The 115,343-nt window shown below is 43.1% G+C and carries 98 protein-coding genes, 1 tRNA gene and 2 pseudogenes (1 of these 101 running past the window's edge); 33 read left to right on the forward strand and 68 right to left on the reverse strand.

Translation table 11 applies throughout. The annotated features are described in order from the left end of the window. Positions 1-116: 116 nt before the first annotated feature. Positions 117-1,733, reverse strand: coding sequence for an ATP-binding protein (locus NTX75_04195; protein ID MCX5815430.1), 1,617 nt, complete (start codon positions 1,731-1,733; stop codon positions 117-119). A gap of 64 nt (positions 1,734-1,797) precedes the next feature. After that, a complete protein-coding gene (locus NTX75_04200; GenBank protein MCX5815431.1) occupies positions 1,798-2,562 on the reverse strand; it encodes a TerC family protein in 765 nt (254 codons plus the stop codon). A 629-nt stretch (positions 2,563-3,191) separates the two neighbouring features. Here NTX75_04200 and NTX75_04205 point away from each other — a divergent pair. From NTX75_04205 to NTX75_04250, 10 genes are all read left to right on the forward strand, one after another. Beyond that, the gene (locus NTX75_04205; GenBank protein ID MCX5815432.1) at positions 3,192-5,333 is read left to right on the forward strand and encodes a xanthine dehydrogenase family protein molybdopterin-binding subunit; all 2,142 of its coding nucleotides are present in this window, start codon (positions 3,192-3,194) and stop codon (positions 5,331-5,333) included. Continuing rightward, positions 5,330-5,806 carry a (2Fe-2S)-binding protein gene (locus NTX75_04210; protein ID MCX5815433.1) on the forward strand — a complete coding sequence of 159 codons (477 nt, stop codon included), beginning with the start codon at positions 5,330-5,332 and terminating at the stop codon, positions 5,804-5,806. The genes NTX75_04205 and NTX75_04210 overlap by 4 nt, the downstream gene beginning before the upstream one ends. Beyond that, on the forward strand, positions 5,800-6,669 hold the full coding sequence (locus NTX75_04215; protein ID MCX5815434.1) for an FAD binding domain-containing protein: 870 nt from the start codon (positions 5,800-5,802) through the stop codon (positions 6,667-6,669). The genes NTX75_04210 and NTX75_04215 overlap by 7 nt, the downstream gene beginning before the upstream one ends. Continuing rightward, on the forward strand, positions 6,666-7,841 hold the full coding sequence (locus NTX75_04220) for an MFS transporter (protein MCX5815435.1): 1,176 nt from the start codon (positions 6,666-6,668) through the stop codon (positions 7,839-7,841). The genes NTX75_04215 and NTX75_04220 overlap by 4 nt, the downstream gene beginning before the upstream one ends. Beyond that, positions 7,828-8,871 (forward strand): hypothetical protein, encoded by a 1,044-nt coding sequence (locus tag NTX75_04225; GenBank protein MCX5815436.1) that lies wholly within the window; start codon positions 7,828-7,830, stop codon positions 8,869-8,871. The genes NTX75_04220 and NTX75_04225 overlap by 14 nt, the downstream gene beginning before the upstream one ends. A 16-nt stretch (positions 8,872-8,887) precedes the next feature. After that, positions 8,888-9,679, forward strand: a complete 792-nt coding sequence (locus NTX75_04230) for a ThiF family adenylyltransferase (GenBank protein ID MCX5815437.1) — start codon at positions 8,888-8,890, stop codon at positions 9,677-9,679. 11 nt (positions 9,680-9,690) lie between these two features. Further along, positions 9,691-11,160, forward strand: a complete 1,470-nt coding sequence (locus NTX75_04235; GenBank protein MCX5815438.1) for a hypothetical protein — start codon at positions 9,691-9,693, stop codon at positions 11,158-11,160. Positions 11,161-11,176: 16 nt separating this feature from the next. After that, positions 11,177-12,844, forward strand: a complete 1,668-nt coding sequence (locus NTX75_04240; GenBank protein ID MCX5815439.1) for a hypothetical protein — start codon at positions 11,177-11,179, stop codon at positions 12,842-12,844. 714 nt (positions 12,845-13,558) lie between these two features. Beyond that, positions 13,559-14,317: a tyrosine-type recombinase/integrase gene (locus NTX75_04245; protein MCX5815440.1), complete on the forward strand. Its 759-nt coding sequence runs from the start codon at positions 13,559-13,561 to the stop codon at positions 14,315-14,317. 451 nt (positions 14,318-14,768) lie between these two features. Continuing rightward, positions 14,769-15,737 (forward strand): hypothetical protein, encoded by a 969-nt coding sequence (locus NTX75_04250; GenBank protein MCX5815441.1) that lies wholly within the window; start codon positions 14,769-14,771, stop codon positions 15,735-15,737. A 453-nt stretch (positions 15,738-16,190) separates the two neighbouring features. Here NTX75_04250 and NTX75_04255 read toward each other — a convergent pair whose 3' ends face one another. Next, on the reverse strand, positions 16,191-16,691 hold the full coding sequence (locus tag NTX75_04255; GenBank protein MCX5815442.1) for a HEPN domain-containing protein: 501 nt from the start codon (positions 16,689-16,691) through the stop codon (positions 16,191-16,193). Continuing rightward, the gene (locus NTX75_04260) at positions 16,691-17,779 is read right to left on the reverse strand and encodes a DUF262 domain-containing protein (GenBank protein ID MCX5815443.1); all 1,089 of its coding nucleotides are present in this window, start codon (positions 17,777-17,779) and stop codon (positions 16,691-16,693) included. Before NTX75_04260 ends, NTX75_04255 begins: the two co-directional genes overlap by 1 nt. 362 nt (positions 17,780-18,141) lie before the next feature. Between NTX75_04260 and NTX75_04265 the strand changes: the two genes are divergently transcribed. Continuing rightward, the gene (locus tag NTX75_04265; GenBank protein MCX5815444.1) at positions 18,142-18,750 is read left to right on the forward strand and encodes a hypothetical protein; all 609 of its coding nucleotides are present in this window, start codon (positions 18,142-18,144) and stop codon (positions 18,748-18,750) included. Between the two features lie 97 nt (positions 18,751-18,847). Beyond that, entirely contained in the window at positions 18,848-20,023 is a 1,176-nt protein-coding gene (locus NTX75_04270; protein ID MCX5815445.1) for a tyrosine-type recombinase/integrase, read from the forward strand. 31 nt (positions 20,024-20,054) lie between these two features. Here the strand turns inward: NTX75_04270 and NTX75_04275 are convergent. The 18 genes from NTX75_04275 to NTX75_04360 all read right to left on the reverse strand — a co-directional run bounded on the left by NTX75_04275 (position 20,055) and on the right by NTX75_04360 (position 35,634). Then, positions 20,055-20,144, reverse strand: a tRNA-Ser gene (locus tag NTX75_04275). 102 nt (positions 20,145-20,246) lie between these two features. Beyond that, a complete protein-coding gene (locus NTX75_04280; GenBank protein ID MCX5815446.1) occupies positions 20,247-21,236 on the reverse strand; it encodes a ketoacyl-ACP synthase III in 990 nt (329 codons plus the stop codon). 202 nt (positions 21,237-21,438) lie between these two features. After that, positions 21,439-22,275, reverse strand: a complete 837-nt coding sequence (locus NTX75_04285; GenBank protein MCX5815447.1) for an FAD/NAD(P)-binding protein — start codon at positions 22,273-22,275, stop codon at positions 21,439-21,441. Between the two features lie 11 nt (positions 22,276-22,286). Further along, complete coding sequence (locus tag NTX75_04290; GenBank protein ID MCX5815448.1) at positions 22,287-23,381, reverse strand: 4Fe-4S dicluster domain-containing protein; 1,095 nt, start codon at positions 23,379-23,381, stop codon at positions 22,287-22,289. Next, positions 23,381-24,334 (reverse strand): 4Fe-4S dicluster domain-containing protein, encoded by a 954-nt coding sequence (locus NTX75_04295; protein ID MCX5815449.1) that lies wholly within the window; start codon positions 24,332-24,334, stop codon positions 23,381-23,383. The genes NTX75_04290 and NTX75_04295 overlap by 1 nt, the downstream gene beginning before the upstream one ends. Beyond that, the gene (locus NTX75_04300; protein ID MCX5815450.1) at positions 24,334-24,765 is read right to left on the reverse strand and encodes a hydrogenase iron-sulfur subunit; all 432 of its coding nucleotides are present in this window, start codon (positions 24,763-24,765) and stop codon (positions 24,334-24,336) included. Before NTX75_04300 ends, NTX75_04295 begins: the two co-directional genes overlap by 1 nt. Next, positions 24,753-26,714 (reverse strand): CoB--CoM heterodisulfide reductase iron-sulfur subunit A family protein, encoded by a 1,962-nt coding sequence (locus tag NTX75_04305; protein ID MCX5815451.1) that lies wholly within the window; start codon positions 26,712-26,714, stop codon positions 24,753-24,755. Before NTX75_04305 ends, NTX75_04300 begins: the two co-directional genes overlap by 13 nt. Beyond that, positions 26,715-27,695, reverse strand: a complete 981-nt coding sequence (locus NTX75_04310) for a CoB--CoM heterodisulfide reductase iron-sulfur subunit B family protein (protein ID MCX5815452.1) — start codon at positions 27,693-27,695, stop codon at positions 26,715-26,717. Next, a complete protein-coding gene (locus tag NTX75_04315) occupies positions 27,688-28,254 on the reverse strand; it encodes a 4Fe-4S dicluster domain-containing protein (GenBank protein MCX5815453.1) in 567 nt (188 codons plus the stop codon). The genes NTX75_04310 and NTX75_04315 overlap by 8 nt, the downstream gene beginning before the upstream one ends. 255 nt (positions 28,255-28,509) lie before the next feature. After that, positions 28,510-29,157, reverse strand: coding sequence for a hypothetical protein (locus NTX75_04320; GenBank protein ID MCX5815454.1), 648 nt, complete (start codon positions 29,155-29,157; stop codon positions 28,510-28,512). Positions 29,158-29,167: 10 nt separating this feature from the next. After that, complete coding sequence (locus NTX75_04325; GenBank protein ID MCX5815455.1) at positions 29,168-29,338, reverse strand: hypothetical protein; 171 nt, start codon at positions 29,336-29,338, stop codon at positions 29,168-29,170. A gap of 5 nt (positions 29,339-29,343) precedes the next feature. Continuing rightward, positions 29,344-30,693, reverse strand: a complete 1,350-nt coding sequence (locus NTX75_04330; GenBank protein MCX5815456.1) for a phenylacetate--CoA ligase family protein — start codon at positions 30,691-30,693, stop codon at positions 29,344-29,346. Between the two features lie 119 nt (positions 30,694-30,812). Next, positions 30,813-30,968, reverse strand: coding sequence for a hypothetical protein (locus NTX75_04335; GenBank protein MCX5815457.1), 156 nt, complete (start codon positions 30,966-30,968; stop codon positions 30,813-30,815). Between the two features lie 170 nt (positions 30,969-31,138). Further along, positions 31,139-31,522: a response regulator transcription factor gene (locus NTX75_04340; protein MCX5815458.1), complete on the reverse strand. Its 384-nt coding sequence runs from the start codon at positions 31,520-31,522 to the stop codon at positions 31,139-31,141. Positions 31,523-31,595: 73 nt separating this feature from the next. Continuing rightward, the gene (locus NTX75_04345) at positions 31,596-32,246 is read right to left on the reverse strand and encodes a response regulator transcription factor (protein MCX5815459.1); all 651 of its coding nucleotides are present in this window, start codon (positions 32,244-32,246) and stop codon (positions 31,596-31,598) included. Between the two features lie 4 nt (positions 32,247-32,250). Next, positions 32,251-34,203, reverse strand: a complete 1,953-nt coding sequence (locus NTX75_04350) for a PAS domain S-box protein (GenBank protein MCX5815460.1) — start codon at positions 34,201-34,203, stop codon at positions 32,251-32,253. Between the two features lie 50 nt (positions 34,204-34,253). Next, positions 34,254-35,018 carry a methyltransferase type 11 gene (locus tag NTX75_04355; protein MCX5815461.1) on the reverse strand — a complete coding sequence of 255 codons (765 nt, stop codon included), beginning with the start codon at positions 35,016-35,018 and terminating at the stop codon, positions 34,254-34,256. Between the two features lie 211 nt (positions 35,019-35,229). After that, entirely contained in the window at positions 35,230-35,634 is a 405-nt protein-coding gene (locus NTX75_04360; GenBank protein MCX5815462.1) for a glycine zipper family protein, read from the reverse strand. A 345-nt stretch (positions 35,635-35,979) separates the two neighbouring features. On the opposite strand from NTX75_04360, the gene proC reads away from it, so the two are divergent. The 6 genes from proC to NTX75_04390 all read left to right on the forward strand — a co-directional run bounded on the left by proC (position 35,980) and on the right by NTX75_04390 (position 44,188). Beyond that, positions 35,980-36,780 carry a pyrroline-5-carboxylate reductase gene (proC, locus tag NTX75_04365; GenBank protein MCX5815463.1) on the forward strand — a complete coding sequence of 267 codons (801 nt, stop codon included), beginning with the start codon at positions 35,980-35,982 and terminating at the stop codon, positions 36,778-36,780. Continuing rightward, positions 36,777-37,430: a protein-L-isoaspartate(D-aspartate) O-methyltransferase gene (locus tag NTX75_04370; GenBank protein ID MCX5815464.1), complete on the forward strand. Its 654-nt coding sequence runs from the start codon at positions 36,777-36,779 to the stop codon at positions 37,428-37,430. Before proC ends, NTX75_04370 begins: the two co-directional genes overlap by 4 nt. After that, positions 37,418-38,293, forward strand: a complete 876-nt coding sequence (locus NTX75_04375) for a sigma-70 family RNA polymerase sigma factor (GenBank protein MCX5815465.1) — start codon at positions 37,418-37,420, stop codon at positions 38,291-38,293. Before NTX75_04370 ends, NTX75_04375 begins: the two co-directional genes overlap by 13 nt. After that, entirely contained in the window at positions 38,274-39,806 is a 1,533-nt protein-coding gene (murJ, locus tag NTX75_04380) for a murein biosynthesis integral membrane protein MurJ (GenBank protein MCX5815466.1), read from the forward strand. The genes NTX75_04375 and murJ overlap by 20 nt, the downstream gene beginning before the upstream one ends. A 16-nt stretch (positions 39,807-39,822) precedes the next feature. Next, on the forward strand, positions 39,823-40,599 hold the full coding sequence (gene ubiE, locus NTX75_04385; GenBank protein MCX5815467.1) for a bifunctional demethylmenaquinone methyltransferase/2-methoxy-6-polyprenyl-1,4-benzoquinol methylase UbiE: 777 nt from the start codon (positions 39,823-39,825) through the stop codon (positions 40,597-40,599). Between the two features lie 73 nt (positions 40,600-40,672). Continuing rightward, a complete protein-coding gene (locus NTX75_04390) occupies positions 40,673-44,188 on the forward strand; it encodes an alpha-amylase family glycosyl hydrolase (GenBank protein MCX5815468.1) in 3,516 nt (1,171 codons plus the stop codon). A gap of 4 nt (positions 44,189-44,192) precedes the next feature. Here NTX75_04390 and NTX75_04395 read toward each other — a convergent pair whose 3' ends face one another. Continuing rightward, complete coding sequence (locus NTX75_04395) at positions 44,193-45,719, reverse strand: class II fructose-bisphosphate aldolase (GenBank protein MCX5815469.1); 1,527 nt, start codon at positions 45,717-45,719, stop codon at positions 44,193-44,195. A 22-nt stretch (positions 45,720-45,741) separates the two neighbouring features. Continuing rightward, positions 45,742-46,728 (reverse strand): hypothetical protein, encoded by a 987-nt coding sequence (locus NTX75_04400; protein ID MCX5815470.1) that lies wholly within the window; start codon positions 46,726-46,728, stop codon positions 45,742-45,744. A 267-nt stretch (positions 46,729-46,995) separates the two neighbouring features. On the opposite strand from NTX75_04400, the gene NTX75_04405 reads away from it, so the two are divergent. After that, positions 46,996-48,093: an ATP-dependent 6-phosphofructokinase gene (locus NTX75_04405; GenBank protein ID MCX5815471.1), complete on the forward strand. Its 1,098-nt coding sequence runs from the start codon at positions 46,996-46,998 to the stop codon at positions 48,091-48,093. 7 nt (positions 48,094-48,100) lie between these two features. On the opposite strand, the gene NTX75_04410 is transcribed toward NTX75_04405, so the two are convergent. The 5 genes and pseudogenes from NTX75_04410 to NTX75_04430 all read right to left on the reverse strand — a co-directional run bounded on the left by NTX75_04410 (position 48,101) and on the right by NTX75_04430 (position 58,119). Further along, positions 48,101-48,967: a formyltransferase family protein gene (locus NTX75_04410; GenBank protein MCX5815472.1), complete on the reverse strand. Its 867-nt coding sequence runs from the start codon at positions 48,965-48,967 to the stop codon at positions 48,101-48,103. 101 nt (positions 48,968-49,068) lie between these two features. Next, positions 49,069-52,890: a phosphoribosylformylglycinamidine synthase gene (gene purL, locus NTX75_04415; GenBank protein MCX5815473.1), complete on the reverse strand. Its 3,822-nt coding sequence runs from the start codon at positions 52,888-52,890 to the stop codon at positions 49,069-49,071. A gap of 1,087 nt (positions 52,891-53,977) precedes the next feature. After that, positions 53,978-54,241, reverse strand: a pseudogene (locus NTX75_04420) (antA/AntB antirepressor family protein). Positions 54,242-54,628: 387 nt separating this feature from the next. Continuing rightward, positions 54,629-55,807 (reverse strand): glycerol dehydrogenase, encoded by a 1,179-nt coding sequence (locus NTX75_04425; GenBank protein ID MCX5815474.1) that lies wholly within the window; start codon positions 55,805-55,807, stop codon positions 54,629-54,631. 995 nt (positions 55,808-56,802) lie between these two features. After that, positions 56,803-58,119 (reverse strand): aspartate kinase, encoded by a 1,317-nt coding sequence (locus tag NTX75_04430; GenBank protein MCX5815475.1) that lies wholly within the window; start codon positions 58,117-58,119, stop codon positions 56,803-56,805. Between the two features lie 1,000 nt (positions 58,120-59,119). Here NTX75_04430 and NTX75_04435 point away from each other — a divergent pair. Together NTX75_04435 and NTX75_04440 are read left to right on the forward strand one after the other, a co-directional pair. Next, positions 59,120-59,773 carry a class I SAM-dependent methyltransferase gene (locus tag NTX75_04435; protein MCX5815476.1) on the forward strand — a complete coding sequence of 218 codons (654 nt, stop codon included), beginning with the start codon at positions 59,120-59,122 and terminating at the stop codon, positions 59,771-59,773. A gap of 303 nt (positions 59,774-60,076) precedes the next feature. Beyond that, a complete protein-coding gene (locus NTX75_04440) occupies positions 60,077-61,690 on the forward strand; it encodes a peptide chain release factor 3 (protein MCX5815477.1) in 1,614 nt (537 codons plus the stop codon). A gap of 231 nt (positions 61,691-61,921) precedes the next feature. On the opposite strand, the gene NTX75_04445 is transcribed toward NTX75_04440, so the two are convergent. The 6 genes from NTX75_04445 to NTX75_04470 all read right to left on the reverse strand — a co-directional run bounded on the left by NTX75_04445 (position 61,922) and on the right by NTX75_04470 (position 67,316). After that, the gene (locus tag NTX75_04445; protein ID MCX5815478.1) at positions 61,922-62,995 is read right to left on the reverse strand and encodes an omptin family outer membrane protease; all 1,074 of its coding nucleotides are present in this window, start codon (positions 62,993-62,995) and stop codon (positions 61,922-61,924) included. Positions 62,996-63,191: 196 nt separating this feature from the next. After that, positions 63,192-63,428 carry a hypothetical protein gene (locus NTX75_04450; protein MCX5815479.1) on the reverse strand — a complete coding sequence of 79 codons (237 nt, stop codon included), beginning with the start codon at positions 63,426-63,428 and terminating at the stop codon, positions 63,192-63,194. Between the two features lie 336 nt (positions 63,429-63,764). Further along, positions 63,765-65,027, reverse strand: a complete 1,263-nt coding sequence (locus tag NTX75_04455; GenBank protein ID MCX5815480.1) for a TRAP transporter large permease subunit — start codon at positions 65,025-65,027, stop codon at positions 63,765-63,767. Continuing rightward, complete coding sequence (locus NTX75_04460) at positions 65,024-65,524, reverse strand: TRAP transporter small permease (protein MCX5815481.1); 501 nt, start codon at positions 65,522-65,524, stop codon at positions 65,024-65,026. Before NTX75_04460 ends, NTX75_04455 begins: the two co-directional genes overlap by 4 nt. After that, positions 65,521-66,546, reverse strand: a complete 1,026-nt coding sequence (gene dctP / locus NTX75_04465; GenBank protein ID MCX5815482.1) for a TRAP transporter substrate-binding protein DctP — start codon at positions 66,544-66,546, stop codon at positions 65,521-65,523. Before dctP ends, NTX75_04460 begins: the two co-directional genes overlap by 4 nt. Before the next feature lie 8 nt (positions 66,547-66,554). Then, positions 66,555-67,316: a TRAP transporter TatT component family protein gene (locus NTX75_04470; protein MCX5815483.1), complete on the reverse strand. Its 762-nt coding sequence runs from the start codon at positions 67,314-67,316 to the stop codon at positions 66,555-66,557. Between the two features lie 202 nt (positions 67,317-67,518). On the opposite strand from NTX75_04470, the gene NTX75_04475 reads away from it, so the two are divergent. Then, entirely contained in the window at positions 67,519-67,722 is a 204-nt protein-coding gene (locus NTX75_04475; GenBank protein MCX5815484.1) for a nucleotidyltransferase domain-containing protein, read from the forward strand. A gap of 7 nt (positions 67,723-67,729) precedes the next feature. Here the strand turns inward: NTX75_04475 and NTX75_04480 are convergent, their stop codons facing one another. From NTX75_04480 to NTX75_04525, 10 genes and pseudogenes are all read right to left on the reverse strand, one after another. After that, positions 67,730-68,065 carry a cupin domain-containing protein gene (locus NTX75_04480; GenBank protein ID MCX5815485.1) on the reverse strand — a complete coding sequence of 112 codons (336 nt, stop codon included), beginning with the start codon at positions 68,063-68,065 and terminating at the stop codon, positions 67,730-67,732. A 25-nt stretch (positions 68,066-68,090) separates the two neighbouring features. Then, positions 68,091-68,969 (reverse strand): dihydropteroate synthase, encoded by an 879-nt coding sequence (locus NTX75_04485; GenBank protein ID MCX5815486.1) that lies wholly within the window; start codon positions 68,967-68,969, stop codon positions 68,091-68,093. Positions 68,970-69,074: 105 nt separating this feature from the next. Continuing rightward, positions 69,075-70,415 carry an acetyl-CoA decarbonylase/synthase complex subunit gamma gene (gene acsC / locus NTX75_04490; GenBank protein ID MCX5815487.1) on the reverse strand — a complete coding sequence of 447 codons (1,341 nt, stop codon included), beginning with the start codon at positions 70,413-70,415 and terminating at the stop codon, positions 69,075-69,077. Between the two features lie 272 nt (positions 70,416-70,687). After that, positions 70,688-72,904 (reverse strand): acetyl-CoA decarbonylase/synthase complex subunit alpha/beta, encoded by a 2,217-nt coding sequence (gene acsB / locus NTX75_04495; GenBank protein MCX5815488.1) that lies wholly within the window; start codon positions 72,902-72,904, stop codon positions 70,688-70,690. A gap of 78 nt (positions 72,905-72,982) precedes the next feature. Next, a pseudogene (gene cooS / locus NTX75_04500) lies at positions 72,983-74,929 on the reverse strand (anaerobic carbon-monoxide dehydrogenase catalytic subunit). Positions 74,930-75,160: 231 nt separating this feature from the next. Continuing rightward, complete coding sequence (locus NTX75_04505) at positions 75,161-76,105, reverse strand: acetyl-CoA decarbonylase/synthase complex subunit delta (GenBank protein ID MCX5815489.1); 945 nt, start codon at positions 76,103-76,105, stop codon at positions 75,161-75,163. Between the two features lie 11 nt (positions 76,106-76,116). Next, on the reverse strand, positions 76,117-76,332 hold the full coding sequence (locus tag NTX75_04510; GenBank protein MCX5815490.1) for a hypothetical protein: 216 nt from the start codon (positions 76,330-76,332) through the stop codon (positions 76,117-76,119). Positions 76,333-76,476: 144 nt separating this feature from the next. Further along, complete coding sequence (folD, locus tag NTX75_04515; GenBank protein ID MCX5815491.1) at positions 76,477-77,367, reverse strand: bifunctional methylenetetrahydrofolate dehydrogenase/methenyltetrahydrofolate cyclohydrolase FolD; 891 nt, start codon at positions 77,365-77,367, stop codon at positions 76,477-76,479. Positions 77,368-77,483: 116 nt separating this feature from the next. Next, on the reverse strand, positions 77,484-78,236 hold the full coding sequence (locus tag NTX75_04520) for an AAA family ATPase (GenBank protein ID MCX5815492.1): 753 nt from the start codon (positions 78,234-78,236) through the stop codon (positions 77,484-77,486). A 59-nt stretch (positions 78,237-78,295) separates the two neighbouring features. Further along, entirely contained in the window at positions 78,296-80,287 is a 1,992-nt protein-coding gene (locus NTX75_04525; protein ID MCX5815493.1) for an ASKHA domain-containing protein, read from the reverse strand. Positions 80,288-80,494: 207 nt separating this feature from the next. Here NTX75_04525 and NTX75_04530 point away from each other — a divergent pair, with 207 nt between their 5' ends. After that, entirely contained in the window at positions 80,495-81,259 is a 765-nt protein-coding gene (locus NTX75_04530) for an IclR family transcriptional regulator (GenBank protein ID MCX5815494.1), read from the forward strand. Positions 81,260-81,275: 16 nt separating this feature from the next. Here NTX75_04530 and NTX75_04535 read toward each other — a convergent pair whose 3' ends face one another. Continuing rightward, on the reverse strand, positions 81,276-83,036 hold the full coding sequence (locus NTX75_04535; GenBank protein MCX5815495.1) for a formate--tetrahydrofolate ligase: 1,761 nt from the start codon (positions 83,034-83,036) through the stop codon (positions 81,276-81,278). A gap of 176 nt (positions 83,037-83,212) precedes the next feature. On the opposite strand from NTX75_04535, the gene NTX75_04540 reads away from it, so the two are divergent. Genes NTX75_04540 through NTX75_04555 form a run of 4 tightly spaced genes read left to right on the forward strand, consistent with a single transcriptional unit; the run spans position 83,213 to position 86,646 of the window. Continuing rightward, positions 83,213-84,391, forward strand: a complete 1,179-nt coding sequence (locus tag NTX75_04540; GenBank protein ID MCX5815496.1) for an LptF/LptG family permease — start codon at positions 83,213-83,215, stop codon at positions 84,389-84,391. After that, the gene (gene lptG / locus NTX75_04545; GenBank protein MCX5815497.1) at positions 84,375-85,454 is read left to right on the forward strand and encodes an LPS export ABC transporter permease LptG; all 1,080 of its coding nucleotides are present in this window, start codon (positions 84,375-84,377) and stop codon (positions 85,452-85,454) included. Before NTX75_04540 ends, lptG begins: the two co-directional genes overlap by 17 nt. Before the next feature lie 3 nt (positions 85,455-85,457). Next, positions 85,458-85,949, forward strand: coding sequence for a ribonuclease H-like domain-containing protein (locus NTX75_04550; protein MCX5815498.1), 492 nt, complete (start codon positions 85,458-85,460; stop codon positions 85,947-85,949). Further along, positions 85,933-86,646, forward strand: a complete 714-nt coding sequence (locus NTX75_04555) for an alpha/beta hydrolase (GenBank protein ID MCX5815499.1) — start codon at positions 85,933-85,935, stop codon at positions 86,644-86,646. The genes NTX75_04550 and NTX75_04555 overlap by 17 nt, the downstream gene beginning before the upstream one ends. Here NTX75_04555 and NTX75_04560 read toward each other — a convergent pair. Next, the gene (locus tag NTX75_04560) at positions 86,643-87,326 is read right to left on the reverse strand and encodes a hypothetical protein (GenBank protein MCX5815500.1); all 684 of its coding nucleotides are present in this window, start codon (positions 87,324-87,326) and stop codon (positions 86,643-86,645) included. The genes NTX75_04555 and NTX75_04560 overlap by 4 nt on opposite strands. Before the next feature lie 124 nt (positions 87,327-87,450). Between NTX75_04560 and NTX75_04565 the strand changes: the two genes are divergently transcribed. After that, positions 87,451-88,413, forward strand: coding sequence for a hypothetical protein (locus NTX75_04565; protein MCX5815501.1), 963 nt, complete (start codon positions 87,451-87,453; stop codon positions 88,411-88,413). Further along, entirely contained in the window at positions 88,414-89,226 is an 813-nt protein-coding gene (locus NTX75_04570) for a site-2 protease family protein (protein ID MCX5815502.1), read from the forward strand. Positions 89,227-89,367: 141 nt separating this feature from the next. On the opposite strand, the gene NTX75_04575 is transcribed toward NTX75_04570, so the two are convergent. The 9 genes from NTX75_04575 to thrS form a co-directional block, all read right to left on the reverse strand. Further along, positions 89,368-89,916 carry a hypothetical protein gene (locus NTX75_04575; protein ID MCX5815503.1) on the reverse strand — a complete coding sequence of 183 codons (549 nt, stop codon included), beginning with the start codon at positions 89,914-89,916 and terminating at the stop codon, positions 89,368-89,370. A gap of 62 nt (positions 89,917-89,978) precedes the next feature. Continuing rightward, positions 89,979-90,278 (reverse strand): MerR family transcriptional regulator, encoded by a 300-nt coding sequence (locus tag NTX75_04580; protein MCX5815504.1) that lies wholly within the window; start codon positions 90,276-90,278, stop codon positions 89,979-89,981. A gap of 43 nt (positions 90,279-90,321) precedes the next feature. Further along, on the reverse strand, positions 90,322-90,600 hold the full coding sequence (locus NTX75_04585; GenBank protein MCX5815505.1) for an integration host factor subunit alpha: 279 nt from the start codon (positions 90,598-90,600) through the stop codon (positions 90,322-90,324). Between the two features lie 10 nt (positions 90,601-90,610). Continuing rightward, positions 90,611-92,992 carry a phenylalanine--tRNA ligase subunit beta gene (gene pheT, locus NTX75_04590; GenBank protein ID MCX5815506.1) on the reverse strand — a complete coding sequence of 794 codons (2,382 nt, stop codon included), beginning with the start codon at positions 92,990-92,992 and terminating at the stop codon, positions 90,611-90,613. Positions 92,993-93,001: 9 nt separating this feature from the next. After that, positions 93,002-94,012, reverse strand: a complete 1,011-nt coding sequence (gene pheS / locus NTX75_04595; GenBank protein MCX5815507.1) for a phenylalanine--tRNA ligase subunit alpha — start codon at positions 94,010-94,012, stop codon at positions 93,002-93,004. Between the two features lie 42 nt (positions 94,013-94,054). Further along, complete coding sequence (gene rplT, locus NTX75_04600; GenBank protein ID MCX5815508.1) at positions 94,055-94,414, reverse strand: 50S ribosomal protein L20; 360 nt, start codon at positions 94,412-94,414, stop codon at positions 94,055-94,057. A gap of 18 nt (positions 94,415-94,432) precedes the next feature. Continuing rightward, positions 94,433-94,630, reverse strand: a complete 198-nt coding sequence (rpmI, locus tag NTX75_04605; protein MCX5815509.1) for a 50S ribosomal protein L35 — start codon at positions 94,628-94,630, stop codon at positions 94,433-94,435. 11 nt (positions 94,631-94,641) lie between these two features. Next, positions 94,642-95,160, reverse strand: coding sequence for a translation initiation factor IF-3 (infC, locus tag NTX75_04610; protein MCX5815510.1), 519 nt, complete (start codon positions 95,158-95,160; stop codon positions 94,642-94,644). Positions 95,161-95,165: 5 nt separating this feature from the next. Then, complete coding sequence (gene thrS / locus NTX75_04615; protein ID MCX5815511.1) at positions 95,166-96,875, reverse strand: threonine--tRNA ligase; 1,710 nt, start codon at positions 96,873-96,875, stop codon at positions 95,166-95,168. A gap of 302 nt (positions 96,876-97,177) precedes the next feature. Between thrS and NTX75_04620 the strand changes: the two genes are divergently transcribed. Genes NTX75_04620 through NTX75_04635 form a run of 4 tightly spaced genes read left to right on the forward strand, consistent with a single transcriptional unit; the run spans position 97,178 to position 101,071 of the window. Continuing rightward, positions 97,178-98,461: an acetyl-CoA C-acetyltransferase gene (locus NTX75_04620; GenBank protein ID MCX5815512.1), complete on the forward strand. Its 1,284-nt coding sequence runs from the start codon at positions 97,178-97,180 to the stop codon at positions 98,459-98,461. A gap of 1 nt (position 98,462) precedes the next feature. Further along, positions 98,463-99,245 (forward strand): enoyl-CoA hydratase-related protein, encoded by a 783-nt coding sequence (locus NTX75_04625; GenBank protein ID MCX5815513.1) that lies wholly within the window; start codon positions 98,463-98,465, stop codon positions 99,243-99,245. Between the two features lie 22 nt (positions 99,246-99,267). Beyond that, on the forward strand, positions 99,268-100,065 hold the full coding sequence (locus NTX75_04630) for an electron transfer flavoprotein subunit beta/FixA family protein (protein MCX5815514.1): 798 nt from the start codon (positions 99,268-99,270) through the stop codon (positions 100,063-100,065). Positions 100,066-100,084: 19 nt separating this feature from the next. Beyond that, entirely contained in the window at positions 100,085-101,071 is a 987-nt protein-coding gene (locus NTX75_04635; protein MCX5815515.1) for an electron transfer flavoprotein subunit alpha/FixB family protein, read from the forward strand. A gap of 74 nt (positions 101,072-101,145) precedes the next feature. Here NTX75_04635 and NTX75_04640 read toward each other — a convergent pair whose 3' ends face one another. The 12 genes from NTX75_04640 to NTX75_04695 form a co-directional block, all read right to left on the reverse strand. Next, on the reverse strand, positions 101,146-102,759 hold the full coding sequence (locus NTX75_04640; GenBank protein ID MCX5815516.1) for a tetratricopeptide repeat protein: 1,614 nt from the start codon (positions 102,757-102,759) through the stop codon (positions 101,146-101,148). Beyond that, entirely contained in the window at positions 102,759-104,207 is a 1,449-nt protein-coding gene (locus NTX75_04645; protein ID MCX5815517.1) for a sugar transferase, read from the reverse strand. The genes NTX75_04640 and NTX75_04645 overlap by 1 nt, the downstream gene beginning before the upstream one ends. Before the next feature lie 75 nt (positions 104,208-104,282). Then, on the reverse strand, positions 104,283-105,380 hold the full coding sequence (locus NTX75_04650) for a DUF1972 domain-containing protein (GenBank protein ID MCX5815518.1): 1,098 nt from the start codon (positions 105,378-105,380) through the stop codon (positions 104,283-104,285). 60 nt (positions 105,381-105,440) lie between these two features. Then, positions 105,441-106,871 (reverse strand): hypothetical protein, encoded by a 1,431-nt coding sequence (locus tag NTX75_04655; protein ID MCX5815519.1) that lies wholly within the window; start codon positions 106,869-106,871, stop codon positions 105,441-105,443. A gap of 34 nt (positions 106,872-106,905) precedes the next feature. After that, a complete protein-coding gene (locus NTX75_04660; GenBank protein MCX5815520.1) occupies positions 106,906-107,901 on the reverse strand; it encodes an SPASM domain-containing protein in 996 nt (331 codons plus the stop codon). A 233-nt stretch (positions 107,902-108,134) separates the two neighbouring features. Continuing rightward, complete coding sequence (locus NTX75_04665) at positions 108,135-109,439, reverse strand: hypothetical protein (protein ID MCX5815521.1); 1,305 nt, start codon at positions 109,437-109,439, stop codon at positions 108,135-108,137. 17 nt (positions 109,440-109,456) lie between these two features. Beyond that, positions 109,457-110,716, reverse strand: coding sequence for an MBOAT family protein (locus tag NTX75_04670; protein ID MCX5815522.1), 1,260 nt, complete (start codon positions 110,714-110,716; stop codon positions 109,457-109,459). A gap of 239 nt (positions 110,717-110,955) precedes the next feature. Continuing rightward, a complete protein-coding gene (locus NTX75_04675; protein MCX5815523.1) occupies positions 110,956-111,144 on the reverse strand; it encodes a hypothetical protein in 189 nt (62 codons plus the stop codon). 239 nt (positions 111,145-111,383) lie between these two features. Then, positions 111,384-112,166 carry an FkbM family methyltransferase gene (locus tag NTX75_04680; protein ID MCX5815524.1) on the reverse strand — a complete coding sequence of 261 codons (783 nt, stop codon included), beginning with the start codon at positions 112,164-112,166 and terminating at the stop codon, positions 111,384-111,386. A 242-nt stretch (positions 112,167-112,408) separates the two neighbouring features. Then, positions 112,409-113,134, reverse strand: coding sequence for a class I SAM-dependent methyltransferase (locus NTX75_04685; protein ID MCX5815525.1), 726 nt, complete (start codon positions 113,132-113,134; stop codon positions 112,409-112,411). Positions 113,135-113,329: 195 nt separating this feature from the next. Further along, positions 113,330-114,265, reverse strand: a complete 936-nt coding sequence (locus NTX75_04690; protein ID MCX5815526.1) for a ParB/RepB/Spo0J family partition protein — start codon at positions 114,263-114,265, stop codon at positions 113,330-113,332. Between the two features lie 44 nt (positions 114,266-114,309). Further along, positions 114,310-115,343, reverse strand: partial view of a hypothetical protein gene (locus NTX75_04695; protein MCX5815527.1) — the 3' portion only. Its footprint extends 412 nt past the window's final position; 1,034 of the gene's 1,446 nt are visible here — the last part of the coding sequence; the start codon falls outside the window, past its right edge — the gene reads right to left on this strand; it ends in the stop codon at positions 114,310-114,312.

A 115,343-nucleotide genomic window follows, 5' to 3' on the forward strand; every position in this document is an offset into this window, starting at 1 on the left:
AGCCGGAGAGAATGCCTGTTACCTGCTCCTGGCATTTATCTCACTGAAGATGGAGATGAACTGGAGAACAACGAAAATAGGGAAGGTACGTCCTAATTTGCCCCTCTATAAAAAATTTACACAATTATGTTGACAGTACCGAAATAAAACGTTGCACCGGCGTTTACCTTCGCCTCAGCCCACACCTCTCCGCCATGTCGATTGATAACACGTTTTACAATTGCCAATCCAATACCCGTCCCTTCAAACTCGTCAGAGTTGTGAAGCCGTTCAAAAACTTCGAATATCTTTTGGGCATGATCCATTGAAAAACCCACTCCGTTGTCTTTGACATAATAAACATGTTTTTCAGGTTCAACCCGTCCTCCCACCTCTATGAATATTTTACCCTTGGGTTTACTATACTTGATAGCGTTGCTTAAGAGATTGGAAACAACCTGTCTCACCATCGCACCATCTGCACGTGACTTTGATAATGGTTTTATGTTCAGTTCGATTTCACATTCCGTGTATATCGCCTTGAGCTGTTCAAAAGCCTCTCTTACAATTTTATCCATATCAACAGACGAAATCTCGATATTTTTACGCCCTAAGCTGAAAAAAGCAAGGAGATCATCAATGAGCTCTCTCATTTGTATCGAACTTTTGTTTATCATTGCGAGGGACTGCTGTCCTTTTGTATCCAGAATGCTGGTATATTGCCTGAGCAATCTGTGGGAGAGGCCTTCGATTGCAATGACAGGCGTCTTCAGGTCATGAGATACAGAGTAGTTAAAGGTTCTCAATTCCTGATTGATAGTTTCGGTTTCTTTGATATGTTGTCCGAGTTTCTCATTTAAACTTTCCAGTTCTGCCGTTCTTTCCCTGACCCTCCTTTCCAGTTCATCATGGGCTTTCTTAAGCGCCCTTTCTGCACGTTTTTGCTTTGTAATATCAGAGAGCATCACAATATATCTGCCCTCATCAAGGTAATATGGTCTGAATTCAACCTCTTTTTTCTTTCCATTTTTACACACAATAGTGAATATCTGTAAAACACCTTTTCTGGTAATATCGTTCTTCCATGCCCGGATAACATTTTCTCTGTAGTTTTCGTCGGGATATACCTTACGAAACCAGTCACGCCCTGTGGGGACATCTTCAAACGTATAACCTGTAATCCTCGTGAATTCCTCATTCATGTAAAGATACCTTCCATCCCTATCCATCATTACAACACCATAAGGCGCCTTCTGTAAAATTGAGAAAAAGGTTTTTCTTTCCTTTTGGAGAAGTATATCTAACTTCTTCTTTTCGGTAATATCATCGACCATCTCAATCGCTGCAACAATATTACCATCATTATCTTTCAGAGGGGATGAAACGATCCTGTAACGTATGCTTTCTTTTCCCGCAGGAGTATCGGTAACTGACTCGTAGACCTGACCGTCCAAGAGCGTTTTATACGTCGGACAGTAAGAACAAATGGCATCTCTCGGTGGATTATTGAATGCCTTATAACAAACCGGATTTTTTGAGGTATCGATATCTGGGAACCACTTCTTCATCTGATTGTTCAGGGAGAGGATTTCCATGTGCGGGCTGATGAGTGCAACGCCTACGCCTATATTGTCGATAACACCACTGTATCTCTCTTCTAACTCCCTCAGCCCATCTACTGCACTTTTTCGCTCAAGGCCAAGCCGTTTTATCTCACATATAAGCTGTTCTTTTGTCTTATCTTCATAGCCCATCACATGTTCCTATACCAAAGTATAGCATATTTATTATGTTTTAGGATTTTAAGAAATGAATGTCTTACTTCATATCCCAGTCGTTCACATAGAATGGATTAAACTGGTCTGATGGGATCTGAACAGGCTTCATATGTGAGGATCTCCATTTCATCCAGAACCTTCCCGATACAACAACACCGAGTGCAAAGAAGGCCTGCACACTATACTCAACAAGCTGACCAGGGTTATGGAATATCTTTTCCACCATCGGGTCTTCCATAATCATGCTGCCCGCAACTTTACCGAGAATAGCGGCTCCAATCCATATAATAACCGGGAATCTTTCCATAAGCCGTGAAAGGAAACTGCTCGCAAGAATCACAATGGGGATGCTCATGCCAAGTCCGATAACAAGAAGGGTGAGATTCCCCCTGCTTGCCCCGGCCACAGCGAGAACATTGTCTACGCTCATGACAAGGTCGGCAATGAGAATTGTTGTTATAGCTTTCCAGACATTTTTTACATTATTTTCTGCATTTCCCTCAGCGCCTTCTTCCAGGAAAAGTTTTACTGCAATCCAGGCAACAAGGATACCACCTGCAAGCTTCATAAAGGGAATATCAAGGAGCTTTGCCGCAAAAAAGGTAAGCACAATGCGCAGCAGCACCGCAATGCCTGTACCATAGAGAATCCCCTGCTTTCTCTGCTTATCCGGAAGGGATCGTACTGCCATGGCAATGACTACTGCGTTGTCTCCAGAAAGGACAATATTAACAAGCATAATGCTCAGAAGCGCAACAGCAAATTCCATATTAAAGGAGAAGTTGAAAAGGTGTCCTATATCCATTATATCCTCCGTAGGATGCGAATTAACTTATTCATGCAATAGTTATAACCGCTTTGCAGTTTTTTATGAATCGGGCGATTCCTGATTAAAGTGCGGGATTTACCTGAAACTAAGGGTGTATAAGGAGGAGTATAGGTAGGGGAAAAGATAGCGTTGCATATCAAATGCAAGTGCTATACGAAAAGATTCTTTGAAAAATTATATTTTAAAGATTTATAAAATATGATGAATGCTTGGAATCATTAAAGAAAAATGGCGGAGGGAGTAGGATTTGAACCCACTTTACCCCTTGATATCATTGACTCTACGAGTGAAATAAAACAGAAATAGAACAGAGTGTGGTTAACCTGTTTTTATGTTTCGTAAAGAAATAGAGAAGAAAACAAATTTTTGGAAAGTAGTCAATGTCACCCGCACCTACTGGGGGAATACATCACCCACGCACTATAAAAATATAATTATTTAGAACACCTACAACTAAACAGATTCAGTTAAATAAAATGCTAAGGATTACCGATTGAAACGAAGCATAACGCCTTTTTTATATCCAGATTCTAACATAGAAACTGGACCGGTTTTGTGGGGCAGGTCGCTTGACATATAAAAATGACATAGGGTAATCTGTAGTTATGGACCTCATACAAAACTGTGACAGGGCGGATACCCCCGACAAATGCTCAGGGGAAACGCTCTTCATAAGGGATATGCAATTTCCGGGGGTGCTCGATGCAGTGACCGTCTGCTCCGCTTCACGAAGGGCGAACATACTTAAGGTAGAACTGCCGGAGATGCCGAAGGGATACTTCACGGTTGACGCCTCGGATATCCCGGGCAGAAACCATGTCGTTTACTTTCGCGACCCCTGTCCTTATTTTGCCGAAGGCCGGGTCAACTACATAGGACAGCCGATTATGCTGGTGGTTGGTCCAGATATCCGTCTGGTGCGCAAACTGGCCGGGGAAGTCTGTATCGAATACGACGAGATACCGCCAATCAAAACTATAGACGATGCCCTTTCGGGTAATTTCCCCCCTTTACACAAAGACAATAATGTATATGCAGAAGAGGCGTTCCATTACGGGGAGGTGGAACAGGCATTTTCCGAGGCCGCGGAGATTTTCGAGACTGTAACCCTGACCGGCTATCAGGAACATCTCTACATGGAACCGCAAGGGGTCGTAGCCGTGCCTGATGGCGACCGCATTACGGTCTATGCCTCAACCCAGGGACCGCACGCCGTGCGTTTGACCCTTGCCGGGGCATTCGGGTGGGACCCGGGACGGTTTCGCGTGTGCCAGACCCCTGTTGGCGGGGGGTTTGGAGGAAAGATAGAGCTGCCGCTCATCCTCGCGGGGCACGCCGCCTTTGCCGCCCTGAAATGCGGCAGGCCAGTCAGGTTGGCATATTCACGGGAAGAGGACATGCTTGCGACCACCAAGCGCCATCCGTCCAGAGCGGTTGTCCGCACGGCCCTGAATAAAGAAAAACAGATAACTGCCATTGACATCGATGTGGTTTTCCAGGCCGGCGGATATGCCTTGTCCTGCGGAATGGTTCTTGACAACGGGTTGAAAAAGGCGACCGGCGTCTATCATTTTCCAGCCGCCAGAGTCAGAGGCCGGGCAGTGGCGACAAATAACCCCATGGGCGGAGCATTACGAGGGTTTGGCGCGCCGCAGATTTTCTTTGCCCTTGAGACCCACATGAACGCCCTGGCCCGTAAATTAGGTGTGGATCCGTTGGCCTTCAAAGCAAATTATTTCATTCGTCAGGGCAACCCTACCCTGACCGGCGGCACGTATCACTTCCATGTTTCGCTTCCTGAAGTTGTGGAAGCGGTAAAAAAAATATCCGATTACAAGAACAGGATTACCTCGCTGCCCAGGGCTCATACCAGGCTATTCGGCATAGGCCAGGCATTGTTCAACTTTGGTGCCCCATTTTCCATAGATTCCAAAATGCCTGCAGGAAATCGGTCAGGCACAATCATGTCCTTGGGATTACTCAAGTGTGAAAACGGGACAATAGAGATTCTTTCAGAATTGGTAGACATGGGCCAGGGCCTTCACACCGTCTTTCGCAAGATTGTTGCAAAAACACTTGATATTCCTATTGAACGGGTTGCATACGACAATGTTGATACGGATCACGTGCCTCCATTCACCATCACAGGCGCATCCATGTCTGTGGTAGCCATCGGGCGCACACTCAAAAATGTAGCGGAAAAACTAAAACCTCGCCTGAATGAGCCTGGCGAGATACGCATAATCGAACAATATCAGCAACCTCCCCATGTAAATTGGGATGCGGCAAAACAACAGGGCGATCCCTTCCATTCATATGTATGGGGGGCGGTTATCGCCGAGGTGGAGGTGGACACCGTCACCTGGCAGGTCCTGGTGCGTCATCTCTGGATGGCTATTGATATAGGAACAGCCATAGACAGACGCATCGTGCGCGGGCAGATAGACGGCGGCGTTATGCAGGGATTGGGCTATGCCCTACTCGAATCGATCCCTCCGGATACGATGATTGCATCTTTGGCCGATTACATTATTCCCACATCTCTTGATGCCCCGGCTATTGAAAGCATCCTTGTGGAAAATCTTTATCTGGAAGGGCCTTACGGCGCGAAATGTACAGGCGAACCTCCCCTTGTCGGAATGGCCCCGGCCATAGCCGATGCTGTTGCCAACGCTTGCGGTGTTGAGATTACACAATTGCCGATTTCCCCTGAATATTTGATGAAAAGGGTGATTGAAAAACCATGACTGTATCCATACCATTTGAGCTGAATGGCGTTCCGGTAGAGGCCGATGCCTCTCTGGAGACACGTCTGGTGGATGTACTACGCGAACAGTTCAAACTTACCGGAACAAAAGAGGGCTGCGGCGAGGGTGAATGCGGAGCATGTATGATCCTGCTCGACGGCCAGCCGGTTCTTTCCTGTATTACAGCGGTGGGCGCTGTGCGCGGCAGGCAGGTAACCACAATCGAGGGGTTGAGATCAACAACGGGCTTTGCCGTGCTTTCCCAGGCCTTGAATGATGCCGGGGCAGTTCAATGCGGATTCTGCACACCGGGGACGATTGTTACTGCATACGCATTGTTGAGGGATTTTCCGATGCCTGATGAAAAGACCATCCGTGAGGCTCTTGCGGGCAATCTCTGCCGCTGCACCGGGTACAACATGATCGTGGAGGCCGTCACTTTGGCGGCCCAAAAAAGGGGAGATGCATGGTAACCGGCACAACTTCATGCCCGGAGACAATCGAGGCAGCGGCCAAAGCTAAGGCGGACGGAGCTATATTGTACGCCGGGGGTACGGATGTCATGCTGCGTTATGCCCAGGCTATACGAACCGGCCAGACCGTCCCATTTGTTTTCCTGAATGTGGTGAACGGGCTTAAAGACGTGGTGGTCGGCGGATCGAAAACCCGTATCGGCGCGATGATTACCATGTCCAAAATAACACGGCATCCGGACATCCCCGATCTGTTGAGGCAGGCCTGCGGTGTGGTAGGCTCTCCAGCCCTGCGCAACGTTGCAACTCTTGGCGGCAATATCTGCACGGCCTCGCCTGCAGGCGACAGTCTGCCAGCATTGTGTGTCCTTGAGGCCCTTGTGGAACTGCGGTCGCCGACAAAAACACGGATTGTGCCCATTGATAAATTTATTTCCGGCCCCAAAGAAACAGTTTTGGCGCCGGACGAACTTCTTGTCGCCGTAATAATCCCGGATAACAACCTGAAATGTTTTTATCACCGCAAGGTCAGTTCAAGAACGGCAAACGCCATAACAAAGGTCTCCATTGCCGCGGCAACAACGATAGAGGACGGAATAATAAAAGACATTCGCCTGGCCTTTGGGGCAGTCGGCCCGACAGTCATCAGATGTACCTCGCTTGAACAGGAACTTAAAGGCATATCTGCAGACAAGCTTCCCAAAACGATGCCGCATTGGAAACACCAGGTGGCGAAACTGATTGAGCCGATAGACGATCTACGATCAACCGCTCAATACCGCTGCATCATTGCATCAAACCTTTTTGAGGAAATAGTGAATGCCATAAATAAACGAGTGCCGGAGCATTCCGGCTTAATATGACACATCCCAAAAGCCTTTACAGCAAAGAATTTATAGTCATAAACATCATTTTTTTCATTACCGCAATGGTAATGGCAATCTTTTTTCGCCTTCACCCTTACCTTGAATCCATTAATATCAACCCGGCATGGATCGGCCCCATAATGTCTGCAGATTCCATGGCGGGGATGTTTCTGCAGCCTGTCTTCAGTTTGATGCTCACCGCAGGCAATTCAAAGAGATGGATGTACCTCGGCATCTCATGGATAATAGTTTCCTTGTTGCTTTATAACATCTATTTTACCGCGCCCGCCCTTATTGCGATAAGGATACTTCAGGGAACAGGGTTTGTCTGCGTGTCATCGGCAATAATGGCCCTTATAGCAGAATACATCCCCGTAGAAAAAAGCGGGCAGGCATTCGGTTTTATTACATCAGCGAGGCTTCTGCCGTTTGCCCTTATGCCGCCCGTGATGGGCTATTGCTTCAGCGGGACAGACGGCTTCATCACAGCGCTCAGGTATTCCGTTGTTATTATGGCATGCGCAATGGCGATACTTTTTTTGCTTAAACCCGCTTACTCACCGGGTGAAAAACAAAGAGCCTCCAAACGCCTGACCAAAGAAGAGATACTGGGCAATTTCGGGGACCGGGGCGTCCTGATGCTGCTTTTGATAAACATATTGCTCTACACCGGCTATTCAATGGCGTTCTTCTTTCTGGCGGGGTACTGCAGTTCTAAAGGGATAGCAAATCCCGGCCTGTTTTTTACCATAGCGGTATTAGTAATGATCGCGGTCAGGTTTTCCTTCGCCGTATTGTTTGACAGATTCAGCAAGTTTGCAATAACGGCCGTCTGCATGGTAGGTCTTGCCGCATGTTATTTATCTCTGCCTTTTGTTACAGGAAAGGCCGGTTTTTACACAATCGCTTTTTTTACAGGTCTCGGATGGGGGATCGCCATGCCTCTCCTTCTGGCTGTAATGTTCGACATATCGCCGCCGTCTTTCAGAGGTCTCAACTTGAACATGTCGGTTGCCATGGTGTTTGTGGGTTTTTTTGTCAGCCCCCTTGCGGGCGGCTTTATACTTGAAAGATCGGGCTACGATATGCTCTTTTATTTCTGCGGGATATTGAGCGTTATTGCCTTCCCTCTGATTATGCTTGCAAGGAGGAGTCGTGTCATCGGATGAAAGATACGAAATAGAAGAAGGGCAGAAATTTGTAATAGATATGTTCCGGAACGAAGACGCGGAGGGCGTCTCGCGCCTTTTCAGGACCGTTTATGGCGAGGACTATCCTGTAAAACTTGTTTACAATCCGGCAGCACTTATAGAGGCGCTCGATAAAAGGGAGAATATACCTGCCGTTGCCCGCACCGGAAAAGGGGATATTGTCGGCTATAGCGCGCTTTACCGGTCTGCGCCCAACCCCGGTCTTTACGAGATCGGCCAGGGCCTGGTGCTGCCTTCCTATCGCAGTGGGGGCATAATTTCAAAAATAAACTTTTTTCTCTACGATGCCTCCTCGAGACAAAACATAGATGCCGTATTCGGCGAGGCGGTCTGTAATCATGTATATATGCAGAAAAGCGGGGCAGGTGTTATCGGAAACGATACGGAAACCGCGATCGAGATCGATCTCATGCCTGCCGAGGTATATGTCGCAGAAAAAAGCTCCTCGGGCAAGGTGGCGGCAATATCTATGTTTGCGATTTTTAATCAAAGTCCACAGACCTTATATATCCCGAAGATATATAAGGCACCGTTTAACTACATTCTCTCTACAAAAAACATCAGGCTAAACGATAAGCATACATTTCTTGAATCCTCCGGGGTTGCACCTGTGGATATAATATCCGAATATAAATCTCAGACCTTCGATTTTGCAAAAGTAGCTCGCATCGCTTTTTTTGAGGCAGGCGGGGATTTTGAAACAATCTTTGAAAAGATCGAGGAAGATATACTGCTTCAGCGCATTATGGTAATCCAGGTATGGCTTAAGCTAACAACCCCCTGGATAGGCAGCATTGTCGATATGTTAAGGGGAAAGGGGTACTTTCTGGGCGGGATTCTGCCCAGGTGGTTCGGAGGCGACGGCATGCTCATGCAAAAGGTCATAGGGCGACCGAACTGGGAGGGGATTAACCTGTATTCGGAACGTGCCCGGCAGATATTGCGTTTCATAAAAGATGACTGGCAGAAGACTTCTGCCGGTCAATAAATTCAGGAGGATATCCATGCAGAATTTTCTTGATCGCACATTTCCTATACTGGGAGAGGAAGGGCTTAAGGCGCTTTCGACCCCGCTTATCACCCTTTCGGGGCTTGGCGGAGTCGGCGGCGGAACATTTTTGAATCTTGTCCGCTGCGGGGTAAAAAGGTTTCGGCTGGCGGAAAACGGTATTTTTGACCCCCCTGACATGAATCGTCAGGCAGCGGCTTTCGCTTCGACTATCGGAATGCCCAAGATTGAGGTATACGAAAGGCTTGCCCGCGAGATCAATCCTGAGATCGAACTCGAACTCTTTCCCGAAGGACTAACCGTCCGTAATATTGAGCGGTTTCTCGAAGGCAGCGATGTCCATGTGGGTGTGATAGATGTAGAAAAAGGCACGGATGTAAAGGCGATGGAATCCGAACTTGTCAGAAGATACAATATTCCTCTGTTTACTGCCGGGGTCTTTGGATTCGGCGCTACAATGATTGCATATCACCCTGAAGGCATGCCAGCTACTGAATTCTGGGGATTGATGGCGAAAAAAACTACAGGGAATTCTGTTTTTCCATCCTTTCTCATTGACAGGTTCGATAAAACCGTGATGGAGCGGGTGAAAAACGCTGTCAAAACGGGTAAAATAGCCACAACAAGCGTCGGCGGCACACTGTCGGGAACCATCCTTGCATCGGAGGTATTGGCATACCTCCTGCGCGGGACAGATATTGTAAACCGCGAGATTATCTTTGCCCCCAAGTTCATTGTAATTGATCTTTTGCGGCTTACTATGGAAGTAGTTGATATTACTAAATAAAGGAGAGATCCATGAACTTACCGAAATACCCGGCCTTACAATACCGCTGGCAGATTAAAGACACAGACACAGGGGCGCAACTCGTATATTTCGGCCTGCGTAACCCGCCCAACCATACGAAAAACATAATACCCCTGCCGAGTGAGCTTGCCGACAGTCTGCGGTTGCTTAACGGCAAGACCGCGAGCAATGATCTGCCGTCTTCCCTTACCGGCAGTGAAATATATGCCCGACTGGTTTCTGAAAAGATTGTTGTGGAGGCGGATAAAGTACACAAGCCATCCTCAAAAGAACATTACCGGGAGTGTGTGCGCTGCGTTACCAACGACTACATCCTCCCCGGATTGGAGTTTGACGAAAACGGGCTCTGCGCATTCTGCCAGTGTTATGAACAGGCGGAAAAATCAGGCCGGGGGTCGTTGATGCAGGAAGGCGCGACAGACGATGAATTGCTCAAAATTGCCGCTGAAAACACCCGTTCGCGCTTTGATGTCATGGTTTTATATACGGGCGGCAAAGACTCCACATACCTGCTCTGGTATCTGGCCAAAAAGCTCGGGCTGCGCGTGCTTGTCGCTTCGTGGAATATGCCATACACCAACGATACGTGCAGAGAAAACATGCGCCGGGCCATGCGTCTCCTCCCGGATACGGAATTTATTGAACGTACCATGCCCTGGAATGTCGTCCGGCAGGCAATGCACAACCAGTTTGAATATACCGGCCTCCCATGCCTCTGCCCTATGGCTGCCCATGCGCTCTTTTATCCCCTCGCCGCACAGGAAAAGATACCTGTGATTATGCACGGGGTCGAAGAGGTGCAACTGGCTGTGATGAATTATGTGATGACAGAGATCAAATCGGGACAGCCCCAAAAGGAACAAGCCCCCGATTTCCGCGCCAATACGCTGAACTTTCTGCGGCTCCTAACTAAACAGCCTGTCCATGCACAACCCTACGCCCTGAATGCCGATCTCTTCCGGTACATGCCTTCCGTCAAAAAACAATTACCCGCTGTGTACATGCCGCTGGACGATATTGTAGCGCAGGCGGAAAATAATCCGGATATGTCTATCCCTGAATTGCGCCGCCTTAAAACCAACACCACCTACGGTTCGTGGGCCGAGGTTGCCGAGCTGATAAAAAAGGAGATGGACTGGCAGATGCCGTCGGAGCAAAAAGCATTGCTCCATACCAGCTGCCGCATAGAAAAGGTCAAGGATTATTGCCAGTTCCAACGCTTCGGGGCGGCTCGAAGCGTCACATTCCCCCAGTCGGTTGTAGAGCTTGGCGCAGGCGTCTATTTCGGACTCATCTCCCGGCAGGACGCATTGATGGAGTTGCAGGAGACAGGTTATTACAACAAGCCGGAGATTCTTTCATCACTACTTGATGATCTGGGTATTGACGCCGATCGGGCGTCCGGCGAGATCCCCTGGTCTCTGGGCAGATGCGCCGGGTGTTCCCAACAGGGTTCCTGATAAAGAGGAGAGAAAGATGAAAAAGACCCTGCTACTACTCATCGGGTTCGGTTTCCTGATATTTCAAACCGGCATCGGTGAGGCAACAGCCGGTTCACGCTGTACCGATCCCAACAACGCTGTGTCAGCCTATTTTCAGGCAATTAATGCAGCGCCGCAGGAATTGAAAGATAGAATCCGCAGCTTTCCGAAGGGTGCGGATATTCATAATCACCTGCCTGGTTCAGTCATGCCGGAAACCTATATCAATATGGGTATAAAAGACCGTAATTGCTATGGAACCGATCTAAATGACAAGACTATGCTCAGGATCATCCCCAATACCGGGACGCCCGATTCATGCCCTCCGGGAAGTTCCCCTTTATCCGGGATAAATGCTGCCGATCATCAAAGGCTTGTAAGATCGCTTTCCATGTACAAATACCCTTATACCGACATCCAATCAGGCCACGACCAGTTCTTTGCCGCATTCGGCCGTCTTGGGGTGGGATACGGCTCAAAAAATATAAATATCATACTGGGAGACATGCTGGCAGAGATGTTAAGGCACGCCAGAGCGGACAATATATCATACGTGGAGACGATGACGTATTTTCAGACGGGGGCGATAGCTGGCCTTGCGGATAAGCTAAGGCAAAAATATCCCGGCAACTCTTACTATACCGGGACTGCCCATTATGGCGAAATGCTTGATTTTCTACAGAAATCAGGGCTGCCGGATGCCGTCAACGCGGCAAGGTCGGATATTGCGACATATATTGATAACGCAAAAAATGCTCTCAGATGCGGTTCCCCGGAGCAGGACAAGGCATGCCTTGTCTCTTATGCCCTCATCGCGGCTGTCAACCGCGCTAGCAGCATAAGAGGCAACCCCGGAACGCCCGATCTGCCCGGGATATTCACCCAGACGGCGTTCTCTTTCCTTCTGTCTCTTAAAGATAAAAACGTCGCGGGTATAAATCTGGTGGGTGCGGAAGATTCACCAATTTCCATGCAGACATTCAAGACAGTCATGCAGTTCTTCAGCTTCTTCAATTCCAGATTTAAGGATGTAAATATCGCCCTTCATGCAGGCGAACTTACCCCATGTTTTATAGAGGCTGGAAACCCGGCATTTAAGGAACATCTTGCCGGCTCTATCAGGGCAGGGGCAAAGCGACTGGGACATGCCGTATCTATTGCATACCTGAACCCGGCTGACATGAAAGAGGTCATCGACTTGATGAAGGTAAAAAACATTCTTATAGAGTCGCCGCTTACAGTCAATGCGCAGATATTGGGCGTTGCCGGCAACGAACACCCCTTTTCCTCATACTGGAGGCACAATGTCCCTGTAGCATTCGCAACGGACGATGAGGGTATTTCATATGCTTCCTCCACAGATACCTGGGTTTACTCATTTATGCAATATGATTTTATGGACTATAACAGCATGGTCAGGCTTGCCCGTAGTAGCCTCCAGCATAGTTTCGCCCCCGGCGCCCCGCTTTGGCAGGACGTGCCTGCGGCAAAGATCGCCCCTCAGTGTCAGGGCGCATCGCCGGGCATCCCCAATCCGCCGGAGCCGTGCAGATCATTTCTGGCCGACAGCAAAAAGGCAAGGTTGCAGTGGAATTACGAGGCGACCCTTAACGATTACACGAAACAATACGGCAAAGATCTGAAAAAAACCAACAATTACTGACACAAGGAAATAATATGACTGACAACACCGCATAGTCCGGCGGCAGGGTGGAAACTAAAGCACGATAGAGCATATTGCCTGAAGTGCACGCTCAGAATTGATACGTTCATTCATAAAGACACCTTGAACTTGTTGTCATATGGTATTTAGACCTTCTTTGTTCACTTCGTCTTTAATTCTTCACATTTAATATAACTATATGGTTTTTTTTCTAAAATCTCATACCATACCAATGCTAAAAACATCCAAAATACCCCTTTATAATGGGTATTTTTACTTTTCTAAATGGTATTTGTTGATATTATGCAAAATAACCAATTTGTCATAATACAGGTTTTTCTGCACTTGGGCCAATTAATTTATAGTGATCCCCTGTCATACGAAAAACCTTAAAACCGAGACGGTTATGTGTTCACTGACGCTGATTGATCCACCCCAAACACTTTATATTGTATCCAGAATGTGCTTTTATTAAAGAAAATAATTATGCTTGTCATTGCGGAAATGCCTTTGGTGAGGATTACCGAACGAAAGCACAGACAATTCGTTAAATATCAAAGTTGAGACTTTCAGGAAGACAGCATCAGTTTTTTAGCATCTTCACTTACCTGCAACTTGAAATGGCAATCACTGTCCTGAGTATGTCCGTGTCCTTAAAACCTACAATAGAAAATGGTAACATTGAAAGATAGGGATGTGAGGGACATCAAGAAGGTGAACATCAAAGAACTGTCAGATTCAATAAACACAAAGAGCAAAACCCAGAAGAACATAATGGATGGTCTAAGGGCATTTATGAACTGGTTACACTATAACGGCATAATTGAAACAGTTCCGCCCTTCCCTTCCATTGAAATAGACGATGCAGATGTTAAATATGCCCTCGATGTTTCTACGCAGATGGAACAACTAAATAAGATACCAGAAATGCACAGGGATATATTTATATTTGAAGCTGATACAGGATTACGTCCAAGCGAGGTATGTGCGTTGAAGGTTAAAGACTTCAGCATTGCACAGGGTGTTGTTTTAATACAGAGAACATTCAGCGGTAAGCATTTAAGAGAAAAAACAAAGCAGAAAAAAAAGAAATTATTGCCCCTTACAGAACGACCCTTAGAAATAGCAACAAAGCACTTACAGGGAAAACACCCTGATGCATTTTTGTTTATCAACCCTATAACGGGTAGGCATTATACCCGACATACTCTGGGAGATTATTGGAACAGGTATGTTGACGTACCTCTTTCGCATTATGACGGCACTCGTCATAGTTTTTGCACTCAACTTGTTGATGCTGATGTGAACCCATTACAAGCGAAAGAACTTATGCGTCACTCATCCCTGAAGTCGACCGAAAATTATTATCATGGCAATATAAATGTACTTAGATTAGCACTAAATAAAAGAGCAAAAATCATATCCCTGAGCATGGATAGAACAGAAATAGAACAGAAGGTTGGCAAGGGTTAACTTATTGAAATTACTATAATAGAATGGCGGAGGGAGTAGGATTTGAACCCTCTCCGATGCCCTATTATCAACGTTTTCCTTTAAGCTTAGAAACGGAAAGGAAACGAGATCATTTAAGTAAATTAGAAATAACGCACAAAAAAAGACAAATAGAAAGCCACCGGGACTCTTTGGCGGGTGTCCGGTGGCCTGTTGAAGGGCTCCACAATCCTGACATGGGGGAAAGGAAGTGGAGACCATGTCAAGTATAACATGCTTTCCCAATCTGTCAACAACCATTTCAGACTCTAAACCATCGATACAAGAAAAAAACAAGGAAACCTTTTCATACCCTTCAAAAAGGCATAGGGGTGAAAAGAGGTCCGTTCCTGTAGTGGACGATCATGATGGTAATAGTTCCCACGCAAGCACTGTGCCGGAGGTTTTTACCTCGGCGCGGGGCTTGCCGGGGGTGAACGCTGCCAACGTTAAGAAGGTCTTTACTTCACTTGATTATAGGAACACTCAAGCAGAACAACGTGAAAAAGCAGAACAACGTGAAAAAGATTATGCAAAATATTTTTCTAAAATAAAGCCTGATGTCGATTTATATAAATTCAAAACTATTCTTTCTGGTGATGTATTAGAGCTTTATGAATATGAAGGTCTTCAAAGAAACAAAAAAGGTAAGGCAAAGAAACACAAAGAAAAAGAAGAAGAAAGCATTGAGGAGAAGACAGAAGAACAAAAACAGGAAATAAGAAAAAAGAGCATATCAAGGGCAAGCAAACATATAAAACGGACTATAAATGCAAATGTGGGTAAATGGGGGCCTGAATTACCTAAGTTTCTTACCCTTACATTCGAGGATCATATAACCGATTTTGAGACAGCTAACTACGAATTTAAAAAGTTTCATCAACGGCTATCGTATCGTATTGGCTATAAGCTCATATATACTGTTGTCGTTCAATTTCAAGATGGAGAAAGAAAGGGAGGTATAGAGGGCGGTCGCGGAGGTGTCATTCATTTTCATGTTGTGCTGTACAATATGCCTTTCATACCTTTCGAAAAACTTAAAGAGTTATGGGGTCAAGGTTTCCCCTTTATTAATGCTATCCATCACGTAGACAATTTGGGGGCCTATGTTGTGGGGTACATGTGTAAAAAACTTGATGATGTGCGTTATGACGGACAAAAGCGGTATTTTTCAAGCCGGGGGCTTCATGAACCGTTAGAGATTAAATCATCACGTCCTATTGACCTTGGAGAATTCACAGAAGATCATAAGGTTTATGAAACGTCCTTTGAGAATGAGTATACAGGCGTTATTCATTACAAACAGTACAACCTTAAAAAGAAGCTTGTATGTAGAAAATGTGAGGTGTTAGGTTCAACATCAATAGAAAAAGATACCTTACGGTTTAACGGCTGCATGTAGGCGGGCGTTTATACCGTTAAAACTTTTTGGGATAAAAACATAAGGATAATTATAAAGGTTTATTTTATTGTTATCCGTTTTTATAAAAGTTTTAATTGTATGCCCGCCGTAATCGAGCCGTTTAAGGTATCTACCTTATAAAAAGGTCTTTATGGTTTCATCGCTTTAATTCGTTTACATACAGGGTATATGGAGAGTTGGAAACGATTTAAAGCGATGTCCGTCCGGATTTTGATAATGATAATTCAACAACAAGTTGGTTAAATAAACAAAAATAATCTCGCGTGTGTTGCACCTACAGACAAATGGCCTGCATGAACGTGAAGGCCAAGAATTGCGCTTTGAAAGTAAATACGCTCATGGGCTCTGAGAATAATCAAATGTGAAGATGTATATGTTGTCCTGCTCACCCACCTTTACTCCCTCAGTTACATAGATGCGCTGTCGTGGTAATTATCTTTTCATGGCCTCATATAAACACTGAATCACGTCTTTACCACTTTTGTAGCAATCAATAATCTCATTTATTGTTAACGTTGGATAACCGCTATGCACATATTTATGCCTACAAGTAATAAGATTTCCATAGTCAGTTGAAATACTAATTCTTGAAGTAGAAAAGACGCTGCTTTCCTTACCCTTTAGCTTCTGATTGAATTTTTTTAAGTATTTATCTCCGAAAAGCTTTACATGTTCGCCTTTTAAATCGTCTATTTTTATCCTTCCATTTAACCTTCTAAAGTGCTTTTCAATTACAGTTCCGAGCACTTTATGTTTTTGTGAAGCAAATTCATTAAATATGTCCTTTATTGCTAACTCATAGACCGTAACACTGCTGACTGATAAGAAACCAGTGTAGTCAGCTGCTATCGCCGGATCGGTAATTGTTCCAATAACCGTTTTCAAATGCGCAATAAGATTATCTGTAGCTACGAATCTATCTGTATAACTCATTATCGGCCAATCAACTTGGTTTTTACATATGCAAATCTATCTTTTACAGTTTTTGCATCTGTTGTACCCAGGCTAGTGTAGTCGACAAAATTTCCGTCAGGTACTAGCTTTTTATACCTATCTCTTACATCACCAGGTATAGAATCTAAATTATTTAAGATTGTGCAGAAAACCGAATCCAGGGCTGATGTATTCAAGGGCCCACGTACGTTGAATGGTTTTGCTCCGAGACTTTCGTGTATTATTCCACAGGTTTTAGAAAAATTAGTTGTGAATTCATCAATTAAACGCGATTCAGAGTTCTGATATTTTTTTGTAATTGAATTAAGGAACTCATTCATTGGCTTTTCGTAAGTATTTAAGTGGTTAGCTAAACCAAAAATTCTCAAAATCAATTCAATATCTTTTTGATGCTTATCTTGAACCTTTTTCCCAATGATCAATCGCCAGTTTACATCGTTATTCAATGTTTTTAATTTTTTTAGAAATTTGCCCCTAAACACAACATTTCTAATCTCCTGGGAAGTTAATGGAGTCCCACCAGTATTTAATCTTTCAAAGATGTGATAAACGCTTGTGTTTTCCTCCTTTGGAGATAATTGACGAATATTGATTGCCCTCAAAACAGAACCATTAAGTTTTCTTATCTCGGTTTCACTCAAGTCTGTAAATTTTTTATTGTAGAATGGACTTTTAGGATTTAAACCGGTCAGTTTGAACACTTGTCTTCTACCTCTAACATTTTCGTGACCGAAATAACCTTCGAAAAAGAACACAATACTCAATATTCTTTGTTGACCATCTACTACTAGATTCTTATTTTCTTTATCTATGTAAAAGAAGACGGGAGGGACAGGAAGACCAATCAGAAAGGATTCGATAAGTTTAGATGATTGTTCTATGGTCCAAACAAATCCCCTTTGAAAATCTGGTATTGTGATATCTTTTTTACCATCGCCCCACATTTTATATAATACTTCAAGAGTATTATCCGATGGGTATGTTGCAATATCATACTCTACAAGCACTTCGTCTGCCTGTTCGTTTTCGTCTTCAACTTCTAATATGTCAGTTTCTAATTTTGTCATGTTAACCCCTTTTTTATATAGTTAGAGTTTAGTTAAGTGCGGGAATTGGAGAATGTCCATAAAATAGTAAATAACCTCCTTCAGCCAAAAATGTTTAGTATTGAACGCTAAACAAAGCTCTTGATCAAATCGGCGCTTTTTTACATTTTCACCCTGTTCAGATAAGTTGTCAAGCGGTTTTTTTCAATACTGCATGCTACAGCATCGAATGCGGACTGAAGGTAGCATATATGGTATTTATGACAAATCAACGATTTCATGAAGAACGAGAGAAACGATAGTCATTTAAAAAATATCTTGACAAGTTTTAATTAATGATCTATATAAGTTCTTATATAAGCTATTAGACAAGGAGGCAAAATATGTCAAAGGCCGTGAAGTCATTCAATGTTGAAAAAACAATATACGACTCACTTATTAAATTATTCAAGAAGTATGAAGCGTCAACGAGCGTATCGTTTTTCGTTGAGCAATGTCTTTCCAAGCTATTGAAGAACCTGTCAGAAGTCGAAGAAGTTTTGAAGAAGACGGATTATTATCCGGACATTATGAAATTTATTATTGAGAGATCATGTAACGAGGTAATAGTTACAACGGCTGGAACACGGGCTGTTCCTGAGGGACTCATGAATAGAGACATTACAACTGACCCGTATTCATCAATCGTACCGCTTTACGTGAATAACGAAGATGATTTGCAACCTTTGAAGTATAATCCAGATAATTGGGAAGAGGACGAAAGGCCGGAATACTTAGAGGGTGTTTACTGGGTCGAAGAGTACGAGGCATACAAGCAGGGTTTACCAGTTGTGTTTGTTCGACTTTTGAAGACTGGAAAATTCGAGTTGTCGCGGGACAAAAGGGTTCTGATTGAAAAAGAGACTGGTAAGCGATTCATAGAATTTTATGGAACGCAAGTGATACAAGTTGCCACCAATGCAAAGGTTATCAGTACAAATGATGAAAAATGATGTTCGGTAAATACAGAGGTAATAAAAAGCTTTGTTGACAGAAATTAACGAGCAAAATATAATCTCTCAAGATCAATTCAATCCTTGGGGGATAGTCATGAAAAAAGGAGCAATACTTTGCAACAAGTGTAAAAAACATATGAAAGGGCCGGTATGCAGTACAAGTAAATGTGAGAACACAAATTGTTACATAGCTATTTATTGGGAGGGAAAGCACTACTGCTTCAGAAGGGATAGCAGGAACGAGGTCTACGATTACAGAGAGGCGTTTAAGAGTCTTGCAAAAATAAATGCAGCTATGGAGGATAAAAAACACAAGTTTGACCCCACGCAGTGGACAGATTCCAGCATTAAGGCGCGAAGATTTGACAATCAAATCGAGGAGTATTACCAGGAAAAAGATGATGAAGTTAAATCTGACGAACTAAGTCCAGAGTATTACAGGATAATAAAAAACTACCATAAAAACTATTTCAAGTACTTCAATGACTGGGATGTGAGGGGGGTAGACAGAGAAGCTCTCCATAAGTTCAAAAGGGAGTGTCTGGACGGTCTAAAAATCAAATCAAGAAAAAATATTCTTAACGCTCTCAGGGCCTTCTTTTCTTGGCTCTACGAAAACGGCGTCATACTTCAAATGCCGGTTTTCCCGAAGATAAAAGGGGATGATGCAAGCCCAAGAAGAGCACTGAGAAAAGAAGAGCAAGACGAAGCATTAAAAAGGATTCCGGATGTGTTCCGGGACCCGATAGAATTCAGCATGAAAACTGGGATGCGTCCAGGCGAACTGTGTGCTGTTCTTGTGAAAAGTGTTGATATCGAAGTTCGGGTTGTTTGGGTGGAGCGTACACTGTCCGGGTCAACATACAGGGAAACAACAAAGAATAAGAGTAAGTTACCCATTCCGTTGAATGACAAAGCGTTAGAAATAGTTGAACGAAACATAAAAGGGAAGCTTAAAAATGCCTTCGTGTTTATAAATCCGGTTACTGGCCGTGGTTACACCAGGAAATATTTGGGTGAAACGTGGAATAAGTATTCAGGCACGGATGTGACGTATTATGAGGCAACGAGACATTCGTACTGTACACATATTGTACCGCTTACGGGTTCCTTAAATGCTCAGAGGCTTATGAGGCATAAGGACAGTAGATCGACAAATAACTATTATCATGCTTTTAATGAAACGCTGCTTGATGTAGTGCAAAGAATGGACGATAACGTCATTGAATTGAAGGAAGTAAAAAGGAAACGGAAAGGAAACGAGTTTTAAATGAAATTAGTCAATAATATCAGGTATAATATGGCGGAGGGAGTAGGATTTGAACCCACGGGACGCGTAAACGTCCAACGGTTTTCAAGACCGCCGCTTTCAGCCGCTCAGCCATCCCTCCGGTTTAACTACAGTTTTTAGTTATGAGTGCTGAGTTATGAGTTAAAGGGCTTATAGATTCAAAAAACAACAACTTAAAACTCAAAACTAAAAACTGTCTTTATTACCAGCGTATCAAAGAACTGCCCCATGTAAGGCCACCGCCAAAAGCAGTCAGAAGTACTAATTTATCTTTAGCAATTGTTCCATCTCTCACTGCTTCATCAAGCGCTATAGGCACTGTGGCAGATGATATATTACCATATTTTTCAATCGTCATATAGAGCTTATCCATAGGAACTTTCAGCTTTTTGGCCATACCCTGGAGAATCCTTAAATTTGCCTGATGTGGAATAATCACATCAACGTCTTCGATGGTATAACCATTTTCTGCAACCGCCTCTTCACATGCCTCAGCGAACCTGCTTACCGCAACCTTGAAAGATTTGTTTGCCTCTATCATTTTTAGAAAATGAAGCCCTTTATCAACACTTAGATGTGATATGGGGGTTGTTTTTGAGCCACCACCTGGCATCAGTAACGTGTCACCGCTTTCCCCATCAGTATGAATGTGGGTAGACATAATCTCAGCGCCTTCATCAGTTTCCGTGATGACCGCTGCACCAGCTCCATCTCCCCAGAGGATACAGCTTTCTCTCTCCTTCCAGTTAACTACCCTGCTCATAATTTCACCTGCCACAACAAGCGCCTTTTTATTTGCACCACACCTGATCATCCTGTCTGCCACATGCAGAGCAAAAATGAAACCTGAACATGCTGCTGTTATGTCAAAAGAAACGGCATTATTACATTTTAATTTGGCTTCAAGCCAGTTCGAACCTGCGGGGCAATGCGTATCAGGCGTGATTGTGGCAAGGATCAACAGGTCGATATCATCAGGCTTTACGCCAGCCATCTCCATAGCCCTTTCGCAGGCTATCTTACACAAATCAGAGGTTCCGGCGTTCTCGTCAGCAATTCTTCTCGCTTTGATGCCTGTCCTCGTAAAGATCCACTCATCCGATGTATCCAAAAATTTCTCAATATCAAAATTTGTCACAATTTTTTCTGGGAGATATGAACCTGTTCCGACAACACCAATTCTCTTCATCATAAACTCCTGGTTAAAAGTCGACGGGTTCTGATGTTTATAGAACCCTTAGTTTTTCTTTTTGTGCTTTAGTAGAACAATAAAGGGTCAGGATTGTCAAGGAGAAAGATACTCGCACAAGGCAATAACAAAACACCAAGTTCCAAATACCAAATTAAAATTCAAAAAATGGAATTTGTTTATTTGAATTTGGAATTTGCAATTATTAGATTTCTGCCCGATATTCTTTAAGCTGGGCAAGAGAAAAGACAGGACCGTCTTTACAGATATATTTTGAACCGATATTGCAGCGGCCGCAGATACCGATGCCGCATTTCATTCTTGCTTCCAGCGTGGTGATGATATTCTCATCTTTAAAGTTCAGTTTCGCAAGGTTTTGAAGGACAAATTTAATCATGATGGGCGGACCGCAGGTAATGGCGATGGTATCCTCAGGCGACGGGGCAATCTCGTTAAGAACGGTAGGCACAAAACCGGTTCTCTTATCCCATCCGGGATATTCCGTATCAACAGTAAGGATCAAACTAACATCCGACCGTGATTCCCACTCCTTCAGGTCATCTTTATAGCAGAGGTCAGGGGGTGTTCTTGACCCGTAGAGAATCGTTATATCACCATAGTCGGCCCGGTTGTCGAGCATAAAAAGGATAAGCGTTCTCAGCGGGGCTAATCCAATACCTCCACCGATAAAAAGTATCTTTTTGCCTTTCATCTCTTCATAAGGGAACCAGTTGCCGAGAGGGGCTCTTACCCCGATCTGGTCGCCTTCGTGGAGCTCATGGATAACAGAGGTTACTTCGCCAACCCTCATAACGCTGAACTGTAAATAATCCATCCGCGTAGGAGGAGAATTGATGACAAATGTTGATTCACCCACACCAAAAACAGATAACTGTCCCACCTGTCCAGGTTCATAGAAAAACGTCTTCATCTTCTCAGGGTCATTCAAAATGACCTGATAAGATTTTATATTCGGTGTCTCATCTATGACCTTTATGACAGTAGCCAGGTCGGGTAGATAGGGATTCTTGTTTTCTGTCATTGTTTCTGCTCCTAACTGTTAGTATCGGTCCCTATGCTTTCCGGGGGCTCATTCGTAAATTCGAACCGTGAACCTCTCAGATAAGAAACTATTTCACTGATATCCACCGAGACAGGACAATGCCTTATGCACCTTCCACATCCGCAGCAGGCAATCACACCATTATATTTCTCAGGGTAATAGAGAAATTTATGCCCTACCCTGTTTTTGAAGCGTTTAAACTTTGTCGGTCTTGGATTGTGACCGCTGCCCTCTAATGTAAAGTGAGGAAACATGCAGCCATCCCAGCTTCTGATTCTCTCGCCAATATCAAGCGACTGCTCGTCGGTAATGTTAAAACAGTAGCAGGTCGGGCACAAGTAGGTACATGCACCGCAGCTTAGACATTTACTTACCACATGTTCCCAGAACTCATCGAGGTCAAAGAGCGACCTGGATATCTTTGGCAGGCCATCTTCTGCAAAGGGATTCCTTACAAGGTCATGTGATTCAAGTTGTCTTTTGTGAGCCTCTTCCGCATACTGTGCCCCATCCTCAATCTGGGGAGCATTCAGAATTGTCTTCCCCTTTTCTGTTACGGGTTCTATGAAATACCCCTTTTCAAACTGAGTGATGAGAACATCGGAACCTTCCCTGTGCGCTGGCCCGCCTCCAACAGCCACACAGAAACATCCCGGAGAAGGTGCGGAACAACATAACGTAGCTATCATGGTCTTTTCACGGCGTCCCTGATAATAAGGGTCCGGCGTGTTTGTGTCCATATAAACCCTGTCATATATCCTGAAACCCTTGGCATCACATGGCCGGGCGCCAAAGATAATAGCACGTGGAAAATCCGTGTTTGCTTCAAGCTCAACGGACATTTTTCTGGGGTCCTCAGCATCCTTTTTGTATTTGAAGGAAAATAATGTTTCACTCTGGGGGAAAACAGCCAATTTTGGCGGATTGTTGGCCGGCCTATCAAGACACAGGGTTGTGCCGGGATCAAAAGTCTTAAAGATAACCGTATCCCCTTCAAGGCAGGGGGCATAGACAACTGCATCTTTGCTCAGTTCTCTTAAAAATTCTTCCAGTTTTTCCTTTTGAACAAAACCGGTATCAGCCATTAAATTTTGTGCTCCTTTATCGTTGCCTCATCTACTTTAAATGTATACAACGGAGGTTTATCCTCAGGATTAATACCCGGCTCATAGCCAAATAGTTCTTTCATATCAAGGTTGATCTTCCTTTTGAGTTTGTTTACAGGGATTCCCATAGGACATGCCCTTTCACATTCACCACATTCAACACATCTTCCGGCAAGGTGGAGCGCATGTATCATATGAAACATGAATTTTTCAGAAAGTGTTGATCGCTGGCTTATCCAGTGAGGATCACGGGTCTCTGCTATACAGCTGTCCTGACATATGCACATGGGGCACGCATTTCTGCAGGCATAGCAACGGATACAGCGGTCGAATTCCTGTTCCCAGTATTGTAAACGCTCTTCCAGGGTTTTATTTTCAAATTCTTTTATATCAGCATAAACACTGTCAGGAGATTTATCCGACGTTATGGGATCACCCACAAGGCGGTCATATACGATAGGGGTTGGGTACTGGCAGGTTTTACACTTATCAGGACAAACATCCGACAACAATAACGTTTTCTCGCCTTTTAATGTCTTTACTGAGATTTCACCATTTTCTCCGAAGGTAATATCTTCGATGGGTTCATGATTCGTCTCATGCAGCACTTTGTTAACACTTATAACGCCATTGCAGGGGATACCGATAATCACCACATTTTCCCTGTTGATTAAGCCTTCCTCCATGAACTGTACGATTGTTCTGCTGTCACACCCCTTAACGACCACTGCAACCTTCTTTTTCTTTAAAGAAGGCAGGTAGCTCGTCAGATTATGCGCACACAGGGGGTTCCATACGAGCTTATTAATCTCCTCAGGCATGGTCATAAAACACGGTGTTACATGGAGCTTGTCAAAACCCTGTTGATAGGCGAGTACCACATCAACTTCACTGAATACGCCGGCAATTACCTCCCGAAGCCTTTGAGAAATCAAGGAGTAGCCTCCTTTCTTGCGTGCAGCGGACCCAGTTCATGGACCCGTTTCGTAAAGTCTGTCACCGTCTGCTGCCATCTCGCCCCTTCTGAGGCAGAAATCCACGTGTAATGGAATCTCCTCTCGTCAATACCGAGAAAAGGCAGGAGTCTCTTTAACATTTCAAGTCTTCTTCTCGCATAAAAATTTCCATCAGTATAATGGCAATCTCTTGGGTGGCATCCCGAGACGAGCACACCATCGGCACCATTCAGAAGAGCTTTCACTATAAACAGTGGGTCTACCCTGCCGGAGCATGGAACCCGTATAATACGCAAATCGGTAGGCTGTTTAAAACGGCTTACACCGGCAGTATCAGCGCCGCCATATGAACACCAGTTGCAGAGAAACCCGACAATCCTCAATTCCCGGGCAGCTATGTCAGACATATGGCATTAACCTCCGCTAAGAGTTGGTTATCGGTAAAATGCTGCAACTGTATAGCCCCGCAAGGGCATGTAGATGTACAGACTCCGCAGCCTGCACAAACCGTCTCAATAACATCAGCTACAACCCGGCCGTCCCGTAATTCTTTTTCTTTTATTGCCTGGAACGGGCAGGTTTTCACACATTTAAGGCATCCAACGCAGGCATTGATATTCACCTTTGCCACAGCAGGATCAGATTCAAGCATGTCCTTTGAGAAAAGCGCCTGTACCTTGCTTGCCGCAGCACTCCCCTGGCTTACCGAGGCAGGGATATCTTTTGGTCCCTGACATGCACCGGCAAGAAATACGCCAGATGTATTCGTCTCCACCGGTCTTAATTTTGGATGACTCTCCACATAAAACCCGAATGTGTCATAGGAGATATGGAGCTTTTCCGCCATATGTCCGGCATCAGAGTTTGAAATAACAGCAGTGCCAAGAACAACGAGATCTGCCTCAACCTCTACCTGGGTCCCGAGGAGCGTATCGGCCCCTTTGACGATCATCTTATTCCCTTTCGGATAAATCCTTGATACTCGACCCCGTATATATTTCACCCCGTATTCTTCCTGAGCCCTTCTGGTAAATTCATCATAGCCTTTACCGGGGGAACGGATATCCATGTAAAAGACATATGATTGGGAATCGGGGACATGATCCTTTGTGAGGATAGCCTGCTTTGCAATGTACATACAACAAAAGTTGGAGCAGTACGGGATACCGATTGATTTATCACGGGAGCCTGCACATGCCACAAAAACGACTGTTTTTGGTTCAACATGGTCTGATGGCCGCACGATATGGCCGGAAGTCGGGCCTGAGGCATTGAGTATACGCTCATACTGGATGCCTGTTATCACATCGGGATAGCGTCCTCCGCCATACTCGGGAAGCCTCTCAATGTCAATAAGGCTATATCCGGTTGAAACAATGATTGCTCCGACTTCTTCGGTAATGACCTCATCCTGCATCTCATAATTTATCGCCTTTGTGGGACATACTTTTGCGCATACACCGCATTTCCCCTTTACAAACTGGCGGCAGTAATTCGGATCAATTTTTGCCTTCTTCGGGATAGCCTGAGGGAATGGGATATTGATCGCCCGCGTCGGCGCCACGCCAAAGTTAAAATGATCGTAGGAATTTTTGGATGGGCATTTCTCCATACAGGTACCGCAGCCGGTACATTTTGTCCAGTCTACATAGGTGGCTTTTTTACGGATTTTGATTTGGTAATTTCCAACATACCCTTTTATCTCGTCTATCTCTGAATAAGCATGGAGTTTTATTTTGTCGTGCTGCGCCACATCAACCATTTTCGGACCAAGAATACAAATCGAACAGTCTATGGTGGGGAATGTTTTGTCGAGGCGCGACATCATACCGCCCACACTGGGGCTTTTTTCGACAAGGAGCACTTCGAGACCGCCGTCAGCACAGTCAAGCGCTGCCTGCATACCTGCCACTCCGCCCCCGATAACGAGTACCCTCTTATTAACTTTAAAAGATGTGGAATAAAGCGGTTTATTCTGCTTTACCTTTTCAACAGCCATTCTCACTATTTCTATTGCTTTGTTTGTGTTTGCTTCCTTTTTTTCACCAACCCACGATACATGCTCTCTGATATTTGCCTGTTCAAAGAAATAACGGTTCAAGCCCGCCTTTGCTACTGTACGCCTGAATGTCAGCTCATGCATACGCGGCGAACAGGCAGCAACAACAACCCTGTCAAGATTTTCGCTTTTTATAGCCTTTTGAATTTCTTCCTGACCTGGTTCAGAACAGGTATACATATAGGTTGTCGCATAGACAACGCCGGGCAGTTTTCTCGTCTCTTCGGCAACTTTTGCGACGTCAATTGTTCCCGCAATATTGTTTCCACAGTGGCAGATAAACACGCCAACCCGCATTTATTCGTTCTCCTCTGGTTTTGCTTCTTCTTTTACCGGCTTTTTCTCCGGCTTTTTAGCCTTTACCTGTGCTTCCGTCTCTTCCCTCTTTTTCAGTTCTTCAACGGTGATCCGTGAACGGATTATCTGTTCGGCGCTGACAATTAGCTTGTCCATTCCCAGCGCTTTCGGGGAAAGACCATAGGTAAGGCCAATGATCTGCGTAAAATAAAGAATTGGTATATTAAAGTTAGAACCCATGGTGCTGTTCACCTGACCCTGACGAAGATCAAGGTTCTGCTGGCAGAGGGGGCATGCGACTGCAATACAATTTGCCCCGGCATCAAGGGCCATGGACAATACTTTATATGTAAGCTGATTCACCATCTCCCGCTTTACAACACCAAAGGCCGCACCACAACATTCAATCTTAAAGGCAAAATCACGGACGTCAACACCGGCAGATAATAGTATTTTATCCATGGAAATCGGGTTTTCCGGGTCGTCAAACTGTGCCACTTCAGGTGGCCTGTTTAAAATACATCCATAATAAGGCGCCACCTTAAGGCCAGGGAGGGCGTGGGTAACCCTTTGAGAAACCGCATCAAGGCCGATATCCTCATACATCACCTGAAGCGCTGACTTAGATTCAACTCCACACTCGTAAGGCTCGTCCAGGAGTTCATTTACCTCATTCTTAAAGGACTCACTCTTTGTCATTCCATGCTGTGCCTTTTTAAACGCCATCATACACGATGGACATGGCGTAATAATCGTATTGAGACCTATTTTTTCAACTAAAGCAAGATTTCTTGCGGCAAGGGCTGCTGCGAAGACATGATTCACTGTGTGTGCCGGCGTTGAGCCGCAACAACTCCAGTCATCGGGTTCTCTGAAATTCACATCCAGTTCTTTGAGGACAGCCCTCATTGATGCATCATATTCACTCGCTGTTCCTTCGAGGGAGCAACCTGAATAATACGCATATTCACGTTCAGTCATGCTTTTTAACCTTATCTTGAAATCTTTCGAAAATCTTTGCTACCTTATCTCTGCCTTTAATCTTTTTCGGGAAGAAATGAATCTTTCCGTGACTCATAACTTTCGGTCCTAAATCTGAATCTGCAAGAAAATGACCTGATTTGAGATTATATGCAAGAAGGATTCCTACTTCATATATCCTGCCAAACTGTTTCATCGAATCGAGGAAGGTATCATAAAATAATTTAATATCCTTTTCCGATACCCTGTTCTCTCTCCGGGCTATAATCCGGAGCGTATCCATTATGTGGGCAACGTCTATTTCGCAGGGACATCTTGTTGTGCAGGTTTCGCAGGTAGCGCAGAGCCAGATAGACTTTGAATTCAGTATGGTGTCTTTCTGACCCGACTGAAGTAATCTCATGACCTGACTTACCGGATAATCAAAATATTGGGTATAAGGACAACCTGCTGTGCAGTTACCGCACTGGTAACATAATGAAGGGTTTTGGCCGCTTTCTTTTGCAACCTCTTCTATGAAATTCCAATCAACATTACAACTGAGGTTAATGACGTCCATTTTCTTTCACCTAAGCCGACTATGCGTAACATCGACTATGTACTTTTTATCACAATTGCAAAATTATTGTCAACAATTATTAAAAAAAAAATCGTTTTCCATGATGAACATTACCTCAACTATTGTCAATCCAACAGGTTACAACATCTTTGTTTAGCTCAACAAAAAAAGCATCTATTTAATAGTGAAAAAATACACTAAATTAACAGCTCACTCTCAAATAATTCACTATAGTGAAAGGTATAAAAACGTCATTTACAGCCTGAACCACTTCGGTTCGTCAAACCGTTCTGTACTCCTCAGTATGCGGTTTGTATAGTTAATCACAAACTCCTTTTTGAGCTTACGTGTAACTCTTCGAAACTCTTCGTTTTTCATGAGACGGCCAATATCTTCAGGATCTTTAAAGGTAAATTCGGCGACAATTTCACAAAAACCACCGAGAACTACATTCCAGCCCCCCGTTACCTCTATATATTCAATTTTTTGCATTGCAGGCAGATGCTCATTAATGACAAATTGTGCATATGCGCTTTTCATCCCAGGCCTTAAATCATAATACTGATTGTATTTCCATACCCCTTTCTGAATGGGATATCTTCCCCGTTTTACCGCTCCCGTAGACTCCAATACGGTATTTCTGTAGTTACATACACAATTTTTCAAGGCAAGGGTGAGATCTTTGAAACCTTTACCGGTGATGATTTTTGAGATATCGTCCAGGCTTTCCGAAGCGAATACAGCAAGGATTCTCGGGCCAAACCCCACTTCAACGTAATACCCCCCTACAGGGATAAAACCAAGGGTTGTTATTTCGGGAAGGTATGTGTCATTAACATATCGTACATATTCGTCCTCTTTATCTTGGATAACATCCCAGTTTTGAATAAATAAAAGGGACATCTTGGCCTCCTTAAAAAATCTCTTTTACATCACATACATTGAGTTCAAGCATGGTAATGCTTGCAAGAATCCTTTTAGCATTTCTCTTTACCGCTTCGATTTCCGCACCTTCTATCATAATGTCTTCGGCTATTTTTCGGAGTTCTCTTATCATTGTATCAAGCATTTCTATCTCTTTCATTCCTTTCAATGCCCTTCCTCCCTCGTTAGTTTCCTTAAATCTTTAAACCTTTTTGCCTTAACTTCATAGCGGGGCAGGCTTCCGAACGGATGAATGCTGACCCTGAATCCAAGATTTAACCGGATTCTCAATTGGTCTTTCAGACGGTTTAGCACCATCTCCTTCTTATCTTCATATCCCGGCAGGAATTCAATTTCAAGGAGAATATCATCGATATTACCCTTTTTGCTAACTACTACCTGATAATCATTACCCAATTCAGTTATACTTCTTACGACCTCTTCTATGACCGTTGGAGCAAGCAGTACCCCTTTTACCTTCGTAATGTCATCGGTCCTGCCTGAAACCCCGCCATCTGCTATCCGGAAGGTACGCCCGCAGTCACACGCATAACCGGCCCAGCGGATTACATCTTTGGAATCGAACCGGATACATGGCTTGCCGGTCCTGTCAAGGGCAGTAATAATCATTTTACCGTTTTTTCCAGGTGTGTCGATGATCCCACCTGTCTCAATATCTTCAATCTCTACAAGGAAAAATGCCTCATTCACGTGAAGGCCTCCTGGCTGGGAAGCACATTCATAGCTCCAGGCTCCTATCTCAGTTGCTCCAACATGGTCATAGACCTTAGCACCCCAAGCATCTTCCATGCGTCTTTTCGTGGTCAATATACTTGCTCCCGGCTCACCCGCACAGGTTATTTTCCTGATACAAAGGTCTCTGCGGGGATCAATACCCATTTTTTTTGCAGTATCTGCCATGCCGAGTACATAAGTCGGCGTTGCCATAAAGGCGTTACATTTAAGCTCCTTCATCTTCAGGATTCTTGCTTCGGTATCAAGCACACCCCCTGGAACAACCTCGCACCCGATCTTTTCTGCTGCATAATGTCCTGCCCAGAAAGCAACAAAGATATTATAACCGAATGGTATAAATACTCTGTCACTATCCCTGTATCCCTGTGAGTAGAGGACATACGACCAGCATTCCGACCACCACTCCCAGTCCTGCCAGGTATCTGCCTGATAAACGGGGACACCGGTGGTACCGCTCGTCTGGCGGAACTCGGTCACTTCACTAAGTGGTACGGCAAGCATATTCCCGTAAGGAAAAGGCATCCCGGCCTGTACATCCCTGAGCATCCCTTTATCGGTTTTAGGTACCTTTTTGATGTCATCAAAAAACTTAATATCCCCGGGCTCAAACCCTGCGTCCTTATAAAGTTTTCTATAGAACGGAGAATTGTTATATGCCCATTCAACGATTCTCTTGAATTTCTTAAACTGAAGCATACGAAGCTTTTCAATTGGAAGGGTCTCGAGGATGGGGTTCCAGTAGATATCGCGTTCAGGCATGTTTTACTCCTGAACATTATATACCATGAAAGGAATTTTTATCATCAAAAAGGTGAGGTCTGGCCTGAATCGCCGGAACATCGCGATTAAAGAAGGTTGAGTTGCTGTCCCGTAGGAATCTATTTGCTTGTGTTGAGAGAGGCAATAAGGAGCGTAATGATATCGTTTATCTCAACAAATAATTCACCTGCAATCTCATCTTTTTCGGCTTTCTGTTCAACATACGTTGAGCAAGAATCTTCAATCATCCGGGCTTCCATAGCCTCATGACTCATTTGACACCCCCGTGTTTGATTTATTTAAAATTACCAAAGCGCCTCGTTCTTGCAATACTGTTAAATCATTTAAAGACCCCCTCCCCATTTATTGCCCTCGAACCACCTACAGGGGGGGGAAGGTAGGTGCATGGTTAAGGGCGGAGGGGGATGGGGAGGGGAATTTTTATTCATTGCTTTGCTGCCTTTTTAAATAAAAACATGCTATCTATAAGTGGCATGACGTTTAAAGCAAAATCAACCTTGCTTATAAATCCATCAGCGCCGGCATCTATAGCTAATGTCTTGTATTCGTTGCCGTTATGGTACGAAACAATAATAATAAACGGCGAATCAGGCTGCATTTTTACATGGCGCGTAGCTTCAAGACCATTCATTTCCGGCATATCAATATCCATAAGAACAAGGTCAGGTTTATATTTGTCTATCTTTTCAATCGCTTCGCTTCCTGATGTAGCTTTGTCAACCACCTGGACATAAGGAAAGGTTGACAGATAATATTCAACAGATTCGAGAAAAATATTGCTGTCATCAACGATAATCGTTCTAATCATTTATATGTAAGAATATATTGACTAATAAAAGAATAAAATCAGGTAAAAACCTTAGATTCTGATAAAAAAAACCCTACTGCGGTCTGATCAACCCTACCCTGATAGCATACCTGACCAGGCCTGCGATATCGTGGATATTAAGACGCTCCATCATTTGTGTTCTATGCGTCTCAACAGTTTTAATTGCTACCTTGAGAATAGATGCAATTTCTTTAGTCGTACGTCCTTCAGCAATGAGTTGCAGGACTTCACGCTGGCGGGGAGTGAGTTGTTCAACCGGTTGCTGGTCAGTCAAAATACGTTTCCTGTATGAATCTATGACATGCTTTGAGACCCCCGGACTCAAGTACGTCTCATTACGGGACACGGCCCTCACAGCGAGTTCGAGTTCCAAAGTTGCAGCATCTTTTAAAAGATATCCTGATGCACCAGCCTGAAGTGCCTGCAAAACATATTCCTCATTCGAATACATGGAGAGGATGATAACCTGTATGTCCTTGTAAGCCTTTTTTATCCGGCCTGTTGCCTCAATCCCGTTCATCTGCGCCATGGCAACATCCATCAATACAATATCAGGTCTTAATTGCCTGATAAGCTTCACAGCCTCACGGCCATCTCCGGCTTCACCGACTACTTCAATCCCGGACATTTGTTCTAAAAGCGATCTGATACCGGCTCTTACGAGCACATGGTCATCTGCAAGCAGTATACGGATCTTTTTCATAAGATTAACCTTTTTTGCCCCTCTTGTTTCCGGCAGGAAAAAACTCCAGAGGCAAGTATACGTGAATCTCCGTTCCCAACCCTCGCTCAGATTTAAATTCTATCCGTCCACCTGCAAGCAAAACCCTCTCCTCCATTCCGAGCAAACCGAGGCTTTTCCCTTTTAACGCCTTCTCGCGGGCCTTTCTGACATCAAAACCAATCCCATTATCTTTCACCTTAAGATGGAGCTCCCCGTTGTATTCGCCGAGTTCAACAAGCACATTCTTTGCCTTTGCATGACGGAGAATATTCGTTAATGCCGCCTGGGCAATGCGAAAGCATGTTGCCTCAGAAACAGGCGATAAATGTTCGTTCGTAAATTTCGTTACAAATTGCCCCCTTAATCCTCCCTGCTGGGATATCCAGTCTATGTGCCATCTCAATGCAGCGAGGAGGCCAAGGTCATCGAGTATTGAAGGGTGAAGTTCAATTGACAGACTTCGTACCTGTTGAAGGAGCCTGTCAACAATCTTGATGCTTTCTTTCAGAGGTACCATAACTAACGATTTTGTATCACAGGAGCGTTCGGCTGCCTGCAGGTTAATCTTTACTGCTGTGAGAACCTGACCTATTTCGTCATGCAGTTCACGTGCAATATGCCGGCGTTCAGCCTCCTGGACTTCCAGAAGGCGGCGGGAGAGTGTCTTCAGTTGTTTCATGGTATTCTGCAATTTGTCTTCAATTACCTTATGTTGTGTAATATCCTCAATAAAGCCATCCAGGTGGTGCGGTCGACCATTTTCATCATGAATAACGCGTATTGTAAGTTTCCCGGACCATTTTTTACCGTCCTTCATAAAAAATTGGCTTTCAAATCTCGCTGCTTCAGGGGTTTCCTTAATGATTTTAAAAAGATCATCCCGGCGCTGAGGGTCCACATAGATCTGTTTGGCGATGTTATGTATCGACTCAATAACCTCTTGTGGTGAATCGTACCCCATCATACGTGCAAGAGCCGGATTAACATCAATAAACCTCCCATCAAATGTCGACTGAAATATCCCCATAGGAGACTTCTCGAAGATGTTCCGGTATTTTTCTTCCGATTTATTTAACTCTCCTTCAACCCTTTTCCTCTCGGTAATGTCGGTCAGGCCTGCGATCGATCCACGGTAATTCCCCTGTTCATCAAAAATTGGTGCAGCCTCAAGGGTAGCGTAAATCCTGTTCCCATCCTTCTTAACAAATTCAAAATCATGGCTTTCCTTGATGCCCTGTCGACGACGCTCGAGGTTTATCTTGCATAGTTTTACACCTTCCTGATCCATAAATGAAAACAGATGTCTCCCGTGCATTTCATTCACTGTATACCCAAGCATCTCCGCCATGCGAGGGTTAACAAATGTTGTATTGGCTTCTTCATCAATAACCCAAACGCCCTCCTGAAGCGTATCGATAAGCTGGCGATACCTCAGCTCGCTTGCACGGAGTTTCTCCTCTGCCTCTTTTCGTTCAGTAACATCCCTGAAAATTCCCTGCACAATACTTTTCCCTGCATATCGGACAACACTTCCGGTAATATCTACAGATACCAATGTACCGTCCTTCCTTAAAACATAACCATTGCTCAAGGCGCTCGAGCCTTCCCGGATCATATCCTTAAAGGCTGTGACTGTTCTTTTAAGCTCCTCTTCCGGATGTATGTGCACAATATTTTTATCAAGGAGTTCTTCCCTTGGATACCCAAGGAGCTCCTCCATGCGCCTGTTTGCATCGAGGATATAGCCATTCTCATCTGCTAACATGATCGCATCGCTGGCATCGTTTATTAAGGTACGGTATTTTTCTTCCGATTCTTGGAGTGTCTCCTCTACCTGTCTGTGTCTTTTTTCAGACTTTTCCAACTCAACGATGCGTTGACGCAACTTTTTCAATTCAGCAATAAGTTGTTCTTTTGGTTTGTCCTGATCTCTCATATTTTAGTGTTTAGCGTAGAACTCATAGCTCACGGCTCATAGTTTATAGTTTATATCTCCCGGCTCTCTGCCCTCAACTTTCTCCCAAAAACAAGGTAACCGGTGTGGGCAACCATCCTGTCAAACGGTCTTACCCTCTCCGCAACTGTCTTATATTTTCTTAACATAATTTCAATTACCTCAATATCGCTGAAAAACCTGGGCGCCTCTTTTAAAATATCTGAAATCTGGTTTGCTGTAGGAACTATCATACCCAATAATCCACTCTCTTTTAAGAGGTTATAAGATTTTTCGAGATGCATCCATGGCTCCCTCACATCAATGAAGGCTGCATCAAATCCCTCCTCCGCACAATCTACTTCTTCATTGTGATAGAGTTCTGCGTTATTCCACTCGGCAAAACGTTCCATGTTTTTTTTAGCGTTTTTATAATGTCTCTCTTCTTTCTCGAAAGAAACAACCTTTCCATGCGGACCAACGATACGTGAAAACATAAAGGTGAGCACGCCACTCCCGGTACCGATTTCAACAATCCTTGAGCCGTTTTTCAAACCCAATTTGAAACAAATAAATGCGGCATCCTTCGGAAAAACTATCTGGGTCTCCCTCCTTAGCCCATACATCACAATATCTTCCAGAGACGGCTCGAATATCTCGTATTGTCCGAACCTTATGCCGTAGGTTTTTCCAATCAGCTCTGAATAGCTCAGAATGCCTCCTTTCCCATGGAATGCCTGTCCCTGAGATATTCTTTTCAAATACTTCCTATCCTTATACATAATAAGAATTAAACTATCCCATTCAATTGTTTTCATATTCACCTGTTTTTATCATCACTATTCTGGAATTTTAAAATTAACAAACTTTGGGATTTTGGAATGAATTCTCAATTCCTGAACTCCTCAATCCCTCACAACCCCCCTTATATTACGTTTAATGTATAATAAATCCGAAAAGTTGTCAAAAAGTTAACATACGTGTTGCATTGATGCCGAGGTAGCCACAACAGTCAATATTATACATAAGCTATTCCCAGCCAATTACCTCATAGCCTTTTTCCCGCAGGCACTTCTCTACAAAACTTTTATATAAGGGACTTGGCTGCGAGCCTTTGGCTATGCCATACAAGAGTCCAGATGCTGCGCCTGTAGCAGCTCCTACCCCGGCACTTCCTGCTATATCGCCGGTAACTGCCCCCGCAGCTCCACCTATTACTGCTCCGGCAGCGCTTCCTACCACTGTGCTTTTTGCTGCTTCCTTGCCGGCGCTTGACGTAATGTATGTATCAGCACTACTCTTACATTCATCAATGTCACTAAAAGCTTTTTCTTCTCCTACCGATTTCAGGTATGCATTCGGATAAAGGGCTGGCCCCTTGGTAGCACAACCGAACAGAAGCAGAGCAAAAATGAAAATAAATAAGCATTTCATTTTATATCCTCCTTGTTTTTATTTTAAAACTATCATTGCGTATATTCAAGGATCTCCCTACCCTTCTCCTCTTAATGGTCCCGGAATGCCTGATCATTGGTCATGAAATTCCGGCGTCTTCGAGACGTTTTGCTACTTCTTTTATGATGTTTACCATCCTGCCACCATTTTAAATGCTCGATAAGTCATCAAATATTATTACATTCTTCTTGCAGAAAAACCATGCAAAATGTTGCATTGCAATGCTGTGTTGATTCGGCTAAATTTAACTTTAAAATATTCCCACCATTTGTTATAAAACAGTATATTATTACAGAATCAAAACTTACACGCAGGGGGAATAATTTGGACAAGATTGGAATCATAGGACTGGGGAACATGGGAGAGGCAATATTAAAATCCCTGCTCAAAAACAACATACAAAAAGAGCATATGGTCTGCTCGGAGGCGAAAACAGAAAGGGCTGATTTCATAGAAAAAACATATAACATAAAGATAACAAAAAACCCCGAAAAGTTAACAGGGCAGGCAAAATATATCATTCTCGCCATAAAACCTCAGGATTCAAAAGAACTTATGAAGGATATTGCCAAACACCTTAACGATAGCACAGTTCTCATATCCATTATGGCCGGCGTCACCATTTCAAATATCACTGCCGCCATAGGTAAACCCATAAAAATAATCAGGATAATGCCCAACATCTGCGTAAAGGTTGGAGAGGGTATAATGGGCTTAACGTGTAATAACCTGGTGGAAAATAATGAGCTTGACGAAGTCCGAAGATTCATGACACCCCTTGGAAAGATTATCGAAATAGGTGAAGAACTTATGAATGCCGTTACTGCGATGGGTGGAAGCGGACCGGCCTTTTTCCTCCTTTTCCTGGAAGCGATGATCGACGCCGGCGTAAAAATGGGCATACCGAGGGATAAATCAAAGATACTCAGTTTTCAGGTCGTGAGGGGTACCCTGAAGATGCTTGAAGAAGAGGGACTGCATCCCACGATATTGAAAGAGATGGTTGTGTCCCCCGGCGGCACCACCATATCCGGGCTTGCACATTTAGAAGAGAAGGCATTCAAGGGTAACATTATAAAAGCAGTTGAAAAGGCAGCAAAAAGGGCTAAAGAACTCTCACTATGATACTCAACGAATACTCAAGCAAAAGACTGAAAATGGTAGAAACCCAGATCATACCGCGGGGCGTAAAAGATGTACGGGTCATCAATGCCATGAAAAAGGTGCCGAGGCATCTCTTTCTCGATGAGGCACTGTGGCCACAGGCATATGAAGATTATCCCTCTCCTATTGGCGAAAAACAAACAATCTCACAGCCTTACATCGTTGCCCTCATGACAGAACTGCTTGATCTAAAAGGACACGAGAGAATCCTCGAAATAGGAACAGGCTCGGGCTATCAAACGGCAATACTTGCAAAGGTTGCAGAGCAAGTATATTCAATAGAAAGGATCCCGGCGCTTGCAAAAAGAGCGAGAAAAATATTAGATGACCTGAAATATACAAATATAATTATAACAATCAGTGACGGCACATTAGGGTGGAGAGAATACAGTCCCTTTGATGGCATCATTGTTACTGCCGCTGCACCGATAGCGCCAAAAACGCTTCTTGCACAGTTAAAGCCTGGTTCCAGACTTGTTATTCCCGTTGGGGAGGAATTTGTACAGGATTTAATAGTATATACAAGAGAAGATGGAGACTCGTTCAGCAAGGAAAATTACGGCGGGTGCAGATTTGTGAAACTCATAGGGGAACAGGGGTGGAGAGGTTGAAGGAAGAAGGAAGGCAGTATAAACTTCCGTACTATGAAGAATTTCAGGTAGAAAATCTTTACCTCAAAGAACTGAGGAAACTTCCCGTTCTGTCCTTGAAAGAAGAGTTGGAATATGCCAGGAAGATAGCCCTGGGAGATACCGAAGCAAGACGAAAGCTTATAGAAGCCAATTTGAGGCTCGTCGCAAAGATAGCAAGAAAATATACAAGCCAGGGCGTCTCCACACTTGACCTCATCGAAGAAGGTAATATCGGTCTGATGAGGGCTGTTGAAAAATATGATCCTGCGAGGAATTGCAGATTCTCAACATATGCAACATGGTGGATAAAGCAGTCCATCGAAAGGGCGATAGCAAATTATTCAAGAACGATAAGGTTGCCCATCCATATCTCTTCAAGAATTTACAAAATATCAAAAACCATAAGCGGCTACACGGAAAAGGGAGAAAATGAACCGACATCTGAGGATATTGCTTACCAGACAGGTCTTCCCTTGGAATTTGTAAAAAATCTTTTTTCCGTAGTAATCAGAACCTACTCTCTCGAAACCCTCATTGGTGATGATAGCAAACTCACCCTGGAGGATATTCTGCCAAATACATATTTTGAGGAACCTTTATCAGCATTTGAGCATGTAAAGAGAGTTGAAGAGGTCGCTTCATGGCTTGATGCATTAACAAACGACGAAAAAAAGGTTATCATAATGAGATACGGTCTCGATGGAGAGGAACCACAAACGCTCGAGGCTATAGGAAAGGTATTTGGAGTTACAAGGGAAAGGATAAGACAAATAGAACAAAAAGCCATTAACAAACTGCGGAAAACGGTTAAGAGAAAAAATATTGAACGAGAAAATATCTGAAGAAGCTTCCCATAAAAACCCCACAATCGACATAATCAAAAAAGGGTCAGTAATCACAATGATTACTTTAATCAGCAGGCCCCTCGGGTATGTAAGGGAGGCAATACAGGCATATCTTTTTGGTGCAACGCTTTTGGTGGACGCCTTTATCGTGGCATTCAACTTCCCGGAGTTGATACAAACCCTCTTTTTCTCCGGGGCTACAAGTGCCTTCCTCGTGCCTGTTTGCTCAAAATACTTACACGATGATAAGGATTACTCCGCAATATATTCGACTTTTATCAATCTTTCCATAATTATAACAATTTTTATATCGCTCATATTTTTCATCTTGAGTTCAACAATCGTAGATTTGATAGCCCCTGGGTTCAACCCTGAAGCAAAAGATGTCACAAAAAAACTGTTTATCATTATGATACCTGTTATCAGTCTACATACAATACTTTCAGTCATGAAGGCCTTTCTCAATGCAAAGGAGCATTTTGCAGCCCCTGAAATGTCAGGGATCATATGGAATATTATTTTTATTCTTGCAGCGCTCCTATTAAGTAAGACCTATGGCATATACAGCCTCGCCATCGGCGTTACAATAGGTTCTGTTCTTCAGATTATGGTCCAGTATCCCTATCTGAGAAAGTTTAATATCAGATACAAAGTTTCCCTGGCCTTCAAACACCCTGCGGTATGGGAAGCAAAAAGACTTTTTCTGGGTGCCCTTATCGCTACATCTATTGTTCCCATAAACAGTTTCGTTGGAAGGATCATTGCATCGTATCTCCCGCAGGGAGAAGTAGCCTCCCTTTCATATGCCTTCCGGATTTTTATACTTCCGTTCAGCCTCTTCGCTGTCCCCATCTATACGGTTACATTCTCAAAACTATCCAGGCTCTACCACAAAGATGACTGGAAGGGTATTTACGCGAACATAGACAGTTCCATAATTCTGCTCTGTATCACGCTTATTCCTGCATCGATTTTTCTCTGCTCAATGGGTGATATCTGCATAAAGATTCTCTACGAAAGGGGGGCGTTTACCCCAAAAGAAACACTCCTTACAAATAAGGCCCTTTTCGGGTACAGCACAGGACTCCTCTTTTATGCACTGTCAATCTCACTTGTGAGAATTTTTAATGCCTTCCATAATATGAAAACACCTGCCATTATTGGCATAACATCAATTGTAATAAATGCAATCCTTGCAGCATTCCTCATGGCCCCATTCGGCAACCTCGGCATTTCCCTTGCCACTTCCATTGTCTCTCTTTACAATTTTTTCATGCTCTTCATATACCTAAAGAAAAAAATCCACTATCGGTTAATGAGAAAAACTGTGAGGGATATAATAAAATCTTTATTGGCCGGGTTTGTTCTTCTTATATTGCTGCTTATGTGTAAATATATTACGGATGGCAAGGTTTATATATCCCTGCTGATAGGTATTTTACTCACCATTATCGTATATGGTGTGGTTTTCAAAAAATATTATCTTTTCTATCTAAAACAAAGGGGTTAGACATAAAGTTATTTAAATGGAAAAACGTTTAAAAAAAAAATACCCCTCTGTCAGTACCATTACTCAAACAGAGCATATAAGAATTGTGAAGGAAATCTTTTCTACCGTAACAAAAAGATACGATTTCCTCAACCATTTCCTCAGCATGCGCCGGGATATTGCCTGGCGACGTTTTGCCGTTAAAAAAATGCATTTTTTTCACACTCACAGACTGCTTGATGTAGCATGTGGAACGGCAGACCTTGCACTTATGGCAGCGGCGAGGCATCCCGAAATTAACGTTACAGGAATCGATTTTGTGCAAGCAATGCTTGACGCCGGGCAAAGGAAAATCAATAATAATAATCTTTCAGTCAGAATAAAACTTGTCCGCGGTGATGCCCTTTCTTTACCCTTTAATGATAATACTTTTGATGTTGCAGGCATTGCTTTCGGTATAAGGAACATCCCCGACAGAATATCTGCACTTGAAGAAATGTTACGGGTTATAGTTCCCGGTGGTCAGATAACGGTTATCGAAATGACATTTTCCAGAAATTCGATATTAAGGAAACTTTACCATACTTATTTAAACCGTATTTTGCCGCACCTTGCAAAAAGGTTTTCCATGAACACAGGCGCTTATTATTATCTTGCTGATTCTATTATGAATTTTCCTGCACCTGATGAATTCACACAGATAATGGAAGAAATTGGCTTCGAGCAGGTAAAAAAATACAGGCTGACTCTTGGTATAACCTACCTGCATACAGGAATAAAACCTGGATTGCCACACCCTTCAGGTTTACAATAACTTCGTTAAATATTTTTGTTTTCTTTTCGTGAGTTGACTCAAATTTTTCCTTGTGTTAGCATGTGCTGGTATAATGTCTCCTACGCATATAATGGAATTTCATATTTCCCGCAAAGCAAGAGACCTTTACCGGTTCGATGATGCCCTTTTTTCTTTGAGCGGTAACGTTGTCTTTGCAAACTTTCATGCTGCACGCATGTTCGCACAAAAAATTAACCAGAAAAAAGACCTTGTTGCTTTTCCGGAGCAGTCAGTCAAGGCAGGTCAGATTAATGCAATGGGTCTTATCGATGAAGTCCTCCATTACGTTGTGGCCTTATATCGGGAAGAAATCGACCCGCAAATAACGGAAAAAGCCCTTGGCTGGCTATATGAAAAACTCGGAAAAGCAACAGTTGACACAATGCTTTACAGGTTTACTGACGAATTTCCACCGGTATCGGTGTATAAAAACCAAGCAGATATTGAACACTACCTTGAAAGTAGCACGTCGAACATTCCTAACAGATTGATCGTTCTGGAGGAAATGATCCTGCTCTGGCTCACCAATATAAATCCGGCGTTCCTGCCTTTTGGTGAACTCTTCGATGATACGACCCTGAAAAAGGAGACGGGCTATCTCACAGCGATAAAAAGCTTAAAGGACTTCTTCGAAAAGGCTCCGCCTTTTGGTCCCGATAACCAAAACCTTATCGATATGCTCCGCAGCCCGGCTGTGGCAGTACCTTATTCTCTGCCGGGGCAGATCGAATACATCAGGGAGCACTGGGGTTTTCTATTGCGAAAATTCCAGTATCGAATCCTCGGGAGTCTTGACCTGATAAAAGAAGAAGAGAAGATCACCTTTGCAGGGCCGGGGCCTATGGAAGTCCTGAGCATGGAAGCCTTGAGGCTCATCGGAATTGATCTTGAAGCTGAACATTTCAGTCCTGATCTTGACTGGATGCCACGGCTTGTTTTAATTGCCAAGAATATCTATGTCTGGATAGACCAATTATCAAAAAAGTATGGACAAAATATAACACGCCTTGACCAGATCCCGGATGGTGAACTCGATATGCTTCAAAAACAGGGCTTTACAGGATTGTGGCTCATAGGGGTCTGGGAAAGGAGCCCCTCATCACAAAAGATCAAACAACTATGCGGTAATCCGGAGGCTGTATCTTCTGCATACTCACTGTTTGACTACACTATCTCGAATGACCTTGGGGGCGAAGAGGCTTACCAGGCATTAAAAGACAGGGCCTGGAAGCGGGGCATCCGCCTTGCCAGCGATATGGTGCCAAACCATACCGGTGTTTTTTCAAAATGGACAGCAGAACACCCGGACTGGTTTATTTCCCTGAACCATAACCCTTTCCCGTGGTATTCATTTAATAAATATGACCTTTCACCGGACAGGCGGATTGGCATCTTCATTGAAGACCATTATTTCAATCGTACCGATGCGGCGGTAGTGTTTAAAAGGGTTGACCGGGAAACAGGCGAAGAAGCATATGTCTATCATGGGAACGATGGAACGAGTATGCCCTGGAACGATACGGCACAACTCAATTATCTTAAACCGGAAGTCCGTGAAGCTATGATTCAGACTATTCTCCATGTTGCCCGCAAATTTTCAATCATCCGTTTTGATGCGGCCATGACATTGACGAAAAAACACTATCAGCGGCTCTGGTTTCCCGAACCCGGCAAAGGGGGAGCAATACCGACCAGGGCAGAATATGGCTTAACAAAAGATGCGTTTAATAAACTTGTACCGAACGAGTTCTGGCGGGAGGTTGTGGATAGGATTGCCGTTGAGGCGCCTGATACATTGCTCATGGCGGAAGCGTTCTGGCTGCTCGAAGGTTACTTCGTTCGCACCCTTGGGATGCACAGGGTATACAACAGCGCTTTTATGAATATTTTGAGGGATGAAGACAATGCAAAATACCGCACCGTCATGAAAAACATTCTTGAATTTGATCCGGAAATCCTCAAAAGACTTGTAAATTTTATGAATAATCCAGATGAAAAGACTGCCGCTGAGCAATTCGGTAAAGATAAGAAATATTTTGGCATCTGTACTATGATGGTAACCATGCCAGGTCTCCCGATGTTTGGCCATGGTCAGGTCGAAGGATACACGGAAAAATACGGGATGGAATACAGCAGGGCCTATTGGGATGAAATACCTGACGCATATCTTGTCCAGCGTCACGAAAAAGAAATATTCCCTCTATTGCATAAAAGGCACCTTTTTGCAGGTGTAGAAAATTTTCTTTTGTATGACTTTTTTTCAGATAATGGAAATGTCAATGAGGATGTCTTTGCATTTTCTAACAGATACAACAACGATCGCACTATTGTTGTATACAACAATAAAAATGGTAATACAAAGGGGTGGATAAAGACTTCTGTTGCCTATTCAGCGAAAAAAGGACCGGATGGAACACGGATACTGTCCCGGGAAAATTTAGGAAATGGACTAAATTTCAATGATGGTGACAATTATTTCACTACTTTCAAAGATCATACAACCAACCTTGAATATATCAGAAAAAACAGAGAACTCTTTGACAAAGGCCTTTTCATGGAATTGGGACCCTACGATTATCATGTATTCATTGATTTTTACGAAATTCAGGACAACGAAAGGCAGCATTATGCATCCCTCGCCTCGTATCTCAAGGGACGGGGTGTTCCAAACATAGATGGGGCGCTCCATGAGGTATTTCTGCAACCGGTTCACCGTAGCTTTGGCGAACTGGTAAATGCTCACACCTTGAGGAGATACATTGAGATCTATGATGATTTTTCTGACAAAAAACTTAAAAAGGTTCCTGAAGAATTCATGAACGAGATTGAAGGAAAAACAATAGACCTCCTTCGCGAAATCACGTTCTTCCTTAACATTTCGGGTGATGAGTTAAAGATTGCCCGGGACATAACACATATTGCAGAAGTAATTCTTGGGTTATCCCACATAAAGAAAAACCTCACCTCATCACAAGACAAGAAAAGCAAAGACGTAATCACATATGTTCAATCTTACTTAAAAGACAATCAGGGCTTCCTTTACACCATTTTCGGATGGTTGTTTGTCCACAGGTTAGGATATATCGTTGATCATGAACCCGAACAGTCTGCCTTAAGCCGGAGTTGGATTGACGAATGGAAGCTCGGTCTCATTATCACCGATACACTCATGGAATGCGGCTACGATGAACAGCAAAGTACATGGTCTCTGCTAACGACAAAAATCCTGACAACCCACCAATCCTGTCTTATTAAATCAAAGGAAGGGCACATTCTTACATTACTCGAATCCCTGTTTTCGGACCTGGAAGTTCAGCACTTTCTGCAAATAAATCGCTACAAGGAAGCCCTCTGGTTTAATAAAGAATCTTTCGAGCAGCTTATGAGATGGATTTTTATCGTTTCAATTATTACGCTCTTTTCAGACCCTTCCCTGTCAGCACGTGACGCAACAAACAAGATCATTTCGCATTTCAAAACAGTTAATCAACTCCTGAATATATCAGAACAATCGAATTACCAAGTCGAAATGCTGCTGGAAATAGCAAAGACTAAGGAAATCCAATGAAAAACTAATCTGCCAAATCGCTGGTATCTTCTTTACCACTTGCAGCAGAAGAAGTTCCTACCTCTTCCGGGTACGCCAGATGAAAATCATGGAGTGTAGTATGCTTGGCAATTAAATCTTTTGTATCAACTACCCCAAGTTGTCCAAACAAGAAAGCAAACTGGTCATATAGATTCTCTGCAACTTTTGCCCGGACATCTTCCGGCATAGTCCATATCATCCATTTGAAAGGACCTGTCGCTTGTTTACGCGTGCTGTATGCAAACTGTGCAAAAGTCTTACCGGCTTTCCAGTCTCCTCTAAATTTGTCAGCTAAAAACTGTTCTATTTCACTCTGTGCACCTTTTACTTTATAGATTCCGTTATCAAAGGTGATGTTTTGAAAACCGGTAGCAAGATGTACTTCTACAGCTTTATTTTGAGGAAACAAGCTAAAGGCATTATTCGGTAAAGTTGATGCCCCATGCTGAACTGAACCAGCCCATCCGTATTTTTTACCAAAATCTGTTGCCATCCTCAATATTTCAAAAGCTATAGAAACATCGGCTACTGATCCATCTGGAAGCGGGGTGCCTCCGTGGGCAGTACCATCATTTACAGCTATCTTACGAATACCAAGCGCAGGGTCAATTCCCAACCGTTTCATATTTGCAATAATACCTTCAGCATAGGCTTCAAGGTCTTCCTTCCTGGTATTCATCTTACCGACCTCGCCAGTTTCTCCACCCAATAACACTGTCCAGGGAATTCCAAGCTCTTTTTCCAGTGCCCTTACATCAGCAATTTTCTCGGCAGTTAATCTGGCATTTTCTGCTTGCTGCTCTTCAAAAGATAGATTTTCTTCGGTTCTTCGCTCAAAAGGAGACATGTCAAGATCGATTGACCCAAAACCTGCTGCCAATAATTCCTGAATAAGCTTTCTGTGTGTATTTATTTCCTTTGCGGCCGGAGTTCCGCCTTCTCTGACCGGTGCGGATTTTAACTGCACATGATCGCCTTGCAAGAAAAGCGGACCCTCAAAACCTTCCAGCATTGCCGCAGCTTGAAGGACCGCGGCATATTCCGCCGGGCTTTGATTGGTATAGCCCATTTCTGAACGGGCGATCTCAGTGATAAGTGCCCCGACTTTGTTATCATTGGCAGCCTTGAACAGCGCTCTTGCACAATCTAACGTGCCTACGCGAATATTGACTGCAGGAAAAGACATTTCTCTATTTATTCGGCCCTCCGCTATGGCAACATACGCTTCCTGCGGTGAGGCCAGCTTTACATTCAGTTGTTGTGCGCCTTCGCCTATTATCCATCTGGACAATGCCTGCACATCCGCTGGAGCGCTCCTGTCACCAAAATCCGCCGCATTAGCCGCCAATGTCGGCAATGAACCCTTAAAGGCATCAACATTATCTATATGAAGCGCACCCTTACTGATAGTTGCACCTCTTAAGCCATTACTCATTATATCTGCTCTATTTGTAAATACTTTTATCGCTGATGTTTGATGAACCATATTCGCTCCAATTCTTGCTGCCATTTTATTTCCTCCTTTAAAATTTTTATCGTTTCTTGAGTACCTCAACGATCTCATCCACCAGCGGCTTTGAACCGACATAAAGTGCAGTCCTTTGATGTTGTTTCTTCGGCTGAATTTCAAGTATCGGTGTTCCTGTTTCATCCACAGCATCTCCACCAGCCTCCCGGCACATGAAGGCGACAACAGCAGCCTCATACATCAACCGCAGTTTCCCTTCAGGCCTGTTTTTCTTTGGATTCGGATGGTTCACAATAGCAGGATACATGAACATACCACCGTTGGAAAGGGTCCGATGGAAATCCCCTGCCAGGGCGCCGAGGTATCTATAGGAATATTTATTTACGTTTCCGCTTATCCACTCCTGGATCCGATATGCATAGGTAGAATGGTTGGCAGCGTTAAATGACAATTCCCAGCTCTTTTTATCCTTCGGGAGAATCATACGGACAGGCTTGACATAATTCATTGTATCATCTATATGGAATCTCCATGTTCCGGCTTCTTTCAATGCAAGTGTAAATGTGCCTGTGGGTATCACAAACATGCCCGCTGCTATATAATCTTTTCCTGCCCTCAAATGGCAGTCCTCAGATCCATTGAGGTTTCTCTTGGCAATGCCGAAGAGAAAACCGACAGGCAGTCCGTGGGCAACATTTGATGAACCATCCAGTGGGTCAAAATAGACAAAATAACGACCGCCCTCTTCATTAAGCGGTATAATATCATCAACTTCCTCGCTGACCGCATGGATTACCCTGTTCGTACTCTTCAGGTAATGGATTGCAATCTCATGGGCAATCTGATCCATGCGCATCACATCTTCGCCCTGCACGTTGATTGTGTTTGCAAGCCCCAGGTTTCCTTTTAAGGCGCCTGTCAGGTAGTAGTGCTGAATATGCTTCGCTGCGCTTACAAGGGCATCCATCAGAATAAGAAAGTGGTAAGTACGGTTATATTTTTCCTGATGATCAAGTAAAAAATTCAAAAAGGTTTGTTCAAGTTGTATCATGTTAGCTCCTTTAAAAATTGATATTAATATTTTTATATTCATTTACTATAAAAGAATCTGTTAAATCAATAAAATCCTTAACAATATAAAATAGCTTCCATCCGGGGTCAAAGGCCTTTTATCACGTTGCTTCACGCGGCAATGCGGGGGATATAGATTAGCCTTTGCCATTAAAAACTAAGTGTTGAAATAATATTATAGCAAAGCTATCCTATGAGCAATGAATTACAACTTTTCTGTTGAGTGGAGGGAGAAAAAATCATGAAACTGAAAATAGCTATTTTAACAGGTGGAGGAGATTGCCCCGGCCTGAACGGTGCAATCAAATGGGTAACAAAAACCGCTCTTGATCCAAAGCTCGCTGAAAAGCGATCTGTTTCTTTTGAAGTTATCGGTGTTGCTGATGGCTGGAGGGGATTGGTAGAGGTTGACCCTGATGATCCGAAAAGTTGCGATCGATACCTCAGGTATCTGGATGGAGAGATTGTTCGGGCATGGGACCGTTATGGTGGAACAAACTTAGGAACCTCACGTACAAACCCGTTCAATCCAAAAAATGATCGTTCTGATAAATTAATTGATAATATTAAAAGGCTTGGGATAGACGTACTTGTTGCGATTGGTGGAGAAGATACGCTTGGTGTTGCCTATAAATTACACAAACTGGGTATCAAGACGGTAGGTATTCCCAAAACTATTGACAATGACCTTGTAGGAACCGAATATTCGCTCGGTTTTGATACCGCTGTTAATGTAATTATGGAGGAAATTGACCGGCTGAGAACCACTGCAGGTTCTCACGGCCGGATCTTTGTTGTTGAAACAATGGGACGCCATGCAGGATGGCTCGCCCTCCACGGAGGTGAATGCAGCGGTGCATATATCATTTTGATACCTGAATACCTTTTTGATATGAACCAGGTATGCGAACTCCTTCGTGAGCGAAGGGGACGGGAAATAAATTATTCAATTATTGTCGTTTCTGAAGGGGCAAAACCTTCGGGACAGCATGAATTTCTAAGAGATGGCAAGATAGATGACTTCGGACACACCTCACTTGGAGGAATAGCAAGTTATGTAGCCGGTGAGATTGAAAAACAAACAGGATTCGAATCGCGCAGTCTCATCTTGAGTCATTTACAACGGGGAGGCACGCCATCCGCACATGATCGTTTAATGGCCAGATGGTTTGGCATTGCCACTGTTGATATGATTATCAACGAGGATTTTGGACGCATGGTAAGCCTTGTACAGGGTGAAATCAGAAGCGTTCCCATGAAAGAGATCCTCAATAAATTGAAACTTGTTGACGTGGAAAAATATTATGATACCGAACGGTACAATGGCCGCAGATCAATAATGTAGACAAATCTTAACCTATATTGCCGGCAAATCCATATGTATCAACCTGCCAGCCTTCAGCAGGCATTCGCACACCGTCAATATAGACCGTTCTGTCATCAAGCGCAACTCTCCCTTTTGCAATCAGCTCATGTACCACAAAAGGATATATCTGCCAGTCTCCTTCCGTCCTGAGCACTTCCTGAATACTGGCAGAAACCTGCTCCAGCGATGTGTAAAGCATATTCCTTTCTCTTTGCGCGGCCTCCCGAAATTGCGGGAGGGTTCTTGCATCTGTTTTCTCCGCAAACCTTCTGATATCGCGCAACTCATCATCCCACGTTGAGAGCGGCAGGGATCGTGATTGGACCAATATCGGACCTCCATCATCACTTGCATCAACAAAAAATACTGTTGATTTCACACTGTTTTCTTCAGCCAGTATTGCTTTGGCAGTAGGCCTCCACCCAAGCCCTACGTATTTTCTCGCATCACCAGGATGGACATTGAGAATGTGCGGAAAGTATCTATTGGCCATCCAGTCCCCTATCCACAGGTCGTATCCGGCCAGGCATATGAGATCCGGTCTGCCGTTCAACCCCTGCTCCATAAGCGTCATGATTGCCATGTCATAGCTGTTTCTCTCAATACCGTACCTGGGAATCTTTTCAAGTCCCCACATCTCCCTGAAATATCTCGCAGAATCCAGCAAGGCTACAGGAACACCACGGTCTTTTGCTTTCAATACCCCTGCACAAAGAGGTGCGTTACTGAAAACGAGGTGCTGTTTATCGGGGTCCCGCTCGTATATTTTATCATAATTGGTTCCCGAGCCAGAAACGCCGCAGGCGTACCTGATTGGCCCGGATGATGGATCGTAAATCAATTTCACTGTCATTTCTCATACCCCCTTTATTTTCCGGGCTTACATCACCCCTCGTAACCGTTCAAGCAGTTCAAATCATTCAAGCAGTTCAAACGGGTTAAACGGGTCAGAGTTCATTTTACCACATCGCACCATTCCCTCGCATTCTGGAACATTTGCATCCACGGGGATGCCTTGAGCTCATCGTTCAGATTGGAGGGCATCCACGGCCATTGCCATTTCAGAAACGCCCGCTCCGGATGAGGCATTATTGCGAGATGTCGTCCATCCTGTGTGCAGAGTCCCGTAATCCCGAAAGGTGAGCCGTTTGGATTAAAGGGATAGCTTTCCGGATGCCGCCCGTCAACCCGGCCCTCATCGTCCACAAAGACGAGCGGAACAAGCCTTTTCGTGCGTACCTCGTCCATAAGTGTCGGGTCAGGAAAGTATAGCCTGCCTTCGCCATGAGCTACCCAGACTCCAAGTGTTGAATCGGTCATGCCTTTGAACATTATTGCCGGACTTTCTATGATCTTGACCATCACCCAGCGCGATTCAAAACGCCCGGACAGATTTTGAATAAAGCGCGGCTGTTTATTGTCAGAGATGCCCGGCCAGGGCACCCACCCGAGCAGCCCAAAAAGCTGGCAACCATTGCACACGCCCAAAGAAAATGTATCGGAACGCGCATAAAAATCATCAAACATTCGCCTCAACTTTTCGTGAAACCTGATAGCAGCAGCCCACCCCTTGGCGCTTTCAGGAACATCGGCGTAAGAGAATCCTCCAACAGCAACCAGACCCCTGAAACGTTCCAGGGTAATGTGTCCGCTGATCAGATCAGTCATCGTCACATCCCACGGGCTGAAACCTGCCTGATAGAAAGCTGATGTCATTTCGCGGTCGCCGTTACTGCCCTCTTCCCGGAGAATGGCAATCTCCGGTTTGTCTTTCACTTCGAGAATATGTGCTGGTGTGGGTTTTGGTTCAAAAGGGATGGTATAGCACGGAACTTTGCGGTCAAAGATATTCCCTCTTTCCTGATCGGCACAGAGAGAATTCATCTGAAGGCGCTCGATCTGATAGGACGTTTCTTCCCACCATTCACGAAGAACGCACATACTATTTTCAAGTACCTTCTGTGAGTTATAGGTTACAAGAATCTTCTTTTCCTCAGTTGTTTCTCCGATAACGCTGGAGCGCAGACGGAAGGAATCAAGTATCTCCATCACCTGCGGAACATCGCTCGGATTACACTCGATAACTGCTCCCAGTTCTTCAGCAAAAAGTCTTTCAAGGGGGCTTGATGGATCATCCATTCGTATGTTCAAACCACAGTTTCCTGCAAACGCCATTTCCAGAAGTGTTGTGATAATGCCCCCATCGCTCACGTCGTGCCCTGCGAAAATGAGATTTTCCGATATCAGTTTCTGGATTGCGTTGAATGCAGCTTTGAGCGTTTCGGGATTATCCACGTCAGGTGATTCGTCTCCGACCTGCCCGTAAACCTGCGCCAGAACCGAACCCCCAAGTCGGGCTTTATGCGGAGCGATTTCAATGAAAATTAGCCGGCTGTTGCCCGGGTTTTTTATATCAGGGGTCACAACCCTCGTAATATCCGGCATTGTCGCGTATGCAGAAATAACAAGCTCGCGGGGAGATTTCACTATTTCGTCTCCCACACGGGTTGCCATGGAGAGGCTGTCTTTTCCGCCATCAACCGCAATACCCAATCGAATCATCAGATCCCGCATAGCACAAACAGCATCATAAAGCGCCGCACCCTCTCCGGGCAACTTTGGCGCCCACATCCAGTTGGCCGAACACTTTATATCCTGCAGGCTGCTGATCTGCGCCCACACAATATTGGTCAGCGCTTCTCCAACTGCCATCCGCGCGCCTGCTTTTGCATTAACCAGCATTTTAATCGGCTGCTCGCCTATGGACGTGGCTGCACCAGTTAATCCAAAATGGCTCTGGGCTATCACAGCCACATCACCAACCGTTAACTGGAGCGGGCCGCAGCATTGTTGTTGCGCGATTAAACCGGTAACGCTTCTGTCCACCTTATTCGTAAGAAATCTCTTTGAACCGACTGCAAGATTGCGAAGCACACGGGACAATGCTGCTTCCACCGACACATCAGCCGGCAATTCAACGGGTTTTAGTGCATATTCGAGCCTTTCATCTGTGAAGGTTTTCTGCGGCATATTGCCGAGTACCTTCGAAAGATCGAGATTTACAGGTGTTGAATCATCTTTCTCATCATGCACAACAAAGCGGCCGTCTCCTGTAACCGTCCCGAGAACTTCGCAATTTACCTTTTCCCTTTCACAGATCGACTCAAATTCTGCAATCCTCCCGGGTTTAATCAGAAAACCGCATCGCTCCTGGAATTCGGCAATCCAGGTTTTAAGCACCGAAAGAGTCGGGTCTCCCAACCTGATACGCCGCAGCTCAATTTTGCCCCCTGCCTTTTCGACAAGCTCTTTGAGAACGTTTGCCGGACCGCCTGCCCCCTGGTCATGGACGCTTACGATAGGATTGCTATCTCCCATTTCAATACACGCCCTGATGACGCGGTTCATCTTTTGTTCCATCTCTGCATCGCCACGCTGGACAGCATTGAAATCCAGCTCTTCCGCATTTTCGCCCTGAAGCTTACTGGAAGCCGAACCGCCGCCGACGCCAATACCGTAAGCAGGGCCGCCTACCTGGACAATGAGCATTCCTGTTTCAGCTTCGTCCTTTTCAACATGCCTTGCATCGATTTGTCCGATGCCGCCCGTAAACATGATTTTCTTTATCCATCCCCAACGTTCTCCGGTGGGAAGCTTCTGGTCAAAGGACCGCGTAAACCCGAGTACAACCGGTTCGCCAAACTTATTTCCGTAATCGCTGGCGCCATCGCTTGCCCGTATCTCCATCGCCAGAGAAGAAGCGAGACTCGACGGATAAGCAAAAGATTCAGTTTCCCATGGCAGGTCATATCCGGGGATAAGCAGGTTTGCGGTACAATACCCGGCCGTTCCGGCAACCACCAGACCGCCTCTACCTGTTGCCTGAACATCGCGGATCCTCCCGCCCGTACCTGTTTCGGCGCCGGGGAAAGGAGCAACCCCGGTGGGAAAATTATGTGTCTCAGCAGTAAAGATGATGTGGTAACGAACCTTCTTTTGATTGAAAGGCGCCGGTTTTCCGGGTTGTTCAGGGACGATAGTCCAGCAGTCATAGCCTTCAATCCCGCTTGAATTATCCTTAAAGGCGATGATGCTGTTTGACGGATTCGCTTTTAGAGTTGATTTTACAATATCCATAAGCGTTTCCGGCATAGCAATACCATTTATAACCTGTTTTCCTCTGAAGTAGCCGTGCCGCGAGTGTTCACTGTTTGCGTTATCCAGATCCCTTATTTCAACAATTGTTGGATTTCTTCCCTCTTGCTTCACAAAATAATCGTAATAGAGATTCCTGTCCCACTCATCCATGGCAAGCCCCGGCACCTCCAGGAGGGCATCCGGGCCCTTTTCTGACATAGGAACCTCAAAAACAGGTTCCGGCAGAATCCCGGTTTCAAACGTCTGCAACGGTTGAACATACAGGTATTCTGTCATTCGATCATGATTTTCCCGAACAAAGCAGTCCCTGTCAATCCCTGAAGCAAGGAGATACCGTCGGGAACGTTCTATGCGGGTAACCTTTTCAAGCCCGCAGGTCTGGCAGATGGCGACGATATTAGTTGAATAGGCTGTCGCGAAATTCATCCGCGGGCCAAGCTCTACCACATCGACTCCATCAGGGTTGACCGGCTTCGTGGAAACACTTTCCGTTATAAAACCGTCGGCTAAAAGCTGCCTCAAAATCAAAAGTTCCTGGGCATTCAAGGGCCCGGAAGTTTCCACGTTAAAGCAATATTCGAGGTTTCCATTTCTTTCCAAAAAAAAGTGTAGCATCATTTCCATCCTTTCTATTTATGGGGCTTACGTCGCCCCCTCTGTCAGCAAAGCTGCCAGAGACTTCCCCTCTCGCTCACTGTGTGAGCTAAATGTACACTGGCTTACGCCTGTCCCCGTAAGGGGGTCGCCCCCTCTTTTCTCAAATGTTCAAACGGTTCAAACAGCTTGAACGGCTTAAACGACTTGAACGGTTCATCTTGTAATATTGCATAATTCTTTCGAAAGGTAAATTGAAGAATTGAAGGATGTCCTTATTTTCCACATACCACTTTGTTACAAATTGCCCCCAAAAACAGCATATACCGGGTTGACGGGATGCCCGTTACCCTCCAATGTCAAGAATAAAGATTTGACCCCAAGTTTTTTTGATTGGTGATGGCTGATCGCTAATATATTTAAATTATTGGTTTTCTGACCATTTTAAAAGTTACGGCAACTGTTGCCGCAAATGTTTCTTTGCCCCGTCCTTTTTTACCGCTTTCGCGATTGCACTTTCTCATTTCCCGCTCCTCGCCCCCTGCCCTGCATTTATGAGTGACTTAATCACAGGCCCAAATCCTTTTTCAGGTCATCGTGGGTGGTCCAGGTTTTATTTCCCTTTTTTACTGCCAAAGCCAAATGGTAATCTTTGCTGCCCTGCTCAATCTCTTTGGGTCGTGCGCTTGCCTGTATATTGCAAACGGTTCATCTGTTATATTTGTCCCCGCGAATTCTGACATAAAGAGTCAAATCCTATTCTCGAAAGCGCTTTTTGTCAATGATAAAAAGGTTATCATACGACCAATCACTATTTGTTTCTGTTTGAAACACAGCATGAATTGGTCATTTATAAAAAACTTGACAACAGGAAGACAGCGCCACAACAAAAACCCCACCTATTTCTAAGTGGGGCCATGTTGATTCTTCTGTATTTGCCCATAAACGTCTTACTCCTGATATTTATAAGGGGAAAGCCTTGAAAATAGCGCAAGCATATCATGGGAAAGCGGACCGGAAAGATTGTTTATCATGGTTCGGTAAACGATGAAGGATAAAGGATAGCCCACCTTGACAAATTCGGTATCTTCTGCTATAAGAGTAATAACATCTACCGGAAGGCGGTCCACCCACCATTAGACTGGTGATGTTGAAAGAGAGTGGAGTCGGTGGAAAAAATTCTCTTTGGGGCTTGAGTTGTAAGTCTGCGATCGGAAAGGCCCCTCGGGTTTGACTCTGGTGTGATAAACACCGGGCAGAAAATTCTGAGGAAGAAGCCTCGCTCTCCAGATTGAACGATTCGGGCCTTTTCTTTTTCATTCCTCTCAACCATGGACAATTCTTTTGCCATGTCGAGGGTAAGATAGTAGTCAAGACCATCCTCATTTTTGAGTAAGCATTACAAAGTATGGAATGGTATTTTTTACACTCCCCACGATGGCGAGAGTAACTTGGCCCTCAATCAATTCTACTTTCTTTACTTTGATTTTATCATAAAAGATACCACTTCTAATCTTGCATTGTGAAGGGCACAGCCAAATGCACGACTACAGGGAGAACACCCAGACTTTTCGGGAACAGAAAACAATCTGTCAAGTGTTTGCACATTTCATCCGGCATTCAATAAGCTATCTCGAATGTGCATGATGCAGGTAGTATTTGAAATAAGTATCCAATGATAAGTTGGACTTATTAATATGGGAAGATATGTTTGTTTTATAAGCTATTCTAATGAATGAAGTCTTTGATAACCTGCAGAAACCTATCTCGTCATGTTTCTTCCCATGGTCTTACCGAATTCATTTGCTTCGAGGATTGCTGCTCTTAATAAGCTGTGCGTTATTTCAAAAGGCTCGTATCGTATAAAAAATACATTAAGACTGTGCTGAACAATGTTGTCCAGTTCGGGTCCTCGTTGTAGTGGATCAAAACCCAACTGAGCGAGATGCAGCGGCAAGCCTACGTCTTTGAAGAATCGGGCTGCCTGCTCAGCCTCATCCATTCTTTTTTCCATTATGAGTTGCGTCATGGTACCTATTGCCACGAGCTCTCCATGAAGACAGTTTGTGTGCAAATCGTCGCAAGCCGTCAATCCCTGTGCCACACCGTGCGCACCTGCAAGGCCGCCGCTTTCGAAACCAAGTCCGCTGAGAAGAATATTTGCCTCCACAATACGGGCAAGAGAATTCCCCGTTTGGTGGTCCCTGATCTCGTCCAGAGCTGCCACACCGTAATCAAGAAGCATGTCACGGCATTGCCGGGCAATAGCCATGGCCGCCATGGTAGGTCGGGCGCCTCTTGCGGTTCGGGCTTCAGGATTTTCCATACAGCAACGCGCCTCATAGAATGTGGAAAAGGCATCCCCCATACCAGCGACAATATAGCGAATCGGGGCATCAGCAATAATATCAAGATCAGCCAGAACCATCAGGGGGCTTGTTGCGCTGAATTCTACGCTGACAAAAACCCCTTTCTCGTCATAGATAACGGAATGTGCCGCTGTAGGTGCATCAGTCGAAGCCGTGGTAGGAATTGTGACGGCAGGCACACCAAGCCTTGAAGCTGCCATTCTTACAGTATCAAGGCATTTGCCTCCGCCGATTCCGATGAGCACATCTGCAGGACTTGGGCCCTCAAAAGAGGTTGCAACTCTTTCTACCTCACCCAGAGTCGATTCACCCTGAAAGATCGTCTTTTTTACTGTAAATCCGGCAGTTTTCAGACTCCTATCAACAATATCACCAAGTGCAAAATTGCGCCCCGGGGTAATGAGTACGCCTGCACAGCCCGATACGCACAGAGACAAATACTCTCCGAGCAGATTAATAACACCCCGGCCCTGGATGTATTGAGAAGGAGATACAAAAAGCTGTATAGGTTCCATATTGTCCAAGAGCTTTTTATATATTGTGTTGGGGTCTAAAGCGCCTCGATTCTTCACTTGTTTTCCTCCTGATAGATAATGTTGTTGACTGGTCTAAGGTTAGTTACTCTACTACAGAATTATTGAATGCCATTTGAAATGGTCAAGCAGATATTTCAGGGGTAGATTTATAACAATCCTGTGGGGACGGGCGGAAGGAGTAAAGCTGTCCCCTTGGTTCAATCTCCTTGGTCTAACCCTCTTATCTTTTAAAAATAGCCATATCGCTATACACTTGAACAAACTCCCATCCTTCAGATCCCATTTTATTAAATATAGCTTCTATGTTGGCAGCAGGCTCAGCTTCAAGCTGGCCTATAATCTTATATTGCATTTGTCGTGCTGCAAACAGCGTGCTTTTGGTGGCTACCACCAAACTGTAGACTATACTAACCATTAGCACTATTAAAATGATCCTTTTTATAATCCTTCCGTGTATTTCGACCTCCCTTAACCCTTTATTGATATGTGGGCACCGGGGTGGTGCGTTCTTAAAAAAGTAAATAACTTTTCCTCTTCCGGAATATACATAATTATTACCCTCTTAAGCCCCCATATCTTTTTTCATTATCTTGCGACTTAGCTGCACTGTCAAGCGATTATTTATAAGTGATATTGGGCTGGGCATGATTTAATACTGGTTGAAGTATCAACGGCCTGTTGCCCAAACACACATACAACCAATAAGATTGGAATATGAGCAGGAAGAACTTTTCGCGAGTCGCGCCTTCGAGCATTTTTGGGTACCCACTCGGCAAGAATAAACGTCCCGAAGGGCAATTCGCATGTCTGAGTCCCGGTATTTTGGGACGATTGCGGTAGCTCTCTTTCAGGAAGTTGCATTTGATTCTATCCCCTGTGAGCGGCAAAGAATCAGGGACGTGTTATCGCCTCCTCGCACTTCTTGACGTACTTCTGCGTTAGCCTGCGTCGGCTCGTCGTTACTGCCCGGATACCCTTTGGTAACGCATTTGAATGCAGTTTGGCATAAGAGTACAGCCTGCCTGATCTTCCTATTTTCCGATCAGAATAGCATGCAGATGCATAACTATGTCTGTAATTTGGGAATTATCAACCAAAAAGGCAATATTTATTTCCGATGCGCTTTGAGAAACCATTCTTGCCTTGATTTCAGTTTTGCCAACAGCAGTAAAAATATCCCCTAAAACTTTTGAATTTCCTTTAAGCTCCTCTCCAACAACACAAATCAGGGTTTTCTCTTTTTCAATAGAGACGGCGCCGATTTGTTCCAGGTTTGTAGATACCCGGCATAAAACCTCTTCCGGATAGGATTGATTGGTGACAAAAGACACGCTTGATTCTGACGTAGCGGCAATGTGAATCCCGATATCCTGTTGATTGAGAATCTCCAGAGCCGATGACAGCAGTCTTGCAGTAGAGTTAAACTTTTGGGAAACGATGTTGATCAGACAGAGGTCCTCTTTGTAAACGATTGATTTTGCAATACGGTTCACCAATTGAGAATCTGCCAGAATCATGGTCCCCGCTTCTTCCGGCTTAAGAGTATTTGCCACTTTTACAGGGATCTTCTTTTTCATGGCAGGAACCAAAGTGGACGGATGGAGGACTTCTGCACCGTAATAGGATAATTCACTGGCTTCACTAAAGGACATTACCGGGATATTCTGGGCGCTGCTGCACACAAAAGGGTCGGCTGTCATGACACCATCCACATCTTTCCAGATCTGAATTTCTTCCGCATGAACTGCCGCACCGATAAGGGATGCGGTAAAATCGCTTCCGCTTCTCCCTAACGTGGTGATGTTACCCTTTTTATCCTTGGCGATAAAGCCTGTAACGACTGGAACACCAGAAAGGTTCACAATATTTTTGTTGATCTCTTCTTCTATGCCATTTAATGGGGTGGCGCTGCCGAAGCAGGAATCAGTCAATAAGCCGATATCATAAGAATTTACAGGAATTGCCCAAATACCTTTGTTAATCATCGCTGCCGCAAAGATCAAGGAAGAAATCCGTTCTCCGAAAGACATCACATGATCCAGGGTTCTCGGTGTTAATTCTTTTATGAGGCTGATGCCACGTAGCAGGTTCTCTAAATCGCACATTAATGGATCTATAAGTACTCGTTCTATCCCTAAACCTTCGGCAAGCCCTTGATGATAGTGCCGGATATTTTCTGTCTCCACTGTGCCGGTAAGGGCCTTTTTTGCCGATTCAATCAGGTTGTCTGTGGTCTTGCCGTGAGCAGAGACCACAATAACGGGCTTTCTGTCGATCTGGTTTTCTACGATATTAATGCATCTCTTTATTTTATCAGGAGTCCCAACAGAGCTGCCACCAAATTTCATAACGATCATCATTTCTCCTTTAGCACGCTGATATTTTGTCTTGCATGATTAAATTACCTATAATGTAATAGATTTTTCTTTTAAAATAAAGCTGATCATTAACCTGACTAATAAACTCCCCTGGGGGAGCTGGAATTATCCATCCGGTGGCGTATACCTTGAGCTAAAAGGCAGGATCCTAATCTTATATGAATATTTTAAAGATCGATTCTACAGTTATATCACCTTCACAAGATCTGCTTTACTCAGGAGGAACTCTGGCGGATAGAATTGACAGGATACGACAACCACATTGACCGACCGGCGAGGAAATATATACCTGTTTGCCTGACACTATTTTTAAGCATACAATCTATCAATTATCACCACTATTGGTGTATTTCAAGAATAATTTCATAGTGCTCTTCTTCAGGAAGACGTCGATAAAATTTCATACTCCTATTTTCATCAAAAAAATGAGAATGGTAAAATTGCGCTCAACACAAAAAGAGCATGGAGCACTAAATATGAAAGCGTGGATGATGGTTTGAAATGGCGCATAAAATGGGAGTCATCTGGAGACGGGCGCCGTTACCCGCCAACCCGGTGAACCACCTTGTTGGTATGAGCCGGTACCAACGGCAATGAGATCATTTTGATCGTTATTAAGTTCAATCCTCGTAACGGCAACTTTATTTCCCGTTCTTAAAGCATGGGAAACGATAAAGCATTTACAGAGGGTTTTTAGAAATAAACCGGTCCTCATTGACACTAAAGCAGGAAAAGATGTAAGGTAAATACTACCAGAGCTACCCGAAGGCTTTTGCAAAATAGAAAAGTGAAGATAAGGGAAAACTCACGAAAGGCGTTATAATAGTGATCCGACCTATGGCAAGAAAGTGGTCGACAATCGGGAAACGGTTCATAATCATATTTGTCAAGTTGCTATTGTTTGTAGTCCTTCCGATTGGTGAATTATGCTTCTTCAAAAAGCATTCAATTGTAAATATATAGGTTTTTTATGACGCCTTCCCGCTGTTGCACGCTTTGTCGATCCGATAACACCTATGAGTTTTTCTGTGGCGGAAAGATTTACTATCGCTGCCGGCAATGTCGATTGGTGTTCCTTGATCCACAGTTCTACCTCGATACTATTGAAGAAAAGGCTCGTTACGATCGTTACGAGAACGATGTAGGGGACCCGGATTATCGTTCCTTTTTGTCACGCTCTTTTAATGAGGTGATCCAGCAAATCAGACCGCCGGCAAGAGGTCTGGATTTTGGTTGTGGAAATGGCCCGGCGCTGGCGGTCATGGCCCGCAAAGCGGGTTATATAATGAAAGTCTATGATAAGTTTTATGCTGATGATCGTGACGTCCTCGGCCTGACCTATGATTTTATAACCTGTACCGAGGTGGCCGAACACCTGGCGGACCCGGCAAAAGAATTGGGCCGCCTGTGGCATCAGCTTGAACCGGGAGGCCTGTTGGTCATACAGACCAAGCGCGTACTCGACGACGAACGGTTCAAGGCCTGGTTTTATCGCAACTATCCGACCCACATTACCTTCTTTGCGCAAGCATCTTTTGAGTGGCTTGCAGAACAATGGTGGGCAGTTGTGTATTTTCCGCATGACGATGTGGCTGTGTTCGTCAAAAAGGCAGACCCCACCTGATAAGAAGTAGGTTTTACTCGTAACCGCACCCCCTGCAATAAAATGGAGGTACCGAATTTAATTGAAATATATCAAAAATATTGCTACATTATAAAAGCCATGCAGAACCATCACCACATTCCAATCAGACAATCTGGTCTGATACATGTATTCAAAGCGCTTTTTTCTCTGACGCCGCCTTGAGAAAATAGTCCAGCAGTCAAATAGCTAAGGTTGCAACATCCGGACACTGATTTTCTGCTCGAATATTGCAGTTTATCTTTTATGAGCCGATTACACTGTTAAAACAACGAGAGGAACAATATGGAAAACGCGGTTGATATATCACCAAGGAACGGGTCCCGTCAGGCTCAGATAGAGCGTCGTCGCACCTTCGGTATCATAAGCCATCCTGATGCGGGTAAAACCACCCTGACGGAAAAACTATTGCTTTTTGGCGGGGCCATCCAGATGGCAGGTTCCGTCAAGGCACGCAAGACCGGCCTTCACACCACCAGCGACTGGATGTCCATCGAGCAGGAGCGCGGCATTTCGGTCACAAGTTCAGTGATGAAATTCAATTATCGGGGTTATGAGATCAACCTGCTTGACACACCGGGCCACCAGGATTTCTCTGAAGACACTTACCGGGTGTTGACCGCTGTTGACAGCGCGGTCATGGTCATCGACAACGTCAAGGGGGTCGAGCCCCAAACCCGTAAGCTGATGGAGGTCTGCCGGATGCGCAATACCCCGATCCTGACCTTCATCAATAAACTCGATCGCGAGGGCATGCCTCCTCTGGATATCCTTGCTGATATAGAGGAGACCCTGCAGATCGAGTGTGCACCGATGTCCTGGCCCATCGGTATGGGCAAGAGCTTCAAGGGCACCTACGATCTTTACCGAAGAGAACTGACCCTTTTTACCCCCGGCGAAGATTATCTTACCGATGGCATGGTGACCATTCACGACATCGAAGATCCTTTTCTTGATGAAACATTGGGTAGCCAGGCGGAGGTGTTGCGTGAGAATGTGGCCCTGCTCGAGGGAGCTGCAAACCCCTTCAACCTGCAGGACTTCCTCAATGGGAGTCAAACACCGGTCTTTTTCGGCAGCGCGATCAACAATTTCGGTGTGCGGGAACTGCTCGATGTCTTTGTGGAGATCGCCCCTGCCCCGCTGCCGCGACCGACCACCACACGAATGGTGTCACCCGGTGAGGATGCCTTTTCTGGTTTTGTATTTAAAATACAGGCCAATATGGATCCGGCTCACCGCGACCGTCTCGCCTTTATGCGCATATGCTCAGGCTGTTTTTCTCGGGGCATGCGGGTCCGTCATCATCGCATAGGCAAGGATATACTTGTTTCTAACCCACTCATCTTCATGGCCCAGGAGAGGGAGTTTGTTGAGAAGGCCTGGCCGGGAGACATAATCGGCATTTACAACCATGGCACGATCAAGATCGGCGACACGTTTTCGGAGAAGGAGCCCCTCAAATACATCGGTATTCCAAATTTCGCCCCGGAACATTTCCGGAGAGTACATTTAAAATCAGCCCTGAAGGCAAAGCAGCTCAAAAAAGGCCTGCTCCAACTGGCCGAAGAGGGAGCAGTGCAATTGTTCCGTCCGGTGATGGACAACACATATGTCCTTGGGGCGGTGGGTGTTCTTCAGTTCGATGTTGCGATCGCGAGGCTTAAGGCCGAGTATGGCGTCGACGCAGTTTATGAAACAGTTGGTTACATTACCGCCCGTTGGGTAAACAGCGATAATAAGAAACGACTGGCCACTTTTGAAAAGACGAATCGGACGAATCTGGCGCTTGATATAGATGGTAATCTGACATACCTTGCGACCAGTGAATGGCGGCTCGAACTTGCGGTTAAAGAATGGCCGGAGATCACTTTTATGAAAACCCGTGAACATGACTAAGTTCCTGTACAGAATTACTTAATACCGCTTGTAATGTTGTATGTCAGATGAAAACGGAAAATTATCGCTTTCAGGAAGCATATTCGTACCATGTAGTATCATAAAACAAGTCACCGAGCACCTGTATATTTCATACAGTTATTGACAAATCCGGGAAGTATTTAACAAGGATTATGAAAATAAAGAAAGGTCTAACCAGATCTCTGATGAACTTTTATTTTTTACACTCCATTAAAAACTATATTGCAGGGTCAGTGAGAGACCTATCTGATCCGACCAGACCTTGACCCCGTTACCACAGCTTACGTCAAAGCCTTCGGAACGGATTAACCAGCGATGTGAACCGGTTGTATATATACGGAGATAATCCATTTCGGCGCTCAAAGAGAGGTTTTTTGTCAAACCTTTCTTCAGACCGATAGAAGCATACCATGCATCACCATACGTATCCTCATAGGTGAACCGCTTACCACCATTTCTGAGCAGATGGGTGTCTTCGTTGCTGCCTTCCACGTAAGCCCAGTTCAATTGAGCATTGAATTTGAGGTCTGGTACCCCAACATATTGTCCCAGGTCTGTACCCGAACGTACTCCTATAAAGTATTGCCAGTATGTCTGTTTAAAGCGGATGCCATTTTGCGGCATGTTTATATTGGGCTTCCCTGTCCACAAGTCGTATTGTATTCCGTTGTGGGCAACCAGGCGGAAATACTGATAACGTAGTCCTATCATAGGGCGCAGACTGAACCAGGAAGGCAGCCCCAGCCAGTCGGAGACTTCCATATCTATATCACCCTGGGTCATGTAACTGGGCTCCATACGGCATCTCGAAACACTATAGGTGGTTTTCATGGTAATGTTATTGTCATCCTCCCAATCAGAATCTCTGAAACGCCCGCCGACATCCCCCAGGGCATTTGTGAGCACTTCAGCGCCCATGGAGAACCTGGGAAAATTCAACCTCATCACTCCCCCGCCCCACCACGAGTCCAGTGGAAACTCCAACTTGCTGAGAGGTGCCTGATAGGGAGGATAGGGGTTGCCGAATTCGTAGGAGGTGTGGCTGTTTAAGAGGCGCTTTACTTTTACACCCAGCGAGAGATGCTCAAAAAACTGGACAGTTCCTTCTTTTTGGAAAGCCGAGGTTTCTTTACTTACAGGTAGTACGGTCTCTTCTTTTTCATAGGCGTAAACTATTGAAGCCATAACATGAAGAACAAGAAGAATAGCGAGGCATAACATGCTCAACAAAAACGGCGGGCCGTAGATATGTGTTCCCGGAATATTATATATCTTGATCCACATAAGATAGTGTTTATTGTACCATACTAAAGTTTAGATATTTTCCCCGAAGGGCGATTGCTTTTCAAGAAAATAATCATTCCTAACATTATAATAATGACCACATGAAAGCATGGACAGGTCGTTGGATATGGTAACTATTTAGTTCAGGAAGGAAACCAGCGGTTGTGGATGTCACCTTCCCTCTTTTGAGTACAGCTCATGGCTCATAGCAATCAGCAAAGAAGTTGTAAACGCGGTAAACAGGGAGTGTCCCTTCCATACGGTTTAATCCCGACAGCGGAGGGACAATTGCCGTCCGAATCTCAGGAAGATTTTTCAAAAGTGAAATAGCGTTATACAGCGCCCGTATTGATTTTCCGGAGATATCAGCAGTTGTAGACACTGTGTCTACAATTTCCTTGGATAGGTCTTCGGGCCTCCGATCGTAGTTCACCAACTCGCTCATAAGGAAGGTTGAAGGTGAATGGTGAATAAGATGAACTGTTCACTATTCACTAACGACTATTCACTGAAGTAACACAGCACTTTAAGCCCTGAAATTGGCCATTTTCCATGCATAAAAAGACTTATTTCAATAGGTTGGTTTGGTTCGACCCCAATTATTATTCCGCTAAGATGGTGCAAAAAAACAAGACCCCTTTACCACACTGGACATTTTCGTTGGCGAAACGAACTACCCCGTGGTTTACCGCGGGGCAATCCGTCCCCGTCCCCTCTATTCATCGTAAAGTGAGAGGAACGGGCCGCGAAAGACCAACCTTTATTGGTTTTATTTTAAGAAGGCAAGGCTCAGCCAGGGAAGATAGGTGATGATCGCAAGGCCGATGAGAAGGATGCCGATGAATGGAAGTGAAGCAAAGTAGAGGCTTAATATCGGTTTGTTGAAGCGGATGCTGGAGATGAAGAGGTTGATCCCCAGGGGGGGTATGGAGGCCCCGATCTCCAGATTAGTCAGGAAGATGATCCCCAGGTGAATAGGATGAATTCCATAGGCCTGGGCGACAGGGGTAATAAGGGGAACTACAACGGTCAGCGCGGGAAACATGCCCATAATGCACCCGACCGCTAAAAGGAAGAAGTTGAGCATGATAAGAAAAAGGAAGGGGCTCGTAATATGGGCCTTTAGAAAATTCAATGTCCTCATGGGGAGTTCTGCATCGATTAAATAATTCGTCAGACCGAGGGCCGCTCCCAGGATGATCAGGATCCCCCCTACCAGCACCATGCTTTTTTTCATAATCTTCGGCAACTCTCTCCACTTAATATCTCTGTAGATGAATACCTCCACCACAAGCACATAGGTCGCGGTAATAGCGGCTGCTTCACTTACCACAAAGTATCCGCCATAGATGCCTCCCAGGACCACAATAGGGAGCGGAAGTTCCCAGATTGAATCCTTCACTGCCCTGAAGACCTCCGGTACGTTGAAACTGGTGCGCGGAACTTTGACTGCAATCGCCTTGTTGAAACAAAACAGGGCAAGGAGGAGAATCAGGAGTATTCCAGGCAAAATGCCGCCCAGAAACAGTTCGTCAATCCGTACCTTTGCCACGATGGCATAAAGGATCAGAGGGAGGCTCGGGGGAAAGAGAAGACCCAATGTCCCTGATGTGGTTAAGAGTCCGAGAGAGAATGGTTCCGGGTATTTTCCTTTTAACATGGCAGGGAAGAGAATACCCCCCATGGCTATGATAGTGAGGCCTGTCGCGCCTGTGAGAGCGGTAAAGACAGCACAGGTGAGGAGCGCGATCATCGATACCCCGCCGGGCAACCAACCTAATATTGCATTGGAAAGTCTGATTAATCTCCTTGGCGCACCGCTCTCGGAAAGAAGATAACCGGCAAAGGTGAAGAGGGGGATCGCGACAAGGATTGGGGTTGTCGCTATTCGATGCATTTCGATGATCATGGCCGAGGAGTCAATGTGACCGGAAAACAGCAAACAGAGGGTCAGGCCGGAAATAACGATAAAAAGGGGAACGCCAAGAAGCATCAAAAGAAAAAGGGCACAAATAACGAAAAAGAGGGTCATCCTTCTCTTTCCTGCTGGTGAACTATGAGAATACTCTTAAGGAAATAAAAAAAATATCGTAAGGCCATTATGCCGAAGGTAACAGGAAGAATGATTTCGGAGACCCAGGACGGAATTCCCAGGAAGATTACACTCTTCATCTGGAACTCATTATTAATAAATTTCAGGGCGGCAAAGGTCAGGAAACAGCAAACCAAAAACGAAAAGGCATTGATAATAATTGCAACAACCCCCTTTCCCTTCGGCGATAACCATCGGGCAAACACATCGATGCAAATGTGTTTGCCTTCCCGTACTGCAATAGTAGCCCCGATAAATCCTGTCCATAAAACGAGGCCCCGGACAAGGGCATCTCCCCAGGCAATACCGGTAGAAAAAAGGTTTCGAAGTATAATCTGAGAAAAGGCGATGAGAATAAGGGCGCTTAACAGGATTACAAGGAGAATCTGCTCCACCCGACCGATGACTTCATCGATCCGTTCCCATTGATCCGTCATTTCACTCCCTTCCGGTAATTTGTCAACTGAGAAGTTACATCATCCACGGTTGTCCGGGAAAAGGCTTTTCCGCTAATGCGGCCCATGGCATCATTAGACAGTTGTCTGAGCTCATCAATCTGATTCTTTGAAGGGGTTATGATCTTTACCCCCTGCTTCACCATTACTTTGGTTGCCTCCTGATTTTCATTTCGCGTTATTGCCTTCAATTGGCTCAGATGACGCTGGGAGCTCTCAAGGAGAATAGCCTGATAGGCAGGCGACAAACGGTTAAATGCATCTTTACTGATGACGATAGCGCCTGCCACATAGGCAAGGGGAACATTTGTCAGGTATTTCACTTTAGTAAACCACTGGAGCGAGATGGCCCCGGAGGGAGGAATATAAACAACATCCACTAAACCGGTTTGGAGACCCACTAAAACATCAGGAATAGAAAGAGGAATGGCCGTCACTTTGGCCGCATCGAAGACTGCCTTGGCCACGTGAGATTCTTCCTGGATCCAGACCTTTCCCTTTTTGATGTCCGCTACGCTGGAGATAGGAATAGTGGAGGACATGAGATAGACAAACCCTACCTCGGAAAAACCCAAGAGTACGTATCCATTATCTTCAAAGCCCTTCTTGAGAAATGTATCCATTTTTTCCAAAATGAGGTCGACTTCATCGTAATTTTGAAAGAGAAAAGGGATTTGCAGGACATTGATCTCTTTAAATATCGCTGATAGGCTTGCTGAGGTCAGGGCTGCAGCCTGAATTTGGCCAATCTTCATCTTTCGAAGCATATCATTCTCATCGCCCAGCACTCCTCCGGCATAAATCTTAAGCTGAACCTTGTTTTCGGTCTTTTTTATCACTTCAGTATTTAAGGCATGGAGCATCTTAACCCAGGAATTTCCCTCCGGGGCCAAGGTGGCCAGCTTGATGACAACCCCTTTCTCAACCCCGTGTGCCGGCCCGATAAAAAGAAGACATGCCAGCAACAAGAGCCCAATAAATTTGATTCCACTGCAAATGTTCATATCTGCTCCTATTCGAAAATTTCCTCTTTATGATTCAACAGGTCCGCTGCCTTTTTCCTGGCAACCGCATTAAGGAGTGTTACCTCCGGCAATATATCAACAGGAGTATCCAGAACCTTCTGAAGGGTTGAAACGAAAAGGTCTTTGTCGATGGCCTGCCGTGCGTAAAAGTTTGCATAATAGACATAAGTCATTAAAAATTTGCCCTGCCCCATCTCTAAAGCCCTCTGAAAATGTTTTTGAGCCTTTTCCAGGTCTCCGCCGGCGTCTCTGGGCCAGGAGGCAAACCATATCCCCATAAAGATGTGAGGCCCGCCATAATAAAAACCTTCGTCGAGTTCGAGTACCTTTTTCATCATCAGTTCAACCCTTGGAAGCTCAGCCAGGGCCTCCATCGAATCCAGGTTCAACTTGATCCAGTTTCCCCAGGAGGTGGCTGCCCAAAACAAATAGGGGACATCTTTCTTGCCGCAGGCCTTCACACCTTCCCTGAAATCGTCAAAGAGGCTCTGAGCAGGGTCCTTGAGCCCCCTTATCTCCAAGGATCGCAGAGAGTAATGCCTTGCCCTCCCGTAGAGCAGCTTTGCATACTCCGGATCGGTTTCCTCCATAAAGGCCGTGGCAAAGGAAGAATAGATCTGAGCAGCATTGATGAGCAACTGCTCATTGTCCGGCACCGACTCGATCATGCCGTCCATCAACATCAGATAGGCGGGAATTCCTTCACGGACCAGCTTAAGGTCAGATTGTTGAAAGGCAGATTTTGACACCCCTTCCAGCAATGTCGATGTCGCCGCAACAGTTAACTTCTTATTCGGCAGACAACCGGTTAATAGAAAAAGACATATTACACAAAGTAGAATAGGGATTTGCAAAAGTTTCATCTCTTGTAATGTGAATTTATACATTCAATAAAAATCTTATCCGTAACGTGTTACCACAAAATATTTTCTAAGGCAATGCTTAAATAGCGTGAGCAGAGACGACATTTTATCTTTTTTGCGCGACTTTAAAAACAGGTACGGAGATAGGTGTGGCATCATTTCCCTTGGTGTCTTCGGATCGGTTGCTCGCGGTGAAGTGCGTGATGACGGCGACGTTGACATCTGCATCAGAACCAGAACGCCTGATTATTTTACAAATTCTCCCGAAGGCATGGAGAGGATAAGAGAATGAATCTTCTTTATATACCTGCCTTCTTAGCTTTACAATGTAACGCCAGCCATATGGTCTTCTGCGTCGGGTCAGTCCATTCAACTCTATGTCGTTTACGGGCAGGAATATGGATATAATCACCGGGCTTCATGGTCCTTGTATGCTTTTCATCTTCAAAACATAATCCGGCGCTGCCCTGAAGCAAAAACACCCATTCATCGCTATTCTGGTCATACCACTCCCCTGGCGGGGTTGCATGGCCACAGGATATTATTCTTTCAAGCCTGATATCTTTGTTTTCGATAATCACTTCAAATACTTCTTTCTGAACGGACTCAGGGAGGTTTTTAAAAAGATTTTTCATTTCAATGATATAGGTATATTCTGAATTAAAGTTCCAGCCAGGAATCGGAATAAAGGGTCTGCCCGAGGAGGACTTTGGCTGTTTTTACATAATAAGCCTGTTCCTTCGAAAGCACAGACATATCAATACTGTCTCCGTCCATTATTCTATATACAAGGCTCTCAATCTCAGGCCTTTCATCTTTTGCAATTGACTTCAGTTCCGCATCAAAGGCATCGACAATAGCAGAATACATGCCGTATCGTTTGATCATGATAAGGTAGGTCCTGTTTAAAATCCCCCTGAGATGAGCAGGGGCTCCGTTTGATACATTTGAGAGCCCACAGGTGGACTTTGAGTCGGGTGCAAGGTCTGTAAGCATCATAACGAATTCAGTGCAACCCTGAACCTGTATCTGCTGGGTATTAATCGGAAGCACAATCGGGTCAAACCAGATATCTTCTTCCGGTATTCTATAACTTGCCGCCTCTGCAATAAGCTGTGCTGCCAGCAAGCCTCTCTCATTGGCGTCTCTTGGTATACCCTCTACCCCGAGCGTAAGTCCGATAAAACCTGCGTTATATTTCCCGGCAAGGGGCATAAGTGACTTGATTCGCTCAGGCCGTGCAGATATGGAATTAATGAGCGCCTTCCCTCTGTGCGCACGCAGGCCCGCCTCCATAGCCTCAATATTCGTAGTATCAAGGGAGAGGGGAAGATCAACCGTTTCCTGGACGGTCGTTACCACCCATTCCATCAGTTCCGGCCCTTCTTTCCTTGCCGGACCAAGGTTTATATCAATCATATCCATACCTGCCTTTGCCTGGGCAAGGGCCATCTCTTTTATCGGTACGGGGTCTCTCTGCCTTAAGGCATCACCGATCTTTCTGGATATAACATTAAGGTTTTCACCGATTAACAACATGGCTTCCTCCTTTAAAAGCAGGGTTCGAGGGGTCGTGGGTTCCAGGGTTTAAGGGTTTAAAAATACTTGAACCCTCTGCCCCTTGACCCCTTGAACCCTTCGCCCTTATGTTTTCCATGTCTTAAGATAAGCGGGTAGGTGTGCCGCTTCCCTTGGACCAATAAGGATTTCCCATCCTGGAAGTTCTTCTTCAAGGTCTCCCAGTATTGCCGCAGAATAGCCAGGGATAATAACCTTTTTATGCGTTATTTTTTCGGTAATGTCGCATTTTTTTATAAAGGCTCCTACAGTATCGCCGACAAACTTTCCTGCTGCCCATGCTGTCATTACCGACAAGCCTTCAGTATCCATGACGCAAAGCCATGCCGGTACCCTCGAATTCTCTATTTCACCACTGACAATAAAATACGTGAGTGAAAAATTGCACGTTACCAAAACAGGAGAATCCTCACCGGGGTTGTTGATTGGATAGATGCCCTCCTTCGTAGTCATAGGTCTCTGCGGATCCGTATATATGTTCAACCTCTGGAGGAGAAGAGGAAAAAGAGACTCGCCCGAAAAATCGCTCAGCACAATGATGCCTGCATACTTGGCGATAAACGTGGATGCAATTAACGCCTCTTTCATAACATCACCCGTCATTTCGCAGGGAAAGGTAATGGTAGGAAACCCTAATGGTTTAAATTTACTCAAAAGGGCAGCCCTGCGAATGATTATCTGCTCGTGGAAGCCTTCTTTTAATGTGCGTGTTGCGGTATCGATCACCAGATCTTTCAAACCCATTCCGGTCAGCTTATCAGTTAAGCCTGCCACCTCTTCAATCCCTTGCCCTTTCACGGCTAAAGGACAGGCATATTCCTTTGCAAGATTACCGAATACCTCGTAATTAGCTCCAGTGGCTGCATAAATGAGGGGCTTCCTGTCCTTCGCAATCTCCAGAGCCTCTTTCATTATGGCCGGGTCACCTGATATAAGGATAATGCCATAAGATTCGGTACAGGCCTTTTTCACCATATTAAGAAATTTTTCTTTATTTCCCGTTTCCTTCAGGGCAAAAAGTTCCGGTCTCAATGTTAACCCGACCCTCTCATATTGAAATTGTCCAGGCCTTGAGAATCTTTTATCTACCTCGTCATCATCCATGCTGTCGCTGATGAGAATAGCAATGCCAGGCTTATTAAAAAACGTCTTTTCATGCCTGAACATAACCGTCTCGCCGCCTATTTTTATCCCATAATCTCCAATTCCAATCGATACCTGCCTTATGGGAGGAGCACTCGCATCAGAAAGCTGATCCCTTGCCTCATCGGATACATGGGGACATGCATCGAGCTCGGCCTTCGCTGCTGCAAGCCCCATGGCAAAAGCAAGACAGGTAGGGAACTTGCATTCACCACAATTTGTCTTTGGAAGAAGCTTAAATATCTGTATTCCGGAAAGCGCCATATATTACTCCTTTATTAAAATTCAGTGAATAGTCATTAGTGAATAGTGAATAGCTAAAAAACAGAGACAGTCTGGATGTCAGTTCCATCGACTTTTGCCAAATTTTTAAATCCTTAAAGTTTCGTATCTTTTCCAATATCCATTTCCCCAAAGGTTATTCACTATTCACTATCTACTATCTACTATTCACTATCTACTATTCACTATCTACTATCTACTATTCACTATCTACTATCTACTATATACTATTCACTATCTACTATTCACTGCCTTTACATCAACGAATCCATCGTAAGGCATGGATGGCCCTTTGCTGTTATATACTCCAGTACCTCGTCTTCGGTAATTGCAACCGTTTCATCGGCGATCATATCAATGAAGTTCGGTATGCCAAGTTCTTCCCCCCTCTTCTGCAACCTTTCCTTGATCTCTTCTTTCAATCGTTTCGGCATCCATACAAGTCTCAAAAGACCGCCATCGCCTTTTAAAAACTTCCTCTGTGCTATGTTGTACTTGCTGTGTCCCAGGAAACCCGGGCTTTGTGCGCCGCCACCCACAGAACCGGCAAGGGTTGTAAATTTCATACCGCAGGGAGTCATATCCGTAAAATCCCTGTCCACTGTCATTATACCATTGCACATGGGCATTATGGCAGCAATGCACTCACAACACCCGCACGTTGTCATGGGATCTACCATAAGGCTGTATAAGCTGACATTCTGAACCTTCTGTCTCGATGCCTTGCTGACATATTCATTGCATCCCTTAAACTGGCCAAGCATTTCATCAAGGCACTCACCTTTCTGAATGGGCTGATTCGGTCCTTCAGGACTTATTTCAAAGGCAGCACGGCAGTCAAGCCAGTTATAGGCGCCACAGAGGCCTGTCCGTTCAGGGCTTATGACGCATACATGATTGGGGGCAAAAGACTGGCATAAAATACAGGAGTAAAAGGTATCAATGCTCTCATCTGTCATACCTTCAACTCTTGCGTCCCTGTGATTATACGACGCCCTCGCCTGCTCGAGTATCTCCTTTACCTTTTCTTCTTCTGTATAAATCTTTATTTGAACTTTATCAAAGATTGCTCCAAAATCCTGATGATATTTTGCATGAATTATTTTCCCTATGTGCTCCAGCTTAAAACCTTTTTCTACTGCCTGCTTTGAGACCCTTATCCATGCAATATCTCTCTGGCCGATGTGCATAATACCCTGCGCCTGATTGATCAGATGGTGGTTCTGGCGCTCAAGGATAGGTTCAAAGTCTTCCTGAAAACTCCGCCCTGCAACCTCTGCGAGCATTGCAAAGTGCAGTCTTGTTCCCGGCTTAACATCGTCTACATCAGGTCCGATTACTTCAACCTTTCCGTCGTCCACCTCTTCCATCCTTCTCGTCGTCGTCCACTCAACCGCGATAGTCCTGCCGCCACCCATTTCGAGGTAAATTTCCTCACCACGCACCCTTTCACCCTCAAATGCAGGTCCATAAGAAACAGGGATTGGAACTTTAGCAACCTGCACCTTGAGACCCCTTACCTCAACCGCTTTCTGCACTATCTGGTCATGGGAAATGTTAGAAACTACATGCTCATAGGTGCATATACCTGTGGGTAAAACCTGCGGGATGGGCGTATCCGCTATAGTGGGAAATCCCCAGTTTATTGCGCCTGCTGCATTGGCATACCATTCATCGGTCACATTTCCAAGGGCAAGGACAAAGGCATATGTCCTGTCTTTGTTGTAAATAAGGTTTCTCCTGAAGTCTCCCGGTTTGATACCGCCAAAGGCCATGGCAACACGGCACGCAAAACCTATTGCAAAAACAGCGGCAGATATATCCGGGCCAAACGGGACAAGACGTGTTGGCCATCCTATCTGAACATTCGCTTCGATAAGTTGCTCGGAAAACCTGTTCCCCTCATGCCCGGCACACATAAAGACATAGAGATTCTTTTCCTGCAATTCAAGGGCAATCCGGGCAGCAGTCTGCGGGTCAGGAACGGCCCCGGCGATAGCAGCAAAACCTGGCGCTGTTCCATCTACAAACTCTACGCCCCTCTTTCTGAAAATCACATCATTCGCTGCGCCCAGCCATAATCCCCCCTTATCTGAAGGATTTACTTCTTCACTGTTGGCAAGGTAAAAACCCGGTTCCTCGAGGTACCTGATGGCCTCTATTATTTCTTCAGCAAAAAAGGTCGCCATTCCGGCATCAAGGGCCGGGGCAAGGTAAGGGAGAGGAGTCTTCTCCTTTACGGGAGGCGGAATAAGTCTTTTACAGATATCAAGAACTCTTCGCATATCTTCTAACTTTGATACACCTATACCCGTCATGGCATATATGATGGGGAGATAATAAGCGGTATTGGGAAAACCAACCTCCTGTTTTGGTCCAAATCTTTCCAGGGCTTCCCTATGTTTTTCTTCAGCCTTATTGTAAATTTTATGTGCTCCTCTTATTGCCGCCGATGCTATAATCTTAGACATCGATACCCCCATTTTTCGATTTAAACGCCGATACGCCGGTTCGCCGGTTCGCCGATACGTTGATCAACGCAATGTACTTCATGCCATTGCCCTTCTCATTGCCATATCAAACAACACCCTTTCCCGCGCCTTATCAAGGCCAAGGGCTTTTCTTTTCTTGTCTATGTGCTCTATCATGAGACGGGCAGCCTTTATTGGATCGGGTTCGTATGCCCACATGGCCTTGAACATTTCCTCGTATCCCTCAAAAAGGTGACGTGTCACCTTCTCGCTGCCTGATGTTGGCCATGTGGTACCAAAGACCGTAAAGACCCCTGATGCTACAAAATATTGGCCTATAGCAAGGGCCTTTTCGCTCATCCATTCCGGTGCCGCCCCTGCAGCCGGGAGATCGCTTATATCATCACCGAGCCCCCCTTCTTTCACCATGGCTGTTGCGGCAATAAGGATTCTTGAGTTATCAACACAAGAGCCCATATGAAGAACAGGCGGTATCCCCACTGTTTCACATACCTCAGCCAATCCTGATCCGGCAAATTCACGCGCTGCTTCCGGTGTTAAAAGCCCGGCCTTTCCACAGGCCATGGCAGCACATCCCGTTGTTAATACAAGAACATCGTTCTTTATGAGCTCTTTAATCATAGTTATGTGTCCGGAATCGTGGGGGGTCCTCACATTGTTGCATCCCACAACCCCTGCAACACCCCTTATCCTGCCATTTATTATATTATCGTTCAAGGGTCTGTAACTCGCCCTGAAAAGTCCTCCCAGAAGATAATTGATCGTCTCATGGCTGAAACCGGCAACCATATCCTGGGAATAGGATGGGATATTGACGGCATGCCTCCTGTTCGGGTAATTATCAATTGCCATCATTAGAATCTTCTTTGCCGTATCAAGCCCGTTTTCAGGATGAAATTCCATGTGTGTGGCGCCTTCTATCCTTGCCCTGTCTGATGTGGAAATCAACCTTGTATGGAAGCACTCGGCCACACTTTGCAGCCCCTGCATTTGACACTGGACATCAACAGTCATCAACTCCACTGCACCGGTAACCAGTGCGAGCTCCTGCTGGAGAAAATTTCCGGCACAGGGTATGCCGTGCCTCATGAGCACCTCGTTGGCTGAACAGCACATGCCGGCAAGGTTAATGCCCTTTGCTCCCACCTTTTCAGCAAGCCTCTTTATTTCAGGGTCACGACTCGCAACAACAAGCAGTTCCGGCAGCAATGGTTCGTGTCCATGAACAATCACATTTACCTGATCCTCCTTCAAAACGCCAAGGTTTATACTCCCAAGAACAGGTACAGGCGTACCGAACATAATATCCTGCAGGTCCGTTGAAATCATGGAGCCACCCCAACCATCAGCAAGTGCGCACCGTGTTGTCTGAAGGAGGATATGTTCATAGTCCTGATCAACACCCATATGCGTTCTGTGCATGATTTCAACCACTTCCCTGTCTATTCCCCTCGGTGTAACTCCATATTTTTTCCAGATATCCTGTCTCTTCAGGGGTGCCTTTTTTATGTATACAAGTTCACCGCGTTGTTTTCCGAATTCCTTAAGAGCCTTCTCACCCAGTTCAATGGCAATGTCCTTCATGTCTCTCCCCTCAACTTCGATGCCAAAATCAAGGGCAACTTCAAGGAGTTTTATTTCATCTTTAATGGCAAAGCCCTGTGCCTCGCCGCGTGCCGTCTTTATAAAAGTCTCTACAACCTCCCTCGCATGATCACTGTGGGACGCTGAACCTGCAGCAACCTTGCGCGCAAAATTTCTTGCTACAACGGTCTCTATTGTGGCGCCGCAAACACCTTTCCTGTCCTTATGCTCATCCTTTTAGGAACGCGGGAGCCTGCAGGGCCCCATGGCGCAGATTTTACAGCAGCTCTCCTCAACACCAATCGGACACGGTTTCATATCATCGGCGCGGGAAAATACGGTGCTGATATTTTCTCTCTGAGCCTTATCGAGCAACTCAATCGTTGCGCCATCGATGCTTCTTATTTTATCTTCGGGCATAAAACCTCCTTATTCCAAAAGCAAATTACAATAACCAATAGACAAATTACAAACGAAATACCTAACCAAGCATATTTGAAACTTAAGTTTACAAATTACAATATCCAAATCACAAACAAATTCCGGGCTCCAATATTCAAATTCCAATTTTTGCAGGTTTATCCTTTCTGGTTATTGTGATTTGCAATTTGTTTGTATATTGTAATTTGGTCATTGGTTATTGTATATCCTTCAGGCAGTTAATTCCCCAATCATATCCTTAATCAGTGCGATGCTATCAGGATGTCTCATAACCACAATATCGGCCCCTGCCATAAGAAGGCTCATGGCCGTGATTGCTTCCATTAATATCGACCTCTTCTTCTCGTCTCCAAGTTTAGGGTCTTCCTCTTTTGTAAGTCTCGTTTCTCTTGTCTTCCAGACTTCATGAGCAAGGTTGCAGATGACGGGGTACTGGAGCTTTGCATCCTCCTGGGTGAGCGCTGCCATTCTGTCCCTCTCCATTACAGAGTATGTATATTCCAGGCCATAGCCAAGACCGCCGGTTGTAGGATCAACAACAATCTTTTCATCAGGAACACCAAGGTTGCCGAGGAGAATATTCAACTGCTTTGCAAGGTTAACATCTATAGGGGTTGATGCCATAACAATCTGGTTATAACCGATAGCCATGGCGCCTATCTGTTTGTAATTCTTTTCGGCAACAGGCCCTATTGCAACATTTTTACCCTCGCACACCTCTGTCACCCTGCGTAATAGTGTAGCATCCTTCTCATCATTCGCCGTACCCCATACAATAAGAGGAACGGCTATAGCATCAACAACATTTTTAACAACTGCCACAGCTTCCTCCACATCCCTGTCCATACCGTTCGGGTCGGCACTCTTTAATTGCAGTGCAATAAGTTCCGCTCCATATACATCAATACATTTTTTTGCCCAGGCTACAGGATCTTTTATGACATCCCTGAATGGCTCTACGGCCCATTCCTGCCAGTCCTGCGGCTCATAATCCCACACTTCGAAGGCTACTTTCGGAGGGTTTGGCATTTCCCCCTCAAAGACATAAAAGGGGTAACAACTTTCTCCACCTACCTTGATTGCCTCAGATCCGGTTCCGATAGTTACTTCCTTTATCCTTCCCGTATACTTTATTTTTGGTATTTCAAAAGCCATTCTTCCTCCCGTTATGCTTCCTGTTTGCGTTTCTCGCTTCCGTACCATTCCTTACTATACCAGTATCTCAGGGCCGTTTTTATGTAACCTATTTTTTCTTCACGGGTTCCAAGCTTTATTCTCCAGTCCTGCAACCCTTCCGGTTTGCCCTCATCATACGTTGGTCCTAACACTTTTATTTTTTTGCCTTCAAAATTTTCTTTTTCTTCATATTGGTAATCACTCATAAAACCTCCGTCACATTTACCATTTAATTATATATTAATTATATATCGTCCATCAATTTTATCACGCAGGCTCCTGTCCGCCAGAGCTATGGCCAGGCGGGAAAGCCTGCGGCTACCAACTGCTTTCTACCAACTGCTTACCGCCTACTGCTTACTGCCTACTGTATATTTCGCTGCCTTTACCGTATTCAGCATTAGCATTGTTATTGTCATCGGTCCGACTCCACCCGGGACAGGTGTAATCGCTGCAGCCTTCTCCTTCAATGCCTCAAAATCGACATCTCCGCATAGTTTTGCCTTACCCTCAGGCGTCATGCCAATCCTGTTTACACCAACATCTACAATGACAACACCTTCCTTGACCATATCAGCAGTTATCGCCTTTGGTCGACCCGCTGCCACAATGAGAATATCAGCCCTTTTTGTATGAAACACAAGGTCTCTTGTTCCGGTATGACACATGGTAACCGTTGCGTTTGCACCCTTTGCCTTCTGGACAAGCATCATGGAAATTGGTTTGCCCACAATATTACTCCTTCCCACAACAACAACCTCTGCCCCGTCTATCTGCACATTGCTCCTCATAAGGAGTTGCTGAATTCCATAGGGGGTGCATGGATAAAATCGTGCTTCACCGATCATTAATTTACCTACATTAACCGGGTGAAAACCATCCACATCCTTATCCGGGTCTATCGCATAGAGAATCTTTGTTTCGTTAACCTGCTTCGGGAGCGGCAATTGGACAAGTATACCATGTATTTTAAGGTCTTTGTTGTATTTGTCGATCATCTCGAGAAGCGCTGTCTCTGAAACATCCTCCGGCATATCTTCCTGAACAGAATAAAAACCAAGTTCTTTGGCCGTCTTCTGCTTCGCCGTCACATAACTTATCGATGCAGGATTTTTTCCCACAATAATGGTTACAAGGCCAGGTTCAATTCCATGATGTGCCTTTAAATCAATTACTTCCTGCCTGATTTCCTCTCGAATCTGAGAAGCTATTGCCGTACCACTGATTATTCTGGCTGACATATATGGCCCCCTTTATTACTTCAAATATCCAATAACCAATCTTCCAAATTCCACTCGTCTGCCCCGTCCCACTGTTTGCCTTGTTCCGAGGCACAGGCAGAAACATTCGGAAATTGTTATTTGGTTAGCGTTTTCTCAAAGACCTTATAGGCATCGACAAGCGCAACTGATTCCATGCTGAGAGAAAATATTGTTTTTCCCTCAATATCGTCCATTGCAAGTATTTCATCGTGTCTTATTAAGCCATCCACTTTCACATCGTTCTGTGTCGCAAGGTTCATCAGACCTTCCTCTTTCTTTTCATCCAATCTGTTTATGACTACATGAGTATTTTTGATATTGAGATTCAATTCCCTGATAAGGTCAAGTATTCTTTTTGCCGTTAAAATACCACGGGGCGTTGCGTCGGAAATCACGTAAAGATGGTCAATATCCTGGGTAACCAGCCTGCTCATATGCTCCATACCCGCCTCATTGTCAACCACCACATAGGCATAGTTTCCCTTCAATGCATCGATAGATTTTTTTGCAAGACTGTTGGCTGCACAATAACATCCCGGCCCCTCAGGTCTTCCCATTACAAGAAGATCAAACCCCTTTCCTTCAATGACCGCTTCGTTCACTTTATATTCAAACCAAACGTCCTTTGTCATCCCTGCCGGCACATCCTTTTTCATAAGCTCACGGGCATCACCGATTGAGATTTTTACAGTGACGCCGAGTAATTCGTTCAAATTTGAGTTAGGATCGGCATCAACAGCCAGCACAGGAACATCCTTTAATTTCTCAACAATATATCTGACAAACATCCCTGTAAAAGTAGTCTTACCAACACCACCCTTCCCTGCAATCGCTATAACCTTCGGCATGTACTTCTCCTATTTTTTCAGTTGTCGGTTGTCAGTTGTCAGAAACTTCCTGACCCCTGCTACCTGACCCCTGCTACCTGCTTCCTGCTTTTAATCTTCAGTCTTGCAATCACGCCAGGGAATGCCTTCTCATCGGTGTGCGGCAGGAACATCGCTGCCACAAATTCTTCTATAAATTTATTCATATTAGACAATTCAAGGTTTGTCATCATCTTTGCAATCCTCTCTGCTTCATCTATAAATCCTTTTGAAAAGGAGAGCAACCGTGCGCCAAGGAGCGAACCGTTACCCACAAATATAAACCGTTTAAGGGGTAATTCAGGCAAAAGCCCGATAGTCTGGGCCTTTTCAATGTCGATGTAATGCCCGAAACCGCCTGCAATAACTACCATCTCAATATCGCCAAATGAAAGACCTGCATTTTCAAGAAGTATCCTGCACCCGGCATATATGGCAGCCTTTGTGCGGATCAGGTTATCCAGGTCTGCTTCGGTAATGACAATGTCTCTGTTTATCTGCGTCTCCGGGGAATAACAAAGAACATATTCATAACCACTCTCCCCTGCCCTGAGTCTTTCTGTCTGTAAATCCCTTATAAACTTGCCATTCTGGTCAATCAGCCCTACCTCTATCAGTTCTGCAACAATGTCAATCAGTCCGGAACCGCATATTCCTAAAGGCTTCACCCTTCCTATGGTGAGGATCATCGGTTCAAAGGTCGTCGGATTAATCTTTACCTGTTCGATAGCACCCTTCCCTGCCCTCATCCCGAATGTAATACCACCACCCTCAAATGCAGGGCCCGCAGAACAGGAAGCACACATGAGCCAATCGTTATTGCCAAGAACTATTTCACCGTTTGTGCCTATATCCATAAACAATGTAATTTTATCCCTCTTCAAAATACCTGAACCAAGCACCCCGGCAACAACATCACCTCCCACATATGAAGCAACACAGGGGAATATATAGACATGCACATGATCATTCACGTTAACATCGAGATCCACTGCCCTTACAGGCGGTATCAGTGTAGCAGTCGGGGTATATGGTGAAAGCATGATATATTTCGGATCAATCCCGAGGGCAAGGTGTGTCATAGTAGTGTTCCCGGCAAACACGAGGTGCGATATATGCTCAATGCTGATCCCGCTTGTTTCAAGGAGTTCTTTTACAACCTTATTAATCGTTCCGATAACAACTTCATTAAGCTTCTTCAATCCCCCCTTTTTCCGGGAGTACATTATTCTTGAAATAACGTCTTCTCCGTAACTGATCTGGGCATTATAATCAGAGGATTCAGCAATTGTGCAGACATCCCTCCCATTGCCTGTGTGCTCAATCAGCTTTAATGCCGAGCAATTGGCAAGATCAAGGATTTGACCACAAACTGTGGTCGTACCAATGTCAATAACAATAGAAAAATTTTTATCTTCCGTATTGCCAGGTTCTATATTAATCAGTTTGCAGCCTTTCCTCGTAAGAACAATTGTAACAGTAACCTTCCAACGGGAATCCCTTAAAATCCTGCTCAGCCTTGTGAGAATCTTAAAATCAACAGATATATTTTCAATATTATGCTTTCTTTTAATCTCCCTCATGAGTCTGCCAAGATCCGATATATTGTCCTGCAGAGAAGGTTCGGGAAGTTCGATATACCGTTTAAATACAGCGGGATCAACCTCCCATCCTTTCACAAGCTGACCAATATCAATGGCAGAAAGAATGTGCGGCGCCCGCCGCCTTCTTTTTAAGACAGACCGGTCAATTTGCGATTCAAGGGGTATCTCCACAGTAACATCACCACGTGGAATAGTCATACAGGCCAGGCGCATCCCGGCATCATATTCCCATTGGGGTATTTTTGGATGGATAGGCGCGTAAACATCCCCTTTAATAATCTTTATCCTGCATTTGCCGCACGCAGCATTGCCTCCGCAGGATGCGTTTATGTAGATACCGTATTTCATAGCCATTTCAAGCAGATTCTCGCTATCTTCAGCTATGAAAACTCTATCCATTGGAAGAAATGTGATTCTATATTGTGCCATAAAAACCTCAGTCCTATATTATTATCAGATTATCCCTGTTTTTCAACTGATTATATATCAATATTTTCGTCAATATTGCTGAAACAATTGTGGAGCGGCGTTCATAATAATAAACATACGGACATGGAACGAATCGTAACAAAATAAATCAATATTATCATTGACAAATAAGGTTGCTTCAGATATATTTGTTCACTATACTGAATTATGTACAATGCACCGGTACTCAAGAAAGCAATAGAAGTTTTAAAATTTATCGTAAAAGACGGTAATCCTCTTGGCGTCACAGAAATATCAAAACAACTATCCATAAGCAAAAGTACTGTTTTCGGGATACTCAAGGCCTTTGAGGAAGAAAAATTCATTGTCAAGGATAAGGCCACCAAAAAATATGTTATCGGACAGGAATTACTTGAACTTTCAAAAAATGTTTTTAAGGGAGGGGAGTTCACAACAATTGCGAGACCGTTTCTGGAGAAGCTTATCGGGCTTGTTGATGAAACGGTATTCCTCTGCGTCAGAGAAGACAATGTGATAAAAGTCCTCGATGCCATAGAAACGAAAAAAACTTTTAAAATTTCTTCGCCTGTGGGAGCTGCATTTCCTATAACAGCATCAGTGCTATGTAAAGCCTTTCTTTCACCAATGGACAATGAAAAGATAAGGAGCTTCCTTAAAGAGAGAGGGTTACCAAAATATACCGAGAACAGTATCACTGATATAGACCTTTTCCTGAAAGAGGTCGAAAAAACGAGAACATTGGGATATAGCCTCGATCTTGAAGAGTATTTGACAGGCATCAGGGCTGTGGCAACTCTGATATACACAGATGGTGTCCCTGCAGGTGCTGTTTGTGCAGTAGGTTTTTCACGCTCTTTGAGCGACGACAAATTGCCCCATGTAATCAAACATTTAAAAAACACGGCACAACAGATAAGCGAAAGGCTTTCACAATTCAATCTGAAACAATAATATAAGGATCGCTGGATTAAAATAACCCTTTAACTTTCCTGGTATTTACATCAATATCTATCTTCCTGAACGCAGGGTCGGAACTTGTTCCCGGCATTAAACTTATAGCACCCGCTACAGGGCATAAAAATTTTGCGCCTGAATATATAAGGACATCCCTGACCGGCAAGGTCCATCCTTTTGGAACACCCTTCATCTCCGGTTCATGGGACAAACTTAAGTGGGTTTTCACCATCATGGTATAATAGTCTCTTTTCTCCGGGTCTGCCTCAATCTTTTTTGCCTTTGCCTCTGCCTCGGGAATCCATAAAACACCGTCAGCACCATAAACACTTTTTGCAATCACTTCGACCCTTTGCATTAAAGGCATTTCGATTGGGTAAAGGAATTGAAAATCAACCTGCTCTTCACAAGCATCAATGACCGCATCTGCAAGCTCCAGGGCTCCCTCGCCTCCCTTAAGCCAGTGTTCAGAAAAAGCAACACGGGCACCTTCATTTTCAGCATACCTGCGAACAAGGGCAATTTCATCCTTTGTGTCAGTATAAAAACCGTTGATACAAACCACGGGTTTGATGCCGGACATCTTTACTGTGCGGATATGATGGATAAGATTTGGTAAACCCTTTTCCAGCAACGGGAGGTTTTCTTTCTTATATTCGTCGGGAATCGGCAAACCCGGCGCAACCCTCGGGCCGCCTCCATGCATCTTCAAGGCCCTTATTGTGGCAGTTATCACTGTTACGTTAGGCTTCAAACCGCTAATCCTGCACTTGACATTCCAAAACTTTTCAAAACCTACATCTGCAGCAAATCCACTTTCTGTTACATGGTAGTCAAACATTTTAAGGCCAATGCGGTCCGCAATGATAGAAGATTGGCCAATTGCAATATTCGCAAAAGGTCCTGCATGAACCAAAACAGGTTGACCTTCCACCGTCTGCAGGAGTGTCGGGTTTATACTTTCTCTCATGAAAGCACACATAGCACCTGCCACTTCCAGGTCTTCCGCTGTTATGGGTTTCCCATTCATTGAATATGCAACCGTAATCTTCCCTATTTTTTCACGCAGATCTTTAAGGTCCTTAGCAATTGACAGGATCGCCATTACTTCCGAGCTTACAGCAATATCAAAACGGGATTGCATGGTAAAACCATCCATTCTCCCCCCGATACCCACAATGATATTTCTTAAAGTCTGGGCACAGAAATCCATTACCCACCCCATGGGCACATTTTTTGAATCAACGTCCAGACGACGCAGGCCTCTCTTTCCAAGCGCCTCATCGCTATAATTTCTTTCATGCTGCATCCTTGAAGTAAGGGCGACCATGGCAAGATTGTGGGCATAGGTAACGGCAGACACATCTCCCGTAAGCCCGAGCGAAAACTCAGTCAATGGGATAACCTGTGCGTTACCCCCTCCGGCAGCGCTTCCTTTAACATTCATTGTGGGTCCCGTTGAAGGTTGCCGTATTGCACCACCTGCCTGTTTTCCTCTTTTTCCCAGGCCTTCAATCAGCCCCATGGTTGTTGTTGTTTTGCCTTCACCAAGGGGTGTTGGCGTAATTGCAGTTACATCAATATAGTTTCCGTCTGCTTTGTCACCAAGTCTCTCCAGGACCTTCGCAAAATCTATCCTGCCAACCCTGCCCGATGGAATTACCTCGTCTTTTTGTAGACCAATCTCTTCCTGAAGTTGCCATATAGACTTCATCTGTTCCTCTGCAGCCTCAGAAATCTGCCAGTCAGCCATTATCATTGCATCATATGGCATGTTTTCCCCTTTCCCTTTTTTTCTCTGACCTGTAGCCTTTCATACTACCGGAAGATATCACAGATTCACTTGGTATTCATCAATTATAATGTGCTATTTTACTTTGTTAAATCACAGGCCTGTGGAAATCCCTGACTGAATTGACATAGTCGACACATGAATGTTAATGTAATGGAATGTTGTCTTTTCGGAACATATCGATAAGGTTCTATATATACCTGTTGAAAGAGTTGTCTTTTATGTTTCTCCTCTCGTTGGGTATCCTCACCTTCATCCTTGTGTTGGGCCGCATCGGAAAAATGGTAGATCTTGTGATTAATAAAGGTGTTGATTTAAAAGACATAATATTGTTAATCGTTTATTCTTCACCGCCTTATCTCATGTTCACCTTGCCGATGGCCTTTTTATTGTCTACCATCGTTGTGCTGGGCAGATTCTCCACGGAAAACGAAATCCTTGCCCTAAAAGCCAGCGGAGTTGATATTAAATGTCTTTTTCATCCTTTAGCAACGTTTGCCATAGCAATAACCCTCATAGGACTTATAAATTCAATAGCATTACTCCCTGCAAGCAGCGAGGAATTTCGAAATACCCTCATCAATATCATCAAAAAAGGTATTACCTTTGAAGATAAAGAAGGAATATTCAACGATAGCATACCTGGTATCGTTATCTACATCGACAAGGTAGACACAAAAAACAAATCACTCACCGGGATAATTGTATCAGATGACAGAGACAAAAATTTAAAGCAAACCATATCAGCAAATAAAGGTTTGATAAATCTTGACCCCCTTTCATTGGACCTGTTTTTTGTGCTGGAAAACGGTAATTTGCACAGATGGGAAAAAACAGATGACGTATACAGGAGTTTGTTCTTTAAAAAATATGCTTTCACGATGAATCTCACAAATATGCTCCCAAATACCACATCCTTAAGAAAAAGACCCTACGAAATGAACGTAAAAGAACTCAAAAAGGCTATGACAACAGCAAATGCAAATGATAGATACGAATATCTTCTCGAAATTTATAAAAAAATTTCTATACCACTTTCAACGCTTGCCTTTGTTTTCCTCACCATACCTCTCGGTATCAGAAGAAAGATAGAAGGCGGTTTTTCCGGTATTCTTTACAGTCTCCTCTTGTTTATCATCTATTACATGCTGATGGCATTTACCGAAAATGCAGGAAGGGCGATACACTCACCCGCATTAATAACATCGCTTGTGCCAAATATTGTCATAGCTGGAACAGGTCTCTATCTATTAAGGAATTTGAACAGCGAGGATCACATTACATTATCGCAAAGAATTCGATATATGTGGGGCTACTATTTTGAAAAGGTTAAATAGATACCTTATTTCTAACGTATTAAAGATCCTCGCTATTACAGAACTTGCAGGGCTGATAATGTTCATGACCATTGAGTTTTTTGAACATATGGATGTGTTTACAGCCTCATCGAGAAATTTTGTATTAGGTATATACTATCTTGTTTTAAGAATACCATATTACCTTAACCTGATTTTACCCCTGTCTTTCCTTATTTCAATGTTAATTTTTCTTATATTGATGGTAAGGAACAATGAGATGATCACCATAAGGACCTCGGGGATAAGCACAGCCTCATTAATGAAACCACTGATAGTGCTATCCATGATACTCATAGCTTTCTCATTTGTTCTTGCGGAGCTGTTTGTTCCGGTTACCCTCAGCAAAGCCGAATATGTTTATAGAGTTAAAATTAAAAAGGAAGAACCTTATGTTTTTTTTAAAAACGACAGGATATGGTTTAAAAGAGATAACATGATCTGCAATATTGATTTTTATGACATTAAAAAAGACATGATAAGAGGTCTCACCCTGTTAGAATTATCAAAAGATTTTTCTATCGAAAAAAGGATTGATGCAAAAGAAGGGGTCTGGAAAAACGGTTCCTGGCTCTTCACCGATGTGGTTGAAAGGACATTTGCCGATGATGGCATAAAAATGAAGAAGACATACGCCCAGATGAAGGATGTAATAAAAGAGCACCCTTCGATATTCAAGGTAATAGAAAAAAACCCTGAAGAAATGGGATATAAAGAACTTGAAGGGCATATAAAAAAATTAAAACAGGATGGGCATAGCACCAGAAGGTATCTTGTCGATCTGTACAACAAAATTTCTTCTCCTTTTGTAAACCTTATCATGGTATTTGCTGCTTTTTCCGTGGGGCTGAGGTATTCCAAAACAAAACATATCTCAAAAGGTATATTTTCCGGTATTTCTCTTGGTATATTTTACTGGTTTTTTCATTCGGTTTCTCTGTCCTTTGGATATTCTGAAATATTTCCCCCCTTGTTTGCTGCCTGGTTTTCGAACCTTCTCTTCTTCTCCATGGGTATCATTGGTATTGTTACGTTGAGGACATAATCCGTGAAGGCTTATCTTGATATTGAAACGGACAGGCGGGGAAATATAAGCGTTATAGGCATATACATCGAACAGAAAGGATTCGTGCAGTTTTATGGCAACGATATAACCACTGACAATGTTGAGACCATAATCTGTAATGCAAAAACTGTGGTAACCTTCAATGGTGACAGTTTCGATCTCCCCCTTATAAAAAAGTACTTAAACCTCGATATAATGGCAACGGCCAACTCCCTCGACCTGTTTAAAGAAAAAAAGAAGCTGGGTATTAAGGGAGGTTTGAAAGCGCTTGAGAAAATGTTTGGCATATCAAGAAAAACAGAGGGCATGAACGGATACGACGCCGTTAAACTCTGGGATAGTTACACAAAATATGGCAGGGGTGAAGCGCTTAATCTTCTTCTTGAATACAATAGAGAGGATGTGTTAAACCTGATCAGTCTTGAAAATTGCCTCGCCAATCTGAAGGAAAATAACCATGATCGAGTCGTTTGAGGTTAAATCTTTAGAATACAAGATTAAAGGGGTACTCACAACACCGAGGGGTTACAAAAAATATCCCTGTATTATTCTTTCCCATGGTTTGATAAGCTCGAAAGAAAGCTCGAAATACCTTGCACTTTCGGAAAATTTAATCCAGGAGGGGATAGCTACCTGTCGGTTTGACTATCACGGGTGTGGCGAAAGCGAAGGCAACATAGAAGATACCACCTTAACAATAAGGATTGGAAATCTTGATTCAATCGTTGAGTATGTTTTAAAACATCACCTTATAAACCCTGAAAAAATTGGTATATTGGGGAGCAGCTTTGGCGGCTCTTCATGCATAGTAACATCCGCAAAAGATAAAAGAATAAAGTGTATATCCCTATGGGCCACACCATATATATTAGAAAAAAAGGATGGCGGCAGGATATCGGATATAGAATTCAAGGAAACAATTTTTAACGATTTTTCAAAATATGACCTCTTATCGGAGGCCAAGAAATTATCATGTGCCTTAGTGGTACATGGAGAAGCTGACGAAGTGGTTCCCTTTCATGAGGGAAAGGCAATATACAAAAACATCAAAAAACCAAAAAAACTTTCTATAATCAAAGGTGGCGATCACATATTTTCTGTTACATCACATAGAGAAAAGGCAATTGAACTTGCGATAAACTGGTTCAGACGCTATCTGCTGGGTAGCTAATTTTCATCTTTCTTTTTCTCGCCTCTTGCTTTTACCCGTTCTCTGATTAAATCTCCAACCACATTACTTAATCCTATCCCCAACGCGAGAGAGAGTGCCATGATAATTCCACCGAATATTATTAAAAAACTGACAGTGATTATGGTATTACCAACACCGATATATTCAAAAACAATTCCAAATGTGATTATGGTGAGGAAAATACGTACGCCCTTTGCAATGAAATCACCATATTTTACGTTTGCGTTTTCACACGTCATATTAATCACTCTGCTGATAAAATTACTGAATATGATTCCCATCACAATGATTACAAGGGAAACAACTATATGAGGCAACGCACTGGCAATCCTTGAAGTATATTCCGAAAACTGTGATATGCCGATGAAATTGAGGCCAAAAGAGAAAAAGGCCACTATGAATATCCAGTAGACGATTTTGCTTAGGATTAACGAAGGGAGGGTTTTAACACCACCCTTCTCAAGAAAATTTACAATGCCGACATCCTTTGCCCATTTGTCAAATCGAAAGAGCATGAGGAGCCTTGCAATGAGTTTCTTTATGAACCAGCTTATGATAAAACCGCCTATCATAACGATAACCATCACTATCACGTTGAGGAAAACATCTGTGAAGTTCTCGTAGAGATCTAAAAACATATCTTTAAAAAATTCTTTCATGGGGAAAATATTATTAGATATGATGAGTTATGTCAATCAAAAATAAATTTCATTTATAATGTAATGCATGCATCTCCTCTTAAATATTGCAAAATATGGTACATGTATAGTAATCTAACGGCAAATGAGCGATATCATAATAGCTTTGGGCGTCCGGGAAAATGTTTTAGAAGATGTGCACATCCTTTCAAGAAAATCATTGGATCATCCCGAGGTTCTTATAGCCACCGGTAAGGATATTAAAAATGTAGTAATCGAGAAGGCTTCTACCCTTTTTATTGAGAATAATTTTGTTCTGGTCCTTTTAGACCCACCCGATGACCTGATACATATACTTAAAACCCAGTTACTGTCACTGAAGGAGAAAATACAAATCATCCTCTATTACACGTCCGCTTCAAATGACTTCCATAAGCCAATCGAGGGGAACATAGTTGTCCTGGAGAAAGAGAAGGATAAACGCATCAAAGAACGTGTCCTCAACATACTGAAAAAACACGGTAAGATTATGACCGATAAAGGGTTTCATGTTTTAAAGGAAAAAATTAAAGATGAATCTATTCTTGAGATGGAATTGATGAAACTCATTAATTTCATAGGTGAAAAACAAGAAATAAAATCGAAGGACGTCCTGTCTGTTGTCACCGAAACACATGAGGAAAGCTTGTTTTCCCTGTTTGATGCACTTGCACAGATGAAGAAAAAAGAGGCGCTTAATATATTTGAAAATCTTTTGCTGAATGGTCTTCACATCCTTGCCATACAGGGTTACTTGGTCAAACAAACACGGTTGATGCTGCAGGCAAAAGATATGGAAGAGGTCTTTAAGACAGGCTCAGATTATGGTACCTTTTTGAAAACTTTTAATAAGTGGAAAGAAGGCTTGGATTTGAAACCTTCTGATAAAAGACAGCATTTCCCCTATCAAAAACCTTTTTATGCCTATAATCTGTCAAAAACAAGTCAAAAATTGAAAAGAAAAGATCTCGTCGCTTTTTTTGATGTGCTCACTGATTTCGATACAAAAATAAAGAGAGGATCAAAATTTGACCGTATTCTTTTAGAATATGGGCTCTTAGAGGCATAAATGCTCCATATCATACTTTTCTTATTAACTATTGCTTCAACGTACTTCGTAGGTGGTTTATCCTATAGCCTTTCAATTATCTCCATACTTCTTGCACATGAGATGGGTCATTATTTTATGAGTAAAAAATATGGTATACCTGCAACATTGCCCTATTTCATACCATTTCCGCTGTCCCCGTTTGGTACATTCGGGGCAATCATAAAGATGAAAGGGGTTATTGTTAATAAAAAGGCGTTATTTGATATCGGGGTTGCGGGACCAATATCGGGCTTTCTTGTAGCTGTCCCGTTTATTATTTTAGGCATTAAATTATCAGATATTCAGTCCATATCGGGCAGCGCATCATTTATCGAGCTTGGCGACCCGTTGCTCTTCAAGATTATCCAGCAATTAATTGTAGGAAAAATACCTCCAGGGTATGATCTTGTCTTACATCCCTTTGCCTATGCAGGGTGGGTAGGGTTATTCGTAACAGCCCTTAATCTCCTCCCTGTAGGACAATTAGATGGTGGTCATATCATATATGCAGTTTTCGGTGATAAAAGCAGATGGGTGTTTATTGGAACTATCACTACGCTTGCCATCATCTCTATATTTTATAATCCCGGGTGGTTAGTGTTAGTTATAATCCTTCTGATTTTTGGTATGCGGCATCCTAAGCCCCTTGATATGGAAACTGAACTCGATAGTAAAAGAAGGTATATCGCTTTAATAATCCTTATCATATTTGCACTCTCGTTTACCCCTGCGCCTTTTCCATCGCTAAACACAGGAGGAAATACAGGGAAAATTGGCGGCATCCCCATATGACAAGCTTTTGTAAACAACATTTTAATTGTAATTGGAATTATTTAGTTATGTTGAGATGATTTATCATTGAAACGGTCAAAGGGTCCGAGCCTCTCTTGAACCCTCGAACCCCTTGAACCCTCGAACCCTCGAACCCCGATTTTAAAACACCGGTTTTACGTTTTGTGCTGGTTTTAAATTCAGGCTTGTAATTACCTCAGAGCTCTGAACCACATCCACAAAATTCTTTTTCCCGTCAAGCATATCCCAAACATCCTCTTTCATGAAATATATGTGGATATATTCTATAAACCCGCCATAAGTGTTGCATTGTGAGAAATCTCTCACAGGCCAGTAAATACCGAGGGCTAATCCCTCAATGTCATCATGATTCAGGTCTTCTTTCTTTATTAATTTTATATATTTTGGGAAAGAATTCTGAAGAACGTATGAAAACCTTTGCTCCGAAGTAGTAGTACTTTCATTGAAGACTATTTCTGAAGGCCTTATATTAATCATAATATAGTGAAGTTTTTCGTTCTTTTGGTCGCTCAATAAGGTAATTCCTATTCCTTCTTTATAGATATTAATGTTCGACCCGCTAAGCCTCTGGTAAATACCCCTTAACAAGGCTTCGTTCTCTTTGGAAAGTTTTTGCACATGTGCATCTTCATATATAGTCCTGTAACTCTCCGCTTCATTCTTTGCCACATGGATAGCCCCTGTCCCGCATGAACAAAGAAAAGCAAGTAAAATGATAGGTATAACTTTCTTCATGACAAATCTCCTTTTTTTAACATCTCAATAACCTCTGATAGTTCGTCCTTAATCTGTCCCAACACTAACATATTTTTTTTACTCATCATATATTTCCTTGCCCCATCGATTGTATATCTTTGTTCATAGAGCAACCTCTTTATCGTAAATATTATATCGAGATCCTTCTTTTTGTATAACCTTTGTCCCCTTGAACTCTTGACAGGTTTTATATCTTTGAATTCTTGTTCCCAATATCTCAGCACATGCGGCTTAAGGCCGGTTATGCTGCATACCTCTTTGATCCTATAAAACATCCTGTCCGGGATATTTGAGGTCATGTCTGTAATTGAAATAATGTTATTTATCGTTTATTGCGTCTTTTAGAACCTGGCTCAACCTGTAATTTAATACCTTTCTTTTCGCAATCTCAATTTCATCACCTGTTTGCGGGTTTCTTCCCCTTCTTGCCTTTTTCTGTTTCACAATAAAATTACCAAAACCCGAAATTTTAACATTCTCACCATTTGCCAGCGTTTCTTTGATAACCTCAAAAAATTTGTCAACAATATCTGCACACTCCCGTTTTGAAAAACCCAACTTCTCATACACATTTGTAACAATTTCTATCTTGGTCATATATCCCTCCTTAACCCCTTAACATTACTCCATCTATATTTGTGACCTCTTTAATAATAATATCCTGCAAAGCGTTCACCGTTTCATCCTTCAATGTATCCTCAAAAGATTGAAACACTACTCGAAAGGACACGCTTCTCACTTCTTTTTTAAACATATCGAAAACCCCTACGTCAATTATTAATGGTGACACACCTTTAATTTTTTCAATTATATGGGAAACCGGCGTCTTATCGGCAATCAAAAAAGTAAAATCTCTTGTTACCTGTGGATATTTTGGGATCGACGTGTATTGCACATTAAGGCGACTCATTTTCCAGATTACATCGAATCTCAACTCAACACAATAGACTTTTTGTTCAATCTCGTAGAATTTTAAAACCTCATCCTTAATTTCACCAATCCAGCCTGCTTTTTCGTTATTAACAAAAACGTCACCAGATTTGTTGGGGTTTAAAAAGGGTTCCACACTTTTTTCGATGTGAATATCCAATCCAAAACAGTTCACCAATCCTTCGAGAACACCTTTTATATCAAAAAAATCGTATTCAGGGTATTTATCTCTCCAGAAATACTCCCTTTCCCGCCCGGTCATGGCAAAACATACAGCAGGATACTCAACAGGAAGACCTTCTGTGTTTAAATAGAAGACCTTCCCGGACTCAAAAAACCTCAGACTCTTTGCGCCTCTGTTTAGATTGTAAGCAATATTTTTCAATACCCCGGCAGCAATAAATGTCCTCATAACTTCATAGTCTTTTGAGATGGGGTTCATGATATTAACACATGAGACCCTTTCATCAGGAGATGTAATGAAAAAATTATCTATATCTTTTACACTAAAAAATGCAAAATTAATTAACTCATTGAAACCGGCCGATTTAAAATAGTCTTTAGCAATACCGGCTTGGTTTTCTTTTTTATCCCTCTTCAGGGTTTTTACAGCCGTTACAGGGGTAGTGGCAGGTATATGCTCATAGCCATGTATCCTCGCTATTTCTTCTATAATATCAATATATTCATTAATATCATACCTGAATGGAGGTATTGAAACCAGAAAACCACTCTCTTCCTCTTTCACCACATGGAGATCAACCGATCTCAGGGCACCCACAATATCACGTTGCTCTATAGCTGTTCCAAGGATTTCGTTTATCCTTCCAAAGCTCACAAAAATACGGTTCAATTCCTTTTTGTCATATACTTCCCTGTACCCCTTTACAACCTTGCCACCCGAGAGCTTATGCATCAAAAAAATTGCCCTTTCAGCAGCAAAATTAACACTATCAATGTCTATCCCTTTTTCAAACCTCAATGATGCTTCAGACCGGATACCTAATCCTCTTGCCGTTCGCCTTATGAAATAAGGATTGAAAAAAGCACTTTCTAAAGCAACATTTTTTGTACTCTCTGTAATCTCAGAGTTTTCACCACCCATGATACCTGCTATTGCAACAGGCCCATCCCCATCGCATACGAGCAAGTCGTTTGATGCAAGCATTCTCTCCTCGCCATCGAGAGTGCGGAATACGGTTGGAGCATCTGTTAATTTGACCTCAATCCTGTTCCCTCTGAGTCTATCATAGTCAAAGGCATGGAGTGGCTGTCCAAACTCCAGCATGACATAATTCGTAACATCTACAATAGAATTAATGGGCCTCATCCCGCATTTGCTGATCCTGCTTCTTATCCAGTAGGGAGATTTTTTAATTGTTATGCCCTGTATCATTTTTAAAACATAACGGGGGCATGCTTCAAGATCAGATACATCGATCGATATAAAATCAGCAATATTTCCGGTCTCTTCCGCTTCGAGGAGAAATGGCAGAATTCTTATTTTCTGGTCGAGTGTGCTTCCAACCTCCCTTGCTATTCCATATACGGAGAGGCAATCCCCTCTGTTGGGGGGCACATTTATGTCAAAAACAACATCCCCTACTCCCAGAATATGTTCAAGAGGTTCTCCTAACTTTGCATTATCTTCCAGAATGAATATCCCGCTATGGTCATCTGAAAGACCTAATTCCCTCTCAGAACAAAGCATGCCAAAAGATGTGACACCGCTCAACTCTTTCTTTTCGATAACCGCTCCGTCGGCCAGTCTTGCATCTATCATTGCAAAGGGGACTTTATCACCTTTTGAGATATTTTTTGCACCACATACAACTGGAAGGATATTGCTCCCATTATCAATGGTACATATGCTCAGATTGTCCGCTTTGGGGTGCCTGTCAATGGAAATTATCTCACCAGCAACAACATTTCTGAAGGACGGGGCATACTCCTCCAAAGACTCAACTTCAAGTCCCCGCATGGTAAGCCTTTTTGCCAGTTCCTGCGGTTCTATATCTATTACAACAAAATCTTTTAACCACTCAAAAGGGATCCTCAAAGTTAAACCTCAGAATTGAGAAAGAAATCGTATATCATTGTAATAAAATTGCCTTATATCGTCTATACCAAACTTAATCATAGCAACCCTCTCGACCCCCATACCAAAAGCAAAACCTGTTACCTCTTCCGGATCATACCCGACTATCCTGAATACCTGCGGGTGCACCATGCCGGAACCAAGTATCTCAAGCCATCCCGTGTCTTTACATACCCTGCAACCACTTCCGCCACAGATAACACAGCCTATATCAACCTCTGCAGATGGTTCTGTAAAAGGAAAATAACTCGGTCTGAATCTCAAGGGAGTATTGCTTCCAAACATTTCCTGGATAAAAATACTCAATATCCCCTTCAAATCGGAAAACCTCATGTGCCTGTCCACCATAAGTCCCTCGACCTGATGGAACATGGGTGTATGGGATACATCACTATCACACCTGTAAACCGCTCCGGGAGCAATTATCTTTACAGGGGGGAGTTGTGATTCCATGACCCTTATTTGAACAGGGGAAGTATGTGTTCTCAGCACAACACCCTTTTTGATGTAAAATGTATCCTGCATATCTCGTGCTGGATGATCATGCGGAATGTTAAGGGCTTCAAAATTATAGTAATCCGATTCTATGTCAGGACCTTCAGCAACAGAAAATCCAAGCGATGAAAATATCCTGATGATTTCTTCCAATGTTTGTGTAATAGGATGTTTTTTTCCTGTTACGGGAGTTTTACCCGGCATGGAAATATCAATCCAGATAGCCCGCTCCCTTCTATTTTTCTCTTCATCCTCATAAAACTGTTTAAATTCTCTTAGTTTTTCCTCAGTCCATTGTTTTAATAGATTAATCTCCCTGCCGAATATTTTCCTCTCTTCTTTGTCCAAGGTTTTTATTCGATCAATATATTCAGAAAAGATTCCCTTTCTTCCGAGAAGGAAGGTTCTTGCCTTTTCCAAATCATCAATATTTTCTACAGAAGAAATTTCTTGCTCAACCTTGCTTTTTAAGGCATTTATGTCCAAGCATCACCTATACATTACAACAGAATAGATTTGGAGAATTTTTTATTGGACCATCACTTCTTTTACTTTGACTATTACGTTCTCAAATCCGGCAGGATCATTGACAGCCATATCTGCAAGAGATTTACGGTTGAGGTTTATATTGGCAGCTTTCAACCCGTTTATAAATCTGCTGTAAGGTATTCCATAAACCCTGCAGGCAGCATTGATTCGTGCTATCCATAATGTCCTGAAATCTCTTTTTCTCTGTCTCCTATCCCTGTAGGAATACGCTAATGCCTTAAATACAGCCCGTTTTGCTACGCTATATGTTGTGCGCCTGCTTGCATACATACCTTTTGCAAGCTTTAGTATTTTTTTCCTTCTTCTTCTTGCTTTAACTCCTCTTTTTGCCCTTGGCATGTTCCTGCACCTCTTTCTTTATAAATAAGGTATTAAACTCTTTATCCTTTTCGCATCAGACGGATGGATTGTATCAGATTTTGACAATCTTCTCTTCATCTTTGGTGTTTTTGAAGAGAGAAGGTGACTGTGATACGCTTTTGACCTTTTTATCTTGCCGGTCGCGGTCACCTTAACCCGTTTTGCTAACCCTCTCTGTGTCTTTATTTTAGGCATATGAGCCTCCTTTACGGTGGAGCAAATACCATTACGATATTCCTGCCATCAAATTTTGGTTTCTGTTCCAGTTCACCAACGTCCTTAATAGATTCTATCATCTTTTGCGCAAGCTTATCTCCCATATCAACATGGAGTACTTCCCTGCCCTTAAACATTATGATAATCTTCACCTTGCATCCTTCTTCAAGAAAACCTCTAACATGTTTTATCTTGAACATAAGATCATGCTCTTCGATTTTCAGACCCAGCTTCATCTCTTTCAGTTGTATTACGGTCTGCTTTTTCTTAGCCTCTTGTGCCTTCTTTGCAAGCTGATATTTAAATTTACCATAATCCATAATCTTGCAAACAGGCGGGGTTGTTTTTGGAGAAACCTCAACAAGGTCCAAACCTCGTTCTCTCGCAAGCTTCAATGCGTCGAATGTGGGGACAATGCCAAACTGTTTCCCCTCATCGTCAATTAATCTGACCTCTCTTGCCTTTACTTTCTCGTTAATATTGATTGTATCCTTGACATCCTTTCCTATAAAACTCACCTCCTGAAAATATTGTCCTCTTTTATTCTATCAATAAAATCAATTAACTGGACATCTCTCAATTCCCCGCCATCCCTCATCCTTACAGTGATAAGGTTTGCATTCATTTCTTTCTTGCCCGCTATAACCATATAAGGAACCTTTTTCATTGCCCCTTCACGTATCTTCAGGCTCAGCTTTTCATTTCTTGTATCGAGTTCTGCCCTTATCCCTTCATCAATCATACGCTGATACATCGATTTTACATATACTTCCTGCTCATCAGTAATATTCATGATGATTACCTGCACAGGCGATAACCATACAGGAAATTTGCCGCCGTAATGTTCTATCAGAACACCAATGAATCTTTCAAGTGCACCGAGGATCACCCTGTGGAGCATTACAGGTCTTTTTCTCTTTCCATCGCTATCAACATAATGAAGGTCAAACCTTTCGGGGAGGGCAAAATCACATTGTATCGTTGCACACTGCCACTTTCTCCCGATGGCATCCTTCAGCTTAATATCTATTTTAGGGCCATAAAAGGCTCCATCACCTTCGTTTATATCAAAGGGTATCATCTCGCCGGTCAGAACCTCTTTGAGAATAATTTCAGCTTTATCCCAGTCTTCAAGGGTACCGATAAATTTTTCAGGTCTTGTGCTTATCTCCATTTCATATTCAAAATTAAAAATTTTCATTGTATCGCGCACAAAATTGATGATGTTTAATATCTCCTGATGCAATTGATCCTGTCTTAAAAATATATGTGCGTCGTCCTGGGTAAACTCCCTCACCCTCATAAGACCGTGGAGAACGCCTGATTTTTCATGCCGGGCTACAGTTCCAAGCTCAAAATACCTGAGGGGTAAGTCCCTGTAACTCCTGATGGCTGATTTGTATACCATGATATGGGCAAGACAATTCATAGGTTTTATGCCATAGTCAACATCGTCAATCTTTGTAAAATACATATTGTCCCTGTAATTGTCAAAATGTCCCGATTTCTTCCACATTTCGAGCTTCAGGATGTGAGGCCCTACGACAAATTGATAACCCCTCTTCAGATGTTCTTTCCGTTCAAAATCTTCAAGGAGGTACCGTAACAACGCACCTTTTGGATGATATATGACAAGGCCGGCGCCAACCTCGTCGGAGATGCTGAAAAGGTCAAGGTCTTTACCAAGCCTTCTGTGGTCACGTTTCTTTACCTCTTCAAGAAACTGTAAATATTCGCTCAGTGATTTTTCGTCTGAAAAGGCTGTCCCATAAATCCTTGTGAGCATTTTATTTTTCTCATCACCTCTCCAGTATGCACCTGCAAGGTTCAAAAGTTTAAAGGCCCTTATTTTACCTGTAGACGGAAGATGGGGACCTCTACACAAGTCCGTGAAATCACCCTGCTTATAAAGGCTTACCTCATCATCTTCTATTGCCTCGATAATATCCACTTTATATGTTTCACCGGAATTTTTAAACATTTCAAGGGCATCGTTCTTGCTCACAACTTTTCTTTCGATTGGAATATCCCTTTGAACAATTTCTTTCATCCGCTCTTCGATTTTCAACAGGTCTTCTTCCGTAAAACCAGGGGGGTAATCGAAATCATAGTAAAATCCGTTTTCTATCGATGGTCCTATAGCTACCCTGGTCTCAGGAAAAAGTTCTTTCACCGCCTGAGCCATAAGGTGAGACGTGCTATGTCTTAAAACATTCAGATCCATATTTTCATTCTTTCTGTTTTCATGTGCCACTCCACTCAATGCAAAACCTCAATAAGATTATTAAATTGAGAGATATTCTTAACATTTTAACTTTTCCTTGTCAATTCTTATAGTTAAACTTTTCCAAAACTTTTTATTAAAATATGTATTGGCATTTTCATCTCCCCGAAAATTTTTTATTAGCATAAAAAGGTGCTTTTATCCCCCTATGTCTATGATATTTAAAATGGTTGACAAACCCCTTGTAATTGAGATAAAAGATTGTGAAATTTTTTTCAAATGACATAGAAAAGGAGTGAATTATGAGAGATGTAGTTATTGTATCATGCGCAAGAACAGCTATAGGTCAGTTTGGTCAATCCCTTAAGGATGTACCTGCCGTACAGCTCGGCGGAATCGCAATCAAAGAAGCAATAAAAAGGGCAGGAATCAGGCCCTCAAAGAGCAAGGATAAAGATGTTGCGCCGGATATTTTTGGCGGGAAAACCGATACGGAACTCGAAGCAAAATACTACGACTACGACAGCAGCTTAAAAGAGGTTGTCATTGACGAAGTTGTCATGGGTAATGTTCTTCAGGCAGGACTCGGACAAAACTCAGGCCGTCAGGCAAGCATCAACGGTGGGGTACCAAAAGAAACTGCGGCATACACAATCAACAAGGTATGCGCTTCCGGATTAAGGGCAATCATCAACGGCGTACAGTCAATTCAGTGCGGTGATAACGATGTGGTGGTAGCAGGCGGTATGGAAAACATGAGCCTTGCACCCTTTGCACTTCCATCTTTGCGTTTTGGCGCAAGAATGTTCGACACAAAAGCCATTGACCTTATGGTTCTTGACGGCATCTGGGAAATCTTTTATGGATACCACATGGGTGTTACAGCAGAGAATATCGCTGCTAAATACGGCATCACCCGCCTCGAACAGGACGAGTTCGGAGCACTGAGCCACCAGCGTGCCATGGCAGCCATCAAAGCCGGACTCTTCAAGGATGAAATTATACCTGTCATCATTCCCAAGAAAAAAGGTGATCCCTTTGTCTTCGACACTGACGAAAGACCTATGGACACGACCGTTGAGAAGATGTCAAAGATCGCGCCGGCATTCAAGAAAGATGGAACAGTTACTGCCGGTAATGCCTCAGGCCTCAATGACGCAGCATCAGCAGTAGTCATTATGACAAGGGACAAAGCAAAAGAACTCGGCATAAAACCAATGGGAAGGCTTGTTTCATGGGCAAACGGCGGTCTTGATCCGGCATATATGGGTCTCGGTCCCATCCCGGCCGTAAGAAAGGCGCTGAAAAAGGCAAATTTAACACTCGACCAGATTGACCTTATCGAGCTTAACGAGGCATTCTCATCCCAGGCTATCGCTTGCATGAGAGAGTTGAAAGTCAATCCGGATAAATGCAATATGTTCGGCGGCGGCATCTCCCTCGGTCATCCAATCGGTTGCACTGGTTCAAGACTCGTCACAACGGCCCTATATCAGATGAGAAGACTTGGTCTGAAATATGGTCTTGTTTCCATGTGTATCGGCGGCGGTATGGGTCTGGCAGCAGTCATCGAATGTGAGGCATAAAATGGATTATAAAAACTTAATAATTGAAATAAAAGACAGAATTGCAATTGTTAAGGTAAACAGACCTAAGGCCCTAAATGCCCTTAATTCCGAAACCCTTGACGAGATAAGGGACGCAGCCGAGGCGCTTAATATTAATAAGGATGTCTGGGTTGTAATTGTCACCGGTGAAGGTGACAGGGCTTTTGTGGCAGGGGCAGATATCGTTGAAATGAAAGACATGACCGCCCTCGAGGGGATGCAATTTTCGCAGAGGGGACACGAAGCCCTTTCAGCCCTTGAGAATATGAGTAAACCGGTTATTGCTGCAGTAAATGGCTATGCCCTCGGTGGGGGGTTTGAAATTGCCATTGCCTGTGATTTCATCTATGCCTCCGACAAAGCCAGGTTGGGTTTTCCTGAAACCACACTGGGCATACATCCCGGTTTCGGTGGTACACAAAGGGCGGCAAAACTTGTGGGATTAGCAAAAGCAAAAGAGATGATTTTCACAGGGAAAACTATAACTGTACAGGAAGCATACGAAATGGGTTTTATCAACAAGATAATCCCCCATGCAGAGCTGATGAAGGAAGTCATAGCTCTTGCCGAGAGTATAAAGGCCAATGGTCCTTTCTCTGTAAGGCTTGCCAAGGAATGTATCAACAAGAGTCTTTACCTTGGCACGGACGAAGCGCTCATGGTAGAGGCAAAGGATTTTGGCCTATGTTTTGCCACAAAAGATCAGAAAGAAGGTATGACTGCATTTGTTGAAAAAAGGAAACCCACCTTTACAGGTGAATAATAAAAACTAAAAGGAGGATACTGTGAAGATAGTAACATGTATAAAACAGGTTCCTGATACAGAAGCAGAAATCAAATGGGATATCCCTAAGGGAACTCTAAAAAGAGACGGTATGGATCCGATAATAAACCCTTTCGACGAATTTGCTCTTGAGGAAGCGCTTCTTACAAGAGAAAATTTCGACGGAGACATTATTGCTATTTCCATGGGTCCGGAAAAGGCAAGTGATGTCCTGAGAAATGCCCTTGCACTCACCGTTAATGAAGTACACCGCCTGACAGATGATGCCTTCGCAGGTTCAGACACATATGCAACTGCGTACATCCTGGCTGCTGCAATTAAAAAGATCGGCGATGTGGATGTTGTATTCTGTGGAAAACAGTCTACTGACGGAAATACCGGTGTTGTCGGTGCAGAACTTGCTTCCATCCTTGGTTTCAGCCAACTTACTTATGTATCCAAGGTAAGGCAGATCGATGCAGCAAACAAAAAGATCGTTGTAGAAAGGTCAATAGAAGGCGGCATTGAAGTCATTGAAGCAAAACTCCCTGCCGTTGTTTCAGTTATAAAGGGTATCAATGAGCCGCGGCTTCCAAACTTGATGGGAATCAGAAAGGCAGCAAAAATTGAAATACCTGCCTGGAATGCCGATGATTTAGGTATTGATAAAGCCAAAGTCGGTCATGAAGGCGCCTCTACAAAAGTAGTTGAGATTGCCGTACCGCCCCCAAGGGGAGCTGGTGAAATATTAAAGGGTGAGCTTGAAGATATTGCAAATATCGTGACAGACAAACTTATCGATTTGAAAGTTATAAAATAACCTGGAGGAGGGAGAATAAATGGCTAACGATGTATGGGTATATATAGAACATAAAGACGGTAATGCATCACCAATGTCATTTGAGTTGTTAGGCATCGGCAAAGAACTCGCTGACAATCTCGGCTCCAGTGTGTGTGCATTTGTTGTCGGAGAAAATGTTGAAAATATTGCAAAAGAAGCATTCTCTTATGGAGCCTCAAAGGTATATTCTGTTGAGGATGGTGTATTTAAAGGTTTTCGGGCAGAAGCTTACGCAAAGGCTGCAAGCTTCTTACTCGATAAATATAAACCAGAGGTTGCACTTTTCAGGGCAACGAGTCAGGGAACCGATGTATCAGCAGCAAGTGCGGCAAGCCTCGGATTCGGACTCTGCACTGACAGTATTGGCATTAAGATAGATGGCGGCCAGATAAAACTTACAAGGGCGGCCTTCGGTGGAAACTACACTGTCACAGTGGTAAACGAAAAGGCAAAACCACAGATCACAACGGTAAGGCCAAAGGCATTTGCAATGCCTGAAAAGGATGCTTCAAAACAAGGAGAAACCGTTAAAGAATCATTCTCAATTGCAGAGAGCGACCTAAACACCAAAGTGCTTGAGTTCATTAAGTCAGAAGTGGCAGTAAATCTTGTTGAGGCTGACATAATCGTATCTGGTGGAAGAGGCGTCGGTGGCGATGATGGTTTTAAAATGATGAAAGAACTGGCAGACATACTGGGCGCTGCAGTCGGTGCCTCCCGTGCAGCAGTAGACTCCGGATGGATTTCCTACGAACACCAGGTAGGCCAGACCGGTAAAACAGTAAAACCAAAAATCTATATCGCATGCGGCATTTCAGGGGCTATTCAGCATCTCGCCGGCATGAGAACATCCGACTGCATTGTGGCAATTAACAAAGATCCTGATGCACCGATATTTAAGAATGCATCGTATGGCATTGTTGGCGATTACAAGCAGGTAGTCCCAAAAATAATCGAGAAATTCAAAACAAAACTGAACAAGTAGCTCGCTCACATTAAAACAACAAATAAAAAAAGGGGAGCAAGACGCTCCCCTTTTTTTATTCAATGATTTTTTTCTTATGTGGCTTCCAATTTCCTTAGCTCTTCTTTCGCCATCACAGACAAGTCTTCGGTAGGTTTGGAGTCAAGACATTTGTTATAATACTCAATCGCCCTGTCTTTTTCCCCTTTTTTCATATAAATAGTGCCTGCGAGAAAGTTTGCCCTGGCATAATTCTGGTTCATCTCAAGTGATTTGAATACACTGTTCAATGCCTTGTCATGGTCTGTCATGCCCTCATAGATCTCTGCCATAACACAATGGAAATCAGGATATGTCACGTTATGAGCAAGGATATATTCACCTTCTTTAATCGCATCTTCGTATTTTTTCAATAACTTCAAGGTATGAAACAAATTAAGACGGGCCTTCAAAAATTGCGGATTTAATTCAACCGCCATTCTGAAAGAGGCCTCAGCTTCATCAAAACGTTTTATTTTTAGATATAACGCTCCGAGGCTATTGTGCAAATCAGGATAATCAGCATTTTCTGCAACATGGTCTCTTACATGTGGTATCAGCATCTCACAGAGCGATCGGTCCTCTTCCGCGATACCCATAATAACAGAGATCATTTCAGATATATCGGGGCTGATTTCCAAACATTTGTTAAATTCGGGCATTGCCCTGGTAATCTGTTTATCCTTGAAAAACACCTTATTGTAAATTTCCCTGAATTTTTCGCCGGAATAAGAAGATGTTGCAAGCGCATTTTTTATTGCATTTGTTATCATTATTATATCCTCGTCACCAGGGTCAATCCTGCTCACATCTTCAAGTTCTTTAATCCCCTCATCGAACTTTTCGAAATGACAGTAAAGAACGCCCAACTTCACTTTTGCATCCTTATAAGAAGGATGAATCTCCAATGCATGTTTAAAGCTCTCAATGGCCTCTTCAAACTCGTTTTTAACAACATGTACCACGCCCAGAAAATAATGAATATCTGCATATTTCGGATATTTTTCAACGAGCGGGACAAGGTTTTCCAGGGCCTTATCAAGATTACCAAGATATATCTGCGCGATGGCAATTTTTACTCTGGCCTGTAAATAATCAGCATTAATCTTTAGCGCACCTTCAAAGGCTGCAATAGCTTCATTGATCTTTCCCTGCCCTAAATATGAAAGTCCCAGATTATAATGAATATCCGCATATTTTGGATTTGTCTGCAGAATATTTTTATAAAGACTAACCGCTTTGTCCCACATTTTGTAGTTATGGAGCGCTATACCAAGTTTTAATCTGGTGGGCAGATTAGATGGATCGGTATCCAGTACAGCATTAAAGTTTTCAATTGCACCATCAAATTCACCAAGATTATTCTTACATACACCGATAAAATAATTCAGTTCATGGTAGCTTGGATTATACTCCAGCGCCATATTGAATTCCTGGAGTGCTTCAGAATAATTCCCCATCGCAAATAGAATTATCCCGATATTTCGATGGGATTGACTGATATAAACTCGTGACAGATTATAGTGAAGACTTTTTGTAGAGGTTTTTCTTTTTAATATCTCCTCAAATCTTTCAATTGCCTCCCTATAATTATGCTGATTAAAAAGCCTCATTGCTTCGTCATATATTTCATCTTTCCCTAAGGTAAAAATACGCTTTAAAAAACCCATTATAGTGCCCCTCTTCTTGAAATTACGGCCTTAATCGTCATAAAAAGAATTTTAATATCCAGCAATAGAGACCAGTTATCTATATATTGCATATCGAGCTTCATCCACTCATCAAACTTAATCTCATTTCGTCCGGTGACCTGCCAGAGGCATGTAACTCCAGGCGTAACAGATAGCCTCTTTCTCTGCCATGGGTGGTACAGGAGCACCTCTTTTAAAATTGGAGGTCTTGGCCCTACAAGGCTCATGTTACCCATTAAAACATTAAACAACTGCGGGAGTTCATCCAGGCTTGTTCTCCTGAGAAATTTGCCGATACGCGTAAGCCTTGGATCATCCTTAATTTTAAAAACAGGACCATCCATCTCATTAAGATGCGTCAAATGAACCTGCATTTTATCAGCTCCCGTAACCATGGAACGAAATTTATACATGGGGAAAAGCCTGCCGTTTTTGCCAACTCTTTCCTGTATAAAAAATACCGGGCCAGATGAATCCCTTTTAATAAGAAACGAAACAATAATCCATAAAGGCGCACAGAGAATAATAAGGATGCCAGACAAAACGATATCAATAAGGCGTTTGATGAAAAGCATTTCATTACTATGCCGGACAGGCTTAAAAATAATAAACGAGGAATCTTCAGCATATTCCACTGAAATTTTACTCATCTTTTGAAGCAGTATTGAGATATCCATGATAAAATCAATCCCGACCGTCCTGCACCTGAGTGAGACATTCTGGAGTTGTGTAACCCTGTCAGATGCCTGCGCCAGAAAAACAAAATCGATAACATTTTTTTCAAGCACAAACATTAAATCATCCACCATACCCAGGACATTATAATTAAAAACATTTTTTCCAATCTCATTGGTGTCATATGTCAGCAAACCCACAACCCTTATACCCCACCCGGGGTGACTATCGAACAGATTTGCTATTTGTACAGCTTGCGTATTTGTTCCAATTATGAGGATATACCTTACGAAACTGCCCCTGTTTTGTAAAAATCTGATGAGGGATAATATAACAATTCTGTTTATTGAAAGCAAAATCCAGAGAAACACAACAAAAGTGGTTATGAACCAAAAATTTACCCCGAACAACGGGTTAATAAACAATAAAACAAAAAAGATTGCCACAGCAACTAAGCAAGGGAAAACGGTCTGGAGAATAAAATCAACGGTCTTATTTCTTTGAAGATACTCCTTCCTATAAATAAATTGGAAAAAGAAAATAAATACGCCCACCAAAAAGGGAATAACATTTAATGTATTGTGCCAATAGAGAAATGGTGATACTGGAATTTTCAAACCTGTCAGGCCAGGGTCGAACGCAATAATGATTCTTAGATAAAAATAAACGCTTAAACCATAAGAAAGAAATGTAGATATGATGTCTAAGAAAAAAATTATTGGTGCGTAGTATCGTTCTCTTTCCCTTATCATTTAATTACCCATAGCATTTGTATAAAATAATCGTATAAATTGTCAAGATTTCTCATCTATCGTTAAATAAAAAAACTATCGAGAGATTTCATCAAAATAATCTTTATACTGGGCCACCACGGATTCCCATGTAAAATGTGTATCTGCCCTGTCTTTTGCCAAATGACCTTTTTGCTCAACTATCTCAGAAGCCCCGGCAAGTTTCTTTAATATTCTTGAAAGATTCCCATCTGTTGAATCAAAAACAAAACCACAATCTTCAATAACAGACGTATTGAAGGGGACATCAATAACAAGTGGCGCTGTTTTAAGCCCCATTGCCCTGAGCAGCGAAGGGTTTGTCCCACCAACCTCATGTCCATGGATATAAAGATATGCCTCGGCATATAATGTATTTAGCTTTGCCTGGTCATCTATACGACCTGCAAACAATACTTTTTCATTGGCAATGCTCTGAAGTGTCTCCATATATTTCTTATCGTAAGGCGCATCCCCAACCACTACAAGCGGCATATCTATCTTTGCTGAAACATACTCTCTTACTATCAGGTCGGTATTGTTCTCCTGCTCTAATCTTGCCACCACAAGTAAATAAAATTTTCTTTTAATTCCAAGCTCCTGCAAAACTGTATCATCAAAACCAGAAGAGTTTTCTGCACCATAAGCAATACAAACCGAGTCCCTGTTGTAATTCTGTATGTAATATTCCCTCATTACGGGGTTATCGGTAACGATTGTCTTGATATATTTTGCAGAGAGCGCCTCTACCCATTTGTAGTATCGTCTTGATAATTTCCCCCATTTACGCCGCTTCCAACCTAATCCATCGGTATGGATTACAACCTTCTGACCTGATAATTTCAGAAATATCCCGATCGGGGCATTTGCGGGGTCAACTATAAATATAATATCAAACCTCTTTGTTATTGCATGAAGGGCAGAAAGGAACGTATGAAGAAGACTCTCTAACCCCTTTATACGCCAGCATGAGATATAAGTACATTTAACATTTGAATAACATTCCTGTCTATCCTGATAATAATTACTTCTGCAACATACAGTAACATCTATACCATACTGATTTACAAGCCTTACGGAAAGCTCTTCAACCAGGGTATCAAAACCACCGTATCGTGCAGGAATCCCCCTTGCTCCAAGAATAGCAATCTTCATTCTTCAATCCTAATTAAATGTATAAACCATTTTTTGTAGTATAAGGGCATTAAATATATTTTAATTGGGACTATAAACAAAAAGTCTACCCCTTTCATCGTCTTGGTAATAACTTATATCTGGCAAAAGCTTTAAACCGGTTCCAAAATATTTATTAAAAATAATTCTAAAAGTATTTGCAGATGTCATTGAATCGTAGAAAATACTTTCTCTCTCATCTGGCAGATAGGCAGCATTTAAAATACTTGTTCGCATCTTCATCTGCTTCTCTTTATCTTTGATTAAAAAGTTAGGTCCATGGTCACCTTGAATTATTATGATTGGTCTTTTTTTTGAAGTTGATAAAATATTATCAATTATTTTTTCCACCCGCGTATTTGTATATATAAGCTGGTTTATATAGAGCTTTTGCACATTTGACTGAAAAAAGGGTGGCGTGTTTCCATTTTTATCAAACATTGCTGGAAAATGGGGAATCAGAATGTGCCCATAGACAAAAACAGGTTTTTCAACATTTATGGGCTTTTCTAATGAATCTAAGGTTGAAAGCACGTAGTCTTTTAGCAATAGTCCAGCAATATAGTTTCTTAAAAATGGGGTGCCTAAAACGGTCATGAATAATAAGCTACTGCTAAATTCGATACTGTAATATCTGCTGTTAAAATTAGATAAATCTACATACTGATAACCCAATGATTTTAAATAAGTTATCACCTGACTGTTTTTTATTCTTTTAAAAAAGATTGTGCCTTTTTTGAATTTAAAAACATCACTCTGTATTTTTTCCATAGGCAAATAATCCATATTAAGTGTCGCAGCCATTGACAAATGAGTAAAGTTGTAATTGCTTCGGTTTTTCGTAGTAATTAAGAAGCCCTTTTTCTCCAAATAGGTGATAAAATCTTCATTATCAAAACCCGTTACATCTTTTATATCCTCCTTGTTAGCATATGAATCAAGTATGATATAGTAAATATTTGGTAAATTATAATTATTGGGGAGACTTTTAAAATCTGAAATGTTTTTTTGGGGATTTTCTGACAAATCACCCCATGCAATGTACAAAACATTTATAAAATTTACACAAATAGAGAACAAGATAATCAAACCTGCTAAATTAAGAACACTGGAAACCTTTTTAAAATTTATATGTGCTTTAATGAGAAAAAACAATATAGCGGCAAACAACAAAAGATATAGAATTATTAAATATCTAAAACGTAGTAAGATAAAATCGATTCTCTCAAAAAATTCACATAATGGACCAAATGAAAAAACCAGCAAAATTGTAACAGAAAAAAAGACGGCTGTTTTATACTTGTTATGAAAGATTCTGTTAAAAAAAATAAGAAAAATGATGGTTATGCCTGTCAGGACAATCAACGGTTTTATAATAACCGTTGAAGGATACTCATGAAAATTAAGGCTATATAAATGAAATAATGGTAACAGCGCAAAGATGAAAGGATGTAAGATGATGTTTTTTTTCATTCTGGAGTATCTTATGCTCTATAAAGTATACGATTCAGCTGTTTAACATCTTTCGTTTTGTTTTGAAATGATCACAGCGAAAACATGGAATCCTTAGCATCTCTTCATTGTATGGGATATCCTGCCCTTTAGCAAAGAGAGATCGAGAGAACCTATAATATTTATTATTCCAAATTTCATCAAGGTTTTGTTCAAAAATATTACCGTAAGGAATCTCCCTTCTCACGCAGCAAGGGTAGACATTACCGTCAGTCGATATCAACATTGCAAAATAAAGCCAAAAGCATACGTCATTGCTTGGAGTCTGATATTGGTTATATACCGTGTTATGAAAATCAAGTCTATACGTTATCTGGTCTACCTTGCATTCTTCCAGGAATTGCTTAATCAAAGGAAGTTCGTCTTTTACATGTTCAAAAAGTACGACCTGGACATCCACAAAAGGCCATTTAGGCTTATTTTCTCGTTTATATTGCATAACATTTCTTATTCCCTTTTTAACCGTTTCAACATCACCGCCTACTCTATATTTTATATAATTTTCCTGAGTAAAGCCATCCAGGCAAGGTTCCAAAACTGCCAAACCGCTCTTAAACAAAGTTTCAACATCTTCCCGTTTAAATAGAGTAAAATTTGTGCTGATGAGTGTACTTATTCTGTTTTCACTGGCATATTTGCACATTTCAAAAATGCCTTTATTTAACAAAGGTTCGCCATTGTTATACAATGAGATTCTTAATGCAAATTTATTTATTTTATCGACAGTTCTCTTAAATTCGGCTACCTCCATTTTAGGCTTCTCAGGTGCTGGAAGATTAGGAGTAGGACATCTCGTGCAGCGTAGATTGCAAACTGTGCATGGATCGATTCTAAAAACAAACGGTCTTGAAACGCAGCTCGTTCTGTTTAACAGTTTCTCTGTAAAAGCAGCTAAAATGTTAATAATTTTTTTTAAAGTTAAGAATGGGATTAAACTTCGATAATGTCTTTTAATGAATAAATTTAAGTTGTTATATTTTGATAATAACATGGTTTTCCAATATATTTGCAGACAGCATAACCCTCAAACATTTAAATATCAATGATATTCATATACCCGAAACAACCCGTCATATTGATTGTTTTCCTTTCCGCCACAATATTTAAACTCAAAAAGATTGCCATACTCGGGAATGGTTGTCGCAGGAGTTCCAAAAACAGTGTAAGGGTTTGACGAATCTCCTGAAGAAAAAAAATAAACACCCTCAAGAGATTCAACCACATCTATCGCTCACTGCACTGCGAGACAGTCCTGCTTCCATAATCCAGGGATGCAGAGGGGGGAAATCGTTTTTTTAAATATTCCAGCAGAAACTGAGTGAAGCGCACTTGCATCTCGGGACTCACGTGGGTCAGATCCATGTAGTCTTCGGCATTCTGCCGGGGCATCTCTTCCGCACAGACAACTTCCACATGGGGATAACGATCCGGCAGGGATGATAGAAAAGTAAGCATATCTTTTCGTAAAGATGGTTCCATATGCCGGGCAAGGGCAGGATTGACCTGGCCGCATAACAAAAAAACCTTTTGTTGACGACGACCGCACTCCTCCAGGAATAGTAATAGGGCACGCTTCTGAAAAGCTGAAGCATGCCCATCTTTGTAGCCCTTTGCCACTCTTGTAGCCCGGTCCTCCAAATCTTGTTCAAGTTCAGCATTAAATTTATTCTGTTGCAAATTCACGATGAAATCGCCCAATATCCGGCGGGCAAAGACGTCCCGGTACCTAAAAAGCGGCAGCATATAACCGGCGGCGCCGACAACAAGATCCTGAAGATTTATTGCTTTAAATCCATCAAGGGCTGCCAAATCAAATAATAAGGCAGGTGTAAAAAAGATTGAACTGGTAGTGCTGTAATCACCTTCGTAAAAATAAGTTTCGCTTAAATAACAAACAATCGTACCGTAACCTGAATATTTCGATATGTACCGGAAAGTTAGAAGCAGGTCAAAGGCTTTACTCCCGAAAAAGGTTAATTCCGTGCTCCAGACGGAAGGAGACAATTCCCTGTTGATCAAATCTTCATTGATTTGGGCATTGGTCTGACTGGAGCCCATAAGTATGATTTTGCTGGGTGATTTGTTCTCCCTGAGGAGACAATTTTTAAATTGAAATTGCGAAATATTCTGCCAACCGCCTGTCCACATTAATCCCCAAAAAAGAGCCGTCTGTGCCGCAACCACCAGCCAAAGATTAACGGCCGCGAATAGACCCGCGGCATAAATGATCCATTGCGATTCATGCCGCCAGCCAAAACGTCGCCATAACACTTTGAGGGCAATTAAAAACATCGGTATGCAAAGGAAAGTAAACATGAGAATGATGGCTTCTTTAAAACGATAGTAAATAAATATTTTTGAATCCATTATTTTTCCCTTGAGGGCCTTCATAATCATGTTTCCGGCATAAAGATTAACGAATGTTGCTATCTGCTCACCTAAAAAGAAGAAAGCTATCCATGCCACTGTTAAAAAGGCCGCAGCGGTTAAGATTATGAGCCTCCATATTCTTTTTTTATTGATATTCAAGGTTGATTTTAGTATCGTCAAAATTGAAAATAAATAAATTGAGCGCCCTCAAAGATACCGAAGGCGGCTATGAGTACAAGCGCAGACACAAAAGCACAGATTTGCATCTGAAAAGACCAGGTCGAAAAATGGTTCATTTCTTCGTTTTTTGATTGCAGAAACAACGATAAGCATCCTAACAACATGACCGGCTGAAGGATAGAAAAAAATCCTTTCACATCAGGGAAATTAAAAAGAACTATCACAAAAGATTTTATGAAAGTATGGAAATCTACATGAGCCGGCAGTGAGCCGGCTCTAAACAAAAGCCAGCCTATACAGATAACGTGAAAAAATATAAAACATTTGCAGATGTACTTCATTCTCAGCATTGCATCTGCCGCCGGTGTATTAATCCGGGAAATATCGCTTATTATAGGTTCATTGCTTTTTGTATGCCGCAGGGTCATCCAAAATCGATGCAGACAGAGAAGCAGCCCGTGATATATTCCCCACATAATATAAGCCGCACCGGCACCATGCCATAACCCACCCAAGATCATAGTTGACATTAAATTTAGATAGGTCCTTAAACTTCCCAGACGATTACCCCCCAACACAACATAGAGATAATCTCGGAACCATGTGGAGAGACTGATATGCCAATTTCGCCAGAAAGCTGATGGGTTGGTGATCAGGTATGGCGCTTTGAAGTTCATCGCCAAGTCGAACCCCATTACCTTGCCTAAACCGCGGGCAATATCCGTGTAGCCAGAAAAATCGCCGTATATCTGAAAGGCAAAAGCGTAGAGGACAAGCCATGCGCGTGAATCAACCATAAGTGAAAATGAATTGGGGTCCGCCATGAATCCCCAATTAACAAGTCCCGCCATACGATCAGCAATCACCATTTTTTTTACATAACCAAGAATAATCAGCCATAGACCATCAAGAATACCTTTATTGCTGATGATACGTGGTTTCACAATCTGGGGCAGCATCGCTTTTGCCCGGATAATAGGACCGGCAACAAGCTGAGGGAAAAAGGCGACAAACAATAAGTAATCCGAGAGATTCCTCGTCGCCCGCATTTCGCCCCGGTAAACGTCTATCGTGTAACTCATGGACTGAAAAGTATAAAACGAAATCCCGACCGGCAATATGATGTGCATGATTGGGAATGTCGGCTGCAAACCAAAGAATATAAGAATTTTCTCCAATCCTTGAGCAAAGAAATTGAAATACTTGAAAAAGGCCAGCAAACCCAGGTTCACCACCATACTGGCAACAAGAAGCATTCTCTTTCGATTGCGTCTGGTCTCATTTTCAATCCATAAGCCGCACCCATAATCGAATATGCTGGAAAACCAAAGCAAGGAGAGAAATCTCCAGTCCCACCAGCCGTAAAAGACATAACTCGCGAAAATAAGAAACAGGTTTTGCTTGTCGTGATTCAGGCGATAGTAAACGGAGAAAACAACCGTTACGAAAATCAGGAAAACAAGTGAGTTAAAAACCATATAGTACCATGTAACACTTACAAAATCGGATAAAGACGTTTCAATATGATCCGAGCGTCCGGTGTCGTGAATTGCCAGACAATTTTCTTCGCGCTGTTATTTCGGTCTCTTTCCCGTGCAGTCACTTCAGTCTGCATGGTTGCCATGTCGGGAAACCGGCGATCAAAGCGCTGTCCTTTCAGAACGCTGAGTTCGCTCTCCGCCATATTCAACCAGCTACCGCGTTTTGATGTGTAATGGATATCAAGTCGCTGGCTTCCTTGGGTTCGAATGTTTCGTATAGAGTGAGGAATATTAGGGTGTTCAGTGACCGCTACATGTCGTTTGCCGGCCAAAGGTATAATTTAGCGATACGTCAATGATCTCTACGTTTTCAACCGGAAGATCACTGGGGGGAAAAAGGATAGATACACAGGCAGCAGCCCTCCAACCAATAATATGATCCTCAGCGCCTGAAATAGAATCCTGGCCGTGTTTTTACGTCTAAGCAGGCAATTGTATCGACTGATGCATCGATAAAGCTATATCCCAGTTCCGCCAAATACTTTAAACATTTCTCTTGATCATCTATTGAAAGAATGGCGTGCTCAAAGTGAATAATGGGCGGCTTCATCAGGTGAAAGGGGAATGCCTTGAGGATTTGAAAGTCATAGCCCGTTGCATCAACAACGAGTAGGTCGATCTTATTAATGTGATGTTTTGCAAGCAATGTTTCGGGCATCAATGCAGACAAAGAAGACTCATGGACTAATGATTCAATATCGTGGGGAAGCGTGGTCCCTTTCTCTGCCTGCTGAGTCGCGACGAGAATGGACAAAAGTACTTCACGCTTCAAACTGCCCGCCTGATAAAAATTGTAGGGCAGTCCCGGCAAATCCTCCGGAACGCTATAAAACGTTGCCGTTCCGTCGTATGTGGTGATCAATGAGTTTTCAAATATAAGCTGATCTTCGCCAGAGTAGTTCTTGACTAAACGTTTGAACATTATCGGTTGAGGCTCTACGAGCAAACCGCGTAAGTGATATTTTTTGACGAGATGAACGATCGGATCATCCGTAAAACCGTCATTGGCGCCAATCTGGAGAAAAAAGAAGTCTGGATGCCCATTCAAATAGTCCCGCAGGATAAAGTCCAGCACATCTGTAACGGGGAATTTCATAGGAGTGTGAATCTTTGATATTCTGTAGCCGAAGGTGTTGAATAATTTCTGTAAGATTCTTCTGACCATCCCGAGCCGCCTCCTTGCTTATTATATAATTGACTGACAGGAATTTACTTTTTTCCGCATACGATACGAATAACACAAGGAAAATAAACTATCAATACAAATGCACCGATTTTATGGTTAAAAACCCGAGGCCTAACGGGTGCCTTTTGGGACCTGCAATGTTCAAACCTGATGTATAAATACGCAATATATAAAGTTTCTAATAGCAGCCTTATTTTATTCTACACAATATTATTAAACTTTTAGGAGATTATACTTCTCTTCTTTCCTATTGCTATATAGCCGAGTTTTATAATTGATTCTCGTCCAAACTCATATTTCGCAAATGGATATAAAATTTGAGCCGTCGGAAACAATATAAACTGATAAAGAAATATGCGTAATTTAAATGGAAGAAAATGAAATTTTATATGAACAAATCTCATAACTCTTTCTGCAAAGAGAGAGTGCAATAATCCAATCATTCCTACAGTTGGAATAATTTTCAAAATCTGAATATTGTATTTCTCAAATAAAAATGATAAACCAAATTTTGTAAAACGATAATAATCGTTAGGCTCATAATGTAAGTTCCAAAAAAAAGGTGCCGAAATTATTAATTTCCCATTAACTTTCAAAACACGAACTATTTCATAAACAAAACAATCAATCTCCTTAACATGTTCTAACGTATCTGTGCAAATAACTGTATCAAATGATTCATCCTTAAAAGGAATAGTAGTTCCATCGAAAATTAAATCATATTTTTTATTGCTAATTTCTAATCTGGCATCGCCACTAAATTCCTCAATTTCTATTCCAATATAATTATTAAAAAAAAGACATGACTCGTATGGTTTACCACCACAGCCAACATCAAGTATGTTTCCTAAGTTTATCTCTTTAAATTCTCTACGAAAACAATTTCTAAGTAATTTATGAATAATATAAAAAGGTGAATATAATAATAAATCCAAATCAAAGTTCATAATTAATGCTTCTGCACCTCTTCGTTACAGCTCTGGCGGGGAGGGTGAGGTGTGTTATATGGTCTTCGAGAATATTGCATTCTACATTCACCCACGGGCAAGGTACGGCCTGATTTTTCTGTTTCATGGATTCAAATAATTCTGCCTTTGCTTCACGCATAACGCTTCACAGTCTTACCCGCTTTACGGGTTTTCTCAAACCTGTGGCGGCTTTTTCTTCTCCGGTGCAGGTTCCGGGGCAATTGGTATCCGCAGTTCCACTAAAGCACAGAAAACCCTCAGCTCATCAAGAAGCGTCACAAGGTCAGGTTTTGTGTATTTTGCGGCGCCCTTCTCAATAAATGACTCTATGGATCGTAAGCTGGCAACCTGCTTTGTCATGGATGGGAGCTTTATGACGCCTGGGTCCGGTTTGACCTTTTTGTATACTGTAAGCATGTTTTCAAGGGTTGCATTGGTTACGGGTTTCTTCATGGTGGCCTCAAAGATCTGCGCACGGTCAGGACAATCCAGGTTGGCAGCAAAGAGATAACCTTGAGAAACAGGGAGATTTCCTGATTGGATTTCGGCTTGAATCTCAGGAGGAAGTTTCAGCAGCGATAGCCCGTTGAATAGCGTCTTTGTTGACTTTCCAGAGATTTGAAGAGCAGTCGCAACAGTTGCGACTAATTCGTCTGACACAAGTTCGGGTTTTCTATCGTATTTTATTAAGTCGCTCATAACCCCATCCACATCATACCCCTGTTCAGGATGCCTCGCCTGAACAAATGCGAGTATGCCCCTTGCCTGATCAATGGGGTTTAAGTCTTCCCTTTGGAGGTTCTCTGTCAACTGGTAAGCCAGAACCTCATCCTTCTGTGTAACCGCATTCATAACACGTACGGGTATGGTTTCAAGTTTAAGTTCCACGGCAGCCCTGAAACGTCTCTCCCCGCAGAGGAGGAGGTACTTATCACCCTTCGGTATCACGATAATGGGTTCTAAGACGCCCCGTTCTTTAATGGACTCCATAAGGGCCTTAAAGGACTCACTCTCCGTATCGATCCCTGAGCGAATCTGTTCTTCCACAATAATGCTTTCCAGAGGCAGGTACAAAAATTCCGAACTTGCAACCTTTTTCTGTGCAGTCATTCTTTATCCTCCTTGCTCACCGCAAATTCCAAACTGTTTATGATTTACTCAAAAGAATTAATATAGTAAAACTTGCCGCTTTCATCTGTTGAATAATAACTCTTGTCAGGCAGTAATTTATAATCAGTTTTGAAGTATTTGTTAAAAATTACCCTAAAAGAATTCACGGGCGATATTGAATCATACAGTTCTTTTTCACCATTATCAGGAAGGTAATACGCATTTAGAATACTCATCGCAAGTTTTACATTTTTCTTATGGTCCTCGGTCATTTCACGCATTCCGTGATCACCCTGCACTATTATAATAGGCTTTGTTTTCGACTTCATTAAAATACCATCTATGACTTTCATAATCCGCTTATTCACATATAAAATCTGATCAAGATACCCCTCCTTAACATTTATAAAGAATGATGTTTTTTTGCCGTCTTTACCAAACATAAACGGGCCGTGGGGTATCATTATATGCGCATAAATAAAAGTTGGTTTTTTGGTTTCCTGCAACATTTCTAAAGAACTTATGCTATCCAGCACATATCCTCTTGTAATCAATGCATTTAAATAATGTCCAAGATAGGGTAGCGATAAAACCGTTTTACGCATCAGTCCTTCACTAAAAGCTATTTCACTGTACTTACCATTCCAGACAGATAAATCAATATAATCATAACCTATGGATTTGAGAAATGTGCCAACTTCGTTTTGATTTATGGCTTTCAAAAACATTGCACCTTTCTTTAACAAAAAGATATCCGGATCGCTTTTTTTCGTCTCCATAGGAAGATATTCCATATTTAATGTTGATGTGATACTGAATTTTGTAAAATCATAATTACTATGGCTGTTTGATGCTATAAAGAATCCTTTTTTTTGTAAGTAATTAATAAATTGAGTGTTATCAAATCCAAGGGTTTCCTTTAGGTCTCGGGCGCCAGCATATGCATCTAAAATGATGTAATAAATATCCGGAAAATTATTTTTTTGAAGTATGTGTTGATTTTTGATAGTTATTTCGCGTTTTTGTACTAAATCGGTTTTTTCCTGACTATACAGGACAATAAAATTAATAATTACCG

The organism is Pseudomonadota bacterium (assembly GCA_026388315.1).
Classification (GTDB): domain Bacteria; phylum Desulfobacterota; class Syntrophorhabdia; order Syntrophorhabdales; family Syntrophorhabdaceae; genus MWEV01.

Coding starts and splice junctions, on each gene's coding strand:
- NTX75_04195 (MCX5815430.1), bottom strand. CDS start 1,733: ATGGGCTATGAAGATAAGACAAAAGAACAGCTTATATGTGAGATAAAA.
- NTX75_04200 (MCX5815431.1), bottom strand. CDS start 2,562: ATGGATATAGGACACCTTTTCAACTTCTCCTTTAATATGGAATTTGCT.
- NTX75_04205 (MCX5815432.1), top strand. CDS start 3,192: ATGGACCTCATACAAAACTGTGACAGGGCGGATACCCCCGACAAATGC.
- NTX75_04210 (MCX5815433.1), top strand. CDS start 5,330: ATGACTGTATCCATACCATTTGAGCTGAATGGCGTTCCGGTAGAGGCC.
- NTX75_04215 (MCX5815434.1), top strand. CDS start 5,800: ATGGTAACCGGCACAACTTCATGCCCGGAGACAATCGAGGCAGCGGCC.
- NTX75_04220 (MCX5815435.1), top strand. CDS start 6,666: ATGACACATCCCAAAAGCCTTTACAGCAAAGAATTTATAGTCATAAAC.
- NTX75_04230 (MCX5815437.1), top strand. CDS start 8,888: ATGCAGAATTTTCTTGATCGCACATTTCCTATACTGGGAGAGGAAGGG.
- NTX75_04235 (MCX5815438.1), top strand. CDS start 9,691: ATGAACTTACCGAAATACCCGGCCTTACAATACCGCTGGCAGATTAAA.
- NTX75_04240 (MCX5815439.1), top strand. CDS start 11,177: ATGAAAAAGACCCTGCTACTACTCATCGGGTTCGGTTTCCTGATATTT.
- NTX75_04255 (MCX5815442.1), bottom strand. CDS start 16,691: ATGAGTTATACAGATAGATTCGTAGCTACAGATAATCTTATTGCGCAT.
- NTX75_04260 (MCX5815443.1), bottom strand. CDS start 17,779: ATGACAAAATTAGAAACTGACATATTAGAAGTTGAAGACGAAAACGAA.
- NTX75_04265 (MCX5815444.1), top strand. CDS start 18,142: ATGTCAAAGGCCGTGAAGTCATTCAATGTTGAAAAAACAATATACGAC.
- NTX75_04270 (MCX5815445.1), top strand. CDS start 18,848: ATGAAAAAAGGAGCAATACTTTGCAACAAGTGTAAAAAACATATGAAA.
- NTX75_04280 (MCX5815446.1), bottom strand. CDS start 21,236: ATGATGAAGAGAATTGGTGTTGTCGGAACAGGTTCATATCTCCCAGAA.
- NTX75_04285 (MCX5815447.1), bottom strand. CDS start 22,275: ATGACAGAAAACAAGAATCCCTATCTACCCGACCTGGCTACTGTCATA.
- NTX75_04290 (MCX5815448.1), bottom strand. CDS start 23,381: ATGGCTGATACCGGTTTTGTTCAAAAGGAAAAACTGGAAGAATTTTTA.
- NTX75_04300 (MCX5815450.1), bottom strand. CDS start 24,765: ATGTCTGACATAGCTGCCCGGGAATTGAGGATTGTCGGGTTTCTCTGC.
- NTX75_04305 (MCX5815451.1), bottom strand. CDS start 26,714: ATGCGGGTTGGCGTGTTTATCTGCCACTGTGGAAACAATATTGCGGGA.
- NTX75_04310 (MCX5815452.1), bottom strand. CDS start 27,695: ATGACTGAACGTGAATATGCGTATTATTCAGGTTGCTCCCTCGAAGGA.
- NTX75_04315 (MCX5815453.1), bottom strand. CDS start 28,254: ATGGACGTCATTAACCTCAGTTGTAATGTTGATTGGAATTTCATAGAA.
- NTX75_04320 (MCX5815454.1), bottom strand. CDS start 29,157: ATGTCCCTTTTATTTATTCAAAACTGGGATGTTATCCAAGATAAAGAG.
- NTX75_04325 (MCX5815455.1), bottom strand. CDS start 29,338: ATGAAAGAGATAGAAATGCTTGATACAATGATAAGAGAACTCCGAAAA.
- NTX75_04330 (MCX5815456.1), bottom strand. CDS start 30,693: ATGCCTGAACGCGATATCTACTGGAACCCCATCCTCGAGACCCTTCCA.
- NTX75_04335 (MCX5815457.1), bottom strand. CDS start 30,968: ATGAGTCATGAGGCTATGGAAGCCCGGATGATTGAAGATTCTTGCTCA.
- NTX75_04340 (MCX5815458.1), bottom strand. CDS start 31,522: ATGATTAGAACGATTATCGTTGATGACAGCAATATTTTTCTCGAATCT.
- NTX75_04345 (MCX5815459.1), bottom strand. CDS start 32,246: ATGAAAAAGATCCGTATACTGCTTGCAGATGACCATGTGCTCGTAAGA.
- NTX75_04350 (MCX5815460.1), bottom strand. CDS start 34,203: ATGAGAGATCAGGACAAACCAAAAGAACAACTTATTGCTGAATTGAAA.
- NTX75_04355 (MCX5815461.1), bottom strand. CDS start 35,018: ATGAAAACAATTGAATGGGATAGTTTAATTCTTATTATGTATAAGGAT.
- NTX75_04360 (MCX5815462.1), bottom strand. CDS start 35,634: ATGAAATGCTTATTTATTTTCATTTTTGCTCTGCTTCTGTTCGGTTGT.
- NTX75_04370 (MCX5815464.1), top strand. CDS start 36,777: ATGATACTCAACGAATACTCAAGCAAAAGACTGAAAATGGTAGAAACC.
- ubiE (MCX5815467.1), top strand. CDS start 39,823: ATGGAAAAACGTTTAAAAAAAAAATACCCCTCTGTCAGTACCATTACT.
- NTX75_04390 (MCX5815468.1), top strand. CDS start 40,673: ATGTCTCCTACGCATATAATGGAATTTCATATTTCCCGCAAAGCAAGA.
- NTX75_04395 (MCX5815469.1), bottom strand. CDS start 45,719: ATGGCAGCAAGAATTGGAGCGAATATGGTTCATCAAACATCAGCGATA.
- NTX75_04400 (MCX5815470.1), bottom strand. CDS start 46,728: ATGATACAACTTGAACAAACCTTTTTGAATTTTTTACTTGATCATCAG.
- NTX75_04410 (MCX5815472.1), bottom strand. CDS start 48,967: ATGACAGTGAAATTGATTTACGATCCATCATCCGGGCCAATCAGGTAC.
- purL (MCX5815473.1), bottom strand. CDS start 52,890: ATGATGCTACACTTTTTTTTGGAAAGAAATGGAAACCTCGAATATTGC.
- NTX75_04430 (MCX5815475.1), bottom strand. CDS start 58,119: ATGAAATTTGGTGGCAGCTCTGTTGGGACTCCTGATAAAATAAAGAGA.
- NTX75_04435 (MCX5815476.1), top strand. CDS start 59,120: ATGACGCCTTCCCGCTGTTGCACGCTTTGTCGATCCGATAACACCTAT.
- NTX75_04440 (MCX5815477.1), top strand. CDS start 60,077: ATGGAAAACGCGGTTGATATATCACCAAGGAACGGGTCCCGTCAGGCT.
- NTX75_04445 (MCX5815478.1), bottom strand. CDS start 62,995: ATGTGGATCAAGATATATAATATTCCGGGAACACATATCTACGGCCCG.
- NTX75_04455 (MCX5815480.1), bottom strand. CDS start 65,027: ATGACCCTCTTTTTCGTTATTTGTGCCCTTTTTCTTTTGATGCTTCTT.
- NTX75_04460 (MCX5815481.1), bottom strand. CDS start 65,524: ATGACGGATCAATGGGAACGGATCGATGAAGTCATCGGTCGGGTGGAG.
- dctP (MCX5815482.1), bottom strand. CDS start 66,546: ATGAACATTTGCAGTGGAATCAAATTTATTGGGCTCTTGTTGCTGGCA.
- NTX75_04480 (MCX5815485.1), bottom strand. CDS start 68,065: ATGAAAAATCTTTTTAAAAACCTCCCTGAGTCCGTTCAGAAAGAAGTA.
- NTX75_04485 (MCX5815486.1), bottom strand. CDS start 68,969: ATGTTGTTAATCGGTGAAAACCTTAATGTTATATCCAGAAAGATCGGT.
- acsC (MCX5815487.1), bottom strand. CDS start 70,415: ATGGCGCTTTCCGGAATACAGATATTTAAGCTTCTTCCAAAGACAAAT.
- acsB (MCX5815488.1), bottom strand. CDS start 72,904: ATGTCTAAGATTATAGCATCGGCGGCAATAAGAGGAGCACATAAAATT.
- NTX75_04505 (MCX5815489.1), bottom strand. CDS start 76,105: ATGGCTTTTGAAATACCAAAAATAAAGTATACGGGAAGGATAAAGGAA.
- NTX75_04510 (MCX5815490.1), bottom strand. CDS start 76,332: ATGAGTGATTACCAATATGAAGAAAAAGAAAATTTTGAAGGCAAAAAA.
- folD (MCX5815491.1), bottom strand. CDS start 77,367: ATGTCAGCCAGAATAATCAGTGGTACGGCAATAGCTTCTCAGATTCGA.
- NTX75_04520 (MCX5815492.1), bottom strand. CDS start 78,236: ATGCCGAAGGTTATAGCGATTGCAGGGAAGGGTGGTGTTGGTAAGACT.
- NTX75_04525 (MCX5815493.1), bottom strand. CDS start 80,287: ATGGCACAATATAGAATCACATTTCTTCCAATGGATAGAGTTTTCATA.
- NTX75_04530 (MCX5815494.1), top strand. CDS start 80,495: ATGTACAATGCACCGGTACTCAAGAAAGCAATAGAAGTTTTAAAATTT.
- NTX75_04535 (MCX5815495.1), bottom strand. CDS start 83,036: ATGCCATATGATGCAATGATAATGGCTGACTGGCAGATTTCTGAGGCT.
- NTX75_04540 (MCX5815496.1), top strand. CDS start 83,213: ATGTTGTCTTTTCGGAACATATCGATAAGGTTCTATATATACCTGTTG.
- NTX75_04555 (MCX5815499.1), top strand. CDS start 85,933: ATGATCGAGTCGTTTGAGGTTAAATCTTTAGAATACAAGATTAAAGGG.
- NTX75_04560 (MCX5815500.1), bottom strand. CDS start 87,326: ATGAAAGAATTTTTTAAAGATATGTTTTTAGATCTCTACGAGAACTTC.
- NTX75_04565 (MCX5815501.1), top strand. CDS start 87,451: ATGAGCGATATCATAATAGCTTTGGGCGTCCGGGAAAATGTTTTAGAA.
- NTX75_04570 (MCX5815502.1), top strand. CDS start 88,414: ATGCTCCATATCATACTTTTCTTATTAACTATTGCTTCAACGTACTTC.
- NTX75_04580 (MCX5815504.1), bottom strand. CDS start 90,278: ATGTTTTATAGGATCAAAGAGGTATGCAGCATAACCGGCCTTAAGCCG.
- NTX75_04585 (MCX5815505.1), bottom strand. CDS start 90,600: ATGACCAAGATAGAAATTGTTACAAATGTGTATGAGAAGTTGGGTTTT.
- rplT (MCX5815508.1), bottom strand. CDS start 94,414: ATGCCAAGGGCAAAAAGAGGAGTTAAAGCAAGAAGAAGAAGGAAAAAA.
- rpmI (MCX5815509.1), bottom strand. CDS start 94,630: ATGCCTAAAATAAAGACACAGAGAGGGTTAGCAAAACGGGTTAAGGTG.
- thrS (MCX5815511.1), bottom strand. CDS start 96,875: ATGGATCTGAATGTTTTAAGACATAGCACGTCTCACCTTATGGCTCAG.
- NTX75_04620 (MCX5815512.1), top strand. CDS start 97,178: ATGAGAGATGTAGTTATTGTATCATGCGCAAGAACAGCTATAGGTCAG.
- NTX75_04625 (MCX5815513.1), top strand. CDS start 98,463: ATGGATTATAAAAACTTAATAATTGAAATAAAAGACAGAATTGCAATT.
- NTX75_04635 (MCX5815515.1), top strand. CDS start 100,085: ATGGCTAACGATGTATGGGTATATATAGAACATAAAGACGGTAATGCA.
- NTX75_04640 (MCX5815516.1), bottom strand. CDS start 102,759: ATGGGTTTTTTAAAGCGTATTTTTACCTTAGGGAAAGATGAAATATAT.
- NTX75_04645 (MCX5815517.1), bottom strand. CDS start 104,207: ATGATAAGGGAAAGAGAACGATACTACGCACCAATAATTTTTTTCTTA.
- NTX75_04650 (MCX5815518.1), bottom strand. CDS start 105,380: ATGAAGATTGCTATTCTTGGAGCAAGGGGGATTCCTGCACGATACGGT.
- NTX75_04655 (MCX5815519.1), bottom strand. CDS start 106,871: ATGAAAAAAAACATCATCTTACATCCTTTCATCTTTGCGCTGTTACCA.
- NTX75_04660 (MCX5815520.1), bottom strand. CDS start 107,901: ATGTTATTATCAAAATATAACAACTTAAATTTATTCATTAAAAGACAT.
- NTX75_04670 (MCX5815522.1), bottom strand. CDS start 110,716: ATGCTTCTTGTTGCCAGTATGGTGGTGAACCTGGGTTTGCTGGCCTTT.
- NTX75_04675 (MCX5815523.1), bottom strand. CDS start 111,144: ATGGCGGAGAGCGAACTCAGCGTTCTGAAAGGACAGCGCTTTGATCGC.
- NTX75_04680 (MCX5815524.1), bottom strand. CDS start 112,166: ATGGTCAGAAGAATCTTACAGAAATTATTCAACACCTTCGGCTACAGA.
- NTX75_04685 (MCX5815525.1), bottom strand. CDS start 113,134: ATGAACTTTGATTTGGATTTATTATTATATTCACCTTTTTATATTATT.
- NTX75_04690 (MCX5815526.1), bottom strand. CDS start 114,265: ATGACTGCACAGAAAAAGGTTGCAAGTTCGGAATTTTTGTACCTGCCT.